Origin of the sequence: Cupriavidus phytohabitans, from assembly GCF_017815025.1 — a bacterium.
Classification (GTDB): Bacteria; Pseudomonadota; Gammaproteobacteria; order Burkholderiales; family Burkholderiaceae; genus Cupriavidus.
Genome location: NZ_JAGIQB010000027.1, coordinates 1 through 96406, shown reverse-complemented (window position 1 = coordinate 96406; position 96406 = coordinate 1). Strand labels below are relative to the sequence as shown.

Genomic DNA, 96406 nt, shown 5'->3' with positions numbered 1-96406 from the left:
AAAAATAGCGAGCCCTTCAGCCTTGTAGAGGCAAGCTTCGCTTTTTGCGCGGCTAGTACTTCAGCAGCCTGTTAGGGCTACAACGGTTGAAGGTGAGTTTGGCTTCTCGCATACTTTTTCACCGAATCTAACCGTCATTAGAGCCAAGAATTCGAGCGGTAAGAGCACGCTATTCAACAGTATTCTTTATGCCATGGGCATGGAGGAGCTCGTCGGCGGCAGGAACGAAAAGGTGCTGCCATACGCGGTGAAGGAGCGATTCGAATACCAAGATAGGCACCTGGAGGTGATTTCTTCGGAGACGCTACTCGCGTTGGAGAACTCCCAAGGGCGTGTAGTTACCCTGCGACGCGCAATCCGCGACTCCCAACGCGACGCCAAGCTGATTGAGGTGTTCGAAGGGACCCGCCTTGGCAACAGCCGCAACGCCTTCGGTGACGGCAAGCCGACCTACCTACACGACGCTGGCGGGGCAAAGCGTGAGGAGGGATTCCACAGATTCTTGGCACAGTTTCTTGGCCTTGAGCTGCCCCTCGTTCCCACAACGAACGGCGGTGAAGCGCCTCTCTATCTGCAGACCATTTTCGCTGCGTTAGCCGTCGAACAGAAGCGCGGATGGACGGACTACATTGCGAACGTTCCCTTCTACGGCATCAGGGATGTTCGAACGAGGGTGGTGGAATTCCTGCTCGGCTTGGGCGTATTCGAGACAAATGCTGCGCGAAACCGGTTAAACATTGACTCACTTGAGATTGACGCCGATTGGCGTCGCCTGGCGTCGCAGCTTCGCAGCACATTGGCCCCATTAGGCTTGGAGTTGAAAGCGCTTCCTGGCGCCCCGACAGCGGAGTTCGACGAAAGCGTTTTCACTCTTCAGAAGCTTTCCGGTGACTCGACTCTGCCGGTCGCTGACTATGTAGCTCAATTGCGCAGCGAGTACCGCTCGCTAGAGACACAGGCGGACAAGTTCAGCAAAGTCTCAGGGACTGAGGCGATTGAGAAAATCGCCGCAGCCAAGGAAGAGTTGCAGCACTTGACGATGCTGTACGAGCGTGCTCTGTCGGCGACCAGTGAACGACGTCTGTCGTTGCGTGATTTCGAGGAACTATTGGCAGAAGCCAATGAAGACTTCGACAAGAACAAAGCGGCGCGAAAACTGCGCGAGCTTGGTGCCAGGCAAGGCCTGCAATCGGCGAGCGGCATCTGTCCGACCTGCAGTCAGCCTGTAGACGACACGCTGCTTGCGGGCATGGTCACCGGCCCGCAAATGGACCTCGACGCGAACATCGCGTACTTGGATAGCCAACGCCGCATGTTGATTCGGCAGATTGCCGGCGTGAGGGACACGATTCAAGAGTCCGAGGTCAAGGTTGCTGAGTTGGCAGCTAGGTCGGCGGCCAAGCGCGACGTGCTTGTCGCGATGCGAGACGACGTGACATCCGGTGCCACCGAATCCAAGGCGATTGTTCGTCGCCAGGTGCAAATTGAGTCCGAAGTCACTTCTTTGCAAGAGGCCGAAACGACGACAATGGAGGCGCTGCGTCAACTGAAGGGCGTATCCGACCGCCTGTTAGCCAACCAAATCGACCGCAAGAAGCTTCCGAAAGAAACGTACACCGAGGACGACTACGAGCGCATTCGCCTGTTCCAGAAGCATTTTCGAGCCAACGCCGGTTCCTTTGGATACGAGAGTGCGCCAATCCGGGACATCGAAATTTCGGACGACAACCTCGTTCCATGTCTGGCACAGATGGAACTCCGAGAGATACGCACCGATATCAAGTCAGATTCCAGCGCGAGCGATTTTGTCCGTCTGATTTGGAGCTATCTCCTTGCGCTACATCAGACATCGGCAACCATGCAGTTCAAGGGCAATCACCTTGGCGTCCTTATGCTCGATGAGCCAGGTCAACATTCGATGGCCGTGGATAGCCAACACGCGCTCCTCAAACAGCTGGCCAGCGAGTCGGGGCTACAGAGCATCATCGCCGCATCCTTCGACGAAAACGAGGACGTTTTCAAACAAGCTACTCAAAATGTTACCTTTAAGCTCATTGAATGGACCGGCAAGCTGCTCCAGCCGCTGATGTGACGATGATGCCGCGCTGGAACTCTCGGAAGTGGAACCTCGACCAGCACTTAAATCCGCCGTGTTCCTAATATCGTTCGAGTTCGTGTCAACCGGCTAGGGCCTGCAGCCAGGGCAAGGCTTTATAGATGGCGGTGCCCAATCCCATGATTGCACCTAGGCCGCTCAAAAGCCAGTGTTCTTTCAGCCATTCACCCACCGCGGAAACTGAGCGCCCGTGCCGCTGCCACCAGGTAGCATGAGTCTTCAACGAACCGTTGTGAGCTCGCTCGGCGAGGTTTGCCAGCACGTCAACTTTGCGCAACGTGGATTGATGCAGCTTCACGAACTCCTGCCCATCGAATGCATCGGCTTCTTGCTGGCCAGTAAGGAAATCGCGAGTGGTGATGTGATTCAGCGCCATGAGCTTCTCAAGACGAGGATGTCCGATATAGGCATTCCCGAACATGCTGACCAAGATGCGAGACAGGTCGTATCGATTGCGCTCGTCAAGCGTGATTGGCTGGCCGCCCAAGGCCCGATGCCGATTCTCAAGGGCCTCGAAACCGTAGTTCGCGTCTCGCATGTTCCAGTGCATCCATTTGCAATGGGTCCTGGCTCGCATGTTGTCGAAGAAGCCCGTCAGCATTTCGCACTCGAGGGCGTCATAGTGGTCCGCAATGCTGTCTAGCAGGCCCTTTCGTTCGGCCACAAGATGGATGGAGAATGAAGTCGTCTGTCCAGAATCCAGATTGCGAACGGCGATGGAGGTCACACGCGGCGAGTGGGGATTCTCGCGGTCGTAGAAGCTTTCACAGGAGTAATGCACCACGACCGTGTGCTCCGGTGCGACGAACAGTTCGTCAAGCTGTTTGCAAGCTCGCTTCCACTTCTTGTGCAAATCTCTCTGCTTTCCCATCCCAAAATCCGCTGAGCCTCAGTGCCGCGCATCATACCTTGCGAGAGGAAGTTCTTCAAAACGCCTCCCAGGAAACACAGTCAATGATATTGCGATAGCCGCGGTCGCAGAGGATTGCCCGTTGGTCTTTGAGGGGCGGCTTGCAATCTTCGCGACGAGGGTTAGATTAGAGGGTGTGCGGGGAAAAAAATTTGCTTGGGTTCCCGCAAAATCGCGGTGCAACAAAGCCGCACGGCGCAAGACTCAACAGTTACGGATATGCCTTGTCAGCGTTGGCTTTGCGGGCGATGAAATGCGCGCAATCCGAATCTGATAGGGTGAGAAAATCCGTAACTGTTCGACCTTGCCACTCGGCGACCAGCCGTGCGGTCTGGTCGGTCACGGTGCCGGCGCCCGAGGGCAGCACCATGCGGATCGGCCGGTTGGGGTAGGCGGCCTCGGCTTGCGCGCCGGGGGCGGCCGCCAGGGCCAGCGCCGCAATGAGGGCAGAGCCGGCCCGGCGGGCGCCGGTGGAATGGTTCAACATGCTGCTGTCTCCGTGCGGCGCATTGGCCGCGCTGTGCCGGTGCGTTGCCGGCTTTCTTGTGAACGGGCGCTCGCCGGCGCCCCGGGTAAGGTCGGATGGCGCCTCAGGCTGCGTGCGCCTGCGCCGCCTGATCAGACTCCGCAAGCCGTTCGTAATGCCAGTCTGCATCGCCGAACAGATTCGCCAGCGCGGCCAGCCGCTTGTAGCAGTGGCCGATCTCCATCTCGTCTGTCATGCCCACCGCGCCGTGCAGCTGCACCACGTCCTCACCAAGCGCACGCCCCGCGACCGACACGAAAGCCTTGGCGAGCGAGACCGCGCGCCGGCGCGCGGGCACATCGCCGTGCAGGGCCGCAGCGGCGGCCTCGGTGATGGCGCGCGCCTGTCCGACGCTGACATACAGGTCCACCAGCCGATGGCGGATCACCTGGTTGGCGGACAGCGGGCGGCCGAACTGCTCGCGCGTCGTCACATAGTCGCGCGTCAGTTCGAAGGCACGGTCCATGGTCCCGACCGCTTCGGCGCAGGCCATCGTAGTGGCATGGTCGATGGCCGCTTCGACCAGCGGCCAGGCGCCATCCACCACGCCGATGCGGGCACTGTCCGGCACGCTGACGCGGCGCAGCGTCACGTTCGCGGTCTGGCGGCCGTCGTAGGTCGGCAGCGATTCGATGTGGATGCCGCGCGTTGCGGCCGGCACGGCGAACAGCGTCAGGCCGTCGCAATCGCGGCGCGCGCCGCTGGTGCGGGCCAGCACCAGCAGCACGTCGGCGCTGCCGCCGGCGAGGACCAGGGTCTTGCGGCCATCCAGCGTCCACCGGCCAGTGGCATCGTCGTGCTGCCGCGCGGTGGTGGCAACGTCGAAGGCGTCATGGCGCCCCTGCGGCTCCCACGCGGCCAGTGCCAGCAGCGTGCGTCCTTCCGCCATCGCCATCGCAGTGGGCACATGCGCCGGATCGCCGCACGCGGCCAGCAGCGGCGCGCACAGCGCGGCATTGGCCAGCCACGGTTCGGCTGGCTGCGCGCGGCCCAGCTCCTCGGCCAGCAAGGCCTGGTCGCTGGCATCGCCGAGGCCGCCGCACGCTTGCGGCAGGCCCAGCGCCAGCCAGCCGAATTCCGCAAAAGCCTGCCAGTGCCTGCGCGAGAAGCCGCCCGGCCCGGCCAGCGCCGCGCCACGCTGCGCGAAGCCGTAGTCGCGTTCGACATAGCGCCGCACGCTTTCCTGCAGCATGCGGCGATCGTCCTGATCGTCCTGAAAGTCGCTCATGAATTGGTTCCTGTTGCAGCCGTGCGGGGACTAGAGTCCCAGCACCTGCCTGGCCAGCAGCTCGTGCTGGATCTCGCTGGAGCCGCCGGCGATGGTGTAGCCGCGGGTGACGAAGCGCCGGGCCGAGGCCGCTGCCGCATAGGCGGATTGCCCCGGCTGCGGCGCCGCCGGCTCGAAATGCGCGGCGCGGTCGTAGGCCAGCGTTTGGGGGCCGAGTGCATCGACGGCCAGGTTCTCGATGTCCTGGATCAGCCGGCTGCCCAGCAGCTTGAGCATGCCGGTCTCCGGGCCCAGCCGTTCGCCGGCGCGCGCCCGCTTTCGAAACCGCAGCACGGTTGCCGCCAGCGTTTCCAGACGCACCTCCAGTTCGCGATACCGGCGCCCAAACCACGGCCGCTGCAGCAGCGGCTGCCCGCCCTCTTCCAGCTCGGCGGCGATGGCGCGTACCTTGGCCAGCCGGCGCCGGTTCTCGGCCACGCGAGCCAGGTTCAGGCGCTCGTGCTCCAGCAGCGACTTGGCGATGGCCCATCCGGCGTTCTCGTCGCCGACGCGGTTGTTCACGGGCACCTCGACGTCATCGAAGAACACCTGGTTGAACAGGTGCCAGCCGTGGATCCCCACCAGCGGCCGCACGCTGATGCCGGGGCTGCGCATGTCGACCAGCAGGAAGCTGATGCCTTGCTGCGCGCGTGCTCCGCTGTCGGTGCGCACCAGGCAGAAGATCCAGTCGGCGTACTGCGCGTAGGACGTCCAGATCTTGCTGCCGTTGACCACGTACACCTCGGTGCCGTCGGGACGGGTCTTGCGCAGCGCGCGGGTCTTCAGCGAGGCCAGGTCGGAGCCGGCGTTGGGCTCGGAATAGCCCTGGCACCACCAGTGCTCCAGATTGAGGATGCGCGGCAGGAAGTACTGCTGCTGCGCGGGCGTGCCGTAGCGGATCAGGATCGGCCCGATCATCTCGATCGAGATGCCGCCGGTCTCCGGCGCGTGGGCCAGCACCAGTTCCTCCTGGAACGCGGCGCGGCGCCCGGCGCTCCAGCCCTGGCCCTCCCACTCGCGCGGCCAGTGCGGCGCGAGCCAGCCGCGTTCGGCCAGCCGGCGCTGCCAGTCGATCATCTCGTCCTTGCTTACCTCCAGGCCGAGGCGCACCTTCTCGCGCACGCCATGCGGCAGCGCCTGCGCGACGAACGCGCGCACCTCGCTGCGGAAGTCCAGCAGCGACGCTTCGCTGTCAGGGGTAACGGATACGCTCATGCGGGGCCTCGCTTCAGTGATGGGTATGCCGGCGGGTGCTGGCGGCGCGCATGCCGCCCTTGATCGCAGCGACGCCGGCGGCGGGGAAGGCGGCAATGGTCGCGGCCAGTTCGCGCGCACGGTCCACGGCTCGCGCGTCGTCGATGACTTCTGTGGCAATGCCAAGCCGCAACAGCTCCGCGGCCGGCACCCGGTCGCCCAGCAGGCACAGCCGCGCCGCCACCGCTTCGGAATGCCGCAGCGCGAGCCACGCCGCGTTGCGCGGTGCGGCCATGCCGAGGCGGATTTCGCCGATCTGCAGGAAGGCGCCGGCGCCGCAGACCATCAGGTCGCCGGCCAGCGCCAGCGCCGCGCCGCCGTTGACCGCATGGCGCTCCAGGGCGACGATCCAGGCCTTGCGGCTTTGCAACAGGGACTCGTGTAGCCGTTCCCAGATCCGCGCAAACGCGGCCATGCCACCGGGCTCCGCCTGCAGGGCCTTCAGGTCCAGGCCCGAACAGAAGGCGCCATCGGCGCCGCGCAGCAGCACGGCGCGCGTTTCGGCATCGGCGTTGATGGTGTCGACGGCATCGGCCAGCGCGCGGGCCAGCGCAGCGTCGATGGCGTTGCGGCGCGCCGGGCGGTTCAGCACGATCTCGGCCCAGCCGGCATGGCGCACCAGCAGCACCGGCGATGTGGCCGGGGTTGCGCTCATGCCGCCTCCTTTTGTTCGCAGCCGATCGCACCGGCGCGGACCAGATCGTTGATCTGCGCGGCGTCGTAGCCGAGTTCGGCCAGCACCTCGGCAGTGTGTTGGCCGAGCCGTGGCACGACGGCTATGTCGTCAGTCTTCATGCTTGCCAGCGTGAACGGCAGTCCAGGAAGTTCCAGGTGGCCGCCCTCGCCGTTGCCGACCGCGCGCAGGATGCCGCCGGCGCGCACGTCATCGGCGGCGCCGACCTGGTGGTAGTCGCGCACCACGCCGACGACGACGTGATGGCGCTCCAGCAACGCTCGCGCGGCGTCGCCACTGAGGTGGCGCAGCGCCTCGCGCAAAATGGCCAGCAACGCGGGGCGGTTCTGCACGCGCAGCGCATTGCTGGCGAAGCGCGGGTCATGCGCCAGCGCGGGCTGGCCGATGGCCTGGCACAGGCGGCCGAAGTGCTCGTCCAGGTATGCCGACAGCACCACGTGCCCGTCCGCCACCGCGATCACGTCGGCCGCGGGCGCGGCCTTGGGCTGGCTGTTGCCGCTGCGCACCGGCAGCGCGCCGGAACACTGGTACTCGGCCCACAGCTGCGCCTGCAGCTGGATGCCGACCCGCAGCAGCGAGGTCTCGACGGTCTCGCCCATGCCGGTGCGCAAGCGGCGGAACAGCGCGGCGAGGATGGCGTTGCCAGCGGCCAGCGCGGTGGCCGCGTCGATCAGCGCGAAGCCGGCCTTCAGCGGTTGCCCGCCGGCCTCGCCGGTGACGGACATCATGCCGCTTTCGGCCTGCGCGGCGATGTCCAGCCCGGGGCGCGAGCGCGACGGGCCGCGCGTACCGAAGCCGCTGATCGCGGCATAGACCAGTTCCGGTTTCGCTGCGCGCAGCGTGCCGGCGTCGAGGCCCAGCGCTTCCATCACCCCGTAGCGGGTGTTATGCAGCACCACATCGCTGGACAGTGCCAGCCGCCGCGCCGCCTCCACGCCAGCGCTGCTGCGCAGGTCCAGCGCGATGCCGCGCTTGCCGCGGTTGTACGCCAGGAACATCGGGCTCTGCGGGCTGGTGCCGTCGAAGCGCCGCGCGCTGTCGCCGCGCAGCGCTTCCACCTTGACCACGTCGGCGCCCAGGTCGGCCAGCATCATGGCCGCGCCGGGCGCCGCGATGAACTGCCCAAACTCCGCTACCCGAATGCCTGCCAGGGGCAGGTCTTGCCGGCTTGCCATGCGTTCCACTCCCGTTCCGTTGATGCGGAGACATCATGTGGCAGCCGCGCCTTTTGCGGCAGATGCCAGGATCGCGGGGGCGTAAACCCACGGTTAGCACCGCGGGCAATCCCGGGCTTCGCTGCCGCCTTAGCGCACCAGGCGACAACCGGGAACTGCCGCGCAACGCCGGCTGCTAACCACCGGTTCACACCGCGCCAGCGTGGCCGGCTCCCGCACCGCGCCGGCGCTGGCCCGACGGGCGATGCGCGTCGGCTTGCGGGGAGTTTCCCCAATCCCATGCGCCATCCGCTTGCGCGACATTGCCGTCAGGGCAAGCCGCATGCATCCGGCCGATGGCGGCAGCCGCATCCATTCTTTTGCTCAGGGAGTCACGCATGCAGGATTTCGAGGACAGGCCTGTCGCGCTGGTCACCGGCGCCGGGGTCGAACCGGTCGACGACGGCGTCTGGCTGTTGCACGGACAGGGACAGAGCTTCGTCGCCGACGTTGGCGGCGGACTGCTGGTGGTCGACAGCGGCCCGGGCGGCCGCGTCACCGCAGGCATGATCGAGGCGTTGCGCACGCAGACCAGCCTGCCGGTGCTGGCACTGTGCTACAGCCACGGCCATATGGGCTACAACGCCGGCGTGCGGCAATGGCTCGACCATGCCGCCGCGTGCGGCGAGCCGGCGCCGCGCGTGCTGGCCCACGTCAACGTGCTGGCGCGCCAGGCGCGCTATGGCGAGACCGCCCGCATGCAGGAACGGATGGCGGAGATCCAGTTCCGCCATCCGGCCGGTGCGCTGGCGGGCAAGCTCAACCATACCGCGCCGACCGAGACCTTCGCGGATGGCCTGACGCTCGGCCACGGCGAGCGTCGCGCCGAGCTGCTGTGGGCGCCCTCGGAGACCGACGATGCGATCGCGGTCTGGCTGCCGGGGCGGCGCGTGCTGTGCGGCGGACCGGCCGTGATCGATTCCATTCCCAATGTCGGCACGCCCTTCCGCACGCTGCGCGATACCGTGCGCTGGGCCGAGACGCTGGAGCGCATGGCCGCGCTGCAGCCGCGTATCGTGGTGCGGGAGTTCGGGCCCACGCTGCAGGGCGCGGCGGAATGCGAACGCGTGCTGGGCCAGACCGCGCGCGCGCTGCGCTGGCTGCGCGCCGAGGTGGTGCGGCTGATGAACGCCGGGTGCAACGAGCGCCAGATGCTGGCCGCGCTGAAGCCGCCTGCGGAGCTGTTCGAGCAGCCGTGGATGCGGCCGACGTACGGCGATCCCAGCTATATCGCGCGCGACATCTACCGCTCGGAAAACGGCTGGTGGGACCGCAACGCGACCACGCTGCACCCGGCCGCGCCGCAGGATGCCGCCGCGGAGATTGCCGCGGCGGTGGCCGACCACGGCGCGCTGATCCGCCATGCGCAAGCGCTGGCCGAACGCGGCGAGACGCAGCTCGCGCTGCATGTGATCGACGTGCTCGCGCTGGCCCCGGGGAATGCGCCCGCGCTGGCCGAGGCGCGCCGGCTCAAGGCCGCGTGGCTGCGCCAGCGCGCCGGACAGGTCAGGAGCTATGTGTCGCGCAGCCTGTATGGCGCCGCCGCCGACATGCTGGAACACGGCGCGGACGACACCTTCGGCATCCACTGAATGCCTGCCCGCACGCCACACGCACGCCTGCGTGCGGCGTGCATGCCGCTACTCCAGCACCACGCCGCTGGCCTTGATCACCGCCGCCCACTTGCGCACTTCCGCATCGATGAACCGCGCAAAGCCGGCACTGTCGCCCGGCTCGGGCTGCAATCCCAGCCCCGCCAGCTTGCTGCGCACGTCCGCGCCGGACAGCACCGCGCTGGCATCCTGGTTGAGCTGGCGCACGATCGCCGCGGGCGTGCCTGCCGGCGCCATCAGGCCGAACCAGCCGTAGCCGGTCACGCCGGGATAGCCCTGCTCGACGAAGGTCGGCACATCGGGATAGACCGGCGTGCGCTGCTCGGAGGCTACCGCCAGCACGCGCAGCTGCCCTGCCTTGATGAACGGCAGCGCCGTCGTGATGGCGGTGAGCGTGGCGTCGACACGGCCGGCCAGCAGCTCGGTGTAGGCAGTGGCGTCGCCACGGTAGTGCACGTTCAGCACCTTGAACTTCGCCTGCGCGCCGAACAGTTCCGCGGTCAGGTGCGGCCCGGACCCGGCACCGGGCGAGGCGAAGGTGACGCCGTCCGCCTTGGCCCGCGCCAGCTTCACGAAATCCGCCACCGAACGCGCCGGCGAATCCGCCTTGACGATCAGGAACACCGGCCCGAGCACGCGCGGCCCCACCGCGATGAAGTCCTTGTGGATGTCGTATTGCTGCGGCAGGCCGGCCGCCGTATTGATGGCAAACGGCGCGGCCGCCCACAGCAGCGTGTAGCCATCGGGAGCGGCGCGGGCCAGCGTTTCGTTGGCGACCCGGGTGCCGGCGCCCGGCTTGTTCTCGACCACGAACTGCTGGCCATACTTGCGGCTCAGCGCTTCGGCCAGCAGCCGTGCCGAGGTGTCGTTGGACCCGCCGGGACCATACGGGGAAAGCAGGCGCACCGTGCGCGCCGGATACGCCTGCGCCAGTGCAGCCAGCGGCGCCAGCGCCGGCGCCGCGCCCAGCAGCGCCACGTCGCGCATGCGTGCCAGCAGGGCCCTGCGCGATATCTTGTCAGCAGTCATCGTCATGCCTCCATGGCCTGGATGCCCGGATACGGGAAGGTCTTGCCAAGGTGCGCCTCGCCGGGCACGTAGAGCCGCAGCGCCACGTAGAAGGGCCCCGCCGGCGCCGGCAGCCAGTTGCCGTGGCGCGCCGCGTCGCGCGGCGCCGCGGCACCCAGGTGCAGGCGCAGGCTGCCGTCCGGCTCGTAGCGCAGGCTCGGCGAGCGGTCGCCCAGCGAATAGCGGCCGATCGGGTTCTCCACCAGCATGCAGTCGCCCTTGTCATACATGGTCAGCGACCAGAACGCGCCCACCTGCGGCAGCTTTCCGGCGGGGAACACCAGCTCGTGCGGCTCGTTGCCGTCAAGCGGGCGTCCGTGCGCGTCGCAGTCGGCGATGATGTACATGGCCTCTTCCATGCCGAGCGCACCGATGTAGTTGCGAGCCACCTGCGCGCGCTCGGCATAGCGCGTGCCGAATGACGCGCCGATCTCGACCGGCAAGCTCCAGCCGCCACCCAGTGCCGAAGGCATCGGCCGGGCCAGTTCGGCCAGCACCTGCTCCATGGCAGCGGCCAGCAGCGCCACCTGCGTTTCCTTCAGCGGCACGCCCTCGCACGCGGCACCGAGGCCGAGCGCGGCGATGGCCTGCACGGTCGCCGCCTCGTCCGCCGGGGGCGGGTTCTCGCGCAGCGCGCGGTTCACCACTTCGGCGTAGCGCCGCACCTGCTGCGCCGACGCGCCGAGGTGTTCGTTGGGCTGCATGCCGACGTCGCAGGCGCGCACCGGGTCGCCGCCGTCCGACAGCGTCAGCCGGAAGCGGTCCTGCAGCGCATGCACCGCGGGCAGGTCGTCGGGCCCGTCCACCAGCAGCCGGCCCAGCAGCCACACCGCATCGGTCGGACAGGCGATGGCGGTGGCGCCAGCCGGCGCTTCGCCCTGCCAGCCGGGACCGTGCAGCAGGAAGCGCCCGGCCTGCGTGCCGGTGGTGCGGCTGCCGATGTAGGCAAACGGGTTGGTATAGAAATCGAGCAGCCCGAGCACGTAGTAGCGGCCGGCGCTGTCCGGCACCTCCAGCAGCAGCGGTCCGTGTGACAAATCCAGCCAGGCGTTGCTGTAGAGCGTGTCGTTGTTGGGCGTGACCACCTGCCGGTGCTGCGGGCCCAGCAGCTGGCGCGTGTGGAAGAACTGGTTGACCCAGCGCAGCGTGCCGTCGGGGCGTGCATCGGCAAAGGCGCCTTCGCGGCGGCGGCGCGGGCAGGTGGCGGCGCGCATGCGCGCCATTTCATAGAGCGGCAGCGTGTACAGCACGGCCTCGCGGGCAAGGGCGAGCGTGCGGGAATCGGCGGTGGATGGCGTCATGGAATTTCGCTCCTCAGGCAACCCGGCGCACCGGCGGAATGCGGTACTCGCCCGCGATAAAGGCCGGCGCGGGATGGTACAGGCGCAGGATCAGGTAGAACGGGCCCGCGGGCGCCGGCAGCCAGTTGTCGGCCTGTTCGGGCCGCCGGTGCGAGATCGGGATGATGAGGCTGCCGTCGGGCTCCATGCGCAGGCCCGGCGTGCGGTCTCCCACCGCGAAGCGGCCGATCTCGTTGGCGCTGAAGAAGCGGTCCTCGCCGTACAGCGAGACCGACCAGAACGCCTGCGCGGGCGGCAGCATGCCGGGCGGGAAGCGCAGTTCGTACGCCCGTGCCCCATGCAGCGGCTCGCTGTCGGCATCGAAATCGGCCATCGCATAAATCGCCTCGTCGGCGCGCAGCGCGCCGAGGCCCTTCATCGCGGTGCAGGCGCGCTGCAGCCAGTCGTCGCCATAGACGCCGAGCTTCAGGCTGTAGCCCCAGCTCTTGCGGCCCTGGCTGCGCGTATGCGCCTCGATCAGCTGCATCGCCTGGCGATATGCGTTCTCCAGGCCGGCGCGGACTTCCGCGCGCAATGCCGTGACATCGATCTCGCCCTCCAGCTTCAGGCCGGCCTTGCGCAGCAGTGTGAACGCGCCCAGCTCGCGTTCGGTGGGCGGATACTCGCGCAGCGCGTTGAACAGGTTCTGGAAGAAGTCGAGCGCCTCGTTGCCGGACTCGCACCAGTCGCGCACGCAGTGCGGCATGGTCTTGCCCGCTGCGTCCAGCGCAAAGCCGCTTTCGAATGCATGGGCCGCGGCCAGGTCGTCGGGGCCCTCCACCAGCACGCGGCCCAGCAGCCAGACCAGCGAGGTTGGGCACGCCACCACATGCCCGCCTTCGGCATGCTGGCCCGGGCCGACCAGCGTCACCGTGCCGCCTTCTGCGGGCACGTTGCGCGGGCCCAGGTTCTCGAAGTTGTTGGTGAAGGCATCCAGCAGCTCCACCACGTAGTAGCGGTCGCGTTGCGGCAGCGGCGGCACCCGCAGCGTGACCGGCCCGTCGGCCAGGTTGGCCCAGCCGCAGAAGTAAAGCAGGTCATTGGCGGGCGTGACGACGTCGCGGTCTTCATGCGTCCACTGGCGCTCGCTCGCCGACAGCGTATTGACCGGCGCGCGGCCATAACCGGTGGCCTCGCTGACCGCGGTCTGCACCTTGCAGGTACGGATCGTTTCGACCAGCGGATAGCCGTAGATCGCCAGCGGGATGGCGGCGGCGGCGACCAGCGCTTCCTGGCCGGAACTGTAGACAGGTGCGGAGAAGAGCTGTGGCGCGGGATGGTTCATGCAGGGACTCCGGAAAAATGGGCGGAAATAGCGGAAATGCGTGGCGGCTCATTCCTGGGCCGCGCCGCTCGACTTGACCAGCGCGGCCCAGGCGGGCACGTCGCTGCGCATCTGCGCGGCGAAGGCGCTGCGCGGCTGGGGGGTGTAGCGCATGCCGAGCGCTTCTGCCTGCGCCTTGATGGCGGGATCGCGCATGGCGGCGTTGGTGGCGCGTTCGAGCTTGTCGACGATCTCGGCCGGCGTGCGCGCGGGGGCGAACAGCGCAAACCAGCTGTCCACGCCGAACGCCACGCCGGCTTCGGTAAAGGTCGGCACATCGGGCAGCGCGGGTGAGCGCTCGGAGCCGGTGACCGCCAGCGCCCTCACCTTGCCGCTGCGGATCAGCGGCAGCGTGCCGGCAAGGTCGGACATGGCCACGGGCAGCGTGCCGCCCATCACGTCGGTCAGCATCGGGCTGACGCCCTTGTACGGGATGTGGCGCAGGCGGATGCCGCCCAGCACGTTGAGGCTTTCGCCGGCGAGATGGCCGCCGGAGCCGTTGCCCCACGAGCCGTAGGTCAGGTCGGCGCCCGGCCGCTTTGCCGCGGCGATCAGCGCGGGCAGGTCGCGGCCGGAAAAGCCGGGGCCGGCGATCAGCACATTGCCGCCGTAGAAGAGGCGGCTGACGGGCACGAAGTCGCGCAGCGGGTCATAGGGCAGCTTCGGGAAGATCGCCGGCGCAATCGCATGCGTGGCGGAGATGCCCAGCACCAGCGTGTAGCCGTCGGGCGCGGCACGCGCGACCTGTGCCGAGCCGATGGTGCCGGTAGCACCCGCCACGTTCTCCACCACCACGGTCTTGCCGAGTTCCTTCGACAGGCCCGCCGCGAGCAGCCGGCCGACCACGTCGGTGCCGCCGCCCGGCGGGAACGGTACCACCAGCCGAATCGGCTTGTCGGGATAGGGGCCGGCGTGCGCGGGGGATGTTATCCCGCACAGCGCCACGGCCAGCGCGCCCAGTCCGCGCAGCGCCATGCGCCGCGCCGGCAAGTGCGTGTGCCTTTGCATGCTTGTCTCCTGTCTTGTTTGAGGTATGACGTCCTGCCGCGGTGGCGGCGCCCGTCTGCGCGGGCATCCTTGACCACCGCGTTGCGCGCTGTCGCTATGAAGCGCTGCAACGATCCGCGCGAAGCGTGACCACCGCGTCGGCGGCGACCAGCCCCTGCGCGGTGACGATGAAAGGATTGATCTCGAGCGTGTCCAGGCGCTCGCCCAGATCGGCGGCGAGTTGCGATACCGTGGCCAGCACCTGCGCGGCGGCATCGAGATCCACCTCGGGGTTGCCGCGATGCCCTTCGCACAGCGCGGCGGCGCGGCTATCGCGCAGCATCGCGCGCGCCTGCGCGCGCGACAGCGGTGCCAGCCCGCAGGCGGTCTGGCGGAAGATCTCGACGGCGGTGCCGCCGATGCCCGCCAGCGCCACCAGCCCGAACACCGGGTCGCGCCGCACGCCGACCATCACCTCGCCCCAGCCGCGCACCATGCGCGCCACCAGAACGCCCTCGAACGGCACCGGCACGCCGCTTTCGGTGCGCGCCAGGGCGATCGCTTGCGCCATGCGGGCAAAGGCTTCGCGCACGGCCTGCGCATCGGCGAGGTTGAGGGCGACCCCGCCGACATCGCTCTTGTGCAGGATCTCGCGCGAGCACAGCTTGACCACCACGGGATAGCCAAGGCCCTCGGCGATGCGCACCGCCTCGTCCGCATCGCGCGCGAGCCCGTGCGGTGCCACTGGCACCCCGGCGTCGGCGAGCAGGCGCATGGCCTCGTATTCGGACAGCGCCGTGGCTTCGGCTGGCAGCTCGCGCACGAGGCCATCGCGCCGCGGCTCGGTCCCTGACGACGTACACGGGCCGGCTCCCAGCGCCGCCGCCCGCGCCAGCGTGGCGACGGCTTCGACCGCATGGCCCGGTTCGCGGAACACCAGGCAGCCGCGCGCTTCCAGCCATGCGCGCTTGTCGTCGTCGACGATGCCGGCCAGCAGCAGCGGCGCGGCATTCGCGTCTTCGCTCAACGCACCGATGGTCTGCTGCAGTTCCGGCCACAGCCGCGGCGCATTGGCGCCCCCGGCCAGGAAGGCCGCCACGCAGCCATAGGCGCCGCTGCGCGCCACGCCCGCGAGGGCATCCATGAACACGCGCGGCTGCGCCACCACCTGCCCCGTCACGTCGATGGGATTGGCGGTGCTGGCGAACGGGATCGCGGTGCGCAGCGCCTCGGCCGCGTCGTCCGGCATCGGCGGCAGCGGCAAACCCAGCTGTTCGGCGCGGTCGGCCATCATGATGCCCACCCCGCCCGACACGGTGACGATCGCCAGCGGCGTAGCGGCGCCGCCATCGGCACCGGCCGCGCGCTGCGAGGTCGCCGGCCGCCGGCCGCGCGACAGCACGTAGCCGAGCCGGAAGAACTCTTCCAGCGTATGGGCCCGGTGCACGCCGTAGGCGTCGAACACCGCCTGGTAGACCGCGTCCTCGCCAGTCAGGCTGGCCGTGTGCGACTGCGCCGAGCGCGCGCCGGCCGCGGTGGTACCAACCTTGGTGACCACCACCGGCTTGCCTGCCGCGCGCGCCGCGGCCAGCGCCTGGCGCAGGCGCGCGCCGTCGCGGCAGCCTTCGATGTAGGCGAGGATCACGCGCGTGTTCGGATCATTGGCCAGCCATGCGATCACGTCGGCCACCTGCAGCCCGGCCTCGTTGCCGGTGGTGACCCAGTGGCTCAGGCCCAGCCCCGCCTCGCGCGCCAGCGCGTACGCATAGGCACCGAAGGCACCGCTCTGGCTGACCAGCCCGACTTCGCCGACCGGCGGCACGCCGCTGAGCGGGATCGGCGAGAAGGTGGCGAACATGCGCTCGCGCAGGTTCATTGCGCCGAGGCAGTTCGGGCCCAGCAGCGTCACGCCCGCATCGCGCGCACTGCGGGCCAGCATGTCCTGCATGCGCACGCCGCCCTCGCCGGCTTCCGCGAAGCCGGAAGTGAAGACCACCGCCGCGCGCGTGCCGTTGCCGGCCAGCTGCGCCATCACGTCCTGGCTGGCGCTGGCGGGCACCGCCACGATCGCCAGGTCGACGGGCTCGCCGATGTCCGCCAGCGAGCCATAGGCGCGCAGGCCCTGCACTTCGGCAGCGGACGGGTTGACCGGATAGACGCGTCCCGCATAGCCCAGTTCGCGCAGCAGCCGGATCGGCATGCCGCCCACCTTGTCCGGCTGGGTGGAAGCACCGACCACCGCGATCGAACGCGGGTACAGCAGGGAATTCAGGTCAACCATGTTGCAGTCTCCGGGTCTTGTTTTCTGGTTGGTATCGGTCTGGCCTTGTCGCCTTTCGACGCTATTGCCGCAGACCGGTGGCGGCCTCGATGGAACGGACCATCTCCATCAGCAGCGGCGCCACCTTCTTTTCCATCATCCCGCGCTTCACCTGCGAGCCGGGCACGGCGCAGTTGAACAGCAGCGGGCGGTTCAGGTATTTGATGCGCGAATAGACGCCCACGCCGTACACGCCGATGCCGGCATCGCCCTCGTTGAGCGCGAAGCCGCGCTTGGGGTAGTGCGCCACGTTGTGGCACAGCGTGTCGTAGAACGCCGCGTATTCCTCGGGCCGCTCCTCGCGGGCGGCTGCCATCAGGTTTTCGAACTGCGCCTTCGACAAGGTGCACAGATAGGCCCGGCCCATGGCCGTGCTCAGCACCGAGCGCACGGCGCCGGTTCCCGGCCGCGCCGGGGTGCCCTCGTTGTGGGTGCAGGACTGCAGGTAGGTCACGTCGAGCCGGTGCGCCACGCCCATCGACACAGCGCCCTCCACGCGGTCCGCCAGCGCCTGCATCAGCGGACGAGCCACGTGGCGCACCTGCAGCCCGGTCAGGTACGGGTAGCCCAGCGCCAGCACCTGGGCGCTGACGAAATACTTGTCGAGCTTCGGATCCCAGTCGAGGTAGCCCAGCTCGAACAGCGTGCGGCAGATGCGCGAGACGGTGGCGCGCGGCAGCTGCAGCCGCTGCGCCAGCTCGCCGTTGCCGAGCGGGCGCGGCTCGTCGATAAAGCAGCGCAGCAGGGCAAAGCCCTTGGCCAGCAGGCCGCCGAAGGACGGGTCCTCGCGGCGGCGTTCGGCGATGAATTGTTCGACTGGCAGGTTCATGGCGTTTTCCTCTTTACCCAGTCTGGACAGCACGTCATCCAGTGTCAAAAAGCGGAATCAATTTCCACATATTGGAAATATAGGCCATCGTGTTGACCCCTCCGGCGCGCCGACCATAAGGTTCTCCGCATCGGACACAGATTCGAAAAGGAGACAAAACCATGAAGCAACGCACCCTTGTCCGCGGCCGGCGTGCCGTGCTGATCACAGCCGCGGCCTTGTGCCTGCTGCCGTCTGGCGCAGGCGCCGAGGATGCCTACCCGGCCAAGCCCGTGCGGCTGGTGGTGGCATACCCCGCAGGCGGCCTGACCGACACGCTGGCGCGCGCGCTGGCGGACGGCCTTGGCAAGCGGCTGGGCCAGACCATCGTGGTCGAGAACAAGGGCGGCGCGGGCGGCATCATCGGCACTGACCAGGCGGCCAAGGCAGCGCCCGACGGCTACACCCTGCTGCTCACCATTCCCGGCCCGATCACCGCCAACCTGGCGCTGTACAAGAAGCTGCCCTACGATCCGCGCACCGACCTGCGGCCGATTTCGGATATCGCCACCGCGCGCACCGTGCTGGCGGTCAATGCCGCCGTCCCGGTCAGGACCGTGGCCGATCTGATCGACTATGCGAAGAAGGAACCCGGCAAGCTGCGCATGGGTTCGTGGGGACCGGGCACCCAGCCGCATACCATCCAGACCTACATGGCCAAAAAGTATGGCGTCGACATCCTGCACGTGCCCTACCGCGGCGAGGGACCGATGGTGACCGACCTGCTGGCTGGCCAGGTCAACGTCACGGTGGGCTCGGTCACCGCGCTGCAGCAGCACTTCGCGGGCGGCAAGCTGCGGCCGATCGCCGTGACAGGCCCGCGCCGCGCGAGGTCGCTGCCCGACGTGCCCACCTTTGCCGAGGCCGGCTTTCCCGATGAAGCCTACCGGCTGACCGGGCCGATCACGTTGATGGCCCCTGCCAGGACACCACAACCCATCATCGACCGCCTCGGCCGCGAGGTCAGCGCGCTGGTGAAAAGCCCGGCCTTCGCCAAACGCGTCGAAGACATGGGCGCCGAACCCATCGGCAACATCCCGTCCGAAGCGGCCAGCGCCTACACGGCCTACCTGCCAGTGGTGCTGAAACTGACCGCCGACACCGGGGTCACGCTCGACTGACGCCCCAACCGGAGCGCCTGCCATGCGGCTCAGCCAGATCCAGGACTTCATCGCGGTGGCGGAAGGCGGCAGCATCCGTGCCGCGTCCCGGACGCGCGACGTATCGGCGCCCGCGCTCACCAAGAGCATCCGGCAACTGGAGCACGAGCTGCATGTGCCGCTGCTCACGCGCACCACGCGCGGCGTGGTGCTGTCGAACTACGGCGAGGCGTTCCTGCGCCGCGCACGCCTGATCGCGGCGGAGGCCCGCAGGGCCGCCGAGGAGATGACGCAGATGCTGGGCGCCCGCACCGGCACGGTCCGCCTCGGCGTCACGGGCGGACCGGCGCACCTGCTCGTGCCCGCGGCGCTGAACCGCTTCCGGCGGCAACACCCGGAAGTCCAGCTCTGCATCGACAGCGGCCGGTATGCGGTGCACCTGCAGGATTTGCGCGCGGGCCTGATCGACATGGCGGTGAGTCCGGTTCCCGACGCAGGCATCGACCACGACTTTATCTGCGAGCCGCTCTACAACAACGACTCGGTGGTCGTTGCGCACCAGGAGCATCCGCTGCGCCATGCGCGGTCGCTGCGCGAGCTGGTGGGATCCGAATGGGTCCTGACGACCGCCGGCATGCACGGCCCGGGCGCGGCCATCATGGATGCGTTCCGGGCGCGCAGCCTGCCGCTGCCGCGCGTGGCGGTGCGCTGCGATACCTTTGGCATGATCCAGGCGCTGCTGCAGGACCGGAAGCTCCTGTGCATGGTGGCGCGCCAGCTGATGCAGGCCCGGGCTTCGGCTTCGACCGGATTGGCTGTCCTGCCGATCGAGGACGTCCTGCCCAGCCATACCGTGTGCCTGATCTACCGTGCCGACTCGCCGCTGCCGCCCGTCGCGGCCAGCTTTGCCGCGCAGCTCAGGCGCGAGGCGCACTACCTGGTCAACATGCCGGACAGTCCGCTGCGGCGGCCCGGCGCTGCGCCCCTATCGTGCGAGCCGGTGCCGTTTGCAAGTGGCGATCTGGTGACATGAATCCGGCCCGGCATTCCCCGAGGTGATTTGCAGGCCGTTAAACTCAGTTGTGACATTTTTTCCCACGGCTCAGCCGAAGTACCCGCGGGCACTACAATGCTGCGAAAAATGCACCGGCAGCGCCCGCCTCCATGATCGACCTTGCAAGACGACGCCTGCGCGTACGCCTGAACCCCGCCGCGATGATCGTCCCGGCGACCATCGCCCTGGCGATTGCCATTGCCGGACTGGGCGCCGCGGCACTGGCCCAGATGCGAAGCGACGCCTTGGCCAGCGCCAGCGAAGCCTCGGCCAACCTCGCGCTCACGCTGGAGCGCAGCATCTCGCGCAACCTGCATATCTACCAGTTCGCCATCGCCGGGGTCGCCGATGCCATGCAGGACCAGGAAGTGATGCAGCTGCCGACCGCCTTGCGGCAGCGCGTGCTGTTCGACCGTTCGATCAATGCCGAAGACATGGGCTCGCTGCTGGCCACCGATGCCAGCGGCAATCTCGTGCTCGATTCGCACAAATGGCCGCCCCGCGCCGTAAACCTTGCGGACCGCGACTATTTCCAGGCCCACGTGCACAACGCCAACGCCGGCACCTTCCTCAGCCAGCCGTTCCAGCCACGGCTCACCGCGGACAACAAGTCCATCGGCCTGAGCCGCCGGGTGTCAGGGCCTGACGGCGCTTTCCGCGGCATCGTCGTCGGCACCCTGCGTCTGAACTACTTCCGCAAGCTGTTCGATGGCGTCAGCCTCGGCGCAGGCGGTACGCTGACGCTGCTGCGCACCGACGGGACCATCATCATGCGCCGCCCCTACGACGATTCGTCGGTGGGCCGCAATATCTCGGCCAGCCCTTCCTTCGCGCCGCTGCTGCGGGGCACCGAAGGCAGCTTCATCGGCGTCGCCGCGGTCGACGGCGTGCGGCGGCTGTACAGCTACCGGCGCCTGCCCGACTTCCCGCTCATGGTGGTGGTCGGGCTCTCGGTCCACGACGTGCTGGCCCCGTGGTACAAGCGCGCGTGGTGGTTCGCCGGGCTGATCGCCGTGGTCGATGGGCTGATCGTGGCGCTGGCGGTGCTGCTGTCGCGCCAGTGGCGCCACCGCCTCGACATGGAAGCGCACCTGCGCCTGATGGTGAATACCGATGGCCTGACAGGCCTGGGCAGCCGGCGCGCGCTGGATGACGCCGCCGACAAGGAATGGCGGCGGGCACGGCGCGAGGGCCAGCCGCTGTCGCTGCTGATGGTCGATGTCGACCACTTCAAGCAGTTCAACGACCGCTATGGCCACCTTGCCGGTGATGATGCGCTGGCCGCGGTCGGCGACAGCATCCAGAGACATATCCGCCGCCCGGGCGACTATGCCGGCCGCTACGGCGGCGAGGAATTCGCGATCCTGTTGCCCGGCACGCCTGCCGCCGGCGCCGCCAGGGTCGCCGAGGCCATTCGCCATGCGGTGCAGGCACTCGAGATCCCGAACGCGGCCAGCCCGCTCGGCGCGGTGACGGTCAGCATCGGCGTTGCCACCAGCTCGGCCAGCGGCGGGGACGCCCAGCCGTTCGCGGACCTGCGCGCCTTCCTGCATGGCGGCGACCAGGCGCTCTACCTGGCCAAGCGCGACGGCCGCAACCGCGTGGTGGTATTGGGCGAGGCCACGCCGGCGGCGCTGGCCATCTGATGCGGCGCCTCAGTGCGTCCGGTGCAGGCAAGCTTCGACGTAGCTCACGCCGAACTTGATCAGGTTGCGGGTATCGCCTGAATGATGCCCCGCCTCGGCAGACACGACCAGTGCCTGCGCCAGTTCCCGCAGGCGGTTACGCAATGCCTGCCTGTCCGAGCCCGCGGCGCTCCTGAAATGGGTAAAGGCTTTCTCGGCAGCGTCCGCGATGGCGACCGCCGTCGCCTGCCCCTGCTCTCCCGCCTTGACGGCGGCGGTCACGATCTCGTCGACATAGAGCGCCACGATCGGCGTCACGCCGTCGTCGCCGGCCTTTACCGGATGGCGTGCCGCGTCGCCTTGGGCATGCTCGTCCACGACCACCTGCGCCCGCCCCCGTATCGGCGCAGTCGGCTGCGGCTGGCCGCTGTGCCGCAGCGAGCCGAAACGCTGGGCAAAATGCCAGGTAAATTCGGCACCCAGCAGAAAAATCTGCGCGGCGTAGTACACCCATAACAGCAACACCACCAGCGACCCGGCGGCGCCATACCCGCTGGCCACGCCACTCTTGCCGATATACAGGCCGATCAGGAACTTGCCCAGCGTGAACAGCAGCGCCGTGACGACCGCGCCCAGCCAGACGTCGAACCAGCGGATCTTGGTGCGCGGCATGATCTTGTAGATCATCGCGAATACCACGGTCGTCAGCACCAGGCTGATGACGGTGTCCAGCGCATGCCCGACCGCCTCGTCGATGCCCAGCAGCGGCCCCCACTCACGCCCCAGCGCCGAGATGCCGGCACTGAGCAGCAGCGAAACCACCAGCAGGAAGCCGATGCCCAGGATCATGCCGAACGAGAGCAGCCGAGCGCGCAACAGCGAAAACAGGCCCGAACTCTTCTGGCGCTGCGGCACGCGCCAGATGCGGTCGAGCGCCGACTGCAGTTCGGCAAACACCGTGGTCGCGCCCACCAGCAATGCCACCACGCCCAGGGTGGCGGTAATCGTGCTGGCGGCCGGTTCGCTGACCGCGACCAGCATCTCTTCGACCGCCTCCGCCCCTTCGGCGCCGATCAGCCCGTTCAGCTCGCTGACGACCTCGCCGCGCGCCGCCTCCGCGCCGAATATCACACCCGCCACGGTGATGACGATCATCAGCAGCGGGGCGATCGAGAAGACGGTGTAGTACGCCAGCGCCGCGCCCATGCTCGGGGCATAGTCGTCGATCCACGACTTGATGCTCTCGCGGATCAGCTCGAAGGCGGCGCGCGGCGACACGGGGTCAAGGGAAGGCATGCGAGGTGCTGTCGCGACGTGTCCTGCATGGGAATAGCAAATCCCATTCCAGAGCACCGGCGCCCGCAATGCGCCGCCTGTGGCGGCATCCTCGCGTTCCAGGTTGCAACGAGCACTTCCAGAATTACCAGCCGTGCCTTTTTACCTGTGGCGGGATGTGCCTGCCAGAATACCGTGCGGGCGGTTCCTGTCAGTCCAGCGACACCCCAAGCTTGCGGATCAACTCGCCCCAGCGCTTGCTGCCGGCGGCCAGCCACGCCGTGGCCTGGGCGCCGTCGGTGGCCTGCGGCCTGACGCCTTGCGCCAGCAGCTTCTTCTGGAATCCCGCGTCCGCGAAGATCGTTTTCAGCTCCTGCTCCCAGCGCGCGCGGATCGGTGCGGGCGTGCCGGACGGCACCAGCATCACAAAAGCGAACTCGGCGTCGAAGCCGGATACGCCGGTCTCCGCCACGGTGGGCACGTCGGGCAGCAAGGGATCGCGCCGCAGCCCGGATACAGCCAGCGGCACCAGCTTGCCGCTGCGGATGTACTGCACCGCGGTCGGTGTCGCCAGGAAGCCGGCCGGCACCTGCCCGGCCAGCACGTCGCTGAGCGCCGGGGCGTTGCCCTTGTATGGCACGTGCGTGCCCTGGATCTGCGTGCGCGCTTTCAGCATTTCGAAGGCGACATGCCCCGGCGACGCGATTCCCGCCGAGGCATACGACAGGTCCTGCGTCTTCGCCATGGCCAGGAATTTGTCCAGGCTTGCGACCTTGATGGCCGGGTGCGTCACCAGCACCTGGTTGAAGGTGCCGGCCAGGCCCACCGGCTGCAGGTCGCGCAGCGGGTCGAACGACATCTTGCGATAGGCGAACGGGTTGACCGTCACCAGCGTGTCGGTCGACATCAGCAGCGTGTAGCCGTCAGCGGTAGCGCGCGCGGCGGCTTCGGCACCGACGTTGCCGCCGGCACCCGCGCGGTTTTCCACCACTACCGGCTGCTTCAGGTCACGGCCCGCGCGCTCGGCGACCAGCCGGGCCACGCTATCGAGCGGCCCGCCGGCAGGGAAGTTGACGATGATGCGGACCGGCCGCGACGGGTAGGCGTCCTGGGCGTGCGCGGGCAATGCGGCCAGCAATGCGATGCCGGCAAGGGCGGCCAGCAAGCCCCGTCGGGCGCGGTGCGAAGCGGTGGGGAAACCAATGGGGAGGGTAGCCATGGGGCGGGTCATGCGTTGTCTCCGTTTCTCTCGTTATCGGTGGGGCTGTTACCGGCTGGGCTGTCATCGGTGTCGCCGGAGGCCGGCGGGCTGGCCCGGATGTGTCAGGCCAGTGCGGTCGGGTTCGGGCTGGCATCACTGTGCGCGATCATCGCCAGTACCAGCTGGTGCAGCAGTTCCTGGCGCACGCCCGCCAGGGCGGGCTCATGCCACAGGTTGTGCGATTCGGCCGGGTCGCTCTCCAGGTCGTACAGTTCGCCCCAGTCCGCGCCTTCATAGAGGCTGAGCCGGTAGCGCGCGGTCTGCAGCGTGCGCATGCGGGTGCGCATCGGGAAATCGAACAGCGTGCGCTGGTTTTCTTCTTCGACCAGCACGGCCTTGCGCGGCAGCGGCTCGCCCGCCATGGCCGGCAGCAGCGACAAGCCTTGCATGCCGTTGTAGGGCAGGCAGCCGGCGCGCGCCAGGATGGTCGGCGCGATGTCGATGGTCGAACACAACGCTTGGCTGCGCACGGCCGGTGCCTTGTGTGCGGCCCGCGCGGCCGGCTCGGACCACAGCAGCGGCGTGCGGATCAGGCCCTGGTAGTGCAGCGGTCCCTTCCACAGCAGCTGGTGGTCGCCGAAGAAATCGCCGTGGTCGCTGGTGAACAGCACCACGGTATTGTGGTCCAGCCCCAGGGCCGCCAGCCGTGCCATCACCCGGCCGATGGTGTCGTCGATATGCGCAATCGAGCCATAGTTCAGCGCCAGCGCCTCGCGCGCCTCGCGCCCGGTGCAGGCGAACATCGCCGGCGTGTGCTTGACCGCGCGGCCGGCATCGCGCTGCGCGTGCATCCATTTGAGGTGCGGCGGCGCCAGCGCGGGATCGTCATGGAACGACGCGGGCAGCACCATGTCCTCGGGACGGTACATGTCCCAGTACCGGCCGGGGGGCGTGAACGGGTGGTGCGGATCGGGGAACGAGCACTGGATCATGAACGGCGCGTCGGCACTGGCGTATTGCTCCAGCAGGTCGATGGTGCGGTCGCCGATCCAGGCGGTGGTCGACAACGTCTCCGGCACGCGTGTGCGCCAGGCCTGCCGTGCGGCGCACAGCGCGTATTCCGGCGTCGGGATGGCGTGCTGCTGCCCGCACAGCGCAGCCACTTCCGGATGGTGTTGTTCAAGCCAGCGGCGGTAATGGCCGCCGGCCGTGTCGCCATGGTCGATGACCAGCTGCACGTCGCCGAAGCCATAGAACGGCAGCGACATGTCGAAGCTGGCATCGTCGCGCCACGCCGGCCCCCATTCCTGATCGAAGCGCCCGGCCTCGGGCCGGCGCGCCTCGCCTTCGGTGCGCGGATCCTGCGGGCGCGGCCACACCGGCGGCAGCCCCGTCATGTTCTGCAGGTGCGACTTGCCGACCAGTCCGGTGCGGTAGCCCGCCTCGCGCAGCCGCTCGACGAAGGTCACCTGCGACAGCGGCAGCGGAATGCCGTTGTGGCGCGCGCCATGAGCCGACGGCATGCGCCCGGTCATCAGCGACGAGCGGTTGGGCATGCAGATCGGCGAGGCTACGTAGCAACGCTGCGCCACCCAGCTTCCCAGGCGGTCGATATTGGGCGTGCGCACGACATCGTTGCCATAAATGCCGAGGTGGTCGGCGCGGTGCTGGTCGGTGATGAAGAGCAGGAAATTGGGGCGCGGATCGGGACGCGAGTCGGGACGCGAGTCGGGACGCGAGTCGGGACGCGAATCGGTGCGCGGAAGCGGTGTCGGGTCGGACATGTGGGGCGGCTCAGGGGGCGGCTCAGGGGGCGGTCAGGGACGCTGTCGAGGCGACATGGCGCCACGTGCGAAAAGTATGGCATTGGCCGAGATGACATTGAAATGATTAAAATAGGCACTGCTATAACCTCTCTGGCATACCGGAAACACCGCCATGGAATGGACCCAGCGCCTGCGCATCCGGCAACTGCATGTGCTGGTGGCGCTCTACGAAACTCGCAATGTCAGCCATACCGCGGAGCGGCTCAGCATGACGCAGCCGGCGCTGTCGCGCTGGCTGGCCGAGCTGGAAAGTGAACTCGGCGTCGCGCTGTTCGAGCGGCATTCGCGCGGCCTGGTGCCGACGCGTTTCTGCGAAGCGCTGGTGGTCCACGCGCGCACCATCCTCAGCGAGATCGAACGCACCCAGGCCACCATCCGCGTGATGGCGGACGGCGCGGCCGGGCAGCTGGCGGTCGGCGCGACGCCAACGGTTGCGGTCGACCTGCTCCCCGCAGCGGTCCGGCAATTCCGCGAGGCGTTTCCCGAGGCGCACCTGACGCTTTCCGAGGGCACCGTGGAAGACATGCTGCCGGCCCTGCGCGAAGGGCGGCTGGATTTCGTGGTCGGGCGCACCGAGGTGCAGGGCATCGACGCGCCGCTGCGCTGCGACCTGCTCTATCCCGAGACCATCCGCGTCATTGCCGGCCCGGCGCATCCGCTGGCGCGCCGGCGCAAGCTGCGCTGGGACGAGACGCGCGCCTATACATGGATCGGCCCGCCCGCCACCAGCCAGATCCGGCGCGAGCTGGACTACGAACTGGCACTGGCGGGCGAACCGGCGCCGACGGTGCGCATCGAGAGCGCCACGGTGCTGGCGAACGTGGCGCTGCTGCAGCAAAGCGAATTGCTGGCGGTGATGTCGGGGAGGATGACCGAGTTCTTCCGCGCGCTGGGACAGGTAGTGCCATTGCCGCTGCCATACCGGCGCGAAGGCACGGTAGGCGTGCTCCGGCATCGCGATGCCGAGCAGACGCCACTGCGGCAGGCCTTCATGGCGGCACTGGTGGCGGCGGCACGCTAGAGCTGCCGTCCTCCCAGGCTATGAGGCGCTGTCGTGTGGCGCAGCGGTGGAGCCGCGCACGATCAGCTGCGGCGTCAGCTGCACGGTGACGGCATCGGATCCCGGCTTGTCGATCTGGCGGAGCAGCAGCCGCGCCGCCTCCTCGCCCATTTCATGGACGGCGATGCGCACCGTGGTCAGCGGCGGGGTCAGCGCATCGGCGAACGGCATGTCGTTGTGGCCCACCACCGAAATGTCGGCGGGGCAATCCAGTCCGCGTTCGCGCAGCAGGTCGTAGCAGCCCATCGCCACCAGGTCGTTGCCGGCGGCGATGGCGGTAACCGCCGGAAAGGCTTCCAGCAGTTGCGCGCACGCCAGCTTGCCGGCCTCGCGCGAATAGCTGGCGGCCTCGATCACGTGCCAGGCGTCACGGCGCAGGCGATGCCGCCTGACCGCCTGGACAAAGCCCTCGCGCCGCAGGAAGCCGGTGGACAGCGCGGCCGGGCCCGCGATATGGCCGATATGGCGATGGCCGAGGCCGACCAGGTGGTCTACCGTCAGCCGCATCGCCAGCAAGTTGTCGCTGACCACGCACGAGACCCGTCCCGCCTCTTCGCCGCGGTTGACCGTGACGACTGGGATATGCTGCCGGATGCAGTAGTCGAGCACCGCGTCCTCGCGCTCCGCCGTCGCCAGCACCAGCCCTTCGACCTGCCGGCCGATCATCTGGTCGATGATGAAGCGCTGCCGGCTCTTGTCAGTGCCTGCGTTGACGACGATGGGCACGTAGCCCTGTTGCGCCAGCACCGACTCGATCCCCGCCAGGATTGGCGGGAACACCGGATTGGCGATATCGGGCAACACCACGCCTACCAGCCCCGAGCGCTGCGTGCGCAAACCCGCGGCGATGCGGTTTGGGCGGAAGCCGCGCGCCTCGGCCACCTCCAGGATGCGCGCCGCCACGTCCTGCGCGACCAGGTGCCGCGTGGCCGGATTCATGACCCGCGAGACCGTCGAGTAATGCACGTCGATCTCGGCGGCCAGGTCTTTGAGGGTGAGGCGCTTGCGCTCGGACATGACGGCAGGTGGCCGGGCGGCGGCCCGGGAATGGTGGGATGCGACATTTTACGGTGCATTAGCCGTGGGAATGAATTCCAGCGCTTCACTTGTAGGACATGGTCTGCTCTTGCGTCCTGGCGTCGCTGCGGGTGGGCATCTGGTGGCTATTTGATATGCCCCGGTTTCGCCCCTGAAGGGGCGAGTCACTTTTGCCCGAGCGGCAAAAGTAACCAAAAGCGCGTTTTTTGCCCTGGGCGGGCGGCCACTTTTATCGTAGCTTGCCTGGGCTTTCGTACGGGGCTGGGCTTCGTCGCGTGCAGGGCTGCCTGCCGCAAGGTGCACCACGGCGCTTGGGATTGACGCGGTGATTGAACGAGCCCGGAGCTGTGGGTGGTTCCTGCTGCTGGCGGCATCATAGGAACGCCTACGGCTGCGCTGCGCGCCGGCAGTATCTCAGGTCACTGGCTCTGGCACTGAACGCGTCGCTGCGCTCGCTTGGCGCTATCGCCGATGAGCCCAAGCGTCTGCCGCCGCCCGCTTGTTTGCTCCCCTCTCCCGCTTGCGGGAGAGGGGCCGGGGGTGAGGGCCGGAGCTTCCACGAAGTGCAGCGCGTTACTCTCCCGCCCTCACGCCGGACTGCCGCACCACCGGCGCCAGCTTGCCGATTTCCGCCTGGATATGCGCGGCAAACTCCTGCGGCGACGAATGCCGCGGCTCGGCGCCCTGCGCGGCCAGGCGCTCGCGCACGTCGGGGGATGACAGCGCCTTGCCGATCTCGGCATTGAGGGCGTCGACGATCTCGCGCGGCGTTCCGGCCGGCGCCAGGATGCCGAACCAGGAATCGAAGGCATAGGCGGGGAAGCCCGATTCCGCGACGGTCGGGATATCCGGCAGCGCGCTGGCCCGCCTGGCCGTGGTCACCGCCAGCGCGCGCAGTTTGCCTTGCCTGACGAATGGCATGGCCGAGACCGTCGGCGCAAACATCATGTCGCCGCGGCCGGCCATGACGTCGGTTAGCGCTTCGCCGGTGCCCTTGTACGGGATATGCGCGATGTCGATACCGGCCTGCATCTTGAACATCTCGCCGCTCAGATGCGTGGAGCTGCCGGAGCCCGCGGAGTCGAAGTTCAGTGCGCCCGGCGTGGCCTTGGCCGCCGCCACCACGTCGCGCACCGACTTGTACTTGCTGGCCGCATTGACCACCAGCACGTTGGGCACGCTCGCCACCAGCGAGACCGGCGCGAAGTCCTTCACCGTGTCATAGCCGAGTTTCGGATACAGCGTGGCGTTGATCGCGTGCCCGACCGACACCAGGATCAGCGTGTAGCCGTCCGGCGCCGCCTTGGCCACGCCGGTGGCGCCGACGGTGCCGCCCGCGCCGGGCCGGTTGTCGACGATCACCTGGTAGCTGCCGCCCTCGGCCATCTTGGTGCCGAGGATGCGCGCCAGGATATCGGTGGCGCTGCCAGCGGAAAACGGCACCACCAGCCGGATCGGCTTGCTGGGGTACTGGGGCTGCATACTGGCGGCGGAGGCGGCGGGGGCGGCCGCCAGCATCAACGTCGAAGTCAGCGCCAGCACGGCGCCCTGGATGGATCGAATCATTCTTTGTCTCCTCATTGCCGGTTGGGGCGCGTGTGCCGCGCCTCAGAAGAAATGCCGCATGCCGAGCGCGACGGTCTGCGGGTCGGCGCCCGCGCTTACGCCCAGCTCATTGATGGCGAAGTCATAGATGGCGTTGCGCTTGTTGTTGATGCGGCTGTAGTACGCATACAGCGCGGTGCGCTTGGACAACGGATAGTCGTAGCCCACCGTGACCTGCGTCGCGCCCGTCTCCGCCCCGCTGCGAAAGAAGCCGACGGTCTCGGTGGCATTGCCGGCGCCGTTGCTGGCCAGGCCAAAGCCGACCCGCACGCTGCCGGGCCCGAGCTTCTGCACGACCGACGCGTAGTAGCCGTTGCGCGTCAGATCGCCGGTGGCGGTGCGGTAGTGCAGCCGTTCATAGAGCAGCGCGACGGTGGTGCTCGGAAACTTGTAGGAAACGCCCGCCTTCATCGCATCGTCGTTGCGGCCCGCGGTCTGGTAATGCTGGTGGATCTCATAGGCCAGCACCACGTTGAGCGGACCGTTGTCGTAGGCGGCGGAGAACGAGTACAGCCCCGGATTGCGCGGCACCGTGGTCTTTTCCTCGTTGATGCCCCACGCGGCCGCGCCGCTGAAGCCCGCCAGCGACGGCGTCTTGTAGACCATGATGTTTTTCTGCCGGCGGTCGAACGCGCTGGTGTCCTGCACGTTGTCCGAGCTCGACGTGGAGCCGTTGCCGATCAGCGCCATATAGCCGGCCGTGGTCGGGTAATACGGATCGTAGGTCGACGTCGCCTCGGTATAAGGCGTCTGCCAGTGCCCCATGAACAGCGTGCCGGCGCTGCCCTGCAGCCCGATGCGCGAGTTGCGCCCGGCAATCTGGCCCTGGCCGGTGTCGAGCGAGACGTTGCTCTCGATCTGCCAGATCGCCTTGAGGCTTCCGCCCAACCCTTCCTCGCCGCGCATGCCGAACACGGAGCGGTTGTTGGTCAGGCGGCCCACGCCGCCAAGGCGCGTGCCGTCGGTCGCCGTATTGGCATAGGAATACTCCAGCGCGGTGTTCAGGCGCCCGTACAGCGTCACGGACGACTGCGCGCCGGCGTGGCCGCTGCAGGCCGCGCCCATGGCAAGCAGCAGCAAGCGGTACCGCTTCGGAACGGATGTCATTGGTCTACCCCTTTGGTTGTGGTCATTCTTTTTGTAGTCACTTCTGTGGTCAGTACTGTGTACGTTCGGCGCTGCAATCGTTTGCATTCCGGGGCAAGGAATCACGCCTTCGGATATGGCATCGCCAGCAGCAGCATGGCAGGCCGGTTGCCGGGATTGGACACCTGCCGCGCCTCGCCCGGCGCGAGCCGCACCGAGTCGTACTGTCCCAGAGTGACGGCCTGTTCCGGCGTGCGCACGCAGACTTCGCCTTCGAGCACGACGTAGTGCTTTTCCACCGGTGAGGCATCCAGCGCGGTATGGCCGCCGGGCAGCAGCACCGAGACCCCGAGCCACAGTGCCTCCGACGGCCCGGCCTCGTGCCCCTGCAGCCGCAGGCAATGCATGCCGTCGTGGTTGGGCGGGAAATACGCCGGCGCCTGGACAAACCGGGTCGTGTTCATGGCTTGAGCACCACACGCTCGGTGGCGCCTTGCAGGACCGCGCGGTACGCGTCCTTGGCATTGGCCAGGGCATAGGTGTAATCGGACAGCACCGGGAACGGCCGCAGCGCGCCCGAGGCGAACATCGGCGCAAGCTGGTCCAGGATCTGCGCGCAGGCGCCGCTGTCCAGCGCCAGCGTGTCGACGCCGACATAGGTATGCTGGCCGCGGTAGAAGGCGAAGATGTCGAACGGCACCGGCTTCTCGATGGTCGAGATGAAGATCTGCGTCGCGCCGACGGCCATCGCCTGGTTGGCCTGTTCGAAGTACGGGCTGCCGACGGTGTTGTAGACGATGTCGGCACCATGGCCGCCGGTCTCGTTGCGCACCACCTCGGCGATCGCTTCGCGGCTGGCATCGATCATGCGCACTTCGCCGCTGGCATGGCCGCGGTAAGTCTCGGCCGTGCGCTCGACGGCAAAGACGCGCGCGCCCATTGCCGTGGCGATCTGGATGGTGGCCTGCCCGACCTTGCCGTTGCCGCCGCAGACCAGCACGGTGCTGCCGGCCTGCGGCATGCCGGCGCGGCGCAGGCCCTCATAGGCCGTGATGAACGGCACGCCGACGGCTCCGGCCTCCAGCAGCGACACCGAGGCCGGCTTGGCGCGCACCGCGCTGGCCTGGATGCGCAGGTATTTGCCATGCGTGCCGTCGCGGCGGATGCCCAGCTCTCCGCCGCTGCCCCACACTTGCAGGCCCAGCAGCGCCGCGGGACCGTCGACCACCAGGCCGGCATAGTCGCGGCCCGGCGTGCGCGGCCACACCGCATGCGGCATCAGGCCCAGCGTTGCCTTCACGTCGCTGGGATTGACCCCGGCACTGGCGACTTCAATGATGCATTGGTCCGCAGCGGCATCGGGGCGCGCCACGCCGAGCAGTTCGATCTGTAGCGCTTCGATGTCGGCGGCTTTCTGGTTCACTCGGATGGTGTTCATAAGGTTTGTCCTTTCAGGGTTCGGCAATACGGTTGGCGGGACTCAGGCTTCGCGCAGCCCCAGCGTGCGGCGCGCCTCCGCCGGCGACGCGATTTCGCCGCCGAGCGAGCGCACGATGTCGCGGGCCTTGGCGACCAGCGCGGCGTTGCTGGGTGCCAGCACACCCTTCTCCAGGTAAATGTTGTCCTCCAGCCCGACACGCACGTGGCCGCCGGCCAGCCATGCCTGCGCAACGACCGGGAACTCGGCGCGGCCGATGCCGAAGGCAGACCAGTGCGCGCCGGCGGGCAGCATGTTGCGCGCGTAGAAGATCGTCTCGGGCGTGGGCGCGAAGCCGTACTTGACGCCCAGCACGAAGGTCCACAGGCCGGGCCCTTCAAGCACGCCGTCGCGGATGAAATCGAGCGCCATGTTGAGGTCGCCCGAATCGAAGATCTCCAGTTCCGGCATGACGCCGGCGGCGCGGATCGCGGCAGCCATCTTGCGTACGTTGGCGGGCGTGTTGATGACCACGTCGCCGCCGGAATTCATGGTGTTGAGGTCAAGCGAACACACATCCGGGCGCAACGCGGTGATGTGCTCGACGCGCTTTGCCGGATGCAGCAGCGTGGTGCCCGGCGCCGCCACGCGCGGCTCGTCTTCGCTGGGCACGAAGCGGCCGCCTGGACCGGTGGTGAGATTGATGATGAGCGTGCGGTTGCGCGCGCGGATGCGGTCGATGACATCCGCGTAGTACTCGAGCGCCATCGACGGGCGGCCCGATTCGGGATCGCGCACGTGGATGTGGGCGGCGGCGGCGCCGGCTTCGGCGGCTTCGAGCGCGGCATCGGCGATCTGCGCCGGCGTGACCGGCAGGCCGGGATGCTGCTCGGGTGTGACGATATTGCCGGTCACCGCGCAGGTGATGATGGTCTTGCGTGCGTGCATGAGCGAACGTTGGTTAAGGACAAGAGTAAAAGGAGCGTGGCGCCGGCCTAGCCGAGTTGCCGGCCGCCGTCGACGACGATGGTGGTGCCGGTGGCAAAGCGCAGCGAGGTCGCGCACGCGGCGATGGCATCGGCCACGTCCTGCGCCTGGCCGATACGCTGCAGCGGCGTCGTCCTCGCGGCGCGCTCATTGAAGCCGCTGTCGCGGCCGGGCACGAACGCGCTGTCGACCACGCCGGGCGAGACATTCAGCACGCGGATCTGCGGCGCCAGTGCGCGCCCGAGCGACATTGCCATGACGTCGAGCCCCGCCTTGGCCGCGCAGTACGCCACGTTGCTGCCCTGCCCGTTGCGCCCAGCGATGGAGCCGACATTGACCACCAGCCCGTCGCCGTTGGCGCGCAGGTGCGGCGCAAAGGCGCGGATCGCGGCGAACTGGCCGCGCCAGTTGATGGCGAAGAGTTCGTCGATCAGCGCGTCGTCGAGCGCGTCGAGGTCGGCATGCGGGATCGCCCGCGTAAAGCCGGCGGTATTGACCAGCATGTCGACGCGGCCGTAATGGCACATGACTTCGTCGGCCAGCGCGCGCAGCGAGGCGCTGTCGGCGATTTCCGCGACGGCGGCAAGGTGGTTGCCGGCCGGCAGCGCGGCCGCCGCGCTGGCCGCCTTGTCGGCGCCGCGGCCAGCCAGGACGATGCTCGCGCCGAGGCGGGCCAGCGTTTCACCGGCGGCAAAGCCGATGCTGCCGGTGCCGCCGAGGATCACGGCAACCTTGCCGGAAAGTGGGGATGGGCTCATGTTCGGAGTTGAAATTCACGTGAAAGAAGATCGGCCGACGCTCAGTCGATCGGCGGCTTGGGAAACGTCTGCTGCCCCGGCTCCAGCGTGAAGTCGAAGTCCAGCGTGTAGAACGGCGCCGGCACCTCGCCCCACGGGCTGCGGCCCTGGTCGTGCAGCTGCAGGGTGCCGACCAGTTGCCGGTGCACGCCGAAGGTGACATCCGAGGCGAGCTTGTCGGGCTCGTCCGCAAACACCTGCGTCACCAGGGTCCGATAACCCGGCGCCGCGACGATGAAGTGGATATGCGCCGGCCGGTACGGATGGCGCTGTTGCGCGGCCAGCAGCGCGCCGACCGGGCCATCGGTCGGCACCGGATAGCCGGCCGGGCGCACGGTGCGGAAGCGGTAGCCGCCGTCGGCATCGGCATGGAAGCAGCCGCGCAAATTGCGGTCGGGCTGGGTCGGGTCCTGGTTGTCGTACAGACCCACCGGAGAGGCCTGCCATACCTCGACCAGCGCGCCGGCCAGCGGTGCGCCGTCGGTACCACGCACGGTGCCGCTGACCAGCAGCGGCTGGCCGGGCGCATCGTCCTGCACTACGCAGTCGCCGCAGGCATAGCGCGGCGCGTTGGCGCGGTAGAACGGTCCCAGCAAGGCACCCGGCGTGCGGCCGTCGCGGGTGCTGTTGTTCATCACCGTCACCAGCGTCGACAAACCCAGCACATCGGCCGCGAGCACAACCTCGTTGTGCGTGGCGTGCGTAGCCTGGCCAATGCTGGCGAGCCATTCCAGCGCGAACTCGAACTCTTCATCGGTCAGGCGCGCCTCGCGCAGGAAGCCGTGCAGATGCCGGACCAGCGTGTCCATGACGAAGCGCAGGCGCGGGCTGGCGGTGCCCGCCATCGCCGCCTGGACGATGCCGGTGACCGAATGCTCGTCGTCTATCAGCGTGGGGCGCGGGGCCGGCCATACCGGCGATACCTGCCGCGCGATCGATGTCTCCATGTCATACCTCCTTTGCAAACGTTTGCAGTGATTTGCAGCATTATCGGCGGCCGGCGCCGGAGGTCAAGGCAAAAGTTCGGCCAGGTGGCCGCCCGAGGCCCCTCGCGTCGCCAGAAATCGCAATCAAAACAAGCCGCTACGCGTTGTTTTCAGGACAAACCCTAGGCGGGTTCCGCCTGGGCGGAGGGTGGTATTTGTGAGTACAACTGCCTATATATGCCTTAACAGGCACTCATTGACGAATCGGGATGAACTGACATGCCAGCGAGCGCCGGCCGCGCCACAATGCAACGGCAGCGTGGCCCTTCCCGCTCAAACAAGCGTTGAACTGGTGGAAGCCGGGTCACAATCGACACCGAGGACTTGCCACAGTGATCGCTGACGTGCAGACGCCCCGACTTGCCTGCAATCCCCAGGTCCCTGGCAATGCCGCCAGCGATCCTCTCCGACAAGCCCTACCTACCAGAGGAAATCCGATGTTCTCTGCCGTCCAGCGTCCGCAGCCGACTCACCCCGTTCCCTGCTCCCCCCGCAGCGTGGCCACGCCGCCGCTGCCGCAGTGGATCGCAGCCCGCATGTCAGAGCACTTCGATGCCCGGCTGGGCAAGCTGTGGGGCGGCGACCACCTGCTGCACGGGCGCAAGCCGGGTTCCGACGCGCTGCACCTGAGCAGCAACGACTACCTGTGCCTGCTGGGCGAGCGGCCGCTGCTGGAGGCGCAGGCCCGCGCGCTGCTGGATGAGCCGCCCGAGCTGCTGATGTCGTCCGTGTTCCAGTACGGCGAGACGCCGCAGCGCCACGTCGAGCGCAAGCTGGCCAACCTGATGCAGGCGGAGGATGGGCTGATCGCGCAGTCCGGCTGGGCCGCCAACGTCGGCCTGGTGCAATGCATCGCCGGGCCGGGGGTGCCGGTCTATATCGACATGAACGGCCACGCCTCGCTGTGGGAAGGCATCACCGCCGCCGGCGCGCAGGCCGTGCCGATCCGCCACAACGACGTGGGCCATGCGCGCCGCCAGGCCGAGCGCTTTGGCCCCGGCGTGATCATGGTCGACGCGGTGTACTCCACCACCGGCAGCGTAGCGCCGCTGGAGGAATACGTCGCGGTGGCGGAAGCGTCGGGTTCGGTGCTGGTCGTGGATGAGTCGCACTCGCTCGGCACCCACGGGCCGTCGGGCGGCGGGCTGGTGCCGGCGCTGGGGCTGTCGGAGCGGGTGCATTTCCGCACCGCGTCGCTGGCCAAGGCCTTCGCCGGGCGCGCTGGCTTCGTCACCTGCTCCAGCATGTTCAAGGACTTCTTCGCGGTCGAATCGCGGCCGGCCATTTTCAGTTCGGGGCTGCTGCGCCACGAAATCGCGTGGTTCGACGGCGCCATCGACTTCATCGCCGCGGCGGACCACCGGCGCGAACAGCTGCATGCGATCACCCGCGCAACCCGCGAAGCGATCAGTGCCCTGGGATACAACATCAGCGACGGCTCCGAGCAGATCATCGGGCTGGAGGCCGGCACCGAGCCGCAGGTGATGGTCCTGCGCAACGCGCTGCAGCAGCGCGGCATCTTCGGCGCGGTATTCTGCTCGCCGGCAACCCCCAGGAATCGGGCATTGATGCGACTTACCCTGCATGCGAAACTTAGCGCCGGTGAAATCGACCGGCTGGTCAGCGTTCTCGCCAGTATCCGCGACGAGGTGCGTCTGGAAGAATGGTCATCCACGCGCCGCAGCCGGCGCAAATCCCCCTTCAATCCCAAAGAGGAGCTCGCCGCAAGCTCCCGCGAGGAGTAACCGTTGGAGATGGAAGCAGAGTTGGCCGACCCAGGTGGCCGCAAGCGCCGTTCCGGCCCGTCGGGACTTGCCGGCCTTGCCCGCCGCAGCTGGCAATCGGTGTTCGATACCGCGGCGCGGGCCATCCTGCTCGACGAGGAAAGCGTCATCCGCCTGCGGCGGATCCAGATGGTGGGCGCGCTGGGGGTCATCGGCCACCCGCTCTACTACCTGATCTGGTCGTACGTGTTCCCGCAGCCCTACGAGAACCTGTGGCTGCGCCTGGTCTGCACCGCGCTGTTCGTGCCGCTGCTGTTTGCGAGGGCGTTCTCGCACCGGCGCTGGCTGCCGCCGTACGCGCTGTTTGCGATCACGGTGGGCATGCCGTTCGCCTTCATCTTCCTGTACCTGGAGAACGGCGGGTCGATGGCCTGGGCCGAGTCGGTCATCATTGCCGTGGTGATCCTCTATCACTTCAATACGGCGTTCGCGACCATCTCGCTGCTGGCCGGCGCCGCGGCCGCGGTGGCGCTGTTCGTGCTGGCCGGCAATTCCATGGGCGGGATCCCATGGCAGCCGGTGCTGCTGCAGCTGCCGATCATCGGCTTCGTGATCTCGGTGCTGGTGGTGATCAAGCTCGACCGCCAGCTGCTGGTCGAACAGAAGCGTCGCGGCATGGCGGCGGCGCTGGCCACCGTCGCGCATGAGCTGCGTACGCCGCTGACCAGCCTGAGCATCAGCGCGGGCGGCCTCAAGGCGCGGCTGCCGGCAGCGCTGGACCAGGACGCGCCGCGCCGCGAGGGGCTGATGCAGGCGGTGGCGCGCATGGAGTCCGACATCTCGCATATCAGCAACAGCATCGAGCTGCTGGTGGCCAACTCCAAGAATCCGGAAAAGGCCACGCGAGAGCTGTTCGATCTGGGGGGCGTGATCCGCGACACCATCGCCCGGTTTCCGTTCGATGAACCAGGCCGCGACATCGTCACGTTCGATCTGCCCGGCCCGGTGCGCGTGCTGGGCAACGCGCAGCTGTTCGGGCTGGTTATGACCAACCTGCTGAAGAATGCGCTCGAAGCGATCAAGCGTGCCGGCAAGGGCGACATCCGGATCCACTGCGAGGTGCGGCCGGACGGGGTGCACGTCACCTTCCGCGACACCGCGACCGGGGTGCCGCCGAAGGTGCTGGCGCGCATGTTCCAGCCCTTCTTCTCCTACCCGGCGCACCGTGGTACCGGCATCGGGCTGGCGTTCTGCCAGAACGTGCTGACCAGCTGGGGCGCCGGCATCAGCTGCCGTTCCGTCGAGCACGAGTTCACGGAGTTCGACATCCGCTTCCCGCACAAGGACCACTGAGAAGAACCACTGAGCGGCGTCAGCCGGACAGCGCCAGCGCCACCTGCTGCCGCAGCCGCGGCAGCACGTCGGTGTCGAACCACGGGTGGCGCCGCAGCCAGAAGCGGTTGCGCGGGCTGGGGTGCGGCAGCGGGAAGAACGCTGGCAGGTAGTCAGCGCAGGCGGCGACGGTATCGGCCAGCGTCGCTCCTGCCCGGCTGCCGAGGTAGTGCGCCTGTGCATGGCGGCCGATCAGCAGCGTCAGCCGGATATCGGGCATGGACGCCAGCAGCGGCGCATGCCACAAGGGCGCGCATTCGCGCCGCGGCGGCAGGTCGCCGCTGGCGCCCTTGCCGGGATAGCACAGCCCCATCGGCACGATCGCCACCTTGCCGGCGTCATAGAACTGTTCCGGCGTCAGTTGCAGCCAGCTGCGCAGCAGGTCGCCGGAAGGGTCGTTCCAGGGGATGCCGGTTTCATGCACGCGCCGTCCGGGCGCCTGGCCGACGATCAGCAGGCGCGCATGGGCGCCGGCCTGCACCACCGGCCGCGGTTCGTGCGGCAAGGCGCAGGCGCGGCAGGAGGCGATGTCGGCGAGGAGCCGGTCAAGCCCGGCGGATCGGGGCCGAGGCAAATCGGAGGGCCGGGTCAATGCGGGTCAATGCGGGTCAATGCGAAAGGCTTCCCAGTGGAAGCGCGTCTCCCGCCAGGGCACGTTCGGTGCGCTGAGCGCACCAGGCAAGCATCAACGGCTGAGCCCGCGCGCTTCGATGGCCCATACCGCTTCCACGCGCTCGCCGCGCACGCAGGCATAGGCATCGTGCAGGTTGGCGGTGGGATCGCAATGGCCCGGCACCAGCCACAGCCGCTCGCCCAGCAGGTCACGGCTGTCGGCGCCGGTTACCGCCAGCACGCCGTGCTCGTCGTTGGCGGCAACGTACTCCAGCCCGCCATCGGCATCGCGCGGCCACACGTGCGGCAGGCCGGAATCGACCGCGACCGACTTCAGGCCCACATCGCACACGGCCACGCCAGCGCGCGCCGCGCTCATCACGGTCGATGCCACGAACAGGGAATGCAGCGGCCGCAGCGCGCCTTCCCATTCGAGCGAGCCGTAATGGCCGTCGAGAAACAGGTACGAGCCCGGCTGGATTTCGGTGTAGACGCCGCTCTCCAGGTCGAACTCGGCGGTGCCGGTGCCGCCGCCGGTCACCACCGGGCAACGCAACCCGCGCCGCTCCAGCGCGCGCAGGTAGCCGGCGGTGGCCTCGGCCGCGCGCTGAGCGGCCTCGCGCCGCTGTGCCCATGCCTCGATATGCTGGATGCCGCCGTGATAGCCCTGCAGGCCGCCAAAATCCAGCGCGTCTTCGGCGTCGATCGCGTCGATCAGCGCCAGCAAGGCCTCGTCGCTGGCCACGCCGCAGCGGCCCTGCCCCACATCGACCTCAGGCAATACCGCGATGCGCACGCCGGCGCGCGCCGCGGCGACGCCGGCCTGGCTGACCTGGCGCACATCGTCCACGCAGATCGACAGGCGCGTGTGGCGGGCCAGTTCGGCCGCCATCGCGGCCTTGTCGGCGCCAACGAATTCATTGCTCAGGTGGATGCTGCCGATGCCGGCGGCGGCAAAGGGATACGCCTCGGACAGCTTCTGGCAGCAGATGCCGACCGCGCCCGCATCGACCTGCCGCTGCGCGATCGCCACGGACTTGTGCGCCTTGGCATGGGGGCGCAGCGCCACGCCGGCGCGTTCGGCAAGTTCCGCCATGCGCGCCAGGTTGGCTTCAAAGGCATCGAGCTCGATCAGCAGCGCGGGCGTAGACAGCGCTGACAACGATTGGCCTGGCGCCGCGTGCGGCGGCCTGAGAACGCTGGCTTCATGCATGGTGTGAGGGCCCGGTGGCGGCAGAGCTTGCCGTGAGCCCTCACGATAACACCGGCGTGGCCTTGCGCACAGGCTTGCGCGCGCAGCAGCGCTAGCGGCGCGTGGCCAGCAGGCGGTAGCCGCGTCCGCAGTGCTCGGCGGCAGCGGCGCGGGCCACGTCGGCATCGTCGAACAGGCCGGCCTGCGCGATCGACTTCACCATCACCCCCTCGCCGCGCTCGTTGGCGAGGAACCGCCCGTCCCAGCCTTGCACGATGTACAGCACGTCGCCGGCCGGGGAGCCGACCTGCCGGCGCTCGCCGGTAGACTGGCCGACCCGCTGCTCACCCTGGCCCTGGCCCTCGCCATGCGCTGCGCCGCCGCCCCGCTCGCCGATCTTGCCAATGCCGCCGCTGTCGGCGCTGCTGCCCGGCCGCGCCATCTGGATGTTGTTGCGCACTTCACTGACGCCCAGCACATCCTCGGCCATCTGCTCGATGTGGAACTTGGCGTCGCGGTCCCGGACGGTGCCGGCCAGCGTGACGATGCCCGAGACGACGTCGACGGTGACATCCGAGACATCGTCATCGGCGTGTGCGAGCCGTTCGCACAGATCATCGCGAATGCGGGCGTCGGTGCGCTGATAGCCCCTGGGCATGCGGCGCGACCCCGCTTGCGCGGCCCAGCGCGAAGGGCGCGTGGGCCGCTCGTCGTCTTCATCCTCCATGCCATAGCGGGCCTCGCCATAGCCATACGGCGAGCCGCCGGTGTCGCCACTGCGCCAGTGGCGTGCCTGGCGGGTATCGTCGGGCTCATCGTAGCCGCGGTGGCGCCAGGTTCCCCGGATTTCCGACGGTGGGTAGTCTTTCATGGATTGCCTCCGATCTGACGTCCTAGCCTGGTACCGGAAGCAGGAAACATGCCCTTGCGCCGATGCGGCCGCGTGGCGCTCCGGCGAGCGCCGCGGGACGCAGTTTTTACACAATGCGCAACAACGTCATGCGCTTCGTCCGTCCGCGGCGGGCCGGTCGAGATACTGGCCGACAATGCGCACCAGCAACGGCAGCTTGCCGGTACTCCCCTGAATGCTCCTTCCATGGTCGCTGCGGGCCGCCGGCCCGCGAATGCCGTGATGGTAGTGTGATTGTGGCGAACATGCCGCCCGCGTCAGCGCCGCGCCTGGCGCCGTTGCGCAAAATTCTGCCCCGCGGTGCTTCATGCGCCGCCCGTACGGGGCATGTGACCTGAACGCTTTCGTATAATGGCCCGAGCCGCGGCGGCTCCGGGGAACGGACCTGCCGCGATCGGTCAGCACGACCCGTGCCACGCATTGCCGGCTTGCGGCTTCGCCCGCAGGCCTTTCTCGTGGCTGACCCAAATTCGCCGAAGCGATGGACTGTACGCAGCCCTCGCTTCCCGTGTTCATCGCCGGTGTCCCGGCCGTTCCGCAGCGCAATCGCGACGCAGCGCCATGTGGCCCTGCCCGCACCGTGCCTTGCCATTTCCATCCGCCGCCGGAGCGCCCGCAAGCCGTCACCATCCGCCGAGAATCCGCCATGAGCAAAGCTTCACGGCTCGCACTGGGCGTTGCGCTCGCTGCGCTATGCCACCTGATGCCGGTCACGCTGCCCGCCGCCTATGCCGCAGAGACCGCATCGGAAGCCGAGGCCGCCGCGCAAGCGCCCGCGCTGACCCACGCCGAGGCCACCGCCGAACTCAAGCGCCTGCAGACCGAGCAGGACAGCGTCAAGCAGCAGGCTTCAGACCCCGACGGGAATACCAAGCTGCATGACCTGCAAGAGACGCTGCGGCAGCTGGATGCCGACGCCGACAAGCTCAGCGCGGCCCTGGCGCCACAACGCGAGCAGTTGCAGGCACAGCTCGACGTGCTCGGTCCGCCGCCGGTCGACGGCACCACCAGGGAAGCCCCCGCGGTGGTAAAGCAGCGCGCCGGACTGAACACGCGCCGCACGCAGCTCGACGCGCATCTCAAGCAGGCGGCGGAGAGCAAGGAGAATATCGCCAACCTGAGCGAACAGCTGGCTCGCCTGGAGCGCGGCCACCTGAAAGACCAGCTCGCGCTGCGCTCGGAAAGCATCCTGAACCCGCAGTTCTGGCAGCCGCTGTTCAGCCCGCCGCCGGAGGACCAGGCGCGCCTGGACGGCTTCCGCGACCAGGTGGTGCCGATGCTGCAGCTGGCGTGGCAGCCGTCGCAGCGCGCGGCCACGGTGGCGCTGCTGCTGCTCGCGCTGGCGGTATGGACGCTGGGACGGCGCCTGGCCGAGCGCGCGCTGGCGTGGTTCTGCCTGACCCGGCTGCCCGAGACGCGCCTGCGCCGCAGCGCGCTGGCGCTGGCGACCACGCTGGCGACGGTCTGCACCACCGGGCTGGCGGTGCAGTTGGTCTATCACGCCTTCGCGCGCAACTATGAATTGCCGCCCGACGTGATGGCAATCTATGCGCAGCTGGTCAAGCTGACGCTGACCAGCGCGCTGATCGTCGGGCTGGGGCGCGCGTTGCTGTGCACGCGGCATCCCAGCTGGCGCCTGCCCGCGCTGGCCGATCCGGTCGCGCTGGCGATGAAGCCATTCCCCGCCGTGCTGGCCGGCCTGTTGCTGCTGGCCGGCACGCTCGAGCAGATCAACCGCATCGCCGACACCACCGTGCAGGTCACGCTGCTGGGCCGCGGGCTGGTGTCGCTTGTGGTGGTGCTGACTATCGGCGCGGCGCTGCTGCGCGCCAACCGCGTGCGCAACGAACTCGCCGCCGCGGGCGAACGCCCGGAGGCGCGCGCCACGCTGGCCGGCATGATCCACGCCGCCGTGACGGTGCTGGTGATTGTGTCGATGGTCGCGCTGCTGGCCGGCTATATCAGCTTCGCGCGCTTCCTGACCTATGAGCTGGTCTGGTTCGACATCGTACTGTGCAGCCTGTACCTGCTGACGCAGGTCACGCGCGATGTGTGCGAGGCCGTGCTGTCGACCAACCACGCCAGCGGCCGCGTCATCAAGCAGCTGTTCGGCGTCGACGATTCGCACCTGGAGCAGGCCTCGACCATCCTGTCCGGCATCGGCGCCAGCGTGCTGCTGCTGGTCGCGGTGGTGGCGCTGCTGACCGGTGGCTTCGGCACCACGCCGGCGGACCTGCTCAACAGCCTGCTGATGGTGCTGGGCGGCGAAAAGCTGCGCAGCCTGAACATCATGCCGGAGCGCATCCTGAATGCGGTGCTGGCGCTCGGCGTGGGCATCTGGCTGCTGCGTTCGGTGCGGCGCTGGCTCGACGCGGAGCTCCTGCCCAAGGTGTGCAAGGAGCCGGGGCTGCGCGCCTCGCTGATCACGCTGTTCAGCAATGTCGGCTATGTGCTGCTGGTGCTGCTGACGCTGTCGCTGCTGGGCGTGCGCTGGGACAACCTGGCCTGGATCGTCAGCGCGCTGTCGGTGGGCATCGGCTTTGGCCTGCAGGAGATCGTGAAGAACTTTGTCTCGGGCCTGATCCTGCTGACCGAGCGCCCGGTCAAGGTCGGCGACATGGTCAGCCTGTCCGGCGTGGAGGGCGACATCCGCCGCATCAACGTGCGCGCAACCGAGATCCAGCTGGGCGATCGCTCGACCGTGATCGTGCCCAATTCGCAGCTGATCTCGCAGAACGTGCGCAACGTGACCATGAGCAACAGCACGCAGGGCGTGGCGTCGCTGCAGCTGACGTTCCCGCTCAATACCGATCCGGAACAGCTGCGCGACCTGCTGATCGATGTCTACAAGGAAAACGAATCCATCCTGGACGTGCCGGCGCCGTCGGTCATGTTCAGCCAGCTGGCGCCCAACGGCATTACGCTGTCGGTGACGGGCTACGTCAGCAGCCCGCGCATCGCCGCGACTACGCGCAGCGACCTGCTGTTCGAGATCCTCAAGCGGTTGCGCGCAGCCGACATTGCGCTGACCGAACCGCAATCGCTGCGGCTGGAGAACCTGCCGCCGTTCGGTGAAGCATCGCAGCGCGCGTACGCGGCGGGATAAGTCCGCCGCTCGCTGTGCCCCGCTGGTCCGGCTCAGAACATCGGTACGCCCGCCCTGCGCGGGCGCGCGCGGGCTGGCCCAAACCCTGAGAGAAGGCTTCCGGACAGGGCCCGTTAGAGGGGGTGTATTACAGCCCGTTAAAAACCGGTCCGGTAAAAAGCCCCTGTTACAAAGCTAACAAGTCGGCATCCGCGGCGAAACACCTCGCCGGGCAGTTTGCATCCATCATTCAGGAACACAAGCTGCATCACTAGGAGTCCGACATGCGCCCCTCCACCCGAATCGTCGCCGCGGCCGCCCTGACCGTGGCCCTGGTTGCCGCCGGCCCCGCGTCCGCGCGCGGCCGCCATCATGGCGGCGGGTCGAATGCCGGCGCGGTCCTCGCCGTCGGCGCACTGGTCGGCCTGGCCTTCGGTGCGGCGCTTGCATCGGCGCCAGTCGTGGCCGCCCCGGTCGCGGTGGCGCCGCCGCCGGTCACCTACGCCCCCGCGCCGGTCTCGTACGCGGCGCCGGCGGTGCCGCCGGGCTATTGCTACCGCGACTACGACCGCGCGTACGTGCCGTGCGGCCCGCAGCCGTCCGGCTACTACCAGCAGGCGCCGTACTACGGCTATTGATCATGCCGGTCGACCGCGATTATTTCAGCCGGCTGTATGGCCGGCAGGACGACCCCTGGGGCATCGGCACGCGCTGGTACGAGGCACGCAAGCGCGCACTGCTGATGGCCACGCTGCCGCGCGAACGCTTCGCACGCGCGTTCGAGCCCGGCTGCGGCGGCGGGCATCTTACCGTTGAACTGGCACCGCGCTGCGATGCGCTGGTGGCAATGGAACTGGCCGACAGCGCGGCCGGGCAGGCGCGCCAACGCGTGGCGGAGTTTGCGCACGTGCAGGTGCTGACGGGGGAACTGCCGCAGCAATGGCCCGAGGGCTCATTCGATCTGATCGTGTTTTCCGAACTGGGGTATTACTTCCCGAAGTCCGACTGGCATGAGGTCGCGGCGCTTGCGGCGGGGGCATTGAGCGAAGATGGCGTCATTGTCGCCTGCCATTTCCGGCACCTGTTCGCGGAGCAGCAGATCACTGCGCAGGCGGTGCATGATGCGATCGGTGCGCAGCCTGGGTTGTATCGGCATATTCATCATCAGGAGCCGGATTTCACGATGGATTTGTGGTCCAGGCGGTTGGAGATGAGGTTGGCTTGAGGGGGGGAATTTGGGGCTCGGGCTCGGGCTCGGGCTCGGGCTCGCGCTGCGGCTGCCAAGCCGCAAGGCACCAAAACCCAACAAAAAAAACGCCCCACACACAACCAGCGCATAGGGCGTTCCACTACATAAACAGAAGGCAAACCTTAAACCGGCACATCCCTCGTCGGATCCGGCTTGCTGTCATCGAACCACCGGTACAGCGTCGGCACCATCACCAGCGTCAGCAGCGTCGACGTAATCAGCCCGCCGATCACCACCACCGCCAGCGGACGCTGCACCTCGGATCCGGGGCCGGTAGAGAATAGGAACGGCACCAGGCCCAGCATCGCGATGGTCGCGGTCATCATCACCGGACGGAATCGCTGCGTCGCGCCCTGCACCACTGCCTCGTCGAGCGACAAGCCCGAATCGCGCAGCGAACGGATATACGACACCAGCACCACGCCGTTCAACACCGCCATGCCCCACAGCGCGATAAAGCCCACCGAGGCCGGCACCGACAGGTATTCGCCGGTGACGAACAGCCCGATGATGCCGCCGATCGATGCGAACGGCAGCACCGTGATGATCAGCGTGGCAAAGCGCAGCGAGTTGAACAGCAGGAACAGCAGGAAGAAGATCGCGGCGATGGTGACCGGCACGATGATCTTCAGGTGGCCCATGGCGCGTTCCATGTTCTGGAACTGGCCGCCCCATTCGAGGTAGTAGCCTTCCGGCAGCTTGACCTTGGACGCCGTGGCCTGCTGCAGCTCAGCCACGAAGCCGCCGAGGTCACGGTCCTTCACGTTGATCATCACCACGACGCGGCGCTTGGCCATTTCGCGGCTGATCTGGGCCGGGCCGTCGTTGACCTCGATCTTCGCCACGCTCTGCAGCGGCACCTGCATGCCGTCAGGGGTGTTTACCAGCAGTTGGCGGATCGCCTGGACATTGTTGCGGAAATCGTCCGGCAAGCGCACCGACGCTGCAAAGCGGCGTTCGCCTTCGAAGATATCCGTGGCGCGCTTGCCACCGATCGCGATCTCGATCACGTCGTGGATGTCGGAGACGTTCAGCCCGTAGCGCGCGATCGCCTGGCGGTCGATCTCGATCGACAGGTACTGCTGGCCCGAGACGCGCTCGATACGGATATCCTGCGACCCCTGGATGCCGCCGGCCACGCGCGAGATCTCGCCGGCCAGCTCGCGCAGCTTGTCCAGGTCGTCGCCGAACACCTTCACCGCCACGTCCGAGCGCACCCCGCTGACCATTTCGTCGACGCGGTCCGAGATCGGCTGCGCCATCACGATCTGCACGCCGGGGATGGCCTTGAGCTTCTCGCGGATGGCGTTGGCGATATCGTCCTGGGTCCAGCCGTCGGGCCACTCGTCGCGGTCCTTCAGGCTGGCGATCGGGGTCGATTCGTTCTGGCCCTGCGGGTCGGCCGGGCTTTCGCCGCGGCCCACGCCGGACACCACCGACTTGACGCCCGGCACGCCCAGCACCAGCTTGTTGGCTTCCTTCTCCAGCTTGATCGACTCTTCCAGCGAGATGTTCGGCACGCGGTCGATCGCGGGAACGATCGAGCCTTCCTTCATCTCGGGGATGAACGAGGTACCCAGCAGCGGCACGATCAGCAGCGTGGCGACGAACGCGCCCACCGCGCTGAGCACGGTCTTGCGGCTGTTGCCCAGCGCCCAGTGCAGCATCCGCAGGTAGTGGCGCTTCATGAAGGCAATCAGGAACGTGTCATGCTCGGCGCCGCCCTTGAGCAGGTACGACGACAGCACCGGCGACAGCGTCAGCGACAGGAACAGCGAGATCGCCAGCGCGATCGAGATGGTGAACGCCAGCGGCGCGAACATCTTGCCTTCCATGCCGGACAGCGTCATCAGCGGCAGGAACACCAGGATGATGATGCCCACGCCGACGATCACCGGCGTAGCCACTTCCTGCACGGCCTTCACCAGGATCTCGGTCTTGGTCAGCCCCGGCTCCTTGTGCCCCAATCGCTCGAACGCGTTCTCGACCACCACCACCGAGCCGTCGACCATCAGGCCGATAGCGATCGCCAGCCCCCCCAATGACATCAGGTTGGCCGACAGCCCGACGTGGTTCATCACCATGAACGTCAGCAATGGCGTCAGCACCAGCGTGGCCAGCACGATGACCGACGAACGCACGTCGCCCAGGAACAGGAACAGCACGATCACCACCAGCACCACGCCTTCGAGCAGCACCTTGGTCACGGTCCACAGCGCGGCATCGACCAGCTCGCTGCGGTCGTAGTACGGCACGATCTGCAGCTTGCCGGGCAGCATGCCGCGCTCGTTGATCTCGGCCACGCGCGCCTTCACGCGGCTGACCACTTCCTTGGCATTGCCGCCGCGCATCATCATGACGATGCCGCCGACGGCCTCGGTCTGGCCGTTCTTGACCAGCGCGCCCTGCCGCACCTCATGGCCGATGGTGACATTGGCCACATCGCGCAGGTAAACCGGCGTGCCGTCGACTTCCTTCAGCACGATGCTGCCGAGGTCCTCCACGCCCTTGGCCAGGCCGACGCCGCGGATCAGGTACTGCTCGGCGTAATGCGGCAGCACGCCACCGCCGGAGTTGGCGTTGTTGCGCGCCAGTGCCTGGTAGACCTGCTGGATCGACACGCCGTAGTGGCGCATGCGCTCCGGGTTGACCAGCGCCTGGTACTGCCGCACGTAGCCGCCCTGCGAGTTGATCTCAGCCACGCCCGGGATCGAGCGCAGCAGCGGGCGCACCACCCAGTCCTGGGCGATGCGGCGCTCGGCCAGCTCTTCCTGGGTCAGTTCGCGGTTGCCGTCATCGGCACGGTCCAGCGTGTACTGGTAGACCTCGCCCAGGCCGGTCGAGACCGGGCCCAGCACCGGCGACACGCCTTCCGGCATGCGCCCGCCCACTTCGATCAGGCGCTCCATCACCAGCTGGCGTGCAAAGTACACGTCGGTGGCGTCGGTAAAGACCAGCGTGATCAGCGATAGGCCCGCCTTGTTCAGCGAGCGCATCTCTTCCAGGCCGGGCAGGCCCGTCATCGCCATTTCCACCGGCACGGTGACAAAGCGCTCGACTTCCTCGGGCGAACGGCCCGCGGCTTCGGTGGCGATCTGCACCTGCACGTTGGTCACATCGGGGAAGGCGTCCACCGACAGCTTGGTGGCAGCGCGCAGGCCGAAGAAGAACAGCACCACGGCCAGCACGCAAACCACCAGCCGCTGCTTGATGGCGGCTTCGACTAGGGATTTCATCATGTCCGATTACCCTTGCTCGATGCGCTTGCGCTCGTTGTCCAGGTGGAACGCGCCATCGACCACGATGCGGTCGCCGGCCTTCACGCCGTTCTGCACCACGCGCATGCCGTCGCTCTCGGCGCCCAGCTTGACCTTGGTCAGGCGGAACTTGTTCCCCGGCATCTCGACATAGACCAGCTCGTCGTTGCCCTCGCGCACCACCGCGGCGGCGGGAATCACCAGCTGGTCCTGCGGCTTGCCGGCGATCAGCATGCTGGCCAGCATGGCGGGCTTCAGGCGCCCTTCGCGGTTCTCCAGCTCGGTGCGGACCAGCACCGTGCGCGACTGCGGGCTGACCGTGCGGCCCACGTAGATCAGCTTGCCGGTGATGGTGTTGCCGCCCTTGCCGTTGGCCAGCGACGGCACCTCGATCTCCACGCTCTGCCCTTCGGCGACCTGCGCGGCCTGCTGCTCGGGCACCTCGGCCACGACCCACACGCGCGACAGGTCTGCCACGGTGTAGAGCGCGTCGGCCGGCTGCACCACCTGGCCCTGCGCCACGTTGCGCTCGACCACGGTGCCGCTGATGCTCGAATACACCGGCGAATGCGAGTTGATGCTGCCATTCTTCGCCAGCTCGGCGATCGAGCCTTGCGACATGCCGAGCACGCGCAGCTGGTCGCGGTAGGCGCGCATCTCGGCGGAGGCGATCGCCAGTTCGCTCTCGCGGCGCTGCAGCTCGCCGCGGCCGATCACGTCGGCGGCAAACAGCTGGCGTGCGCGCTCGGCGTTGCGCACCTGCAGGTCGTGCTGCGCCTCGCTCTTCAGGAACGACATTTGCGCCGCGCCCAGCTCGCTGCTGTGCAGGCGCGCCAGCACCTGGCCGGCCTTCACTTCCTGGCCGAGCGTGGCATACAGGTCGGTGACGCGGCCGGTCACGCTGGCGCCGATACGCGATACGCGCTGTTCGTCGAAGTCGATGCGGCCGGCCACGCGCAGCATCTCGCTGAACGGGGACGTGGTGACCGGCGCCACCTTCAGCGACTGCTGCAGGTTGCCTTCCGGCTGGATCACGCCGGGCGGCAGCTTGGGCGCCTCGGCAACGGGTTCAGGCTTGTCGGAACAGGCCGCCAGGCTGAACGTCAGGACGGCAGCGGCCGTCAGCGAAAGCAGGAAATTGGGACGCATGGTTATTTCTGTTCGATGGTGGAGGTCGGCGGCAGGCCTGGCGCGGCGGTGGCACCCGGGGCGGTCGACATGAGCTTTTCGATCTGGATGGCGGCCAGCTGCTGCTCGTACTGGGCGGCGATCAGCTCGTTGCGCGCACTGCGCAGCACGCGCTGGGCATCGATGAAGTCAAGGATGCCGCGCTCGCCGAAGCGGTAGGCGGCCTCGGCCACGCCCAGCGCCGACTCGGCCTCACGCACGATGCCGGACTCCAGCGCGGTCACCTGCGCCTGCGTGATCTCGTACTGGCGGTAAGCGGATTCCAGTTCCTGCGCCAGCTCGAACTCGCGCATTTCCAGCGCGCTCTGCGCCTGCGTCGCCTGCGCAGTGGCCTCGCCCACCGGGCCGCGGCGGCGGTCCCACAGCGGGATGGTCATGACCAGGCCGATCTGCGAGACGTTGTTGTCGGGCTGGCGGTCGGTGCTGGCGCGCACCGCCACTTCCGGCCAGCGCAGCGAGCGCTGGTAGTCGACGCCCAGCCGGGCGCGCTCCAGTTCCGTGCGGCGCTGGACCAGCTCGGCATTGCTCGCGGTCATGGTGTCGCGCAGCACCGGCAGCGGCGGCACGTCCGGCGACTGTGCCAGCGTGCCGTCCAGCGAGAACTGGCCCGGCATGGCGCCGCCGACCTGCTGGCGCAGCGCGGCCTTGGCCTGGTTCACGCGCAACTCGGCGGTCTGCTGGTTCTTCTGCGAGGCCAGCAGTTCAGTCTCGGCCTTGATCAGTTCATAGCGCGGCGCTTCGCCCACCTCCACGCGCAGGCGTGCGCGCGAATGGATCTGCCGCATCATCGCCAGGTCTTCCTCGGCGGCATGCAGCTCGCTTTCGCGGCGCAGCACGTCGTAGTAGGAGGTCTTGACGCGCGCGGCGAGGTCGGCGCGGAAACCCTGGCGAGCCGCCTGCGACGACTCCAGGCCGCGCGAGGCCATGGCCTCGCGCAGGCTGCGCTGGTGCGGGTAGTCCAGCTTCTGCACCACGGCGTAGCTCGGCGCATTGCCGCTGGTCACGCCGGGTTGCTTGCCGGACAGGCGACCGTACATCACTTCGACCTGCGGATTGGGATAGGCGCGCGCGCTGCTGATGGCGGCGCTGGCGGCATCGACATTGGCCTCGGCCACGGCGACGCCCTTGTTGGTCGACTGCGCCATGTCGAGCAGTTGCGGCAGCGAGAAAGCGGGGCCGGCCGCGGCACCCGCGGGGCGTGCGGAGGCAGCCTTGGGCACGGCCGTGGCGGCCAGCAGCTCGGCGCCGGGAGTGGGCGCCGTGGCGGCGGAAGTCCTCGAAGAAGGCTTGGAGAGCGGTGCGGCCGGGGCAGCGGCGAACGCGAGCAGCGAAAGCGACGCGATCAGGGTCAGCTTGGTTGTTGTCATGAGTCCGGAATGCAAGCAATGCGACGCCTGCGCCATGCCGCCGCGCGCCCCGGCGCGAGTCACGGCGGGACGAACTACGGCAGCGGCTTGCCCGCGCGCGATGGCGGCGGGCAGGCTGGCGATATCAGGCAAGGGGGCGCGGCCCGCAGCACGGCGGCTGCGGAGGCAGCGCGTGCGTGCGGGGGAGCGGCAAGGCGTGTGAACGCCCGGCGCTCAGGAGCGGGAAATTGGCGGCCGGAAGAAGGCCGAAGGCGGCGGTTCGGCGCGGCCGTGGGGATGTTGCGCGACCTCCCCGGCGGGCAGCAGAAACTTCACCGGGGGCAAGGCAATAAGGGCGCTGGATTCCTCGATTTCATCCAGCAGGTCCAGCGGATCGAGCAGGTCGGCCGACCAGATATTGCAGTACCCAGGCGGCTCTGCGCAGATGTCGTCGTCACTCAGGCCATCGTCGCCAGGAACGATGACGCGGCCCATGTCGTCCACCGACTGCAGCGCGGCCAGTTCGTTACTGGCTGCCTGGACCTCCGGCTGCACGGACGCGCGCGCGTCCGCCACCGCTCCAAAGGAGAGCAGTGACAGGCACATGGCAGTCAGCAGCAGGAACAACAATCGCATGGGTGGGGGGCGTCGGGCACGGGGCGGCCGCGCCGTTTCGGACGGGCGCCGCTCGTGCTGCGGGACAGCATTGTAACGTAGCGATTACGATTGACAGAGAATCGTTACGTTCGTTCCGCAATGCAGCGAAAAGATGCATGTCAATAGGCCGATTTTACCAGCAGATCGTTGGAGGGCCCGGGATAACCCTAGGCCGGGCGTTTCGGACAGCGCGCGCCCCCCGGAGAACCAGGGTTTGCTATACCACCCTGAACCCATGGGTGCCGTCGCGCTCCAGTTGCGAGATCAGCCCGAACTCCCAGTCGAGATAGCCCTGCATCGCTCCCCGCGGATTGTCGGTGCCTTCGTACGGCCGGCGATAGCGGTCGGCGCGCTCTGACGCCAGGTGCCTCTCGCCAGACTCCAGCGGCAGCCCGGCCGCGATCCACGCCTGCGTGCCGCCTTCCAGCACCGCCACCTCCGCGTCCGTCAGCCGCTGCAGGTCGGCGGCGGCAAAGCGCGCGAGCAGGCTGGAGCCGCACGTCAGCACATAGCGCCGTGCCTGCGGGATGCGCGCCAGCGCGTCGGCCAGCTGCGCGCGGATGACGAAGTACGCGCCCGGGATATGGTGCTTGACGTAGTTGGCGCTGGCGGTGAAATCGAGCACCACGGTGCTGCCGTCCGCGTTCATGCCGAGCCACGCCGCCACTTCGGCGGGCGTCACCGTCGGCACCTCTGGCGGCACCGGCACATTGGCCGCCACCGCGCCGGCCTCGCCGCGCGCGGTGGCATCGACTGGCTCCACCACCCAGACCTCCCAGCCCATCTGCGCCAGCCATGAGCCGGTCATGCTGGCGCGCACGTCGTCGTCATCGGCGAGTACGATGCGCGCGCCGCGCACGGGGGCGTTGTGGTCGGTTTCCTGCACCAGCTGCCCGCCCGGCGCATTGACGAAGCCCGGGAGGTGGCCATCGGCAAATTCCTCGGGCGTGCGCACGTCGAAGCGGTACACGGTACGGCCGGGCTCCTGCAGCGAAGGCAACGCGGCCAGCGCAATGCGGCGCACGCCGGCGCGGTCGGCGATCTCGCGTGCGCCGCGACGGGCGCTGTCGCGGTTGTCGGCGCCGACCGCGGCAGGCGCGCGGCGGCTGGCGCCGTGGTCGAGCTGCTGCCCCGCCAGCGTCCAGCCGATGGTGCCGTTGCGCAGCGCCGCCACCGGGTTGGGAATGCCGGCGTTGACCAGCGACTGCGTGCCGATGATGCTGCGCGTGCGGCCGGCGCAGTTGACGATCACCTGCGTGCGCGGGTCGGGCGCCAGCTCGCGCACGCGCAGCACCAGTTCGGCACCGGGCACGCTGGTGGCAGTGGGAATGCTCATGGTCTGGTACTCGTCGAAGCGGCGCGCGTCGACGATCACCGCATCGGCCTTGCTGTCGATCAGCGCCTGCACTTCCTCGGCGGACAGGGACGGCGTATGGCGCTTTGCCTCGACCACTTCACCGAACGACTTGCTCGGCACGTTGACGTCGCGGAACACTTCACCGCCGCCGGCGATCCAGGCCGCCAGTCCGCCTTCAAGCCGGTGCACGTTGGTATAGCCCAGCGTTTGCAGCACCGACGCAGCGCGCGGCGCCAGGTCCTCCCCGGCATGTTCGCCGTAGACCACGATCAGCGTGTCGCGGCGCGGGATGCGCGGCCACGCTTCCAGTTCGAGCTTCGACAGCGGGAAGTTCGCGGCCCACAGCGGATGCTCCTGCGCGAAAGGATCTTCCTCGCGCACGTCGATCAGCGCAATCTCGGCGCCGGCCAGCAGGGCCTGGCGCACCTGCGCGCGGGTGAAGGTCGGGAATGCCGTGGTGGCTGGCGTGGCGGCTGGCGTGGCGTGCTGGATGGTCATGACTTCTAGGCTTCGCGGGAACGGTCCCAAAGGTTGGGCAGGGTCGGGTTGGAATACCCGGAAATAAAGGGCTTGTGGGTGCCGTCCTCGGCGTAGACCGAGCGGCGCACCGCGCCGATATTGGCGCCGTACACGTGGATGCTGACCGAGACGCGGTCGTCGTGCACGTTGTTGACGCGATGGATGTCGCCTAGCGTCGGCGACACGGCTTCGACCTGCCCGGGCAGCAATCGCACCGGTTCGCCCTTCGGCACGGGGCGGCCTGCGGCGTCGAGCACGAAGGGCTGCGACTCCTCCGCCCCGCGCAGCATGCCGATCAGCCCCCACACGGTGTGGTCGTGGATGGGCGTGCGCTGCCCCGGGCCCCAGACAAAGCTGACGACCGAGAAGCGCTCGGCGGAATCGCAATGCAGCAGGTGCTGCTGGTAATACTCGGGGTGCGGCTCGGCCCATGCCTCGGGCAGCCAGTCGTCGCGTGCCACCAGCCGCGCCAGCAGCGCCCCGCCTTCGCGCAGGATGCGCGGCTCGTCGGGATGCTGGTCCAGCAGTGCGGCCAGGCCGGTGATGAAATCGCGCAGCGGTGCGAGCCCGCTGGCTTCGGGAGAACTGCTCATGGAATGCCTCCGGGGGTGGTTCTGTCTTCGGGCCCTCTGCGGGGCGCTGCCGCTGCAAACATAACACGGCGCGGCGGCCAGGTTCATGCCAGTGGCGCACATCCCGCATGTCCTCCCTGCAAGTCCCGCCCTGCAAGCCCAGGTGGTGCTTGCCGGCGGCGACCAGGATCGAATCGTTCTGCGGCGTATGAAGACCCGCGCTTCCTGACCGTGCTGGTCACGCCGGACGGCCGCCCGCCAGCGCAGGTGCCGCGCTTCCGCGCCGGCTGCACGGCAACGTCGGCCCAGGCCTGGCAGGCCGTGGCGGCGATTGCCGGGCTGCCGCCGGCAAAGCTGGCGGGCACCCAACTGCTGGCGGATGGTGCGGGATGGCTGCGCGCACGCGGCGCGCCGGGCACCGCATGGTCCGATGCCGACCTCGTCTGCGTGTCCGGCGCGGCTGCCGCTACGCGGGCGGTGCCTGCCGGGATCGATGGCCTGACGGCGCTGTTACTGCGCATCGACGCCGAGCCGGTACGCTTCGTCAAGGGCGGATTCATCCATTGAGTGGATTGTTCGCTGGCAGCGAATTCTGACTTTCCAGCCGCAGCCGCCATCGGCCTCGCCCGGGACAGTACCCTCGGCTTCATGAAGGACCAGCCTGGAACGCTGACATGTTGTGGTTGAGGGTGGCGCCATGAGCGCCATGGGAAGTTCGCGGCCCCTGCAGGGCATCGCACTGATGGTTGCCGCGGTGGCATGCTTTGCCGCGCTCGATACGATGACCAAGATCACCGGCGCCGCCGTGCCGGTGGTGATGGCGCTGTGGGTGCGCTATCTCGCGCAGGCAGCACTGACCGGCGCGGTGCTGCTGCCGGCGCGCGGCCGCATCCTGCTGCGCACGCGCCGGCCGTGGCTGCAGGCCACGCGCGCGGTGACCATGCTGCTGTCCAGCGCTTGCGCGTTCTTCAGCCTGCAGGTGCTGCCTGTGGGCGAGTTCACCGCGGTGGTCAGCCTGACGCCGCTGGCGATCGCGCTGGCGGCGGCGACGCTGTTCGGCGAGCGCATGTCGGCGCTGCGCTGGCTCTGCCTGCTGGCCGGATTTGCCGGCGCGCTGATGGTAATCCGGCCCGGCGCCGACCTGGAGCCGGCCATGCTGCTGCCGCTCGCGGCGGTCTGCCTCAATGCCGCCTACCAGTTGCTGACCAGCGTGCTGACCCGGACCGACGGCGCCGGCACCACGCATTTCTATACCGGCTGCATTGCTGCGCTGCTCCTGTCGGCGGCGCTGCCGCTGGCCTGGACCTGGCACGTCGAGGCGCTGCACTGGTGGCTGCTGGCGGGCATGGCGCTCGCCGGCTGCGCCGGGCACATGTTCCTGGTGCTGGCCTATGCGCGTGCTCCCGTTGGCGTGCTGACGCCCTATCTCTACCTGCAGATTGCCTTCGCCATGCTGGGCGGCTGGCTGGTATTCGGCTGGCTGCCCGACGCCTGGTCGCTGCTGGGCGTGGCGATGGTTGCCGTCAGCGGCGTGGCCGGCACCGCGGTGGCGGCCCGCGAACGCGCCTTGCCGGCAAGGCCGGCGGCGCAACATGCGGGCGCGGTATAGCGTGTTGGCGTGTTGGCCTTTTAGCGTGCCGCGAGGGCAGCGCCGCCGGCGCGCGCTGCGGCCATGGGCACGCCGTTCGTCACCGCCTCCAGCCATTCCAGCGAGCGCAGCCCGTCCTGCGCGACCGGCAACGGGGGCGCCACGCGGAAGGCATCGTTGAACACCTCGAGCGACAGCGGTCCGCAATAGCCGGCCCGCAGCACGGCACGCGTGAAGCCGACCACCGGCAGGTCGCCCTGGCCGGGGAAATTGCGGTGGTGGCGGCTCCAGGTGCGCACGTCCAGCGACATGCGCGGCGCGTCGGCGAGCTGGACGAAGAAGATCCGCTCGGCCGGCACGGCGTCGAGGCCATGCAGCGTATCGCCCAGCGCGAGCGTGTGGAAGCTGTCCAGCATCAGCCCCAGCGCGGGATGTCCGGCGCGCTGCACGATGTCCCAGGCCTGCCGCCAGCGGCGCACATGGCGGCCCCAGGCCAGCGCCTCGTAACCCAGGCGCAGGCCGCGGCGGGCCGCGGCTTCGGCCAGCGCGTGCAGGTCGGCGGCGGCGCGTGCGGGATCGTCTAGCGCCGCTTCCTGCACGTTGCTGCAGACCAGCGCCAGTTCCACACCGAGTTGCTCCATTGCGTCGAACTTCCGCTCCGCGCGCGCCAGCTCCGCGGCGGACAGGCCGCCCGGCATGGCCTCGAAATCGCGCAGCGGCTGGTAGAGCAGGATCTGCAGGCCGAGGTCGGCGGCCATGCGCCGGACCTCGGCGGGCGTGCCGGGGAATTGCAGCAGGTCGTCCTCGAAGATCTCCACGCCGTCGAAACCAGCGTCGGCAGCGGCTTGCAGCTTCTGCGGCAGCGATCCCGACAATGTGACGGTGGCGATCGATTTGCGCAGCGGGACAGGAAGGAGAGTCATGGCGGTCAGTCGGGATGGCGGCTTGGATTTCCCAAGGTTATGAGCCATCATTGCCCGCAACAACCGTCATTCGCGCGTGAGCGTGCGACAATCGCTCCAATGCAATCATCTATCGCGCGAAGCAAGGGTTAACCATGGAAAATGAACCGCTGAACCGGCGCGACTGGATCGCCGGGCTGGAGAAAGGCCTGGCCATCCTGGAGGCCTTCGACCACGACCATCCGCGCCTGACCCCGACACAGGCGGCCGAGCGCACCGGCCTGACGCGCACCGCGGCGCGCCGTTACCTGCTGACGCTGGAGCACCTGGGCTACACCACCAGCGACGGCACGCTGTTCAGCCTGACGCCGCGCGTGCTCAAGGTGGGCTGGTCGTACTTCGATTCGGCGCGGCTGCCACGCACGGTGCAGCCGTTCCTGCAGCAGATCACCGCGCAGCTTGGCGAGGCCGCCTACCTGAGCGTGCTCGATGGCTGGGAGCTGGTGTTCATCGCCCGCACCAGCACCAACCGCGTGATGAGCACGGGCTTTGTGCTGGGGGCGCGGGTGCCGGCACCGCTGGGTTCGGCCGGCGTGATGATGCTGGCGTCGCGGCCGGAAGAACAAGTCAGGACATGGCTGGAAAACGTGGTGCTGGCGCCTTACACGCCCTACACCATCCTGCAGCACGACCGGCTGCTGGAAGAGATCCACAAGGCCGGCGCGCAGGGCTATGCGATGCTGGAGCAGCAGTTGCAGACCGGCGTGCGCGGCGTGGCGGTGCCGCTGCGCGATCGCCACGGCAAGGTGATCGCCGCGCTGTCGGTGAACATGCCGATCGGCGACGAGACCCCGCAGCAGGCGCTGGACCGCGTGCTGCAGGTGATGCAGGACACGGCGCTGCTGATCATGCGCGTGCTGTAGCGCGCCTAGCCTTCCAGCGACGTCGCCAGCGCGTGCGGCCCTTGTGTCAGTTGTGCCTTCAGGAAGGCCAGGCACACGCGCATGCGCGCCGAAGCCGATGCCCGCGCGCTGGTCACGGCCCAGATGTCGGACGGATGGTGCCAGCCGGGCAGCACGCGTACCAGGTCGCCGGCGCGCACGGCGGCGGCCACGTCCCAGACCGACGCCATGATGATGCCGTAGCCCTCCAGGGCCCACTCGTGCGTCACGTCGGCAACATTCGATGCCATCGGGCCGGTGACTTTGGTGGTCTCCCAGTTGCCGCCTTCCCCCTGCAGCCGCCACACGCCGAAGGCCTGGTCGCGCTCGCGCAGCAGCAGGCAGTCATGGCGCGGCAGGTCGGACGGATGCTCCGGCATGCCGCGCCGAGCCAGGTAGGCCGGCGCCGCGCACAGCACGCGGCTGCCGGTGGCGATGCGGCTGGCGATCAGGTGCGGCTCGTGCACCTCGCCCACGCGGATATCGAGGTCGAACTGCTCGCCGATCAGGTCGACGCGGCGGTCGAGCAGTTCCAGCCACACCTCGAGCCCCGGATGCTGCTGCCGCAGCAGCGACAGCACCGGCGCCACGTGCCGGCGCCCCAGCCGCAGGCTGGTGGCGATGCGCAACTGGCCGCGCGCTTCGCCGCCGGCACCGCCGACCGCTTCCAGCATGCCATCCACGTCTTCGAGGATCTTCTGCGCCCACGCAAACGCGCTCTCGCCTTCGGCGGTGACGCTGACGCGGCGCGTGGTGCGATGGAACAGCCTTGCGCCGAGCATTGCCTCCAGCATGGCGATGCGCTTGCTCACATGGGCCGGCGAAATACCCGTCTCCTGGGCCGCGGCGATAAAGCTGGCGCGCCGCGCCACCGTGCAGAACAGCCGCAGGTCGCGCAGGAACGGGTCATTATTCGCGCTGGGCGCATGCTGAATTTCCATGGCATTCGATGATGGGACGAGGGCTAAACGATAGGCTATCGGCCGTGGCCGCGCCAGCATCGCGGCAGATGACACGGGACATTGGAGACATGATGAAGACAGTACTGGTGCTCAACGGCCCCAACCTCAACCTGCTCGGCACGCGCGAGCCGGCCATTTACGGCAGCGAGACCCTGGCCGACGTGGAACGCATCTGCCAGCAGGCCGCGCAGCGGCTCGGGCTGCGGGCCGAGTGCCGGCAAAGCAATCACGAAGGGCAGCTGATCGACTGGATCCACGAAGCGGGCAAGCTGTGCACGAGCGGCGAGATGGCCGGCGTGGTGCTGAACGCGGGCGCGCTGACGCATACCTCGATCGCGCTGCACGACGCGATCAAGGGGGCGGCGGTTCCGGTGATCGAGTACCACGTCTCCAACGTGCATGCGCGCGAGGCGTTCCGGCACAAGTCGTGGATTTCGCCGGTGGCGGTGGCGGTAATGGCGGGGCTGGGGGTGCAGGGGTATGGGTTGGCGGTGGCGGCGGTGGCGCAGGTGACGGGGGCAACGACTTGAGTCTGCCGGCAACCGTCGCACGCCGACGGTTTGCTCCCCTCTCCCGCATGCGGGAGAGGGAGCACACCCGCAGCGATGGATAGGCTTGCGCTGCGCGCTCAGAACTTATGCCTCACCCCCGCCATCACCCCCAGCCGCGTCTTGTTCCCATACGTATTCCCGCTGCTCACAAACCCCGCTCCGCTGTTCAGTGCAATCCACTGCCCCTGCAGGTGGGTGTAGTCCACCTCCACATACACATCGGTACGCTTGCTGAAGTTGTAGTCGAGCATGCCCGCGGTGGTCAGCCGCTTGCCGCCCTGCCCCGCGTGCCGCAGCCAGTCGTACTGGAACGTGCCGATAAACGCCAGCGCATCCGTCAGGCTGAAACGCGTGCCGACATAGCCCACGTTGTTGCGGTAGTCCGCCACGTCGAGCCGGTTGTTGGTGTAGCCCAGGTAGTATTGCGACCGCGCCGCCTTCCACGTCCCGCCCACGCCCCACACCGTCTGCTTGCTCGCCTGCGCCGCCGGCACGGCGCCGAAGTAGGCCGAGGTGACGTTCTGCGTCTGCTGGTAGACCGCGCCGATCTCGAGCGGGCCCGAGCTGTACACCAGCGAGCCGGCCGCTGCGGAACTGGTCTTCATGCTGCCCGGCACCTCGCCGAAGGTATAGGCCGCCGCCACCTGCAGGCCGCCAAGGCTCTTGATGTACTTGAGCGTGTTGTCGTAGCGCAGCCCCGTATAGTTGCCGCCCTGGTAGCCGACGATGGAGTTGTTGGCAAAGGCCATCGCCTCGTACGACGACAGCACTTCATGCGCCAGCGTGTATTGGCGGCCGAGCGCGAGCTTGCCGTAGGGACCGTCGAAGCCGACTACCGCGGTACGCCCGAACAGCCGTCCGCCCTGCTGGCTGGTCCCCGTGTCTGGCGAGAAGCCTGATTCCAGGATGAACCACGCCTTGTTGCCGCCGCCGATATCCTCGGTGCCGCGGATGCCCCAGCGGCTGCCGGTCAGCACGCCGTCAGTCATCTGCGTGCGGCTGTGGCCGGCCGCGTCTTCGTTGGTGCTGTAGCGGATGGTGGTATCGAGCAGCCCGTAGAGCGTGACGCCACCGGAAGTCTGGGCGACAGCGGGCACGCTGCCCGCGCCCAGCGCGAGCAGCGCAATGAATCGTTTATGCATTGGAGTGTTGTCTCGGTCTTTGTTGTCGTCGCGCGGCACGAGCCGTGCCGCCGGGGGATGTGGTCAGACGGCGTCAGGCACCTTGCGCGGCGCGAGGAAGAACATCCACGTCAGCGCGATGAAGTAAGCGCACGGGATCATCGTGAACAGCACCGCATAGTTGTTGTTGGTCACGGTCAGCACGTAGCCCACCAGTTGCGTCATGAACATGCCGCCGATCGCGCCGATCATGCCGCCGAAGCCGAACACCGAGCTGACCACGTGCTTGGGCGTGTAGTCCATCACCATGCTCCAGATGTTCGCGGTCCATGCCTGGTGCGCGCCGATCGCCACCGAGATCGCGGCCACGGCCATCCACAGGCTGCTGGCACCGGCGGCCATCACCACCGAAATGATGCACACGGCAAAGACCAGCATCGACAGCAGCCGCGCCCGCACCGCGGGCATGCCACGCGCGATCAGCCACGACGACAGTGCCCCGCCGCCCACGCTGCCCACATCAGCGCACAGGTAGATCACGATCAGCGGAATGCCCATCTGCGTCACGCTGATGCCGAGCTGGTATTGCTGGTTGAGGAATGGCGGCAGCCAGTACAGGTAGAACCAGAACACCGGCGCGGTAATGGCGTAGGCCAGCGCAAAGGCCCAGGTGCCGCGCATGCGCAGGATCTGCGCATAGCGGATGCGCTGGGCCGGCGGATCGGTGTCGCGGGTGACGTGCGCCAGTTCCGCGGCGGTGACGGTCGGGTGCTGCTCCGGGTTGTGGTAGCGCTTGAACCAGAACGCCAGCCAGATCGCGCCCAGCGAGGCGATCACCAGGAACGCGGCCTGCCAGCCCCATGCCTGCAGGATCAGCGGCAGCATGATCGGCGTCAGCATCGCGCCGACGTTGGTGCCGGCATTGAAGATGCCGGTGGCGATCGCGCGCTCGCTGGCCGGGAACCAGATGCGCGTGGTCTTGACGCACGCCGGGTAGTTGGCCGCTTCCGACAAGCCGAGGAAGAAGCGGCAGATCATGAAGCCGACCGCCGACGCCGCGAACGCATGCGCGCCGCAGGCAATGCTCCACAGCAGCACCGCCAGCGCAAAGGCGCGCTTGACGCCGACCAGGTCGATAAAGCGGCCCTGCAGCGCGAAGCCGATGGCATAGCCGACCTGGAACCAGAAATTGATATTGGCGTAGTCCTGCGCGGTCCAGGCCATGGCCTTGGCCAGCACCGGCTGCAGCACGCCCAGCGCGGCGCGGTCCACATAATTCAGCGTGGTTGCGAAAAACACCAGCGCCAGCATGCCCCAGCGCACCTTGCCGAAGGCAAAGGCGGCACGCACCTTGTCGCCGAGCGAGTTGCCGAACGCGGAAGCCGCTGGCAGCTCCTTGTGAGTCGTTGTCATGTTGTCTGTCTCCACCAATGGAAAAGAAGTCTTGCTTGCCGGCGTGCCTTTTTGATGGTGGCCCGCGCGCGGCTTGCGGCAAGGGCTTGCGCCCCTGCACCAGTCGATGCGTCAGTAACGGATCTGCGCCACCTCCCGCAGCGCGTCGGGCGTTGCCGTGCCATAGCCGAAGAACTCCAGGTAGGCCGGGATCATCTCGAACAGCATGTCCGTGCCCACCTGCACCTTGCAGCCGCGGGCCAGCGCGGACTGCAGCAGCGGCGTGTATTCCTGCTTCATCACCACCTCGCCGACCATGGCGCCGGGGGCGATGCGCGCCACGTCGAACGGCAGCGGATCGCCGGGCTGCATGCCCAGCGGCGTGGCATTGACCACCACATCGAAGCCCGCCGGGTCGGCCGAGCCGGTACTGACGCGCAGCGCCGGGTAGTGCGCGGCGAGGCGCTGCGCCAGGGCGCGCGCGGCTGCCTCGCGGGCGTCGAACAGCGCCAGCTCGGCCACGCCGGCCGCCGCCAGCGAGGCGGCGATCGCGCTGCCCACCCCGCCGCTGCCCGACACGATGGCGCGCGCGCCTTCCAGCCGGCAGCCTTTGCGCCGGATGCCGCGAACGAAGCCCTCGCCGTCGAACTGGTCGCCGACCAGCGTGCCGTCGTCGCGCCTCAGCACGGCGTTGCAGGCACCGGCGATGCGGGCGGCGGGGGTCAGTTCGTCGACCAGCTCGACGGTGGCAACCTTGTGCGGCATGGTGACCAGGGCGCCGCGGATATTGGTCATGCGGAACAGCGCCGGGAACACCGTCGCGTAGTCGTCCGGCTTGATCCCCATCGGGATCACGGCGGCGTCGATGCCCTGCCGGTCGAACCAGGGGTTGTAGATCATCGGCGCCTTGAACGATTCCGTCGGGTAGCCGATGTGGGGGATTAGCGTGGTCTTGCCGTGGATCATGGTGTGCCTGGGTTCCGGTGATTCGCGCTTCCCGGACTCCGGCATGCGTGGCCTCTGTATGGACCTGGCAGGGAGGACGGGGGCGCGTCGTTGACCGGAGATTAGTAGCCGCCTCGCGCACAGCCAACTGTCTTATATGGCACTTGGCGCGATTAATGAACGCCCATGCGCGATCAAGGCGCCGAATGCGGGTTTCTACGAGTCCTTGCGCAGGGGGCCAATGCGCGGGTTGCCGCGGCGCCGTTGCTACTATCGGTCGTCGCCGCAAGGCCCGGCACCGCGCCCGCAATGCGCCGCCCCCGCAATACCCCGCAATACCCAGACAGGAGCCCATACCATGAGCGCCGCAACCGACTCTTCCCCGCGCGCCGATGATGTCCAACCGTGGGACAACCCGCTCGGCATCCGAGGCTACGAGTTCATCGAGTTCGCTTCGCCAGATCCTGCCGCGCTGGGCCGGACGCTGGAACGCCTCGGCTTCGCCGCCATCGCGCGGCACCGCCACAAGGCGGTGAAGCTGTACCGGCAGGGCGAGATGAATTTCATCGTCGATGCCGAGCCGGAGTCATTCGCCACGCGGTATGCGGCGCGGTACGGCTTGTCGATTTGTGCGATCGGCATTCGCGTCGACGATGCGGCGCTTGCGTTTGCGCGAGCGCTGGAGGCCGGCGCATGGCCGTTCGAGGGCGGCACGGTGGGGCCGATGGAGCTCAATATTCCCGCCATCCAGGGCATCGGCCAGTCGGTCTTGTATTTCATCGACCGCTGGCGCGGGAAGGAGGGGCGGCCGGGCGATGTCGGGGATATCTCGATCTACGACGTGGATTTCCGGCCGCTGCCGCCAGCCGGCGACATGTCCGACGCCGGCCTTGTCCGCGTCGACCACCTGACCCAGGCGGTCGATCCCGGTCACCTGGATGAATGGCTGGAGTTCTACCGCAAGGTGCTGGGGTTCCGGGAGCTGCGAGGCGGCGGCGAGTCACACGCGCTGGTATCGCCGTGCGGCCGCATTCGCATCCCGCTATACGAGAAGGGAACGCCGCGGCACGACCAGATGCGGCATTACCTGTCAGATCAGCATGGGGAAGGCATCCAGCACATTGCATTAGCCAGCGAGGACATCCTGGCCAGCGCCGCGGCACTGGCCAGCCGTGGCGTGCAGTTCGTGCAGCCGCCGCCGGCTTACTATGATTCCGTACCAGCGCGCGTGCCAGGCCATGGACTGGACCTTGCCGCACTGCAACGCTACGGCATCCTGGTGGATGGCACCGGCCCTCGCGAGCGCTTCCAGCAAGCCTTCCTGAAACGCGAGGCAGGCGAGTTTTTCTTCGAGATCGTCCAGCGTGACGGTCATGAGGGCTTCGGCGAGGGCAACCTCCCGGTACTCGAAGCGCTGTCGACGCGCTGACCCCCTGCGCCGCGGCGTAGGCGCGGCACCCTCCTCCCCTGCTTTCCCCCTGCGCCGGCTCCTGCCGGCGCTGTCTTGCTTCCCGCCCCTGCTCTTGCAAACGTCAAAGTGCCCCACACGGCACTCAGTAACGCATTTCGTCTCATTTTTTTGCTCAATTCATTCCGTAAACCAAAACTTCTTATTGACGCCAGACGATCTTCCACCTACATTTCGACCAACGCATCAATTTTCCGGAACGTACTGTTCCACTTTATAACACCACAACCAGGAGACACCCGCCATGCGCGACCTCGAAACCACCAAGCAGCCCGCCGTTTCCGGTGGCTCGGCCGCCGCGAAGGACAGCCAGGTTCCGGCTGGCCCGCAGACCATGACCCCGTCCGAAGCCTTCGTCGAAACGATGGCCGCCAACGGCGTGACCGACATGTTCGGCATCATGGGCTCGGCCTTCATGGACGCCATGGACATCTTCGCCCCCGCCGGCATCCGCCTGATCCCGGTGGTGCACGAGCAAGGCGCCGGCCACATGGCCGACGGCTATGCCCGCGTGTCGGGCCGCCACGGCGTGGTCATCGGCCAGAACGGCCCCGGCATCTCCAACTGCGTGACCTCGATCGCCGCCGCCTACTGGGCCCACAGCCCGGTGGTGATCGTCACCCCCGAAGCCGGCACCATGGGCATCGGCCTGGGCGGCTTCCAGGAAGCCAACCAGCTGCCGATGTTCCAGGAGTTCACCAAGTACCAGGGCCACGTCACCAACCCGGCGCGCATGGCCGAGTTCACCGCGCGCTGCTTCGACCGCGCCAAGGCCGAAATGGGCCCGACGCAGCTGAACATCCCGCGCGACCACTTCTACGGCAAGATCACCGCCGAGATTCCGAAGCCGCAGAACCTTGATCGCGGCCCCGGCGGCGAGCAGAGCCTGAACGAGGCGGCCGAGCTGCTGGCCAACGCCAAGTTCCCGGTGATCATCTCCGGCGGCGGCGTGGTGATGGCCGATGCGATCGAGGAATGCAAGGCCCTGGCCGAGCGCCTGGGCGCGCCGGTGGTGAACAGCTACCTGCATAACGACTCGTTCCCCGCCAGCCACCCGCTGTGGTGCGGCCCGCTGGGCTACCAGGGCTCCAAGGCCGCGATGAAGCTGATCTCGCGCGCCGACGTGGTGGTGGCCCTGGGCTCGCGCCTGGGACCGTTCGGCACGCTGCCGCAGCACGGCATGGACTACTGGCCGAAGAACGCCAAGATCATCCAGATCGATGCCGACCACAAGATGCTGGGCCTGGTGAAGAAGATCTCGGTGGGCATCTGCGGCGACGCCAAGGCTGCCGCCATCGCGCTGACCCAGCGCCTGGCCGGCCGCACGCTGGCATGCGACGCCAGCCGCGATGGCCGCGCTACCGAAATCGCCAACGAGAAGGCGGCCTGGGAGAAGGAGCTGGACGACTGGACGCACGAGCGCGACCCGTACAGCCTGGACATGATCGAAGAACAGAAGCAGGAACGCACGCCCACCGGCGGCCACTACCTGCACCCGCGCCAGGTGCTGCGCGAGCTGGAAAAGGCCATGCCGGAAGATGTGATGGTGTCCACCGACATCGGCAACATCAACTCGGTGGCCAACAGCTACCTGCGCTTCGAAAAGCCGCGCAGCTTCTTTGCGGCGATGAGCTGGGGCAACTGCGGCTACGCCTTCCCGACCATCATCGGCGCCAAGGTCGCGGCGCCGCACCGCCCGGCGGTGTCGTACGCCGGTGACGGCGCCTGGGGCATGAGCCTGATGGAAACCATGACCTGCGTGCGCCACAACATCCCGGTGACCGCGGTGGTATTCCACAACCGCCAGTGGGGCGCGGAGAAGAAGAACCAGGTGGACTTCTACAACCGCCGCTTCGTCGCGGGCGAGCTCGACAACCAGAGCTTTGCCGGCATCGCCAAGGCAATGGGTGCCGAAGGCATCGTGGTGGACCGCCTGGAAGACGTGGGCCCGGCACTGAAGCGCGCCATCGACCTGCAGATGAATCATGGCAAGACCACGATCATCGAGATCATGTGCACGCGTGAACTGGGCGACCCGTTCCGCCGCGATGCGCTGGCCAAGCCGGTGCGGTATCTGGACAAGTACAAGGACTACGTCTGATCCTGAGCTAGCCCAGAACCCTCGCTTGCGACCGGGGTGCTCCCTCTCCCGCTTGCGGGAGAGGGTTGGGGTGAGGGCCGGCATGTCCACAAAGTGAACCGCTGCCGTGCTTGCCACAGGCCCGCCCTCACCCCCGGCCCCTCTCCCGCATGCGGGAGAGGGGAGCAAACCACCGGCATAGCAAGGGCTTCGGCCCTTTCTTCATTTCTGAAAGAAGAACCATGAAACCCATCCTCCGCATCATCGACCGCGCCCGCGCCGCCCCCCGCCGCATCGTGCTGTGCGAGGCCGAAGACCCGCGCATACTGCAGGCCGCGCAACGCGCCACGCAGGAAGGCATCGCGCGCATCGTGCTGGTCGGCAACCCGCGCCAGATCAACGCGGCTGCCGCTATCCACGGCATCGCGCTGGACGGTATCACGCTGGTCGATCCCGCCACCTCGGCGCTCGCGCCCTCCTTCGCGCAGCAGCTCTACGCGCTGCGCCAGAAGAAGGGCATGACGCTGGACGAAGCCAAACGCGCGGTACTCGACCCGCTGTGCTTCGCCAACCTGATGGTGCGGCTGGGCCACGCAGATGGCTCGGTGGCCGGCGCCGACCACACCACCGCCGACGTGGTGCGCAACGCGATCCAGCTGATCGGGCTGGCGCCCGGATTCCGGCTGGTATCCAGCTTCTTCCTGATGATGCTGTGCGAGCCCTTCCATACGCTCAAGGGCGGGCTGATCTTCTCTGACTGCGGACTGGTGGTCGATCCCGATGCCGATGCGCTGGCCGATATCGCCATGGCCGCCGCCGACAGCGCACGTGCCCTGCTGAACGACGAACCGCGCGTTGCGATGCTGTCGTTCTCCACCAGCGGCAGCGCGCACCACGCCGCCGTGGACAAGGTCGTAGCCGCAACCGAGCGCGTGCGCGCGCAGCGCCCCGGCCTGGCCATCGATGGCGACGTGCAGCTCGATGCCGCCATCGTCGCCGAGATCGCCGCGCGCAAGGTCGCGCATTCGCAGGTCAACGGCCGCGCCAACGTGCTGGTGTTCCCCAACCTCGAGAGCGGCAATATCGGCTACAAGCTGGCCGAGCGCGTCGGCGGCGCCAAGGCCATCGGGCCGATGCTGCAAGGACTGAGCAAACCCGCCAACGACCTGTCGCGCGGCTGCAGCGCCGACGATGTGTTCCATGTCATCGCCGTCACCGTGGTCCAGGCGCAAGCCAGCGCGGAACAGGCCACCAAGGGCGAGCAGGCGGCATGAAAGCGGAGTTGTTATTGCCGCTGCTGGGGCTGCAAGCCCTGCTTGGCGCGGGTACCTATTTCCAGACGGTGACCGGCTTCGGCCTGGGCATGATCGTGATGGGCGCCACCAGCGGGCTGGGACTCGCGCCGGTGGCCACCGTTGCGGCCGTGGTCAGCCTGGTGACGCTGGCCAACAGCGCCTGCGCGCTGCCCGGCAAGCTGGAGCATATCGACTGGCGCGCCGTGGGCGCGGCCGCCATCGGCATCCTGCCGTCGGTGCTGGTCGGCGTGCTGGTGCTGGAATACCTGAGTTCCAGCGCCGCCACGCTGCTGCAACTGCTGCTCGGCGCGGTGATCCTGTACGGCGGCCTGAGCGCCGCGTTCAAACCCGAACCGCTGCCGCAACGCTCCGGCGACGGCAGCTTCTTCATGAGCGGCGTCTTCGGCGGGCTGCTGAGCGGCATGTTCGGCGTGTCCGGGCCGCCGCTGATCTTCCAGTTCTACCGGCAGCCGATGAAACCGGTGGAGATCCGCTGCGCGCTGATCCTGGTATTCACCGTCACGTCGAGCGTGCGCACGCTGTTCTCGGCGTGGCAGGGCCAGCTCGATGCCGCGATCTGGCTGCAGGCGGCGCTCGGCGTGCCGGTAGTGGTGGTCGCCACGCTGCTGGGGCGGCGCTTTCCGCCCCCGTTCTCGCCGACCACGACGCGGCGCGTCGCGTTCGGCGTGCTGATCGGGATCGGCGTCAGCCTGATGCTGCCGGCGATCTCGGCATGGGTGCGGTAAGTGCGCTAATTTGCGGCAAGGGCGCCGGCGGCGCCCTCCCCACTCGATCAGGCGACCGTGCCCGCGGGCTGCGCCAGCGGTGCCGCCTCTTCCTTCTCCCCGCTGCCGCCGGCCTGCTCCAGGTCCATGCCGGTGGTTTCCGGCAGCAGCACCGCGGCGACCACGACCATCGCATAGCCGACCCCGGCCACGATCGCGATCGCGATCGGCAGCGAGGTGTGCCCCGAACTCAGCCACCCGACCGAGAGCGGGAACAGCGAGCCGATCACGCGGCCGGCGTTGTACGAGACGCCATAGCCCGTCGCACGGATATCGTTGGGATAGGACTCGGAGATGGTTGCACCGATGCCGGCGAACACGCCCTGCATCAGCACCCCCAGCGGGAAGCCCAGGAACAGCATCGACGTGTTCGACACCGGGATCACCATGTAGACCAGCGCGGCCACGAACGCACCCGCCGCGAACACGATGTAGGTCAGCCGCCGGCCCCAGCGGTCCGTGGCATAGGCCCCCGCCACGTAGCCGACCAACGAGCCGATGATGGTGACCGTCAGGTAGGAACTGGTGCCGAACACCGACAGGCCGCGCTCGGTCTTGAGGAAGGTCGGCAGCCACGTGGCAATGGCGTAGTACGCCCCCAGCATGCCGCCCGAAAGCAGGCTGCACAGCAGCGTCTTCGACAGCAGCGGACCGCGGAACAAGCGGCCGAGCCCGGCCAGCGCAGAGCCTTGCCGGCCCGCCGCGCGGCTCTTCAGGAAAATCTCCGGCTCCTCCAGGTTGCGGCGCAGGTAGATCACCACCAGCGCCGGCAGGATGCCGAGGAAGAAGCAGACGCGCCATGCCGTTTCCGCCGGCAGCACGCTGAAGGTGATCGCATACACGATTGCCGCCGCGCCCCAGCCGAAGGAATAGCTGCTGGCGGTAAAGCCCGAGTACTTGCCGCGGTGCGCCGGGTTGCGGATCATCTCCGTCACCAGCACCATGCACAGCGACGACTCGCCGCCGAAGCCCAGCCCCTGGATCATGCGGAACAGCATCAGCTGCTCTGGCGACTGCGCCAGCCCGCACAGGAAGCAGGCACCCGCGAACACGATGATGGTCCAGCGCAGCACGCGCACGCGGCCGTAGCGGTCGGCCAGGATACCGGCGCCGATCGCGCCGACCAGCGACGACACCAGCGTCCACGTGACGATGGCGCCTGCCGTGGACTTGCTCATGCCCCACTGCCCCAGCAGCGTGGAGATGAGGAAGGAATAGATCATGAAGTCGAACACGTCGACGGCATGCCCCAGGAACGCGCCATAGAATCCCTTGCGCTCCATGCGCGACAAATCACGGAACCAATCGAACATGATTCCCCTCCCCAGTGGTGTGTGATGTGGTGTGGTTAGTTGTGGTGGTCCGCTGGCCAGGCGGCTGGCCGCGGCGGCGGCCGGCAGGCATGGCCCGCCTGCTCCAGCAGGCTGGCAAAACGCAAGGCAGTGAGATCCTGGTAGCGGCCGGCGACAATCTGCACGCCGACCGGCAGGCCGCTGGCGCCCGGCCCGATTGGTGCAACGGCCGAAGGCAAGCCGCACAGCCCGGAGTGGCCGGCCCAGAACAGCTGCGTGGTCATCGGCTGCGGGCGGCCGTTGACGGTGATGGTGCGCTGCCAGGGCTCGCCCGCCTCGTCAAGGGGAAATGCCGTGGTGGCCGCGGCCGGGCACAGCAGCACGTCGTAGCCCGTGAAGAAACGGCGCCACGCGGCGGCAAAGCATTCGCGCGCAACCTGCAGGCGCAGCCAGTCGCGGTGGCTCAGCGTCGCGCCGCTGTACTGCAGGATCGCATAGTCATGGTCGCCAGGCGCGGCGGTGGTGCTGCGGGCCAGCGCATCGGCGAAGGCGGCATCATCCATGTGCACCGAGGTGGTGGCGCGCAGCAGCGTCACGTAGACATGCCACAGCTCGCCCGCGTCGAAGTCGGGCCGCACGTGCCAGTCGACGCGCGCGCCCGTTCCGGCCAGCCAGTGCCCAAGCTGCTCGATCTGCCCGGCAACCTCGGCGTCGGCTTCCGCCTGGGCATGGGTGGGCAGCACGGCAACGCGGAAGTCGGAAAGCTGGCGATGCGGGCATTCCGGCAACTGCATTTTGTACGGCAGCACCTCGTCGCCGGCCGGTCCGGCGATCGCGCGCAGCACCAGTTCCAGGTCGCGCGCGCTCCGGGCCAGCGGGCCGGCGACGTTGATGTCCTGCTCCCCGAAGCGGGCCGCGCCGGTGCCGTGGCCCGCCAGCGGCACCAGTCCGTGGCTGGGCTTGAGCGAGAAGATGCCGCAATAATGCGCCGGGTTGCGCAGCGAGGAACCGATGTCGGAACCCACGTCGAAGAACGACAGGCCCGCGCACACCGCCGCGGCGCTGCCGCCGGACGAGCCGCCCGGCGTGCGGGACGGATCGTGCGGATTGCGGGTCGTGCCGTATATGGCGTTGTAGCTCTGCCAGTCGCGCAGGCCGAGCGGGACGTTGGTCTTGCCGAGCAGGATCGCGCCGGCATCGCGCAGCCGTTGCACCACTACGGCATCGCGCCGGGCGACATGCCCGCGCAAGGCGGGATTGCCGCAGGTGGTCGGCCAGCCGGCGACGTCGAACGATTCCTTGACCGAGAACGGCACGCCATCGAGAACGCCGCGCGCCTGCCCGGCGCGACGGCGCCGGTCGCTGTCGCGCGCCGCGGCACGCGCGGCGTTGAAATCCGATAGCACCAGCGCGTTGATGACGCCGTGCCATTGCCGCCAGGCTGCCTCGCAGGCGGCTACCAGTTCCTCCGATGAAACTGAGCCGCCGGCGAGCCGTTGTGCCACCTCCCATAGCGGCGGAAAGCCGCCAGTCGTCCAGTCCGGCAGGTTCACATTGGCTCCTTGTCGTTATCCGCGCGGTTCAGGCGCGGTGGGGGCGTATGGGCTCAGGAGGTGCTGCGCTTGCTTTGGTATACTATATTCCGTCTTTCGCGCAGTGCAAGGGCTAATGTACGTGCGGACACCGCGCTGGCAGCACCAGAAGAAACGGACAGTTGCGGGAAGAGCGGCGCGCAGGATGCGTGCCAGGAGGGAAAGGGGAAGGGAGCGGCGCGCTGCGCCGCCCTGTCATTCAGGCTGGATCAGCAATGGCTTCGGCGCGGCGCGCGGCCGCGCAGTGCCAGCAAGAAACGGCCGATATCGCGCAGGCGCAGCGGCACCAGCGGCGAGGCGTGGCGCACGGCGTGGCGCGCTGCAAAGTGGCGCAGCAGTTGCTCGCCTACAGGTTGCGACAGATAGCGTTGCTCGGGCGACTGCATGGTAAATCCCAATTGACCTTGAATGCCTACAGTATACACATTCTTGGTGCGATGCGTCATGCGAGGGCATGCAATGCCCTGTTGCGGGGCATGCAATGGCAATGGCAACGCGGATTTGGGAAATACCGGCCGGGAGCGGGTGACAGCCCGGGGCCGCAGCCTTCGCTCAGGCCGCCTGCGCCGCGCCCTGCCCGCCCACCGGCAGGTCGGCCGCCTTGGCGGCGCTGTAGACATGGCGCGCGGCCAGCAGCGCGGCAAGGTCGGCGTCGCCGGCGATCACGGCCTGCAGGATCTGGGCATGCTCGTCCCAGTTCTGGCGCGCGCGCACCACGTTGGCGGGGCCAAACAGCACCGCGGTGCGCTCGCGCAGCGAGCGCATCATTTCCTGCAGCACGCTGTTCGCGGCGATGGTGCCGAGCACCTCATGGAAGCGGGTGTTGAGCGCCAGCAGCTCATCTGCGCGGCCCTGCGCGGCGGCTTCCATGCCCTGGCGCAGCACCGCTTCCAGTTCCGCCACCAGCGCCGGGTCGCGCCGCTGTGCGGCGAGCTTGGCGTTGAGGCCTTCCAGCGTGGCGCGCACCTCCACCATCTCGCGCGCGATCACCGGCGACAGGCTCGCCACGGTCGCGCCGCGGCGCGGCTCGATCAGCACCAGCCCCTCGCTCGCCAGCGCGCGCAGCGCCTCGCGCACCGGGATGCGCGACACGCCCAGTTCCGCCGACAGCTTGTTTTCCACCAGCCGCTCGCCTGGCGCGTACTTGCCGTTCAGGATGCCTTCGCGCACCTTGTCGGTGACAAGGGCGAACAGCGGCGAGTGGCTGGCGCCGAGGCTCAGCGGCTCGGCGGGCGCGGCGGAAGACGGAGTGAGGGACATGGGTCGGCAGAGGCTTAAGCGGAAAGGCTGGCGTCATTGTATACCAGCCTTCTTCTTGCATACCGCCATGTCTTAACAAGGGTGCTGGAAGGTAAAGCTGTCCGCGTAGATGTGGTCCGGACTGGCCCCGTGCGCCAGGAAAGCGGCACGGCCGTCACGGATCATGTCGGGCGAGCCGCACAGGTAGATGGCGTGTTCGCTCAGGTCGCCCAGATCAGCCAGCGCCGCGTCGTGCACATAGCCGCGCCTGCCCTGCCAGTCCGCCCCGGCACGCGACAGCACCGGAACATACTGGAAGTCATAGAGCCGTTCGCCCCATGAGGGGATGTCGTCGTGCAGGTACAGGTCCTGCGGCCGCCGCATGCCCCAGTACAGCGACACCGGCGGGCAGTCGGGATCGCCCATCAGCGATTCGAGGATCGCCTTGATCGGCGCCAGGCCGGTGCCGGTGGCCACCATCAGCAGCGGCCGGTAATCGCGGGCGCGATAGAAGAAGTTGCCGAGCGGCAGTTCGACGTCGATCGCATCCCCGGCCTTCATGCGCGGCAGGATGCCGTCGGTAAAGGCGCCGCCCGGAATGCGGCGCACGTGCAGGTCGACGCGGCCGTCGCGAGGCACCGATGCCATCGAAAAACTGCGCGCGAGCCCGTCGGCGCTCAGCAGCTTCAGGTACTGGCCGGGGCGGTAGTCGAGCGCGCCAGCGTCCGGCACCTCCAGCTCGACGTGCATGACGTCCGCCGACAGCGGCCGCACCGCCTGCACCACCGCGCGGTGCCGCGCGGGCTCGGCGCAGGCCTCGTCCTCGCGCGCGGTGCTGATGACGAGGTCGGCCAGCGGCTGCGCCTGGCAAGCCAGCGCGTAGCCGGCGGCGGCTTCGTCAGGCGCGAGGCCGAACGGTTCCTCGTCGTAGCGCACCTGCCCGTCGAGCAGGCGGATGCGGCAGGTGCCGCAGCCGCCCAGCTGGCAGTCGTGCGGCAAGGCGATGCTGGCGCGCTGCGCGGCCTGCAGCAGCGTCTCGCCGCGCTCGACAAGAAAGACCTGCTGCGTTTCGGCGATCTGGATGCGGTACGACATGGAACCTCCGCTGAGACTGACTTGGACTTACTTCTTGATGTCGGCCTGCACCAGCACCTTCAGGTCCTGCGGCGCCAGCAGCTCGGCCAGCGCCTGCAGCGCCGCCAGCCCGGCCTGTGTGTCCTGCTCGCCGTTGCCGCCGGACAGGCCGATGCCGCCGATCACCTCGTCGTTGACCACGATCGGGAAGCCGCCGACGAATGCCGCGAACTTGCCCTCGAAGCTCCACTGGATGCCGAAGGCCTCGTTGCCCGGCAGCGCCGGCCCGTTGGGCGGCGTGGTGAACAGGTGGGTGGAGCGCTTGTGGCCCGCGGCGGTAAAGGCCTTGTTCCATGCGATCTGCGGCCCGGTGATGCGGGCACCGTCCATGCGCTCCAGCGCGAGGGGGTAGCCGCCCTCGTCGACCACGCAGATCGACTCCAGCACGCCGATTTCCTCCGAGCGCCGGATCGCGGCGGCAACCATGTGGCGCGCTTCGCGCAGTTCCAGCTTGATGGCTTTCTTCATGTCTGTGACTCCTTGCGACGGCCGGGCTCAGGCGCCCCGGTAGACCGTCTTGACCTGCGTATAGAACTCCAGCCCGGTGCGGCCCGACTCGCGGAAGGTCGAAGTGCTCGACCGCTTGACCCCGCCGAATGGCGCGTTGACCAGGTTGCCGGTGGTGGTGCGGTTGATCTTGACCGTGCCCGCTTCGATGTCCGTGGCGAAGTGGTGGATATAGCGCGGGTTGCTGGTGACGATGGCCGCGGCCAGGCCGTACTCGGTATCGTTGGCCTTGGCGATGGCGTCGGCGTAATCGGTGAAGCCGATGATGGCGATCACCGGCCCGAAGATCTCCTCGCGCGCGATCCGCATCGGTTGCGTCACGTCGGTGAATACCGTCGGCGCGACGTAGTAGCCCTTGTCGAAGTCGCCGCCGGCCAGGCGTGTGCCACCGCACAGCAGCGTCGCCTCGGACTTGCCGATGTCGATGTAGCGCAGCACCGTTTCCAGCTGCTTGTGCGAGGCCAGCGGCCCAAGATCCATGCCCGGTGTCATGCCGCTGCCGACCTTGAGCGTTGCGACCTTCGCCAGCAGGCGTTCGGTGTATGCCACCTTCACGGACTCGGCCACCAGCACGCGGCTGGTGCCGGTACACGCCTGCCCCGACAACGAGAAGCCACCCTTGATGGTCAGGTCGACGGCGCGATCGAGGTCGGCGTCTTCCATCACGATCAGCGGGTTCTTGCCGCCCAGTTCCATCTGCGTGCGCGTGGTCAGCGGCGCGGCGCGGTGGATCTGCTCGCCGGCGCGCGACGAGCCGGTGAACGAGATCGCGCGCACGGCCGGCGCCTCGGTGATGGTTGCGCCGATCTCGGCGGCGCTGCCGGTGATGAAGTTCAGCACGCCCTTGGGCAAGCCGGCCTTGATCAATGCCTCGGCCAGCCGGTAGCCCGAGAGCGGCGCCTCGGACGATGGCTTGAACACCACCGTGTTGCCGGTCACCAGCGCCGGCGCGATCTTGCGCGCGGGGATCGACACCGGGAAATTCCACGGCGCAATCACCGTCACCACGCCCAGCGGCTCGCGCTGGCTGTAGACGAGCTGGTCAGGGTCGTCGTTCGGATACACCTCACCCGTGAAGGTCTGCCCTTCCACGGCGTAGAAGCGCAGCGTCTGCGCCGAGCGCAGCACCTCGTCGCGCGCCAGCGCCAGCGCCTTGCCTTCCTCGCGGGTCAGCTCGGCGGCGATGCTGTCGGCGTTGGCTTCCAGATGCTCCGCCGCGCGGTTGAGGATGGCGGCGCGCTTGCCGACCGGAGTCTTTCTCCAGCCGGCAAATGCCGCCGCCGCGGCCGCCACGGCCGCCTGCGCGTCCACCGCGGACGACGCCTGGAAGCGGCCCACGATGTCGGCGGTGTCGGCCGGGTTGACGTTGTCGAAGGTGCGGCCCGACTGGCAGGCCGTCCATTCGCCGTCGATATGGTTCAGGAATATGGTCATCGTCGGTGCGGGTGCGCGGCGCCGCTCAGGCGGCCATCTCCAGTTCGGGCAGCGGCAGCTCTTCCTCGACGTAGTCGTGGTAAAGCGCCGTGGTGTACAGCAGCCGCATCTGCGCGCCGATCTCGCAGATCTTCAGGCAGCGCTGCTGCAGTTCCGGCGTGTTGGCGTGCTCCAGCACGATCTGGTAGCCGCGCTCGCCGTGGATTTCGTCCGAGACGATATGCAGGTCGAAGAACTCGACTTCTTCGTCGGTGAACTGGTACTTGTCGCGCAGCGTCGGGGTCTGCTTGCGGTAGATCGACGGCACCTGCGACTCCAGCCCGACCACCAGGCCGGCCACCGCCACGATCGGATCCTCGCGCATGGCCACCGCATAGCACCAGCTCTGCAGGCCGCGCGTGGTGGGCGACATGTTGTCCGGGTCGATCACGCGCTCGCGCGTGGTGCCGCAGGCTTCGGCAAAGCGGATCAGCAGGTCGGTGTGACGGTCGCCGCCGATCTCTTCCTCGTACATGTTGGCAAGCAGGAAATCCTTGGCCTCGGTATAGCGGTCCGGCGTGCGGGCGTAGATGTAGCCCAGGTAATCCGCGAACGGGCCGACGTAGTGATAATGGTTCTCGGCCCAGCGTGCGAGATGGGCGCGGGTCAGCTTGCCGCTGGCCCAGGCCACGCTGAACGGCGCCTTGTTGGCGCTCTTGCCTTTGATGGCTTCTTCAAGGGCGGCACGGAAATCTTCGCGGTTCATCAGTTCGGCCATGACGGGGGCTCCTGGTTGGCGATGTGGGGCGATTCGGTGGGTTGGATGCCGGGCCGGGGTTGCAGACAGATCGGCCTCGGCATGCTTGTATACTATATACAGTCAACCAGCGACGACAAGGGCTGTGTTGACTAATCACGTCAGTGTTTACCCGGCGCTGGAGCGCTCGGCGGCGCTCACGCGGCGCGGCGCTCCGCTCCGCCGGCGATGCGCGACCAGGCGAGGCCGGCCAGCGCCACGTCTTCCAGGCCCACGCCGACCGACTTGTAGATCACGATGTCGTCGTCGCACTGCCTTGGCGACACCTTGCCGAGCACGACGTCGGCCAGTTCGACGATCTTTTCGGCCGGCAGCGCCTGCGGATCGGCCAGCACGATATCGCCGGCCTCGCGGATTGACTGCGGCCGCCACTCCACCACCACCGCGGCGGCGCGGCGCAGCGCGGCGTCATCCAGTTCGCGCGTGTGCGGCAAGCTGGAGCCGATGGCGGCCACGAAGGCGCCCGGCCGGATCGACGCGCCGGCGAACAGCGGCGTGGTCGCGCGCGAGGCCGTGACGATGACGTCGGCCTCGGCCACCGCGGCAGCGGGCTCGGCCAGCACGACCGGGATGCCGCACAGCGCCGACAGCCGCGCAGGCATGCCGGCGTCCGCGTGCGGATCCGACACCAGGATGCGTTCCAGCCCCAGCGTGGCACTGAGCTGGCGCGCGTGCTGCGCGCCCTGCGTGCCCGCGCCGAACAACGCCAGCGTGCGCGCACCGGGACGCGCCAGCCGCTGCGCGGCCAGCGTGGTGCACGCCGCCGTGCGCAGGCGCGTAATGGCGCCGGCGTCGAATGAAGCCAGCGGGCTGCCGTCGTCGGTCGAGAAGATCAGGATGACAAAGGAGAACTGGCCGTTGATGGTGGTGTAGACCTTGGCCCCGGCCACCCCCTGCTGGGGGATCACCGCCCCCAGCGTGGACAGCTTGACGCCGCCGGCCTCGGTGCGGATACGCTCCTGCATCGCGGCATCGCCACGCCCGAAGCTGGAAAACGCCGCCTCCATGACCTGCCGGGCATCTTCCGGGGTGACGTGGGCATCGATCATCGCGTCTGTGATGTGCTGCATGGGAACTCCGCTGGTTAGGTTGACCTGGAAAGCGAAAGAATCAGAGGCGCCGCGGGGGCGGCGGCATCAGGCAAAGGCCGCGCGGCCGAGCACGCCCAGCGCGCCGGCCGCGCACAGGCCCAGCAGCAAGCGGCGCACCGCGGTGGGCGACACGCGCCCGCGCAGCCGGTTCGACAGCGCGAAGCCGGCCAGCAGGAATGGCGCAAGCACCAGCGCCAGCACCAGTTGCGGCAGGCCGAAGCGCCCCGCCAGCGCCAGCATGGCGAGCGACAGCACGGCGCCGCCGGACAGGATGCAGCCCATGGTCGCGCGCATCGGCGCGGGCGCCATATGCTGCATGACCAGCGCGAACGGCGGCGCGCCCGCCGAGGTGATGGTTCCCATGAAGCCGGACAGCGTGCCCGCGATGACCACGTTGCGCGCGCCAGGCAGCAGGCGCCAGCCCAGCAGGCTCAATGCCACGGCGGCGAGGATCGACAGCGAGAACAGCACCGCCAGCGGTCCTGGTGCCAGCCATGCGATGGTCAGCACCGCCGCGGCCCCGCCGAGGGCGCGGCCTGCCAGCGCAAAGCCGGCGATGTCCCAGACGATCGCCTCGCGCTCGCGCAAGGCGCCCATCAGCGACAGGCAGCAGCCCATTGCCAGCAGTGGCCCCGGCACCAGGTCCGGGAAGAAGATCGCGCCCAGTGGCGCCGACAGCATGGCAAAGCCGATCCCACCCACACCCTGCAGGCAGGCGCCCGTCAGGATGAGCGCTCCCATCGACAGGTAGGCCGGGACGGACAGACCGGCGGGCAGCAGCGAAAGCAACGAATCGGGCATGGCGGAAGGCACGGTGGCGAGGCCTGGTTGACGGACGGCCGGGGCTGGCTTGGAGCACGGTCCGGGACGGCAGGCACGCGTCCTGCTCATCTCGCTCGCTTGCCCGGCCAGAATCAATATTAAACGGTATACAGTCTACATATCGCAGTGATGCCGAGCAACCGGATTGGGCCGCCATGCACCATCGAAAGGAAAGCGGATCGGGGCAAATTCCCAATAAATGTGCGGTCTTGAGCGAATCTGCACCGCCTTCGTCTAGGCGTAATTCCGGATGAGAAATCGCTTGGCGCGGCGACACTCTGGAATATAGTATACCGAAACGGATGCAGCACAGTCCGATGGATCCGCCCTCCACAAACCCCTCCGCCCCCAGGGAGTCTTCATGTCACAACAAGTCGTGATCGGTGCCGCGCACTGGATCTATCTGTCAGGGGTAGCAGTCATCGTGCTGACGATGATCCTGCGCGCCAATGTTGTCGTCCCGTCGATCGTCGGCACCGCCCTGGTCGTCTTTGCGCTGACCGGCAGCCCGGTGTCGGCACTGGGCGGGGTGTTTTCCGCGAGCCTGGTTGCCGCCAAGGAACTGTTCAATATCTTCCTGGTGATCGCCTTCATGACGGCGCTCCTCAATGCGCTCAAGACGCTGCGCTCCGACATACGCATGGTCGAGCCCTTCCGCGTGGTGATGAAGAACGGGCATTCGGCCTTCTTCATCCTGGCGGGCATCACCTACGTCATCTCGCTGTTCTTCTGGCCGACGCCGGCCGTGCCGCTGGTCTCGGCCATCCTGCTGCCGGCCGCGATCGCGGCGGGGCTGCCGCCGCTGGCCGGCGCGATGGCGATCGCCATTGCCGGGCAAGGCATGGCGTTGTCGTCGGACTACGTGATCGGCGTCGCGCCGGGGATCAGTGCCAAGGCCGCCGGCGCGGCGGTCAGCGCCGCGGTGGTGGCCGACCGCGCGCTGGCGTTGTCGATCATCACCGGCTGCATTGCGCTATGCCTGGCATACCTGTCGATGCGCAAGCACATCGTGCCGGCCTGCGGCACCCTGCTCGACCGCTGGCAGGCGCAGGCCGGCGGCACCGCCGAGGCGATCGACGGCGGCATCACCTTCGACAAGGTCGAGATCGCCAAAGGCACCGCGCACGCCGAACCGCTCGCCACCGACAGCAATATCGAGGCAAGCCTGTCGATGGTCGCCAGGCGCCGGGTGAAGTGGTCGAAGTGCTTCGCCATCGTGACGCCGGTTGCCTTCCTCGCCGTGGTCGCCGTGATGGTGCTGCCCAAGCTCGGCGCCGGCGTGCAGGATCTCAAGGGCGGCGACGCGGCCGCGCTGGTCGGCGGCGTCGCGGCGGTGCTGATGATGCTGGCGACGCTGGCCGCCGAAGGCCCGCGCCGCATGCTCGACGTCTGCCCGGAGCACATCACCGATGGCTTCGTCTTCGCCTTCAAGGCGATGGGCTCGGTGCTGCCGATCGCCGGCTTCTTCTTCGTGGGCGCGGGCGAAACTGCCGCGCAGATCCTCGGCCTGCCGCCGGGCAAGGCGCCGAGCCTGCTGTTCGAGCTGATCCAGGCCTACCAGCACATGATCCCGGACAACCACGTGCTGGTCGCCTTCGGGGTGCTGCTGGTCGGCATGATCACCGGCATCGACGGCTCCGGTTTCGCAGGCCTACCGCTGACCGGCACGCTGGCGGGCGCGCTCGGGCCGGTGGTCGGCTTCGACCCGGCCACGCTCGCCGCGGTGGGCCAGATGGGCGCGGTCTGGACCGGCGGCGGCACGCTGGTGGCTTGGTCATCGCTGATCGCGGTGGCCGGCTTCGCCCGGGTGCCGGTGCTGGAAGCGGTGCGCGCGCTGCTGATCCCGGTGCTGATCGGGCTGGGCTGCTCCACCGTGGCGGCAATGGTGTTGTGGTCGTAGGCGCGCGCGAGCATCGCCACCGCAGCCGGATTTCCCTGATTATTCCCAGACCGAACGATGCCCAAAGTCACCTTCCACAAGCGAGGCGAAACCTTCACCGACGAGGTCAAGCCCCAGACCAACCTGGTTGTCCGCGCCGGCATCCGGCAGTTCCCCTACCCCAACCTGCGCTACGAGTGCGGCATGGGCAAATGCTCCAAGTGCGCCTGCCGCGTGCTCGCCGGCGCCGAGCACCTGCCGCCGCCCAACTGGAAGGAAAAGAAGCAGCTCGGCGACCGGCTGGAGCAGGGTTACCGGCTGGCGTGCCAGCTCTGGATCGAGCATGACATCGAGCTGGCCCAGGACGACCTGCCTGCCCCCGCCGCGCTCGCCACGGCAATCGCGGGAGCCTGACATGTTCGTGCTGCTTACCAGCCGCCCCGGCCAGTTCCGCACCGAGCCTACCGGCGGCATGACCGCGGTCGAGGCGTACGACTACGTCTTCTACGGCAAGCGCACGGCCCGCTTTGTCATCGCCGAGCTGGCGGCCGATACCGAGGTACGGGTGCAGGAGGAAACCCCACCCGGCATCATCAACCTGGTATCGACCAAGTTCCTCGACAAGTACGCCACGCTGGAGGCCGCCCGCGCCGCGCTGCGCGAGCTGGCCAGCTTCGGCAGCATGGACATCGCCCTCGTGCCCACACCGGTCGCCGTGGGGGCCGATCCTGAAGCCTCACGCCCGCACGCTACGCATTCATCGCCATGATCCAGATCACCTTCCTCACCAACCACGGCAAGACGGTCAGCACGCCGGTCAACAGCAACCTGCTGCGCGTGTCGCTGCGCGAACAGGGCGGCATTCCGTTCAAGTGCGGCGGCGGCCTGTGCGGCACCTGCAAGTGCCGCATCGACAAGGGCCGCGAACATACCGATGCGATCAAGCCGAAGGAAAAGAAACTGCTGACGGAAGACGAACTCGCAGCGGGCTTCCGGCTGGCTTGCCAGACGTTCATCGACGGCGATATCGCGGTGTCGTGGCAGCCGAAAGACGCGGTGGATCGAAGACAGGCTGCCGCCGCCGGCGAAGGCTAGAAGGGCGCGGGCAGTGCTCGGGCTCACCCGGCAACGTGTCCGACTGTCTCGACACTTCGCGCCATTCCCATACCCATCGGGTATGGGAAGCAACTTTTTCTGTCTTGGACGCCTGCAACTCCAGGGCCCATACTCCGGCCGACTGGCAATTTGGTTCAGTCATGGTCGCGAATCCATGAGTGACAAACCTCGCTGCTGTCCTGACCGATCCTCCGCCGCAGTGCTGCAGCGTCATGCATGAAGCTGCCTGAAACCCCTCTTTTGGATTGCGAAATTGGCGAGGCGACGAAGATCGCCGATGCTCGATGCCTGCCAAAGCCGGCGTCGGCCATGCCGCAAGCGGCCTCGCCGCTGGGCACTCACAACACCAAACGGAGACAAGCCACATGATGCAAGCGCGCGCCTTCGGCGACCTCAAGATCACCCGCATCCTCGAATATGCGGGGCCGACGCACGATCCCGCGTTCCTGTTCCCCGACATCGACCGCGCCGTGCTTGACGCCCATGCTGACCTGATGGCGCCGCACCATTGGATACCGCACATGAACAAGCTGATCGTGACGATCCAGTTCTGGGTGGTCCATGCGGGGGACAGCATCATCGTGGTCGATACGGGCGTTGGCAACTTCAAGCCGCGTGCCGGCATCGCGCGCATGCACAGGCTCAACACGCTGGTGCGCGAGTGGCTGATCGCGGCTGGCGCACCGCCGGAAAAGGTCACCCATGTCGTGATGACGCACCTGCACGCGGACCACGTCGGATGGAACACCACCTGGCAGGACAATCGCTGGGTGCCGACCTTTCCCAACGCGCGCTATTACATCCCCAAGGATGACTTCACTTTCTGCGACGAGGGCCGGAACAAGGAGCCGGGCGTGGTGGACGTGTTTGGTGAATCCTTCCTTGACAGCGTGATGCCAGTGGTCAGCGAAGGTCTGGCGGAAATGATGGTGGCCGGGCAGGAGATCGCGGGCTGCCTGCAGGTTGAACCCGCTGCGGGCCATAGTCCCGGCCAGGTGGCGTTCCGCATCCGTTCGCGCGGCGAAGAGGCGATCTTCTGCGGCGATATCCTGCACAGCCCGCTGCAGATCGTTCGCCCTGACGTGAACTCCGGCTATTGCATCCGCCCCGACCTGGCGCGCAGCACGCGCCTGGCCTTCCTGAATGACGCCGCCGAGCGCGAGGCGTTGATCCTACCAGTGCATTTCGGCGAGCCCTATTGTGGCTACGTCAGGCGCCAGGGCCCAGGCTTCCGCTTCGAGCCCGCCACCTGGTAGCACGCGGCGGCCGTTATCCCGCCGCCGCATGCCCGCCGACGCGGGTATCGGTGGCACAGTCAGTACGCCGCGAGACCAGCAGCATGGCCGTTCCCTTCGACATCACCGATTTCCGCCTCTTCGTCAATGTGGCGGAAACGCGCAGCCTGACCCGTGGCGCGGAGCGCTCCTTCCTCTCCGTGCCGGCGGTCAGCAACCGCATCAAGAACCTTGAAGACACGCTGGGGGTACGATTGCTGGAGCGCTCGCCCCAGGGCGTGACGCTGACGGCAGCCGGCGAGGTTTATCTGCAGCATGCCCGCGTGGTGCTTGCCGAGCTGGAACGGCTTACGGGCAACCTCCAGCCGTTCACCGCAGGCCTTTCCGGGCAGCTCAAGCTGGTGGCCAATACCACGGCCATCACGGAGTACCTGCCCCCGGTGATCGGTGACTACCTTGTCAGCCATCCGGATGTACGCATCGATGTCCGCGAGCGCCTGAGCGATGACATTGTCCGCCTGGTGCGTGAAGGCGGCACCGACCTCGGCATCATCTCCGGCAATGTGCCCACCGCCGGCTTGCAGGCCGTTCCCTTTGTCAAGAGCGCGCTGATCCTGGTTGCACCGCTAGGCCACCCGCTGCTGACGCAGCGCGAGGTCTGGTTCGAGCAGTCGCTGCAATATGCCTTCGTCGCGCTGCTCGAAGGCAGCGCCTTCCAGATGTTCATGACACGCGCCGCAGGCGCGCTGCACAAGCCCATGACCATCCGCGTGCATGTGGCCAGCTACGATGCCATCTGCCGCATGGTCGCAGCCGGCGCCGGCATCGCCATCATGCCCAAGGCCGCGTTCGCGCGCCTCAAGGGCGAGCAGCCGATCGGCGCCTGCGACCTGCGCGATGACTGGGCCGTGCGAACCTTCCAGGTTTGCGCGCGCGACCTCGACGGCCTGTCCAGCTTCGCCCGTGATTTTGCCAACCGGTTGATCGGCCGCTATGCACCGGGGGTCAGCGGCAGCTAGCTCGCGCGCTGCCATCGGGGCCTTAAGCCAGCGCTAAGGGTGCTTGCAGAACCCGAAATTGTGAGGCCACCGGCTGCATGGCAACCTAGTCTCGCCAGACAACAACGAAGCGAGACATGATCGATAAGCTCTGCAGAACGACGCGCGAAGCGGTGGACAACATCCCCGACGGCGCCACCATCGCGATCGGCGGATTCGGTGGCGCCGGCATGCCCGATGCACTGATTGACGCCCTGATCGAACAGGGCGCCACCGATCTCACGGTAGTCAGCAATAACGCCGGCAACGGCGACACCGGGCTGGCTGCGCTGCTCAAGGCGCGTCGCGTGCGCAAGCTGGTGTGCTCGTTCCCGCGCCAGCGCGATGCCCACGTCTTTGAAGCCCTGTACCGCGCCGGCCAGATCGAGCTGGAAGTGGTGCCGCAGGGCACGCTGGCGGAGCGCCTGCGCGCCGCCGGCAGCGGCATCGGCGCGTTCTACACGCCGACCGGCTTTGGCACGCTGCTGGCCCAGGGCAAAGAGACGCGCCAGATCGACGGGCGCGGCTACGTGCTTGAGCATCCGATCCATGCGGACGTTGCGTTGATCAATGCGGAGGCGGCCGACCGCTGGGGCAACCTCGTCTACAACAAGACCGCGCGCAATTTCGCTCCCGTCATGGCGATGGCGGCAAGCCAGACGATCGCCGCGGTGGCACGGGTCTGCGAACTGGGCGAGCTGGACCCGGAAGCCATCGTGACGCCCGGCATCTTCGTCAGCCGAGTGGTGCTGCACGACAGCGCGCACGCACAAGCTGCGCGCATGCAAGCGGATTGAGAACCATGGACCAAGTAGCCAAGAACCTTCTGGCCGCGCGCGTGGCGCGCGACATCCCCAACGGATCGTATGTGAACCTGGGCATCGGCCTGCCGACCCTGGTGGCCAACCACCTGCCCCGTCACCGCGAAGTCATCCTGCACAGCGAGAACGGCGTGCTCGGGCAATGGTCGGCTGCGGAGCCCGGGCAGGAAGACTGGGACCTGATCAATGCGGGCAAGGAAGCCATCCGGCTGGAGCGAGGCGCGGCCTTTTTCCATCATGCCGATGCCTTCGGCATGATGCGCGGCGGCCATCTGGATATCTGCGTGCTTGGAGCATTCCAGGTATCGCAACGCGGCGACCTGGCCAACTGGCACACGGGGGCAGCCGACGCCATTCCCGCGGTCGGCGGCGCCATGGACCTGGCCATCGGCGCCAGGCGCGTGTTCGTGATGATGGACCACATGACCAGGGACGGTGCCAGCAAGCTGCGCCGCCAATGCAGCTATCCGCTGACGGGGCTTGCCTGCGTGAGCCGCGTCTACACCGAACTCGGCACCTTCGCCATCGGTGCGCAAGGGGTGTCGGTCATCGAGATCATCGGCGACATGTCACCGCAGGCGCTCCAGTCAGTCACAGACGTGGATCTCGATATCTCCACGCTGGCCATGGCCGAGCCTGCCTGAATCCCGCCGGGAAGGCCAGCGCCCCCGGGCATCGATGCATCCCGGGGCGCCGGACAAACAAAGAACGAAACGCAATACAGGAGACAACCATGTTGACTTGGTACAAGACCGGGACTGCCCAGCAGAAGAAGACGTTCTGGGCATGCTATTCGGGCTGGGCGCTGGATTCCTTCGACATGCAGATGTTCAGCTTCCTGCTGCCCGCCCTGACGCTGGCCTGGGGGCTGACCAAGGCTGAAGTCGGCGTGCTTGGGACGGTGGCGCTGATCGTTACCGCCATCGGCGGCTGGGGTGCCGGCATACTCAGCGACCGCTATGGCCGCGCGCGCATCCTGGTGGTGGCGATCGTCTGGTTCACACTGTTCGGCATACTCGCCGGCTTCGCCCAGACATACCAGCAACTCGTCGTCGCCCGCATGCTTCAGGGCCTGGGCTTCGGCGGCGAATGGGCGGTCGGCGCGGCGCTGATGGCAGAAGTGATCGACCCCAGGCATCGGGGCAAGGCCATGGGCTATGTGCAATCGGGCTTCGCGCTGGGCTGGGCGTTGGCGGTCGTCGTGGCGACGCTGCTGCTGGCCTGGCTTCCGCAGGAGCTGGCATGGCGCGTGGCGTTCTGGAGCGGCATTATCCCCGCGTCGATCGTGCTGTTCATCCGGCGCCATATCAAGGACGCGCCGATGTTCGAGCGCGCCCGGCAAAGCCGCGCGCCGCGCGCTTCGCTGGCCTCGGTGTTCAGCCGCAAATACGCGCGTTCATTGATCCTGTCGAGCGTGCTGGTGATCGGCCTGCAGGCCGGCTGCTATGCCATCCTGGTCTGGTTGCCGTCCCTGCTCAGCCAGCGGGGCGTCGCACCGACATCGATGATCGTCACGGTCTTCATCATGGCTTTCGGCTCGTTCTGCGGCTTCGCGTTCGCAGCCGACCTGTGCGATCGCATCGGGCGGCGGCCGACGCTGATCCTGCTGTCGGTCTGCGCATGGATCGTCACCGTCAGCTACATGCTGCTGCCGCTGAACACCACGCTCGCCGCCGTCCTGGGGTTCCTGGTCGGGTTCTCGGCAATCGGGATGTTCGCCGCCCTTGGGCCTTTCCTCAGCGAGCTGTTTCCGACCAATGTGCGCACGACCTGCATGGGCTTCGCCTATAACGTGGGCAAGTCGGTGGGCGCGGGTTCCGTCGTCGGCGTCGGCGTACTCTCCACTCACATTGGCCTGGCCAATGCCATGGGGACATTCTGCCTGGTGGCCTATGCCTTCGCGGTATTCGGCATGCTGCTGTTGCCCGAGACCCGCGGCATCGCCATCGAGTCCATCGGCGAAGACGGCGATCGCTTCGCGCCGGAGCCCCTGGCCGAACCCGCGCGGGCGCATCCCTGACAACGCGGCGCGAGCGCCAGCAAGGCGCGCAACGGCCACGCGTGAACCAATACCGAACCAAGAGGAGTCAATATGATTCGACTGCTGTACCTGCTGGTCAAGCCGGAAGGCATGTCCGACGAAACCTTCCGCGCGGAATGCCTGCGCCACGACGAGATGTCGCACGATGTGCCCGGCCTGCACAAGTATGAGGTCCGCCTCGTCGCCGGACAGCCCACCGATACCCACGTGCCCTACTTCGACATCGGGCACGTCGATGCCATCGGCGAATGCTGGTTCGAGAGCGAAGCCGCCTACGCCACTTACCTGGCGTCTGATGTCCGCAAGGCCTGGTTCGAGCACGGCAAGACCTTTATCGGCCGCCTCAAGCCATTCCGCACGGCGCCCGTCACCGGCGACGCCAGCGCGAGCTGACCGTCCAGACACTGCATCCCGACAAGCGAGGAGACCCCCATGCTTTATTGCGTACAGATGGAAGTGAAGATCCCGGATTCGCTTCCGGCAGACCGCGCCGAAGCGATCAGGGCCGCCGAGAAGGCGCGCGCCATCGACATCCAGAAGTCCGGCAAATGGCCCCATCTGTGGCGCGTGGCCGGCCGCTATGCCAATATCAGCATCTTCGACGTGGAAAGCAACGATGCGCTGCACGACTTGCTGTCTTCGCTTCCGTTGTTTCCGTATATGACCATCGCGGTCACGCCGCTGGCGCGCCATCCATCGGCGATCTAGCAACGGCCTGGCAGCGGTTTCGACGACGGGCGGCTACCGCCGCCTCGTCGCCACCAAGCCCGCCACCTCATCCAGCATCGCCATATCCACCGGCTGCGACAGGTCCAGCGCCAGCGTGTGCCGGTAATACGGGCTGAGGTCCAGCCCGACCCCCAGCCCCAGCACCTCCACGTCACGCAACGTCTCGTGCCGCGCCACGACGGCCTTGAGGTGGTTGTCGAGATAGCAGGCATCGTTGGCCAGCCCGGTGGCGGTATCCATCGGGCTGCCATCGGACACCACCACCAGGATGCGGCGCGCCTTGCCGGTGGCGTGCAGCCGCGCGCAGGCCCACTCCACCGCCTCGCCGTCCACGCCTTCGCGGAACAGGTCGGCCTTGAGCAAGGCGGTCATGTCGGTGCGGGCGCGGCGCCAGCTGCGCGCGGCATCCTTGAACACCATGTGACAGGTTTCGTTGAGCCGGCCAGGGTGCGCCGGCCGGCCGCGCGCGAGCCAGTCGGAGCGGGCGCGGCCGCCGTTCCAGGCGTTCGTGGTGAAGCCCAGCACCTCGGTGGCCACGCCGGCCTGGTCGAGGGCGCGCGCGAGCAGGTCGAGCAGCAATGCCAGCGGCTCCGCCCGCGCCTTCATCGATCCCGAGCAGTCCACCAGGAAACCCACCACGCAATCGGCATGCGCCTTGTACGCTTCGCGGCGGAACAGGCGCCGCTCGGCGGGCGAGCTGACCAGTTGCGCCAGCCGGCGGCCGTCGATGCGGCCGCTTTCCTCGCCGAAGGACCAGCCGTCGACACGCGGCTGCGCCAGCGCGGCGCGCAGCATGCGGGCCAGCCGCGCCACGTTGACGCCGGCGCGGGCGATGCGCGCGTCGAGCCGCGTGCGGTACTCGTCGAGCAAGGCACGGCGCACCAGCGTGGCGGCGCGCACTTCGCGGTCGTAGCGGGTGGTGAAGATGCGGTAGCCATCGGCGGCGTCGGCTAGCACGCGGCTGTGGCCGCTGTCGGCGAGGGCGAAGGCTTCGGCGGGTGGCTCGTCGAAATCGAGCCATAGCGCAAAGCCGGCGCGTGCGGAGGAAACGGCATTGTCGTCATCCTCGCCGGCACGCGGCGCTTCGCTGCGTACCATGTCCGCGACGGCCCGTGCCAGCGCCAGCGCATGCACGGCAAACGCGGACTGGTCGTGGCGCTGCGCGCGCAGCCCGGCCAGCGCCGTGCCCAGCACGGGGACGATGGCGGCGCGCGTGGCCTCGATCAGGTCTTCGGTGTCTTCGAGCACCGGTTCGCCGCTCAGCCGTGACCACGCCACCTGCGCCACCGTGTAGAGCAGGATGCCGAGATGGCCCTCGGTCAGCCCCGAGCGATGGAACGCGCGCGACCACGCCATGAAGCGATGCCGCAGGTTCGCTGCCACGCCGGCCATGCCGCGCGGCAGGCGGGTTTCGCAGCGCAGTTGCTCGAGCAGCTCGAAGACCAGGCGCTCGACCGGATCGGCGGGACAGAGGCTGCGGTGCAGCGGGGCGTCGGAATGCGCCTGCCGCAGCGCGGCGCCATCGGCGGCGCCGCGCAGGCAGGCCGCCGTGTCGGTATCCGGATCGGTACGCAGGTGCGGCGCGTGCTGCGGCACCGGCCGCATCGCGCGCCAGAGCTGGCCGTCGCGGAAATGCAGTGCCGCGTCGCCGGTCAGCGCGCGCACGGCGGCGCCGGAGAGCTCGTCCTGCCGCTGGCGCCGGCGCAGCTGCTGCGCGGCCGACGCCGTGGCCGACGCCGCGGTCATCGCGCGGACTCCGACGCGGCCGCAACCGCGGCGGCCTCGCCGGGCAGCTGTCCGAAGCAGCGCTGGTAATACTCCGCCACCACCGGCCGCTCGGCCTCGTCGCATTTGTTCAGGAAGGTCAGCCGGAACGCCAGGCCCGGATCGCGGAAGATCTGGCAGTTCTCGGCCCAGCTGATCACGGTGCGCGGCGACATCAGCGCCGACAGGTCGCCCGCCGCAAACCCGCGCCGCGTCAGCCCCGCCATGGCCACCATGGCGTCGACCAGCGCGCGGCCGGCGTCGTTGTCCAGCTCGGGCACGCGCGCCAGCACGATGCCCGCCTCTTCCTCGTGCGGCAGGTAGTCCAGCGTGGCGACCACGTTCCAGCGGTCGATCTGCGCATGATTGAGCAACTGGGTGCCGTGATAGAGCCCGTTGACGTTGCCGAGCCCCACGGTATTCGACGTGGCAAACAGGCGGAACGACGGATGCGGCCGGATCACCCGGTTCTGGTCGAGCAGCGTGAACTTGCCGTCGCGCTCCAGGATGCGCTGGATCACGAACATCACGTCGGGCCGGCCCGCGTCGTATTCATCGAAGATCAGCGCCACCGGCCGCTGCAGCGCCCACGGCACGATGCCTTCCTGGAACTCGGTCACCTGCCGCCCGTCGCGCACGACGATGGCGTCCTTGCCGACCAGGTCGAGCCGGCTGATATGCCCGTCCAGGTTGACGCGCACGCACGGCCAGTTGAGCCGCGCCGCCACCTGCTCGATATGGGTGGACTTGCCGCTGCCATGCAGCCCCTGCACCATCACGCGCCGGTCGCGCATGAAGCCGGACAGGATCGCCAGCGTCACCTCCGGCTGGAAGCGGTAGGCCGGGTCGACCTCCGGTACGTGGTCGTCGCGCTGACTGAAGGATGGCACCATCAGACCGGAATCGATGCCGAACACCTCGCGGACCGGAATCATCCGGTCCGGCTTGCCATACTGCTCTTGCGTCACCTCATGCTCCTCGTTGGTCGCCATGCCTTTTTTCACATTGGCACCGCGACCAGCGGAGCTACCCGCGTGACGCCGTGCGCGCTATTCGTCCTCTTCGGCGCTTTCGGCGCTTTCGGCGCTTTCCGCGCCGCCCTGCCAGCTGCTGGCGCTTTCGGCCTCGATCGCCGCCAGTGCGCTCGCCGCGCGCTGCAGCGCGGGCAGCAGCTGCACCACCTTGTCGCGCGCCACGCGCATCACCGGGGCCTGCAGCGCCAGCCCCAGGTTGGACTTGCCCCCATCCACGGCCGGCACCAGCACGCCGATGCAGACCAGCCCGGGCAGGAATTCCTCGTCGTCCAGCGCATAGCCGTCGCGCTTCACGCGCTCCAGTTCCGCTTCCAGCTGCGCGTGGTCGGTCAGCGTGTTCTGCGTGTACCGCTCCAGCTCCGCATGCGCCAGCAGCCGCTGCCGCTGCGCCGGCGCCAGCTGCGCCAGGAACAGCTTGCCGGTGGCCGAGCAGTGCGCCGGCACGCGCGAGCCCGGATGCAGGTAGAAGCGCAGCGGCGCCGCGGTTTCCACGCGGTCCAGGTACAGCACCTCGCCGCCCGAGAACGCGGTCAGGTTGCAGCTCTCGCCCACCTCTTCCACCAGCCGCCGCAGCACCATGTGGCGCGCGCCGTGCGAGGTGCTGTTGAGCAACAGGTTCTCCGCCAGCCGGCGCAGCCGCAGGCCGGTGCCGTATTGCCGCCCGTCGCCGTTGCGCTGGATCAGTCCGGCCGCCTCGAGCTGCTGCAGCATGCGGTGCAGCGTGGGCTTGGGCAGGCCGGTTTCTTCCACCAGCGCCTGCAGGTTGAAGGACTGGTCCTTCTCCGCGATGACTTCGAGCAGGCCGAACAAACGCAGTGCCGGCGTGTCTCCGTCGGGCTTGGCGTCACTTTTGGCGAGGCGCATATCGTTCATGCCTGGCTCCATCATAGGTAAGTTTCATTTTCAGAGTCAAATCATATCAATTATCGAAACTTCCGGTTGACCTTCCGCCGAGGAGGGCCTACATTTCGGTGAAACAATAATTTTTCGGAACAATTGGTTCCGGATTTTTAAGCAGACACCGGAGACTAGTCGACATGGACGGATAAGCATCCCGCACCCGGGATTGCACACACTGAACCGACCACGGCCCTGGCTGGCGTTTCCCGCGCCGCCATCTATACAGAAGAGAAGCCGTGGCGCCTGCCAAAAACGCTGGTCTGGCTGCAAGTAGCACCGGCAGCACGCGCAGCACAGGAGACACACCATGATCCAACAACCCCAGTCCGGCAACGGACTATCCCACGGCCTCAAGCAACGCCACATGACCATGATCGCGCTTGGCGGCGTGATCGGCGCCGGCCTGTTCGTCGGCAGCGGCGTCGTCATCAAGTCGGCCGGCCCCGGCGCGGTCCTTTCCTTCCTGATCACCGGCCTGCTGGTCGTGCTGGTCATGCGCATGCTGGGCGAGATGGCGTGCGCCCTGCCCGGCACCGGCGGCTTCTACGAGTATGCGCGCGAAGCCTGGCGCGACCGCCCCGCGGTGGGCAACCTCGCCGGCTTCCTGACCGGCTGGATGTACTGGTACTTCTGGGTCATCGTGGTGGCGCTCGAAGCCGTCGCCGGCGCCGACCTGGTGCGCTACTGGCTGCCGGACGTGCCCAACTGGACCATCAGCCTGGTGCTGCTGGTGATGCTGACGCTGACCAACCTGGTGTCGGTCAAGTCGTTCGGCGAGTTCGAGTTCTGGTTCGCCTCGATCAAGGTCGCGGCAATCATCGTGTTCCTGTTCGTCGCCGGCGTGTACGTGCTGGGCCTGGCTCCCGGCGCCCAGGGCATGCAGGTGGCCAACCTGACCGTCAACGGCGGTTTCCTGCCGAACGGCATCGTGCCGGTGCTGACCGGCGCGGTCGCGGCCACCGGCTTCTACTTCGGCGCCGAGATCGTCACCATCGCCGCGGCCGAGACCGCCGAGCCGCAGAAGGCCGTGGCCAAGGCCACCAGCTCGGTGATCACGCGCGTGCTGGTGTTCTATGTCGGCTCGATCCTGCTGGTGGTATGCCTGGTGCCGTGGAACTCCAACAGCATCGCCACGCCGTACGTCAGCGCGCTGAACGTGATGGGCGTGCCCGCCGCCGCACAGATCATGAACGCGATCGTGCTGACCGCGGTGCTGTCGGCGCTCAACTCCGGCCTGTACGCTTCGTCGCGCATGCTGTTCGCGCTGACCCGCCGCGGCGATGCGCCGCAGTCGCTGGCCCGCGTCAGCCGCAACGGCGTGCCGGTGCGCGCGATCCTGGTGGCCACGCTGTTCGGCTACGGCGCGGTGGTGATGTCCTATGTCTCGCCGGATACGGTGTTCGCCTTCCTGGTGAATTCGTACGGCACGGTGGCGATCTTCGTCTACATCCTGATCGCGATCTCGCAACTGCGCCTGCGTTCCCGCCTGGAGCGCGAAGCGCCCGGCCAGCTGCGCGTGCGCATGTGGTGCTACCCGTACCTGACCTACCTGGCGATCGTTGCCATGCTCGGCATCGTGGTGGCGATGGCCTTCATTCCCGACCAGCGCACGCCGCTTGCGCTGGGCGTGGTCAGCCTGGCGATCCTGCTGGTGGCCTACGCCGCGCGCCAACTGTTTCGGCGTAACCCGGATCAGGTAGTGCCGCTGGCCGAGCTGCCGCGCCCCGACCTGAATGAGTATTGATGCCTGACGATACCTGACGCTATCCGACCCTGACTGACGTTGCGCGCCGGTGCGGTATGCTGGCGCGCTTCGCCGTTCAGGTAACGCCCCTTGCCCCATGAGCCTGAAGTCTCCCACTACCCTCTGGTCGCAACTGTTCCAGCAGCATGTCCATTCTGGCCTGAGCCTGCAGGGCAAGATCCGCCAGATGCTGGTCTCGGCCATCCTTGACGAGCAGTTGCCGCAGGGCGAGCCGCTGCCCAGCAGCCGCGAGTTGTCGGCGCAGCTGCGCGTGGCGCGCAACACGGTGGTCCTGGCCTACCAGCAACTGGTCGACGAAGGCTACCTGGTGGCGCGCGAGCGCAGCGGCTACTTCGTCAACCCGGAGATCCTGGGCACGCGCGTCAGTGGCGTCGCCTCGCTGCGCGGCGAACCGGTGCCCGCCCGCTCGGGCGAGCCCGACTGGGAGCGGCGCTTTGTGTTCCGCCCGACCCAGCAGCGCAATATCGTCAAGCGCGCCAACTGGCGCGATTACCCCTACCCCTTCATCTACGGCCAGTACGACCCTGCGCTGTTCCCCACCGCGGACTGGCGCGAATGCTGCCTGAAGGCGCTGAGCGTGCTCGACATCCACGACTGGGCCCAGGACATGATCCTGCGCGACGACGAGTCGCTGGTGCAGCAGATCCGCACCCGCGTGCTGCCGCGCCGCGGGGTCTGGGCGGGGACCGATGAGATCGTGATTACCGTCGGCGCGCAGCAGGCACTGTACCTGCTGGCCGACCTGCTGGTCAGCCCCGACACGCCGGTGGGCATCGAGGATCCCGGCTATCCGGACGCACGCAATATCTTCGGCTCGCACACCTCGCACCTGGTGCCCGTGCCGGTCGATGGCGACGGCCTGACGCTGTCAGATGCGCAGCGCGCCTGCGACTACGTCTACGTGACCCCCGGCCACCAGTGCCCCACCACCGTCACCATGCCGCTGGCGCGCCGCCAGGCGCTGCTGCGGCAGGCCGAGGACGCGGACTTCGTGCTGATCGAGGATGACTACGAGGCAGAGAGCCGCTTCGAGGGCGACCCCACGCCCACGCTCAAGAGCCTGGACCGCAGCAACCGCGTGATCTACGTCGGCAGCCTGTCCAAGAGCCTGGCGCCGGGGCTGCGCATCGGCTACATCGTCGGGCCGGCGGCACTGATCGCCGAGTTGCGCGGCGCGCGGCGGCTGATGCTGCGGCACCCCTCGGCATATATCCAGCGCGCGTTCTCGCTGTTCCTGTCGCTGGGCCACTATGACGCGCACCTGCGCCGGCTGGCCGCCGCGCACCGTGAGCGTGCCGAAGCGGTGCTGGCGGCGCTGGCCACGCATATGCCAGACTTCCGCGCCGTGCCGATCGCCGGCGGCGCCTCATGCTGGATCGAGGGGCCGTCCTGGCTCGATGCGGATGCGCTGGCGCGGCTGGCGGAACTGCAAGGCGTGCTGATCGAACCCGGCAGTGTCTTCTTCATGGCCGAGCCCGCACCGCGCAACGGCTTCCGTCTGGGCTACTCGTCGATCTCGCTGGACCGCATCGAACCGGGCATCCGCGTGCTGGCCGGCGTGGCACGTGAACTGCAGGCCACCGCCAGCGCCGCCCCGGCACCCTCGTCCGTCACATCCCGGGCCCGCCCCGCGGCCTGACCCGGCCGGCGGCACGGTCCCGCGCCGCTGGCCCAAGCGATTGTCCCGAACTGGCGCTACAGCGCCGCGCACGGCTTCCCTATCCTCGAGTCATGGCCGGTTCCCCACGGACCGGCAGAGACAACACTCAGGAGACCAAGCCCATGTCCAAGGACAACACCGCCGCCGGCATCGAACTGCTGCAAGCCTTCAACGACGCCTGGAACCGCCACGACATCGAAGCCCTGATGGGCTGCATGGCCGATGACTGCGTCTTCCACGGCGTGGCAGGCCCCGACCTGCTGGGCCGCAGCTTTGCCGGCCGCGACGCGGTGCGCGAAGGCTTCCAGCTGGCCTGGCAGACCTTCCCCGACGCGCAATGGGTCGATGGCGACCACTTCGTCGTGGGCGACCGCGGCGTCAGCGAATCCACCTTCCGCGGCACCCGTGCCGACGGTGCCCGAATCGAGGCACGCATGGTCGACGTCTTCACCTTCCGCGACGGCAAGATCGCGGTGAAGAACGCGTACCGCAAGGACCGCCCGCCGGTGGTAGCCCCCCAGGCCGCCCCCGCGGCCTGAGCGAGGAGACGCGCGATGCAAGCCGTAGCCCCCCGCAGCAGCCTACTTGCCGGCGAACAGTCCACCGCGCCGACCCGGCCATACGACCCCGCCTACGACCCGCTGCACACCCCCACCCCCGGCCACGGCCGGGAATACGCGCCCACCTACTGGATCGGCACCGCTGGCGAGCCGCCCGCCGACGACGGCCCGATCACGCACGACATCGACGTCGACGTGGCCATCATCGGCTCGGGTTTCACCGGCCTGACCTGCGCCATCTTCCTGGCGCAGGAATACGGCATCAAGGCCACCGTGCTGGAAGCCAACCGCGTCAGCTGGGGCTGCAGCACGCGCAACGGCGGCCAGGCGCAATGCGCGTCGGGGCGGCTCAAGCGCTCGCAGTGGATCCAGCGCTACGGCCTGGATACCGCGCTGCGCCTGCACGAAGAAGTCTGCGACGGCATGGAGACCTTCAAGGGCCTGATCCGGGATATCGACTGCGATCCGCAGCCCGGCGGCCACCTGTACATCGCGCACCGCGCCAAGGTGATGCCGGCGCTGGAGAAGGAAGCCAAGGTCCTGCGCGAAGTCTTCAAGTACGATGCGCGGGTCATGGACGCGGACACCGTGCGGCGCGACTATGTCGACGACAAGGAAGCCGCGGGCGCCATGCATGAGCCCGAAGGCATCGGCATCCACGCCGGCAAGCTCGCCTTCGGCTACCTGCGCCGCGCGCGCGAACTGGGCGCCAAGGTGCATCCGTCCAGCCCCGTGACCGGGTGGGAAACCCGCAACGGCATGCACTACCTGCGCACCCCCGGCGGCATCGTGCGCGCCCGCGCCGTGGGCGTCGCCACCGGTGGCTATACCTCGCAGTCACTGCACCACGAGCTGAAGAACCGGCTGTTCCCGATCCTGTCGAACTCCATCGTCACACGCCCGCTCACCGCCGGCGAACTGGCCGCGTGCAACTTCCGCACCACGCAGGTCATCACCGACACGCGCATCCTGCGCCACTACTACCGGCTGATGCCGGACGGCCGCCTGCAGATCGGCAGCCGCAGCGCCATCACCGGCAACGACGCGCCGCAGGACCAGTACAAGCAGAAGCTCATCAGCGACATGTACCGCAAGTTCCCCGCGCTGCAGGGCATCCAGGTCGACTATTCCTGGTGGGGCTGGGTCGATGTCAGCCACGACATGATGCCGCGCATCACGCAGCCGGATCCCGCGCAGTCGATCTATTACGCCATGGGCTATGGCGGCAATGGCGTGATGTATTCCGCCCAGGCCGGCAAGCGCCTGGCGGCGCTGATCGCCGGCAAGTCGTCGGTGCTGCCGGAGCTGCCGATCTTCCGCTCGCCACTGCCGTTCCCGAACGTGCGCGAGATGGTGGAATCGCAGATGTTCGCGCCGTTCCGCCGGCTGGGACAGCGGGTGCTGTATCACTGGTATCACATGAAGGACGACGTGCTTTGAGTAGCAACCTCCCCCAAGCTTGGTGGCGCGCCCTCCCGCGCTGCCGGTCCGTTACGGATCCGTGCCGGGGGCAAACCAACCCAATGTAGCGACCCCGGGCCGCTACAGCATGAGCGGTCACAGCTAGCCGGCACCGGGCAGTCGCCTTGCCATAGCGGCCGATCACGCGGTACTCACACAGCCGAGCCTGACGGACGGTATAAGCGCTGTGCCGTCCCGTCCGGGAGGCACAGCGACTCATATCCGGGCGTACTCCCTTGCGGCCGGCCGCCCTCTCTCAGCATCCCTCGGCTCCCGCGCCATCTCCACGCTTTCAGAATACCGGGTCGAGGTTTCATCCATCGAAGCCAGGCTCCGTTGTGTCTGAAGGCACGTCACCCGGCCCCAGCCTGCATTCCTTTGATCGCGTACTCCTGGGGTGGCGCAATTCGTCGCGCCAAACGGGAAAATTCCCTCCATCCAACCAGAATATTCGCATCGCGACGCAGCCTTCGGTTGCCTACCTTTCAATTACCGCACACTTTCGTGCGGCAATTCAGTGTCAAATCCGGGAGGCATCATGACCAAAATCATTCTCGAATCCGCGAAAATGGCAAACTGGACGCAAATCGGTGCGCCGATCAAGAAGTAATTGACGCAAGATGCCCCAATTCGGGGCATCTTATTGGAGGCGACAACAATGAGTGCGCATATTAATCCGAACGTCTTCCTGATCTTCACTCCGGACGGAATCGTCCTGTGGGACTTTGAGAAGCACAACCAATACTCGCTTGCACCTGAGTACACATTCCGCTTAGGGATGGTCTGAAAAACCTCTGCCAACGGAAGGGCGGCAGAGACGTTAAATGAGGATCACGAAAGCTGCATGAC

At 67.9% G+C, this 96406-nt stretch carries 82 protein-coding genes and 3 pseudogenes; 35 read left to right on the top strand and 50 right to left on the bottom strand.

Annotated features, from left to right (window positions below):
* Positions 1–199: 199 nt before the first annotated feature.
* Positions 200–2092: a hypothetical protein gene (locus J8I34_RS19455; RefSeq protein ID WP_209806741.1), complete on the top strand. Its 1893-nt coding sequence runs from the start codon at positions 200–202 to the stop codon at positions 2090–2092.
* Positions 2093–2177: 85 nt separating this feature from the next.
* On the opposite strand, the gene J8I34_RS19450 is transcribed toward J8I34_RS19455, so the two are convergent.
* The 6 genes and pseudogenes from J8I34_RS19450 to J8I34_RS19425 all read right to left on the bottom strand — a co-directional run bounded on the left by J8I34_RS19450 (position 2178) and on the right by J8I34_RS19425 (position 7942).
* The gene (locus J8I34_RS19450; protein WP_245176015.1) at positions 2178–2969 is read right to left on the bottom strand and encodes a hypothetical protein; all 792 of its coding nucleotides are present in this window, start codon (positions 2967–2969) and stop codon (positions 2178–2180) included.
* Positions 2970–3336: 367 nt separating this feature from the next.
* Positions 3337–3513 (bottom strand): annotated as a pseudogene (locus J8I34_RS19445) (tripartite tricarboxylate transporter substrate binding protein); the annotation flags it as partial.
* A 103-nt stretch (positions 3514–3616) separates the two neighbouring features.
* A complete protein-coding gene (locus tag J8I34_RS19440; RefSeq protein WP_245176014.1) occupies positions 3617–4780 on the bottom strand; it encodes an acyl-CoA dehydrogenase family protein in 1164 nt (387 codons plus the stop codon).
* A 30-nt stretch (positions 4781–4810) separates the two neighbouring features.
* The gene (locus J8I34_RS19435) at positions 4811–6034 is read right to left on the bottom strand and encodes an acyl-CoA dehydrogenase family protein (protein WP_209806739.1); all 1224 of its coding nucleotides are present in this window, start codon (positions 6032–6034) and stop codon (positions 4811–4813) included.
* 13 nt (positions 6035–6047) lie between these two features.
* A complete protein-coding gene (locus tag J8I34_RS19430; protein ID WP_209806738.1) occupies positions 6048–6728 on the bottom strand; it encodes an enoyl-CoA hydratase/isomerase family protein in 681 nt (226 codons plus the stop codon).
* Positions 6725–7942: a CaiB/BaiF CoA transferase family protein gene (locus J8I34_RS19425; RefSeq protein WP_209775711.1), complete on the bottom strand. Its 1218-nt coding sequence runs from the start codon at positions 7940–7942 to the stop codon at positions 6725–6727. The genes J8I34_RS19430 and J8I34_RS19425 overlap by 4 nt, the downstream gene beginning before the upstream one ends.
* A gap of 377 nt (positions 7943–8319) precedes the next feature.
* Between J8I34_RS19425 and J8I34_RS19420 the strand changes: the two genes are divergently transcribed.
* Positions 8320–9573, top strand: coding sequence for an alkyl sulfatase dimerization domain-containing protein (locus J8I34_RS19420; protein WP_209775710.1), 1254 nt, complete (start codon positions 8320–8322; stop codon positions 9571–9573).
* A gap of 48 nt (positions 9574–9621) precedes the next feature.
* Here J8I34_RS19420 and J8I34_RS19415 read toward each other — a convergent pair whose 3' ends face one another.
* The 6 genes from J8I34_RS19415 to J8I34_RS19390 all read right to left on the bottom strand — a co-directional run bounded on the left by J8I34_RS19415 (position 9622) and on the right by J8I34_RS19390 (position 17462).
* On the bottom strand, positions 9622–10623 hold the full coding sequence (locus J8I34_RS19415; RefSeq protein ID WP_209775709.1) for a tripartite tricarboxylate transporter substrate binding protein: 1002 nt from the start codon (positions 10621–10623) through the stop codon (positions 9622–9624).
* A 2-nt stretch (positions 10624–10625) separates the two neighbouring features.
* Entirely contained in the window at positions 10626–11963 is a 1338-nt protein-coding gene (locus J8I34_RS19410) for a DUF1254 domain-containing protein (RefSeq protein ID WP_209775708.1), read from the bottom strand.
* A gap of 13 nt (positions 11964–11976) precedes the next feature.
* Positions 11977–13287 carry a DUF1254 domain-containing protein gene (locus J8I34_RS19405; RefSeq protein WP_209775707.1) on the bottom strand — a complete coding sequence of 437 codons (1311 nt, stop codon included), beginning with the start codon at positions 13285–13287 and terminating at the stop codon, positions 11977–11979.
* 48 nt (positions 13288–13335) lie between these two features.
* Positions 13336–14334, bottom strand: a complete 999-nt coding sequence (locus J8I34_RS19400) for a Bug family tripartite tricarboxylate transporter substrate binding protein (protein WP_209775706.1) — start codon at positions 14332–14334, stop codon at positions 13336–13338.
* Between the two features lie 94 nt (positions 14335–14428).
* A complete protein-coding gene (locus J8I34_RS19395) occupies positions 14429–16594 on the bottom strand; it encodes an acetate--CoA ligase family protein (protein ID WP_209775705.1) in 2166 nt (721 codons plus the stop codon).
* 61 nt (positions 16595–16655) lie between these two features.
* A complete protein-coding gene (locus J8I34_RS19390) occupies positions 16656–17462 on the bottom strand; it encodes an IclR family transcriptional regulator (RefSeq protein WP_029044989.1) in 807 nt (268 codons plus the stop codon).
* Positions 17463–17623: 161 nt separating this feature from the next.
* On the opposite strand from J8I34_RS19390, the gene J8I34_RS19385 reads away from it, so the two are divergent.
* The 3 genes from J8I34_RS19385 (at position 17624) to J8I34_RS19375 (ending at position 21301) form a co-directional block, all read left to right on the top strand.
* Positions 17624–18622: a Bug family tripartite tricarboxylate transporter substrate binding protein gene (locus J8I34_RS19385; protein ID WP_029044988.1), complete on the top strand. Its 999-nt coding sequence runs from the start codon at positions 17624–17626 to the stop codon at positions 18620–18622.
* Between the two features lie 22 nt (positions 18623–18644).
* A complete protein-coding gene (locus tag J8I34_RS19380; protein ID WP_209775704.1) occupies positions 18645–19634 on the top strand; it encodes a LysR family transcriptional regulator in 990 nt (329 codons plus the stop codon).
* A 131-nt stretch (positions 19635–19765) separates the two neighbouring features.
* Entirely contained in the window at positions 19766–21301 is a 1536-nt protein-coding gene (locus J8I34_RS19375; protein ID WP_209806737.1) for a sensor domain-containing diguanylate cyclase, read from the top strand.
* Between the two features lie 9 nt (positions 21302–21310).
* Here J8I34_RS19375 and J8I34_RS19370 read toward each other — a convergent pair whose 3' ends face one another.
* The 3 genes from J8I34_RS19370 to J8I34_RS19360 all read right to left on the bottom strand — a co-directional run bounded on the left by J8I34_RS19370 (position 21311) and on the right by J8I34_RS19360 (position 25540).
* Positions 21311–22576: a YihY/virulence factor BrkB family protein gene (locus J8I34_RS19370; protein ID WP_209775702.1), complete on the bottom strand. Its 1266-nt coding sequence runs from the start codon at positions 22574–22576 to the stop codon at positions 21311–21313.
* 190 nt (positions 22577–22766) lie between these two features.
* The gene (locus J8I34_RS19365) at positions 22767–23786 is read right to left on the bottom strand and encodes a Bug family tripartite tricarboxylate transporter substrate binding protein (protein ID WP_245176013.1); all 1020 of its coding nucleotides are present in this window, start codon (positions 23784–23786) and stop codon (positions 22767–22769) included.
* A gap of 92 nt (positions 23787–23878) precedes the next feature.
* Complete coding sequence (locus J8I34_RS19360; protein ID WP_209806736.1) at positions 23879–25540, bottom strand: sulfatase-like hydrolase/transferase; 1662 nt, start codon at positions 25538–25540, stop codon at positions 23879–23881.
* A gap of 154 nt (positions 25541–25694) precedes the next feature.
* On the opposite strand from J8I34_RS19360, the gene J8I34_RS19355 reads away from it, so the two are divergent.
* Positions 25695–26603, top strand: coding sequence for a LysR family transcriptional regulator (locus J8I34_RS19355; RefSeq protein WP_209806735.1), 909 nt, complete (start codon positions 25695–25697; stop codon positions 26601–26603).
* A gap of 18 nt (positions 26604–26621) precedes the next feature.
* Here the strand turns inward: J8I34_RS19355 and J8I34_RS19350 are convergent, their stop codons facing one another.
* From J8I34_RS19350 to J8I34_RS19315, 8 genes are all read right to left on the bottom strand, one after another.
* The gene (locus J8I34_RS19350) at positions 26622–27659 is read right to left on the bottom strand and encodes a LacI family DNA-binding transcriptional regulator (protein ID WP_035876597.1); all 1038 of its coding nucleotides are present in this window, start codon (positions 27657–27659) and stop codon (positions 26622–26624) included.
* Positions 27660–28253: 594 nt separating this feature from the next.
* A complete protein-coding gene (locus J8I34_RS19345; protein ID WP_209806734.1) occupies positions 28254–29246 on the bottom strand; it encodes a tripartite tricarboxylate transporter substrate binding protein in 993 nt (330 codons plus the stop codon).
* Between the two features lie 42 nt (positions 29247–29288).
* Positions 29289–30392 (bottom strand): porin, encoded by a 1104-nt coding sequence (locus J8I34_RS19340; RefSeq protein WP_209806733.1) that lies wholly within the window; start codon positions 30390–30392, stop codon positions 29289–29291.
* A gap of 101 nt (positions 30393–30493) precedes the next feature.
* On the bottom strand, positions 30494–30835 hold the full coding sequence (locus tag J8I34_RS19335; RefSeq protein WP_029044982.1) for a cupin domain-containing protein: 342 nt from the start codon (positions 30833–30835) through the stop codon (positions 30494–30496).
* The gene (locus J8I34_RS19330; RefSeq protein ID WP_209806732.1) at positions 30832–31809 is read right to left on the bottom strand and encodes a quinone oxidoreductase family protein; all 978 of its coding nucleotides are present in this window, start codon (positions 31807–31809) and stop codon (positions 30832–30834) included. The genes J8I34_RS19335 and J8I34_RS19330 overlap by 4 nt, the downstream gene beginning before the upstream one ends.
* Before the next feature lie 42 nt (positions 31810–31851).
* Positions 31852–32736, bottom strand: a complete 885-nt coding sequence (locus tag J8I34_RS19325; RefSeq protein ID WP_209806731.1) for a beta-keto acid cleavage family enzyme — start codon at positions 32734–32736, stop codon at positions 31852–31854.
* A gap of 47 nt (positions 32737–32783) precedes the next feature.
* Positions 32784–33533, bottom strand: coding sequence for an SDR family NAD(P)-dependent oxidoreductase (locus J8I34_RS19320; RefSeq protein ID WP_209806730.1), 750 nt, complete (start codon positions 33531–33533; stop codon positions 32784–32786).
* Positions 33534–33574: 41 nt separating this feature from the next.
* Positions 33575–34519, bottom strand: coding sequence for a dioxygenase family protein (locus tag J8I34_RS19315; protein WP_209806729.1), 945 nt, complete (start codon positions 34517–34519; stop codon positions 33575–33577).
* Between the two features lie 476 nt (positions 34520–34995).
* On the opposite strand from J8I34_RS19315, the gene cqsA reads away from it, so the two are divergent.
* Both cqsA and J8I34_RS19305 read left to right on the top strand, forming a co-directional pair.
* Positions 34996–36303: an alpha-hydroxyketone-type quorum-sensing autoinducer synthase gene (gene cqsA / locus J8I34_RS19310; protein ID WP_209806728.1), complete on the top strand. Its 1308-nt coding sequence runs from the start codon at positions 34996–34998 to the stop codon at positions 36301–36303.
* A gap of 9 nt (positions 36304–36312) precedes the next feature.
* Positions 36313–37635, top strand: coding sequence for a sensor histidine kinase (locus J8I34_RS19305; protein ID WP_209806743.1), 1323 nt, complete (start codon positions 36313–36315; stop codon positions 37633–37635).
* A 19-nt stretch (positions 37636–37654) separates the two neighbouring features.
* Here the strand turns inward: J8I34_RS19305 and J8I34_RS19300 are convergent, their stop codons facing one another.
* The 3 genes from J8I34_RS19300 to J8I34_RS19290 form a co-directional block, all read right to left on the bottom strand.
* Positions 37655–38248, bottom strand: coding sequence for a uracil-DNA glycosylase family protein (locus J8I34_RS19300; protein ID WP_209806727.1), 594 nt, complete (start codon positions 38246–38248; stop codon positions 37655–37657).
* 111 nt (positions 38249–38359) lie between these two features.
* Complete coding sequence (locus J8I34_RS19295) at positions 38360–39499, bottom strand: DSD1 family PLP-dependent enzyme (protein WP_029044974.1); 1140 nt, start codon at positions 39497–39499, stop codon at positions 38360–38362.
* A 91-nt stretch (positions 39500–39590) separates the two neighbouring features.
* Positions 39591–40349: a BON domain-containing protein gene (locus J8I34_RS19290; RefSeq protein WP_209806726.1), complete on the bottom strand. Its 759-nt coding sequence runs from the start codon at positions 40347–40349 to the stop codon at positions 39591–39593.
* Positions 40350–41034: 685 nt separating this feature from the next.
* Between J8I34_RS19290 and J8I34_RS19285 the strand changes: the two genes are divergently transcribed.
* The 3 genes from J8I34_RS19285 to J8I34_RS19275 all read left to right on the top strand — a co-directional run bounded on the left by J8I34_RS19285 (position 41035) and on the right by J8I34_RS19275 (position 44698).
* Positions 41035–43494, top strand: a complete 2460-nt coding sequence (locus tag J8I34_RS19285) for a DUF3772 domain-containing protein (protein WP_209806725.1) — start codon at positions 41035–41037, stop codon at positions 43492–43494.
* A 263-nt stretch (positions 43495–43757) separates the two neighbouring features.
* Positions 43758–44111, top strand: coding sequence for a mechanosensitive ion channel protein MscS (locus tag J8I34_RS19280; RefSeq protein ID WP_209806724.1), 354 nt, complete (start codon positions 43758–43760; stop codon positions 44109–44111).
* A 2-nt stretch (positions 44112–44113) separates the two neighbouring features.
* Positions 44114–44698: a class I SAM-dependent methyltransferase gene (locus J8I34_RS19275; protein ID WP_209806723.1), complete on the top strand. Its 585-nt coding sequence runs from the start codon at positions 44114–44116 to the stop codon at positions 44696–44698.
* A 146-nt stretch (positions 44699–44844) separates the two neighbouring features.
* Here J8I34_RS19275 and J8I34_RS19270 read toward each other — a convergent pair whose 3' ends face one another.
* The 6 genes from J8I34_RS19270 to J8I34_RS19245 form a co-directional block, all read right to left on the bottom strand.
* Entirely contained in the window at positions 44845–47961 is a 3117-nt protein-coding gene (locus tag J8I34_RS19270; RefSeq protein WP_209806722.1) for an efflux RND transporter permease subunit, read from the bottom strand.
* Positions 47962–47967: 6 nt separating this feature from the next.
* Positions 47968–49128, bottom strand: coding sequence for an efflux RND transporter periplasmic adaptor subunit (locus tag J8I34_RS19265; RefSeq protein WP_029044968.1), 1161 nt, complete (start codon positions 49126–49128; stop codon positions 47968–47970).
* A gap of 2 nt (positions 49129–49130) precedes the next feature.
* On the bottom strand, positions 49131–50534 hold the full coding sequence (locus J8I34_RS19260; RefSeq protein ID WP_209806721.1) for a TolC family protein: 1404 nt from the start codon (positions 50532–50534) through the stop codon (positions 49131–49133).
* 213 nt (positions 50535–50747) lie between these two features.
* Entirely contained in the window at positions 50748–51149 is a 402-nt protein-coding gene (locus J8I34_RS19255) for a cobalt-zinc-cadmium resistance protein (RefSeq protein WP_209806720.1), read from the bottom strand.
* A gap of 238 nt (positions 51150–51387) precedes the next feature.
* A complete protein-coding gene (locus J8I34_RS19250) occupies positions 51388–53025 on the bottom strand; it encodes a rhodanese-related sulfurtransferase (protein WP_209806719.1) in 1638 nt (545 codons plus the stop codon).
* 5 nt (positions 53026–53030) lie between these two features.
* Positions 53031–53639: a cysteine dioxygenase family protein gene (locus J8I34_RS19245; RefSeq protein ID WP_209806718.1), complete on the bottom strand. Its 609-nt coding sequence runs from the start codon at positions 53637–53639 to the stop codon at positions 53031–53033.
* Positions 53640–53825: 186 nt separating this feature from the next.
* Between J8I34_RS19245 and J8I34_RS19240 the strand changes: the two are divergent.
* Positions 53826–54185 (top strand): annotated as a pseudogene (locus tag J8I34_RS19240) (cytochrome c); the annotation flags it as partial.
* A 130-nt stretch (positions 54186–54315) separates the two neighbouring features.
* Entirely contained in the window at positions 54316–55227 is a 912-nt protein-coding gene (locus tag J8I34_RS19235) for a DMT family transporter (RefSeq protein ID WP_209775685.1), read from the top strand.
* A gap of 56 nt (positions 55228–55283) precedes the next feature.
* Here J8I34_RS19235 and J8I34_RS19230 read toward each other — a convergent pair.
* Positions 55284–56129: pseudogene (locus J8I34_RS19230) on the bottom strand (sugar phosphate isomerase/epimerase family protein); the annotation flags it as partial.
* A gap of 134 nt (positions 56130–56263) precedes the next feature.
* On the opposite strand from J8I34_RS19230, the gene J8I34_RS19225 reads away from it, so the two are divergent.
* Positions 56264–57031: an IclR family transcriptional regulator domain-containing protein gene (locus J8I34_RS19225; protein WP_209806717.1), complete on the top strand. Its 768-nt coding sequence runs from the start codon at positions 56264–56266 to the stop codon at positions 57029–57031.
* A 5-nt stretch (positions 57032–57036) separates the two neighbouring features.
* Here J8I34_RS19225 and J8I34_RS19220 read toward each other — a convergent pair whose 3' ends face one another.
* Entirely contained in the window at positions 57037–57990 is a 954-nt protein-coding gene (locus J8I34_RS19220; protein WP_209806716.1) for a LysR family transcriptional regulator, read from the bottom strand.
* A gap of 92 nt (positions 57991–58082) precedes the next feature.
* On the opposite strand from J8I34_RS19220, the gene aroQ reads away from it, so the two are divergent.
* The gene (gene aroQ, locus J8I34_RS19215; protein ID WP_209806742.1) at positions 58083–58541 is read left to right on the top strand and encodes a type II 3-dehydroquinate dehydratase; all 459 of its coding nucleotides are present in this window, start codon (positions 58083–58085) and stop codon (positions 58539–58541) included.
* A gap of 98 nt (positions 58542–58639) precedes the next feature.
* On the opposite strand, the gene J8I34_RS19210 is transcribed toward aroQ, so the two are convergent.
* From J8I34_RS19210 to J8I34_RS19200, 3 genes are all read right to left on the bottom strand, one after another.
* Positions 58640–59704: a porin gene (locus J8I34_RS19210; protein ID WP_209806715.1), complete on the bottom strand. Its 1065-nt coding sequence runs from the start codon at positions 59702–59704 to the stop codon at positions 58640–58642.
* A 63-nt stretch (positions 59705–59767) separates the two neighbouring features.
* Complete coding sequence (locus J8I34_RS19205) at positions 59768–61096, bottom strand: MFS transporter (RefSeq protein ID WP_029044957.1); 1329 nt, start codon at positions 61094–61096, stop codon at positions 59768–59770.
* A gap of 111 nt (positions 61097–61207) precedes the next feature.
* A complete protein-coding gene (locus tag J8I34_RS19200; RefSeq protein WP_029044956.1) occupies positions 61208–62041 on the bottom strand; it encodes a shikimate dehydrogenase family protein in 834 nt (277 codons plus the stop codon).
* A gap of 337 nt (positions 62042–62378) precedes the next feature.
* Between J8I34_RS19200 and J8I34_RS19195 the strand changes: the two genes are divergently transcribed.
* The 4 genes from J8I34_RS19195 (at position 62379) to J8I34_RS19180 (ending at position 67609) form a co-directional block, all read left to right on the top strand.
* Positions 62379–63449, top strand: a complete 1071-nt coding sequence (locus J8I34_RS19195) for a 4-hydroxyphenylpyruvate dioxygenase family protein (RefSeq protein WP_029044955.1) — start codon at positions 62379–62381, stop codon at positions 63447–63449.
* A 373-nt stretch (positions 63450–63822) separates the two neighbouring features.
* The gene (gene xsc, locus J8I34_RS19190; protein WP_035876651.1) at positions 63823–65589 is read left to right on the top strand and encodes a sulfoacetaldehyde acetyltransferase; all 1767 of its coding nucleotides are present in this window, start codon (positions 63823–63825) and stop codon (positions 65587–65589) included.
* A 221-nt stretch (positions 65590–65810) separates the two neighbouring features.
* Positions 65811–66842 (top strand): phosphate acetyltransferase, encoded by a 1032-nt coding sequence (gene pta / locus J8I34_RS19185; RefSeq protein ID WP_029044953.1) that lies wholly within the window; start codon positions 65811–65813, stop codon positions 66840–66842.
* Positions 66839–67609, top strand: a complete 771-nt coding sequence (locus tag J8I34_RS19180; RefSeq protein ID WP_029044952.1) for a sulfite exporter TauE/SafE family protein — start codon at positions 66839–66841, stop codon at positions 67607–67609. The genes pta and J8I34_RS19180 overlap by 4 nt, the downstream gene beginning before the upstream one ends.
* Positions 67610–67656: 47 nt before the next feature.
* On the opposite strand, the gene J8I34_RS19175 is transcribed toward J8I34_RS19180, so the two are convergent.
* From J8I34_RS19175 to J8I34_RS19130, 10 genes are all read right to left on the bottom strand, one after another.
* The gene (locus J8I34_RS19175; RefSeq protein WP_029044951.1) at positions 67657–68961 is read right to left on the bottom strand and encodes an MFS transporter; all 1305 of its coding nucleotides are present in this window, start codon (positions 68959–68961) and stop codon (positions 67657–67659) included.
* Positions 68962–68996: 35 nt separating this feature from the next.
* Positions 68997–70493, bottom strand: coding sequence for an amidase (locus J8I34_RS19170; RefSeq protein ID WP_209806714.1), 1497 nt, complete (start codon positions 70491–70493; stop codon positions 68997–68999).
* Positions 70494–70741: 248 nt separating this feature from the next.
* On the bottom strand, positions 70742–70978 hold the full coding sequence (locus J8I34_RS19165) for a hypothetical protein (RefSeq protein WP_209806745.1): 237 nt from the start codon (positions 70976–70978) through the stop codon (positions 70742–70744).
* A gap of 106 nt (positions 70979–71084) precedes the next feature.
* Positions 71085–71792, bottom strand: coding sequence for a GntR family transcriptional regulator (locus J8I34_RS19160; protein ID WP_209806713.1), 708 nt, complete (start codon positions 71790–71792; stop codon positions 71085–71087).
* 72 nt (positions 71793–71864) lie between these two features.
* The gene (locus J8I34_RS19155; RefSeq protein ID WP_209806712.1) at positions 71865–72866 is read right to left on the bottom strand and encodes a 2Fe-2S iron-sulfur cluster-binding protein; all 1002 of its coding nucleotides are present in this window, start codon (positions 72864–72866) and stop codon (positions 71865–71867) included.
* 27 nt (positions 72867–72893) lie between these two features.
* Positions 72894–73373: a GlcG/HbpS family heme-binding protein gene (locus tag J8I34_RS19150; RefSeq protein WP_013953475.1), complete on the bottom strand. Its 480-nt coding sequence runs from the start codon at positions 73371–73373 to the stop codon at positions 72894–72896.
* A 27-nt stretch (positions 73374–73400) separates the two neighbouring features.
* A complete protein-coding gene (locus J8I34_RS19145) occupies positions 73401–74846 on the bottom strand; it encodes an aldehyde dehydrogenase family protein (protein ID WP_209775674.1) in 1446 nt (481 codons plus the stop codon).
* 25 nt (positions 74847–74871) lie between these two features.
* Entirely contained in the window at positions 74872–75603 is a 732-nt protein-coding gene (locus tag J8I34_RS19140) for an iron-containing redox enzyme family protein (RefSeq protein ID WP_209775673.1), read from the bottom strand.
* Positions 75604–75779: 176 nt separating this feature from the next.
* Positions 75780–76712, bottom strand: coding sequence for an ornithine cyclodeaminase family protein (locus J8I34_RS19135; RefSeq protein WP_209806711.1), 933 nt, complete (start codon positions 76710–76712; stop codon positions 75780–75782).
* 66 nt (positions 76713–76778) lie between these two features.
* Positions 76779–77534: a sulfite exporter TauE/SafE family protein gene (locus tag J8I34_RS19130; RefSeq protein ID WP_371748103.1), complete on the bottom strand. Its 756-nt coding sequence runs from the start codon at positions 77532–77534 to the stop codon at positions 76779–76781.
* A gap of 382 nt (positions 77535–77916) precedes the next feature.
* Here J8I34_RS19130 and J8I34_RS19125 point away from each other — a divergent pair, with 382 nt between their 5' ends.
* From J8I34_RS19125 to catC, 12 genes are all read left to right on the top strand, one after another.
* Entirely contained in the window at positions 77917–79455 is a 1539-nt protein-coding gene (locus J8I34_RS19125) for a hypothetical protein (protein ID WP_209806710.1), read from the top strand.
* Between the two features lie 57 nt (positions 79456–79512).
* Complete coding sequence (locus tag J8I34_RS19120; protein ID WP_209806709.1) at positions 79513–79848, top strand: 2Fe-2S iron-sulfur cluster-binding protein; 336 nt, start codon at positions 79513–79515, stop codon at positions 79846–79848.
* A gap of 1 nt (position 79849) precedes the next feature.
* A complete protein-coding gene (locus J8I34_RS19115) occupies positions 79850–80203 on the top strand; it encodes a ferredoxin (RefSeq protein ID WP_209806708.1) in 354 nt (117 codons plus the stop codon).
* Positions 80200–80529: a 2Fe-2S iron-sulfur cluster-binding protein gene (locus J8I34_RS19110; protein ID WP_209775669.1), complete on the top strand. Its 330-nt coding sequence runs from the start codon at positions 80200–80202 to the stop codon at positions 80527–80529. Before J8I34_RS19115 ends, J8I34_RS19110 begins: the two co-directional genes overlap by 4 nt.
* 237 nt (positions 80530–80766) lie before the next feature.
* Positions 80767–80919 (top strand): hypothetical protein, encoded by a 153-nt coding sequence (locus J8I34_RS19105; protein ID WP_209806707.1) that lies wholly within the window; start codon positions 80767–80769, stop codon positions 80917–80919.
* Positions 80916–81806 (top strand): MBL fold metallo-hydrolase, encoded by an 891-nt coding sequence (locus J8I34_RS19100; RefSeq protein WP_029044940.1) that lies wholly within the window; start codon positions 80916–80918, stop codon positions 81804–81806. The genes J8I34_RS19105 and J8I34_RS19100 overlap by 4 nt, the downstream gene beginning before the upstream one ends.
* A gap of 83 nt (positions 81807–81889) precedes the next feature.
* Positions 81890–82804, top strand: a complete 915-nt coding sequence (locus J8I34_RS19095) for a LysR family transcriptional regulator (protein WP_029044939.1) — start codon at positions 81890–81892, stop codon at positions 82802–82804.
* A 116-nt stretch (positions 82805–82920) separates the two neighbouring features.
* Positions 82921–83619 carry a 3-oxoacid CoA-transferase subunit A gene (locus J8I34_RS19090; RefSeq protein WP_209806706.1) on the top strand — a complete coding sequence of 233 codons (699 nt, stop codon included), beginning with the start codon at positions 82921–82923 and terminating at the stop codon, positions 83617–83619.
* A 5-nt stretch (positions 83620–83624) separates the two neighbouring features.
* Positions 83625–84287 carry a 3-oxoacid CoA-transferase subunit B gene (locus J8I34_RS19085; protein WP_209806705.1) on the top strand — a complete coding sequence of 221 codons (663 nt, stop codon included), beginning with the start codon at positions 83625–83627 and terminating at the stop codon, positions 84285–84287.
* An 89-nt stretch (positions 84288–84376) separates the two neighbouring features.
* Positions 84377–85663: an MFS transporter gene (locus tag J8I34_RS19080; RefSeq protein WP_209806704.1), complete on the top strand. Its 1287-nt coding sequence runs from the start codon at positions 84377–84379 to the stop codon at positions 85661–85663.
* 72 nt (positions 85664–85735) lie between these two features.
* Entirely contained in the window at positions 85736–86077 is a 342-nt protein-coding gene (gene mmlI / locus J8I34_RS19075; protein WP_209806703.1) for a 4-carboxymethyl-4-methylbutenolide mutase MmlI, read from the top strand.
* A gap of 39 nt (positions 86078–86116) precedes the next feature.
* Positions 86117–86392, top strand: coding sequence for a muconolactone Delta-isomerase (gene catC / locus J8I34_RS19070; RefSeq protein ID WP_029044934.1), 276 nt, complete (start codon positions 86117–86119; stop codon positions 86390–86392).
* Between the two features lie 33 nt (positions 86393–86425).
* On the opposite strand, the gene J8I34_RS19065 is transcribed toward catC, so the two are convergent.
* The 3 genes from J8I34_RS19065 to J8I34_RS19055 are packed head-to-tail and all read right to left on the bottom strand — an operon-like array spanning position 86426 to position 90084.
* Entirely contained in the window at positions 86426–88159 is a 1734-nt protein-coding gene (locus J8I34_RS19065; protein WP_209806702.1) for a cobaltochelatase CobT-related protein, read from the bottom strand.
* Positions 88156–89169, bottom strand: a complete 1014-nt coding sequence (locus tag J8I34_RS19060; RefSeq protein ID WP_209806701.1) for an AAA family ATPase — start codon at positions 89167–89169, stop codon at positions 88156–88158. Before J8I34_RS19060 ends, J8I34_RS19065 begins: the two co-directional genes overlap by 4 nt.
* Before the next feature lie 57 nt (positions 89170–89226).
* Positions 89227–90084, bottom strand: coding sequence for an IclR family transcriptional regulator (locus J8I34_RS19055; protein WP_245176012.1), 858 nt, complete (start codon positions 90082–90084; stop codon positions 89227–89229).
* A 334-nt stretch (positions 90085–90418) separates the two neighbouring features.
* Here J8I34_RS19055 and J8I34_RS19050 point away from each other — a divergent pair, with 334 nt between their 5' ends.
* The 4 genes from J8I34_RS19050 to J8I34_RS19035 all read left to right on the top strand — a co-directional run bounded on the left by J8I34_RS19050 (position 90419) and on the right by J8I34_RS19035 (position 95536).
* A complete protein-coding gene (locus J8I34_RS19050; RefSeq protein WP_209806700.1) occupies positions 90419–91855 on the top strand; it encodes an amino acid permease in 1437 nt (478 codons plus the stop codon).
* A 97-nt stretch (positions 91856–91952) separates the two neighbouring features.
* Entirely contained in the window at positions 91953–93515 is a 1563-nt protein-coding gene (gene pdxR / locus J8I34_RS19045) for a MocR-like pyridoxine biosynthesis transcription factor PdxR (RefSeq protein ID WP_209806699.1), read from the top strand.
* A gap of 143 nt (positions 93516–93658) precedes the next feature.
* Positions 93659–94075 (top strand): nuclear transport factor 2 family protein, encoded by a 417-nt coding sequence (locus J8I34_RS19040; protein ID WP_209806698.1) that lies wholly within the window; start codon positions 93659–93661, stop codon positions 94073–94075.
* Positions 94076–94090: 15 nt separating this feature from the next.
* Positions 94091–95536: an NAD(P)/FAD-dependent oxidoreductase gene (locus tag J8I34_RS19035; RefSeq protein WP_029044927.1), complete on the top strand. Its 1446-nt coding sequence runs from the start codon at positions 94091–94093 to the stop codon at positions 95534–95536.
* The last annotated feature ends 870 nt before the right edge of the window (positions 95537–96406 follow it).

Bases quoted from the DNA above. Each gene is read 5' to 3' on its own strand.
- J8I34_RS19455 (WP_209806741.1), top strand. From the start codon at position 200: ATGGAGGAGCTCGTCGGCGGCAGGAACGAAAAGGTGCTGCCATACGCG.
- J8I34_RS19440 (WP_245176014.1), bottom strand. From the start codon at position 4,780: ATGAGCGACTTTCAGGACGATCAGGACGATCGCCGCATGCTGCAGGAA.
- J8I34_RS19435 (WP_209806739.1), bottom strand. From the start codon at position 6,034: ATGAGCGTATCCGTTACCCCTGACAGCGAAGCGTCGCTGCTGGACTTC.
- J8I34_RS19430 (WP_209806738.1), bottom strand. From the start codon at position 6,728: ATGAGCGCAACCCCGGCCACATCGCCGGTGCTGCTGGTGCGCCATGCC.
- J8I34_RS19425 (WP_209775711.1), bottom strand. From the start codon at position 7,942: ATGGCAAGCCGGCAAGACCTGCCCCTGGCAGGCATTCGGGTAGCGGAG.
- J8I34_RS19420 (WP_209775710.1), top strand. From the start codon at position 8,320: ATGCAGGATTTCGAGGACAGGCCTGTCGCGCTGGTCACCGGCGCCGGG.
- J8I34_RS19415 (WP_209775709.1), bottom strand. From the start codon at position 10,623: ATGACTGCTGACAAGATATCGCGCAGGGCCCTGCTGGCACGCATGCGC.
- J8I34_RS19410 (WP_209775708.1), bottom strand. From the start codon at position 11,963: ATGACGCCATCCACCGCCGATTCCCGCACGCTCGCCCTTGCCCGCGAG.
- J8I34_RS19405 (WP_209775707.1), bottom strand. From the start codon at position 13,287: ATGAACCATCCCGCGCCACAGCTCTTCTCCGCACCTGTCTACAGTTCC.
- J8I34_RS19400 (WP_209775706.1), bottom strand. From the start codon at position 14,334: ATGCAAAGGCACACGCACTTGCCGGCGCGGCGCATGGCGCTGCGCGGA.
- J8I34_RS19395 (WP_209775705.1), bottom strand. From the start codon at position 16,594: ATGGTTGACCTGAATTCCCTGCTGTACCCGCGTTCGATCGCGGTGGTC.
- J8I34_RS19390 (WP_029044989.1), bottom strand. From the start codon at position 17,462: ATGAACCTGCCAGTCGAACAATTCATCGCCGAACGCCGCCGCGAGGAC.
- J8I34_RS19385 (WP_029044988.1), top strand. From the start codon at position 17,624: ATGAAGCAACGCACCCTTGTCCGCGGCCGGCGTGCCGTGCTGATCACA.
- J8I34_RS19380 (WP_209775704.1), top strand. From the start codon at position 18,645: ATGCGGCTCAGCCAGATCCAGGACTTCATCGCGGTGGCGGAAGGCGGC.
- J8I34_RS19375 (WP_209806737.1), top strand. From the start codon at position 19,766: ATGATCGACCTTGCAAGACGACGCCTGCGCGTACGCCTGAACCCCGCC.
- J8I34_RS19370 (WP_209775702.1), bottom strand. From the start codon at position 22,576: ATGCCTTCCCTTGACCCCGTGTCGCCGCGCGCCGCCTTCGAGCTGATC.
- J8I34_RS19365 (WP_245176013.1), bottom strand. From the start codon at position 23,786: ATGACCCGCCCCATGGCTACCCTCCCCATTGGTTTCCCCACCGCTTCG.
- J8I34_RS19360 (WP_209806736.1), bottom strand. From the start codon at position 25,540: ATGTCCGACCCGACACCGCTTCCGCGCACCGATTCGCGTCCCGACTCG.
- J8I34_RS19355 (WP_209806735.1), top strand. From the start codon at position 25,695: ATGGAATGGACCCAGCGCCTGCGCATCCGGCAACTGCATGTGCTGGTG.
- J8I34_RS19350 (WP_035876597.1), bottom strand. From the start codon at position 27,659: ATGTCCGAGCGCAAGCGCCTCACCCTCAAAGACCTGGCCGCCGAGATC.
- J8I34_RS19345 (WP_209806734.1), bottom strand. From the start codon at position 29,246: ATGATTCGATCCATCCAGGGCGCCGTGCTGGCGCTGACTTCGACGTTG.
- J8I34_RS19340 (WP_209806733.1), bottom strand. From the start codon at position 30,392: ATGACATCCGTTCCGAAGCGGTACCGCTTGCTGCTGCTTGCCATGGGC.
- J8I34_RS19335 (WP_029044982.1), bottom strand. From the start codon at position 30,835: ATGAACACGACCCGGTTTGTCCAGGCGCCGGCGTATTTCCCGCCCAAC.
- J8I34_RS19330 (WP_209806732.1), bottom strand. From the start codon at position 31,809: ATGAACACCATCCGAGTGAACCAGAAAGCCGCCGACATCGAAGCGCTA.
- J8I34_RS19325 (WP_209806731.1), bottom strand. From the start codon at position 32,736: ATGCACGCACGCAAGACCATCATCACCTGCGCGGTGACCGGCAATATC.
- J8I34_RS19320 (WP_209806730.1), bottom strand. From the start codon at position 33,533: ATGAGCCCATCCCCACTTTCCGGCAAGGTTGCCGTGATCCTCGGCGGC.
- J8I34_RS19315 (WP_209806729.1), bottom strand. From the start codon at position 34,519: ATGGAGACATCGATCGCGCGGCAGGTATCGCCGGTATGGCCGGCCCCG.
- cqsA (WP_209806728.1), top strand. From the start codon at position 34,996: ATGTTCTCTGCCGTCCAGCGTCCGCAGCCGACTCACCCCGTTCCCTGC.
- J8I34_RS19305 (WP_209806743.1), top strand. From the start codon at position 36,313: ATGGAAGCAGAGTTGGCCGACCCAGGTGGCCGCAAGCGCCGTTCCGGC.
- J8I34_RS19295 (WP_029044974.1), bottom strand. From the start codon at position 39,499: ATGCATGAAGCCAGCGTTCTCAGGCCGCCGCACGCGGCGCCAGGCCAA.
- J8I34_RS19290 (WP_209806726.1), bottom strand. From the start codon at position 40,349: ATGAAAGACTACCCACCGTCGGAAATCCGGGGAACCTGGCGCCACCGC.
- J8I34_RS19285 (WP_209806725.1), top strand. From the start codon at position 41,035: ATGAGCAAAGCTTCACGGCTCGCACTGGGCGTTGCGCTCGCTGCGCTA.
- J8I34_RS19280 (WP_209806724.1), top strand. From the start codon at position 43,758: ATGCGCCCCTCCACCCGAATCGTCGCCGCGGCCGCCCTGACCGTGGCC.
- J8I34_RS19275 (WP_209806723.1), top strand. From the start codon at position 44,114: ATGCCGGTCGACCGCGATTATTTCAGCCGGCTGTATGGCCGGCAGGAC.
- J8I34_RS19270 (WP_209806722.1), bottom strand. From the start codon at position 47,961: ATGATGAAATCCCTAGTCGAAGCCGCCATCAAGCAGCGGCTGGTGGTT.
- J8I34_RS19265 (WP_029044968.1), bottom strand. From the start codon at position 49,128: ATGCGTCCCAATTTCCTGCTTTCGCTGACGGCCGCTGCCGTCCTGACG.
- J8I34_RS19260 (WP_209806721.1), bottom strand. From the start codon at position 50,534: ATGACAACAACCAAGCTGACCCTGATCGCGTCGCTTTCGCTGCTCGCG.
- J8I34_RS19255 (WP_209806720.1), bottom strand. From the start codon at position 51,149: ATGCGATTGTTGTTCCTGCTGCTGACTGCCATGTGCCTGTCACTGCTC.
- J8I34_RS19250 (WP_209806719.1), bottom strand. From the start codon at position 53,025: ATGACCATCCAGCACGCCACGCCAGCCGCCACGCCAGCCACCACGGCA.
- J8I34_RS19245 (WP_209806718.1), bottom strand. From the start codon at position 53,639: ATGAGCAGTTCTCCCGAAGCCAGCGGGCTCGCACCGCTGCGCGATTTC.
- J8I34_RS19235 (WP_209775685.1), top strand. From the start codon at position 54,316: ATGAGCGCCATGGGAAGTTCGCGGCCCCTGCAGGGCATCGCACTGATG.
- J8I34_RS19225 (WP_209806717.1), top strand. From the start codon at position 56,264: ATGGAAAATGAACCGCTGAACCGGCGCGACTGGATCGCCGGGCTGGAG.
- J8I34_RS19220 (WP_209806716.1), bottom strand. From the start codon at position 57,990: ATGGAAATTCAGCATGCGCCCAGCGCGAATAATGACCCGTTCCTGCGC.
- aroQ (WP_209806742.1), top strand. From the start codon at position 58,083: ATGAAGACAGTACTGGTGCTCAACGGCCCCAACCTCAACCTGCTCGGC.
- J8I34_RS19210 (WP_209806715.1), bottom strand. From the start codon at position 59,704: ATGCATAAACGATTCATTGCGCTGCTCGCGCTGGGCGCGGGCAGCGTG.
- J8I34_RS19205 (WP_029044957.1), bottom strand. From the start codon at position 61,096: ATGACAACGACTCACAAGGAGCTGCCAGCGGCTTCCGCGTTCGGCAAC.
- J8I34_RS19200 (WP_029044956.1), bottom strand. From the start codon at position 62,041: ATGATCCACGGCAAGACCACGCTAATCCCCCACATCGGCTACCCGACG.
- J8I34_RS19195 (WP_029044955.1), top strand. From the start codon at position 62,379: ATGAGCGCCGCAACCGACTCTTCCCCGCGCGCCGATGATGTCCAACCG.
- xsc (WP_035876651.1), top strand. From the start codon at position 63,823: ATGACCCCGTCCGAAGCCTTCGTCGAAACGATGGCCGCCAACGGCGTG.
- pta (WP_029044953.1), top strand. From the start codon at position 65,811: ATGAAACCCATCCTCCGCATCATCGACCGCGCCCGCGCCGCCCCCCGC.
- J8I34_RS19180 (WP_029044952.1), top strand. From the start codon at position 66,839: ATGAAAGCGGAGTTGTTATTGCCGCTGCTGGGGCTGCAAGCCCTGCTT.
- J8I34_RS19175 (WP_029044951.1), bottom strand. From the start codon at position 68,961: ATGTTCGATTGGTTCCGTGATTTGTCGCGCATGGAGCGCAAGGGATTC.
- J8I34_RS19165 (WP_209806745.1), bottom strand. From the start codon at position 70,978: ATGACGCATCGCACCAAGAATGTGTATACTGTAGGCATTCAAGGTCAA.
- J8I34_RS19160 (WP_209806713.1), bottom strand. From the start codon at position 71,792: ATGTCCCTCACTCCGTCTTCCGCCGCGCCCGCCGAGCCGCTGAGCCTC.
- J8I34_RS19155 (WP_209806712.1), bottom strand. From the start codon at position 72,866: ATGTCGTACCGCATCCAGATCGCCGAAACGCAGCAGGTCTTTCTTGTC.
- J8I34_RS19150 (WP_013953475.1), bottom strand. From the start codon at position 73,373: ATGAAGAAAGCCATCAAGCTGGAACTGCGCGAAGCGCGCCACATGGTT.
- J8I34_RS19145 (WP_209775674.1), bottom strand. From the start codon at position 74,846: ATGACCATATTCCTGAACCATATCGACGGCGAATGGACGGCCTGCCAG.
- J8I34_RS19140 (WP_209775673.1), bottom strand. From the start codon at position 75,603: ATGGCCGAACTGATGAACCGCGAAGATTTCCGTGCCGCCCTTGAAGAA.
- J8I34_RS19135 (WP_209806711.1), bottom strand. From the start codon at position 76,712: ATGCAGCACATCACAGACGCGATGATCGATGCCCACGTCACCCCGGAA.
- J8I34_RS19130 (WP_371748103.1), bottom strand. From the start codon at position 77,534: ATGCCCGATTCGTTGCTTTCGCTGCTGCCCGCCGGTCTGTCCGTCCCG.
- J8I34_RS19125 (WP_209806710.1), top strand. From the start codon at position 77,917: ATGTCACAACAAGTCGTGATCGGTGCCGCGCACTGGATCTATCTGTCA.
- J8I34_RS19120 (WP_209806709.1), top strand. From the start codon at position 79,513: ATGCCCAAAGTCACCTTCCACAAGCGAGGCGAAACCTTCACCGACGAG.
- J8I34_RS19115 (WP_209806708.1), top strand. From the start codon at position 79,850: ATGTTCGTGCTGCTTACCAGCCGCCCCGGCCAGTTCCGCACCGAGCCT.
- J8I34_RS19110 (WP_209775669.1), top strand. From the start codon at position 80,200: ATGATCCAGATCACCTTCCTCACCAACCACGGCAAGACGGTCAGCACG.
- J8I34_RS19105 (WP_209806707.1), top strand. From the start codon at position 80,767: ATGAAGCTGCCTGAAACCCCTCTTTTGGATTGCGAAATTGGCGAGGCG.
- J8I34_RS19100 (WP_029044940.1), top strand. From the start codon at position 80,916: ATGATGCAAGCGCGCGCCTTCGGCGACCTCAAGATCACCCGCATCCTC.
- J8I34_RS19095 (WP_029044939.1), top strand. From the start codon at position 81,890: ATGGCCGTTCCCTTCGACATCACCGATTTCCGCCTCTTCGTCAATGTG.
- J8I34_RS19090 (WP_209806706.1), top strand. From the start codon at position 82,921: ATGATCGATAAGCTCTGCAGAACGACGCGCGAAGCGGTGGACAACATC.
- J8I34_RS19085 (WP_209806705.1), top strand. From the start codon at position 83,625: ATGGACCAAGTAGCCAAGAACCTTCTGGCCGCGCGCGTGGCGCGCGAC.
- J8I34_RS19080 (WP_209806704.1), top strand. From the start codon at position 84,377: ATGTTGACTTGGTACAAGACCGGGACTGCCCAGCAGAAGAAGACGTTC.
- mmlI (WP_209806703.1), top strand. From the start codon at position 85,736: ATGATTCGACTGCTGTACCTGCTGGTCAAGCCGGAAGGCATGTCCGAC.
- catC (WP_029044934.1), top strand. From the start codon at position 86,117: ATGCTTTATTGCGTACAGATGGAAGTGAAGATCCCGGATTCGCTTCCG.
- J8I34_RS19065 (WP_209806702.1), bottom strand. From the start codon at position 88,159: ATGACCGCGGCGTCGGCCACGGCGTCGGCCGCGCAGCAGCTGCGCCGG.
- J8I34_RS19060 (WP_209806701.1), bottom strand. From the start codon at position 89,169: ATGGCGACCAACGAGGAGCATGAGGTGACGCAAGAGCAGTATGGCAAG.
- J8I34_RS19055 (WP_245176012.1), bottom strand. From the start codon at position 90,084: ATGAACGATATGCGCCTCGCCAAAAGTGACGCCAAGCCCGACGGAGAC.
- J8I34_RS19050 (WP_209806700.1), top strand. From the start codon at position 90,419: ATGATCCAACAACCCCAGTCCGGCAACGGACTATCCCACGGCCTCAAG.
- pdxR (WP_209806699.1), top strand. From the start codon at position 91,953: ATGAGCCTGAAGTCTCCCACTACCCTCTGGTCGCAACTGTTCCAGCAG.
- J8I34_RS19040 (WP_209806698.1), top strand. From the start codon at position 93,659: ATGTCCAAGGACAACACCGCCGCCGGCATCGAACTGCTGCAAGCCTTC.
- J8I34_RS19035 (WP_029044927.1), top strand. From the start codon at position 94,091: ATGCAAGCCGTAGCCCCCCGCAGCAGCCTACTTGCCGGCGAACAGTCC.